Origin of the sequence: Levilactobacillus bambusae (genome assembly GCF_003124125.1) — a bacterium.
GTDB lineage: Bacteria > Bacillota > Bacilli > Lactobacillales > Lactobacillaceae > Levilactobacillus > Levilactobacillus bambusae.
Genome location: NZ_QCXQ01000002.1, coordinates 558,549 through 672,800, shown reverse-complemented (window position 1 = coordinate 672,800; position 114,252 = coordinate 558,549). Strand labels below are relative to the sequence as shown.

Below are 114,252 nucleotides of genomic sequence, written 5' to 3'. Positions count from 1 at the left end.
CTGACTGGCAAGATAGCGTATGGCTAAAGGGGGCGCTTGCCTTGACGTTAGACGAGAATAATGAAGCCACGCTCGGAAAGTGGCAGCTTCATTATTCATTACATTTAGGTTTAAGTTATGTAAAGGAGGATGAACGTGATTGAATCAACGTTTAACTTAACGACGGAACCATGGATTAAGGTCATTGAGTCAGCGACTAACCAGGAAAAAACGGTGTCATTAATTGATCTGTTTCAAAACGCCCAAAGTTACCGTCAGTTAGCTGGAGACATGCACGCCCAAGATTTAGCGGTGCTGCGGCTCTTGCTGGCCATTTTGACAACCGTTTATTCGCGGTTTGATGCTAATGACGAGGCTTATGACTGGTTAGAACTGGATCCCGCAACCATGCAATTGGCTGAAGAGGTGGATGAATACGACTATCAGGGTGAGGGACGAGATAGCCTAATGGAAACCTGGAAGCAGCTTTATCAAGCTGGTCAGTTTTCTAACATTATTGTCCAATACTTAGAACACTATCAGGATCGGTTTGATTTACTGGGAATTCATCCGTTTTACCAGGTTAATCAGACTGACTATAATTTTTTTGTGCCTGATAATAAACAGATTTCGGTGGATAAGCCTAAGGGAGCCGTCGGAATTAAACAAATTAACCGGCGAATTTCAGAAAGCGGGAACTCGGTCTCCCTTTTTTCACCCAAGGTGGGCGAGGCCAAGAATAAACTGACGCTAGATGAATTAGCGCGGTGGATTCTAACGTATCAAGATTTTGCGGGGGTGACCGATAAAACTAAGATTGAGGCAGATAGTAAATTTACTGATCCCTTGGGGTGGCTATACAGTTTAAACTCGGTCTACGCAAAGGGGCGCAACCTGTTTGAAACTTTGATGCTCAACCTGGTTTTAGTAGACCCCGTACCTAATAATGAACAGATCTATCAGAATCAAAAACCCGTGTGGGAATTTAAGAATGATATGACTTATATTAACGAACGAAAGGACCAGTTAGTGCCGGATAACTTAGCCGAACTGTATACGACGTGGGCAAGATTATTACACGTTGAGTGGGATAGTCACGACCAACCCATTGTGTTTAGTGCAGCCCTGCCTATTTTTGCCGCCGATGACGTTTTCTTAGAGCCCATGACAACGTGGCGATTCGATAAGAAGACGGATCGTTTCCGACCAGCAACCCGGTGGTTAAGCTCCCTTGATCGCGCAATGTGGCGCGATTTTGGCAACTACGTCCGAACTAGTTCGGATGAGGATGACAAGCGCGAAGCAGGAATTGTAACCTGGTTAAGGTATCTCAAGCGGACTGAACACGCCCTTCCAGAACAAATGAACATTACGCTAGCCTCAGCTACGATGATTCATGATGACAATGCGTCCTCACGGTTACCAGCAGCGGAAGTCTACGATGACATGCAGATTAAGGCGGATGTTTTATTTGATGAAAATAATGCTAATCATTGGCCGACTAGAATTGAAGAGACCATTAAGTTAACCCAAATGGTGGGTAGTGATTACAAACAGTTCATTGATGGCATTGCTGCGGTCCGAAATCGTAAACAAGACGGTGAAACTAGCAAAAGGGTGGCACAACTGTACGACCAACTGAACGAGCCCTTTACCGCGTGGTTGGCTGGACTATCAAATGACGATGATCGTGATGATAAGGTCAATGAATGGAAAATTCAGCTTCAGCAAATTGTACTTGCGGCTGCAGATAAGGTGATGAAAGTCAGCTCTCCACGGGATATTAGTGGCGTTATTACAGAGAATCGCGGCGGAACAGAACAGTTGATTAATGTTTTCACTTTGCGAAACCGACTCGCCTATTACGTCAAGAATCATTTGAATTTAGGCCAGAAAGGAACGAATTAAGATGACGGTTAACAGTTTAGACATCAGAACAATCACCGCTACGATAATCCGGGAACTTTACGGGAACGGGAAACCTAACGCAGCGGTATTAGCTAGCATTCGGAATGCGGCTTCATTTGCGAGTCCCCAGGCTCAAAAAGTGTGGCCAATCATGTTCAACCATTTAACCCCAGAAATGTTAAGTACCACGGGTGAACCAACTTACGCAGAAACAGCAATTTATGCGGCGTTGCGATTCTATGCTGTTTCACAACAGGGAAACTATGATCACTTAACTTATGCAACGTCTTGGGCGCCAAAAGGTGAAGAGGCACCAGGAGAAACGTTATTTCACACGTTGGCACTCATGCGAGCAAAGGAAAAGGATCGCAAACGACTTAATCGCCGGGTTCGAATCCTCTTAGAATCTACTAACGCTGATCGAGTGATTAATGAAATGTCCCATCTTGTTTCAATGGTGAAAGCCTCTAACTTAAAGTCTCCCATTGACTATGCCCAACTCGCAAGTGACCTTTACAATTTCCAATTTGGTTATGAGGCGGCCAATCGGGTTCGGATTCGGTGGGGCCAACAATATTTTCGGCAATTTAACAGTGACAAATTGAAAGGAAGCCAGACTAATGACTAAACAAAACTTATACATCGACCTCAATGTGATCCAAACCGTTCCATCATCAAATATCAACCGAGATGACACCGGGGCACCCAAGACCGCCGTTTATGGAGGAGTGACCCGATCACGGGTTTCCTCGCAAAGTTGGAAGCGCGCGGTCCGCAAGGGATTTGAAAATGATGGAATTAAAAATGGTTCGCGGACCACAGATGCTGTCCAACTGCTAAGTCAAAAATTAAGAGATTTAGACTCGTCACTGGATGAGGAAGCCGCAACAGAAAAAGCTGTTGAGGTGTTTAAGACGGTTAAAATCGGGCTAGATAAAGACAATAATACAAAGGCGTTACTTTTTGTGAGTCCCGGTCAAATTGAAAAGATTGCTCAGTATGTCCTAGACAACGAAGAACTAGATAGTAAAGAACTTAAGAAAGCTTTTAACGCAGATCATTCCCTTGATCTAGCACTATTTGGACGAATGGTGGCGGATAGTCCAGAATTAAACGTTGAAGGTTCTGCCCAAGTGGCTCATGCCATTTCAACCCATGAAATTGTGCCAGAATTTGATTACTATACGGCGGTTGATGACGAACAACCAGATGATCAAACGGGTTCGTCTATGATTGGCACGATCGAATTTAATTCGGCTACACTGTACCGTTATGCAAATCTAAACGTGAATGAATTAATTCATAACCTAGGCGACCAAGATGCAATTAAGGGTGCTGTGGCCTTTATTAAGGAATTTATCCTGACGATGCCAACGGGGAAACAAAATACGTTTGCCAATAAGACCCTCCCCAATTACGTGATGGTTACTATCCGGCAAGACACCCCCGTTAACCTGGCATCGGCGTTTGAAAATCCGGTTAAAGCTGGTGAAGGTTACACGAGCACATCCATTAAGCGACTTAATAAGGGATATGAAGCCGCAGAGAAATTTGTTGAAGCTCCCGTATTTAATATCGTCTTGAGTGCAAATGACGAGGATTTGGATGACCAAAAGTTAGGAGAACAAGCCACGAGTTTCACTGACTTACTGAACCAGGTTAGTGACGCATTAACAAAGGCGGTGCAGGATGAAAACACTAACGATTAGATTAACGGCACCGCTTCAATCTTACGGAAATGAAGCTAATTTTGACCGCCGAACAACGAGTCGTTACCCCTCAAAGAGTGCCATTATTGGCATGATTGCTGCTGCCCTTGGCTATGCCCGAGAAGATGCCCGAATTCTGGACCTCAATAACTTAGCCTTTGCCGTCCGGTTAGATCAACCGGGAACGGTTTTACAAGATTACCAAACGGTGGAGTGGGCTAAAGATAAACGAAAAGTGACCTACCGGGACTACATTCAGGATGCCGTCTTTTTGGTGGCCATTGGGAGTGAAAATGAACCACTAATTAACGAAATTGCTGATGCCCTAAAACATCCGTACTTTCCGTTGTTTTTGGGACGGCGTTCGAACGCTCCAGCCGGTCCGCTTGAAATTAGGGTAGTAGATGGCAATCCATTAGAGGTATTAGAAAACAACGAGTGGGCCGCTTCAGAGTGGTATCAGAAAAAACATCGGGATGAAAATCAAGTTTCCGTTGGCTTAGTTGCTGATGCTAATTTATTTGATGACGACCATCCCATTAATGTGACTCGGTTAGTTAAGGATCAAGTGAAGTCCTTTGATCAACGTGACCGACAGTATGGGTTCCGTTCCGTAGCCAGCGAACGGATTAAGGTCGAAAATCCCAGTTATACCCCAAAACAATCAACTCAGCACGATGCTATGGACGCACTTTAAGGGAGGTATGACGATGTATTTATCAAGAGTTGAAGTTGATACTAATAATCGCGCCAAGATTAAGGATTTAACCCACCTTGGTGCTTATCACAACTGGGTTGAACAAAGTTTTCCTGATGAAATTGCGGCTAACCAGCGAACCCGCCATCTTTGGCGAATTGATCAACTGGGTGGTAAGAAATACCTGCTCGTTTTAAGCGAAAACCAGCCGGATAAGGAAAGACTAGAACATTATGGGGTCGCTGGGACCGCTATGGTGAAATCGTATGATCAATTTTTAGATCGTATTCAAACGGGGCAAGTGTTCCAGTTTCGGTTGGTTGCCAACCCCACTTATGCCGTGACGAAGGCGGGGGAAACGAAGCACCAAATTTTCCCCCATGTGACGGTTGAACAGCAACGGGGGTGGCTGATGAAAAAGGCGGATAAAAATGGGTTTGCGATAGTTACTAATCCAGCCGTTGATACGGATGACGGTATTTTTAGTCCGTTGGCGTTTGACATTGTTGACCGCCAGTATCAGATCCTACATCGAAATAAAAACAAAAGTGGCCGGCAAGTTAAGCTGAGTCAGGTAACGTTTGAGGGCCTCCTCCAAGTAACGGATGCGGACGTTTTTAGGAACGCATTAACCCATGGAATTGGACGTGAAAAAGCCTTTGGAATGGGAATGATGACGGTCATACCGGAGGGCTAAATGAATGGCAAAAAAGTTTGGAGCTAAGAAGCCGGAATTAAATGAACTCAGCCGGATTAGCGATCGAATTTCCTTTCTTTACTTGGAACATGCTAAATTAAATCGTCAGGACAGTGCGATCCAGGTAACCGATAGCCGGGGCATTGTTTTAATTCCGACCGCCATTATTAGTGTGCTCATGTTAGGCCCCGGCGTCGATGTTTCACACCGAGCCATGGAATTAATGGGGGATTCAGGCATGGCCGTCATTTGGGTTGGCGAACAAGGTGTCCGGCAATACGCACACGGCCGGTCACTAAATCATTCTTCAGCTTTGTTAGAAAAGCAGGCTAAGTTAGTCTCCAATACCCGATCCCGGGTTGCGGTCGCACGGCAAATGTATCAAATGAGGTTTCCGGATGACGATGTCTCTGACCTGACCATGCAAGAATTACGTGGAAAAGAGGGCGCACGCGTTCGCCGAATTTATCGGGAGCAGTCACTAGAAACCAAGGTTCCATGGACTAGACGGGAGTATAATCCAGATAACTTTGAATCAAGTACGCCGATTAATAAGGCGCTAACGGCGGCTCACCAAGCTCTATATGGGTTAAGTTACAGTGTCATTGTGGCACTTGGCGTTTCGGCGGGGTTAGGCTTTGTCCATACAGGACATGACTTAGCCTTTGTTTATGATTTTGCGGATCTATATAAAGCTGAGGTTTCAATTCCAGTGGCGTTTGAAGTAACCGCTAAGTATGGTGATAGTGACGATATTGGCAGTATGACCCGGTTAGCCATGCGAGACGTTTTTGCTGAAACGAAGTTAGTGGTTCGCATGGTTAAAGATTTAAAGTCCATTTTAAGGATGGAAGAGGCGGATGCCACGGTTAACGTCTTGAATTTATGGGATGACAAACTGGGAATGCAAAAGTTTGGGGTTCAATATAATGAATTAGGGGATGGCATGGAATGATTGTCATTACTTTAACGAAGGTACCAAGGTCGCTTAGGGGTGACCTCACGAAGTGGTACCAAGAAATCCAAACGGGCGTATACGTTGGTAATGTTAGTGCTCGGGTCCGTGAATTAGTTTGGGAAAGAATCATGAAAAACATTGGTAGTGGGGAAGCCACCATGGTTTATAATGCCAAAAATGAAGTTGGGTATCAGTTTCGCACGACGAGAAAAGATCGGGAAGTCGTGGATTTTGATGGAATTCCCCTCATGATGCATCTCAAACATTCTCCCACACCACCTAAACATGGTTTTAGTGACATGGCCAAGTTTCACCGGGCTAAAGTGATGTCGAAAAAGGTTACTAGCAAAAAGTCTGTTGACGTCACCAACGAATTAGTTGCCATTGATTTAGAAACGACGGGGTTAAAGGCGGATCAAGACCAAATTATCTCCATCGGGGCCGTGAAAAGCCTAGGTGATGAAACACAAGAATTTTACCGGCTAATTAAAATTCAGGGTGAGGTTCCGGAAGCGATCAGTCAGCTAACCGGAATTTCAACACCCCAATTAATTGAGCAGGGGGTCGACCTAGCCGATGCCTTACTAGAATTAAAAGAATTTGTGGGTTCGTCTTCGTTGGTTGGTTATAATAGTCGCTTTGATGAACTATTTTTATCGGTTGGATTTAGAGCAACCCATCAACCGGCTTTGTCTCAGTCGATTAAAGATTTAATGCCCCTCGTTAAGAAAACGAATTTATTTTTATCTAATTACCGGTTAGAAACAGTATTGGCTGACTACCAAGTTGTTAATAAAAATCCTCACCATGCTCTTTCAGATGCAGAAGCAACTCTTGCATTAGCAATCAAACTCATGGAAAACGGGACATTATGATTTTTGAAACAGCTTAACCACGGGATTTATTTAGTGTATTCCCCATGCATATGGGGATGATCCTAGCCTGTTTATCTGGAGCCAACTTCAAGTAATGTATTCCCCATGCATATGGGGATGATCCTATTAGAACGCACGTTGAGTTTGAACTGGACCGGTATTCCCCATGCATATGGGGATGATCCTAGTGGTTTCGGTCATGATGAGTCCCTCCTTTAGTATTCCCCATGCATATGGGGATGATCCCGCCTTTAAAGAACTAGTGTATGAGGCCATTGAAGTATTCCCCATGCATATGGGGATGATCCCGCGTGGTGGGCTTCATCTACGAAGATGATAGCGTATTCCCCATGCATATGGGGATGATCCTAACGCTCTCGCTGCTTTTGCGGGCGGTCTGCTGTATTCCCCATGCATATGGGGATGGTCCCGTCAGTGAGTTCAACTCAAATAACCCGCATAGGTATTCCCCATACATATGGAGATGATTCCTAGTCGGTTCTAACTGTCCAAACACTGATGACAAAAAAGCTGTACATATCAGGAGTGGAAAGTATGAAAAAAATATCAGTTATCGTAGTTTCACTTACCATAGTGCTTATTTTAGGGGGGTGTGGAAACTCAACCACATCATCAAAAAATGATAGTAGTAGCAAGAAATACAGCGAGGCATCATTATCTAACAAAAAACAGGTCAAAAAGGACTCTAAGAAAAAGAGTAAAGGTGAGTCAGAATCTAAGGCTAAAGAAAGTAGTAAGATGGCAACTAAAGAGGTTACATCTCAAAGTGAAACGGCAAGTAGCACTTCTAGCTCCAGTACTGTCTCATCCAGCACAAGTTCTGATCCATCTAATGGGCCAACAACATTAACAGCATTCCTTAATGAATACGGTGAGTCACCTGCCCTTTATAAGTCAGAACATTACGGTATGTCAATCAAGGATGCCCTAATAGCTACCCCAGACTACCTGGAGACCTCTGGAGAGAAGCAAACAGAGTATGCCTTGACACATGGCTATGATACTGATGGAACTGATGATTCTAACGATACCGACTCATCATCTTCTTCGGAGGATGATTTTGCCAAGGCTGATAGTGACCACAATGGTACTGTGACAGTTACAGGAGATCACGGTGGCGATGTTGAGGTCAATCGCAACGGAAACGTTGTCAGCGAAGAATAGCTAGTATTCCCCATAAATATGGGGGTGATCCTTACACATACACACAGCGCGACTTGTATTCCCCATATCCATGGGGCCAATTTCAAGAATGTTTCACATGAAACATCACCAAAAAAAGCGACTTTCCACCACCAAATGGAAAGTCGCTTTTTTACATTCTGTATTAATCGCCGTGTTTCCCTAACTCCAGCAGTCGCTTACGCAGTGCGTCATCGTACGCTGTCAAATAGAGCCCATATTTACCGCGCTTCATGAGAACGTTTAGGACGTTAGCGATGAAGACTTTATATTCTTCCTCGGTGAACTTCCGGTCCTTCCGCTTCTTGAAAATTTCCTTGTGGGAGTATTTTTCAGGAATGATGGTCATGGTATCTGTTTTGGCATCGTAACCAAACGATGGGCCGATGATCATGCCGACGTAGTTTAAGTCAAAACCTTGAAGGGTGTAGATGGTACCGACTTGGGTGATGGAACCTTCCCGTTTAGCCCATGGGGTACGTTGGGGATCCCATTCATCCCAGGGGAGGCTGAAGGTATCCATCTCAACGTTGTGGCGGCCGTCAATTCGGGGGAACCCAGACGTGGCGACCATCCGACTCATGCCGACTTCTTGGTTGCGGCTTTTAATTGCGTCAAACATATCCCCGGCTTTATCAAACACCTTAAACTCAAAGTCGCTGTCGTAGGGGAAGGGAGTCATCGGTTTTTCCGCGGTGAGGTCGTTCATCCAGTCGACTTGATCGTCGCTGGCGACCATCCGATATTGGAAATCCATTTTAAACAGGTGGTAGGGGTGCTTGCCAATCGTTTTAAACAGCAAGTCCTTATCCCAGTACATTTTAGATTGGAAGACCTGTTCAAAATCATAAACGACGACTACGACTTTTGCGAGATCCATCAAATCAGTGAGCTGATTTTGACCGCGGTAGTGCGCATAGGGTTCCGATTTTGAATACAATAAGTGGGCCTCATCCACAAAAATAATGTCGTATTTCTTGTGATCCTTCTGGGCGTGGTTAATAAGGGCGGTCGGCCGCAAAATGGATTTGACGTTCATGTTTGGGATGGCCGAACCCATTTCCCGGTAGGCCTTATACAGTTCGGGGTGGTTCACCACCAAGGCCGTTTCGTAGCGGCTATCCGTCATGTATTGACGAACGAGTTCCATTAAAACAACGGACTTTCCGGTTCCCGCGGCGCCTTCAATGATGGCGACAGAGTGTTCCTTCTGGTTCAGCCCCTGTTTAATGTACCCGTTGATGTCTGTAATGACCGCCTTTTGATCGTCAGATAGGTCATCAACAAAAAACTGGGCCTTTAAAACTTTGTTCATTTCTTTCATGTGGGTCACCTCATAAGTTAGTTTCGATCCCGTAAAACAGTCATGGTCTATTATAGCAGTTCTCGCTAAGCGGGAATGGTGAATGTGAAGACCGACTAATCAAGCTATCTTGAAGGCCCAAAAATGATCAAAGAATCATTAACTTAGTCTCCGGTTTTAAAAAAAGATTGACAGGGGCAAGAATGACCGGTAAATTTAAATAGTAATGATTACTATTTAAATCGATAGTAGGTGATGCGCCTTACAACGTTAATTGGTGGGTTAACTTGGATTTAAACACATAGGAGAGGTTAGAATCTTGAAGAATAGACGAAGTGGACTGCGGTGGTTAGGACTTATAGGTTTGGTTGTTTTAATCGGTGCGCTATTAACGGCGTGCCAAAATGGTAAACGAACCAATCAAGCGGCGACGAAGGACAAACTTAAAATTATCACGACAACCGATTTTTACGGTGAAGCCGCTAGAGCGGTTGCGGGCAATAAGGGGACGGTGACGGCCGTGATTAATAATCCAGCGGTGGACCCCCATGATTATGAACCCACGTCGAAAATTGCCAGTGAAGTTAGTGACGCTAACGTGGTTGTCGCTAATGGGCTAGGGTACGATTCCTGGATGAACCGGCTAGCCAAGGATGGCAAAGGCCGCTACGTTAAAATTGGGGAAACCGTCATGCATAAAAAAGCGGGTGATAACCCCCATATCTGGTATGATCCGACAACGATGCCGAAGTACGCCAATTACTTAGCCGATCAACTCGGTAAAATTCAACCTCAAAATAAGGCTTACTTCCACAAAAACGCTCAGAAGTACGTTCAATCATTAAAGCCAATTAAGACACTAATGGCGCAGTTAAAGCAGCAGGCCGCTCATCGAAAAACTACGAACCAAGTTTACGTCAGCGAGCCAGTGTTTGACTATGCGATTAACGCCCTGGGGTATAAAGTGGGCGATAAAAACTTTGAGGCGGCCGTTGAACGGGGAACGGATCCGGCCCCTAAGGAGATTGTGGCAATGCAGAATGGCATTAAGCACCGGCAGATTGCCTTCTTCGTGGATAATAAACAGGTTTCAAATCAGAACGTCGAGGCACTGGTTAAAACGGCTCAGGCCAGCAACGTTCCCGTGTTAAAGGTGACGGAAACGTTGCCGAAGGGGATGACGTATAAGTCATGGATGATGTCGCAGTATCAGGACCTAAGTCAGATTTTGACGAAGCAGGATCAGGCTGTAAAGTAGCGAAACGTTGAAGGAACAATCAAGTTTGCTAAACTAAATCGTTTATTAACTAGCGCAAGTTCAACTTATTTTCCTCAAGGGAGGGATTCTTGAACTTGCGCTTTTAGATTTAGGAGCAGTCCACTAGCGTCACTGTCTTAAGGACGATCATTGACGGTGATTAACAAACTCGATTGGGTATAAATTCGGTTGTTAAAGGTGTGGTTTACCTTAATTCATCATTCGCTTTGCAAACCAATCTTGAAGTCGGTACCCAAGCTTGGGGGACGATAGATGCATCATTATCCGATCCGTCCGGGTAATTTGGTAGCGAATTTTTGGGTGTTTAGACAAGGCAGCCTTAGTAATGATTTGGGCGACTTCTTCAGCGGTTTGGGAGGCCTGAGTGATCGTTTGGGCCTGCTTTTCAGCTAGCCGGCGGTAGGGAGAATCAGGCTTTGTCGTCTTTAAAAGCAGTTGGTTAGTCACGTTGGCCCAGTTTGTTTTGGTAATCCCGGGCTCTACAATAACGACTTGAAGGCCAAACGGAGCCAGCTCTAATCGAAGAACGTCGCTCATCGTTTCCAGTGCGTGCTTTGAGACGTGGTACCATCCTGCAAGTTGCGTGTAACTTTGACCGGCTAATGAAGACACATTAATGATTCGCCCGAATCCCTGAGAACGCATTGTGGGGATGAAACGTCTAGTCAGATCCATCGTTCCGAATACGTTCACATCCAGTTGGTGTTTGGCCGCATCGGAATCCACTTCTTCAAGAGCCCCAAATAGACCGTAACCCGCCGAATTCACGATCAGATCGATCCGGTGAAACCGAGATAAAACAGCATTGGCAAACGCCTGGTTACTTTCCGGGTCCGTAATATCTAGCGAACGGGTAATTATCCCCATTGAATTAAGCTCAGAATCATTGATGTGCCGGGCCCCGCCAATGACCTGGTAGCCAGCACGTTGAAGTTGGAATGCCGTTTGCTTGCCTATGCCTGATGAAGCACCGGTAACGACTGCAATTTTTTTCATTAATATTGGTCTCCTTTTTATCGATAGAACTATCGCTAATAACACGGGACGAATTATAAGCGATAGTTCTATCGCCTGTCAAGCAAAAACCGGGTATAATCTACTTAGAGGTGAACTATGAAATTAAAAAATGAACAGTTACGACAGAAAATCTTACTGGCAGCAACTACCCTCATTATTGCAGAGGGGATTGAGGGAACCTCAACGGTGAAGGTGGCTAAAAAGATTGAGATGTCGCAATCAAATATCTATTCCTACTTTAAGAATCGGCAACAATTATTGCTTGCGGTGTTCGACTACCATCAGCACCTGTTAATTGAGGCACTAGCCCCCAACTTAACCAGTTCCCTAGCTCCCGTGGAACAAATTAACCAGCTGATTTTGGGCCTCCTACAATTTGGACAGACCCACTTTGATACGATGCGAATTATTGCTATTTTTCGGGCGCAGCCAGCGATACGGCCGGTTCTTCCCAAGGTGTCTGATGATCCCTTTTTTAATGAGCTCTTTCGCTTGATGCAGCAGTATCAGCAAGAAAAAATTGTTAAACCAGTTGCTGCTGAATTTTTAATGGAAGGTGTTTTTTCAATTGTAAATAATTATTTGTTAGCAATCTCATTAGATGAATTAAAATCAAGGGAACTATCGGTTGATGACGTTGCTTTATTAGCGGTCGACTGGTTATTAGTTTAATCAAACGAGTAAAAATGGATGAAATGAAATCTGGACTGAGCCGGATTCTTGGATGATTTGCATGAGCCAGGGGGGAGGAATGCATCATGCTACTTATTGATGCTCACACGCACATTGAAACCGACGATATGGTGAACCAATTGCAGCAAACTAACAGTTATGCAACCCTGAATTGTGCGTCACCAGTTGAGTTTAAACGGAATCTCAGTTGGACGCTGGGATACGACCGGATAAAATTGAGCGCAGGAATTCATCCTTGGAGCGTAGAGTCTGTTACCTGGTCGGCAATGCAACCGATCATGGCTCAAGTTCCCGTAATTGGTGAAGTTGGGTTAGATAACGTTTGGACTAAAAATTCCGTTGTGCAGCAAAAAAACGTGTTTGAACATCAATTGGCCTATGCACGTGAAGTAAGTAAACCGGTTATTATTCATACGAAGGGCCTCGAGCTGGAAACCTTGAAACTCCTGAGAAAATATCCGAATACTTATTTCATCCACTGGTATTCTAGCCCGGCTTACGTTTCAGAATTCTTAAAGTTGGGTTGTTACTTTAGTATTGGGCCCTCATTTGCAACCGAAGCAAGTGTGAAACAGCTGATCCAACTGGTGCCACGGGAAAAAGTTCTTGTGGAATCTGACGGTCTTGAAAGTCTTGCGTGGGCGCTGGATCAACCGGTTGATATTAATGACTATCAACCATTCATGATCAAGATGATTCAAACTTTAGCTGATCGGCATCACATATCAATTGACGCAATGGGACAACAGTTAGTGGCAAACATAAACCGGTTTTGGCAAGGACAACCGTAAAAATGTATAAATTTATTTACATGCAAGACTAGTAAAAAAATAACCCTAACCATAAAAACTGATTAAAGAATCAAGTTTTTATGGTTAGGATTATTGACGTATGGTTAATTTAGATGTGATAATCTTTGATCGATCCAAGGGAAATTTTTTAGATCATCTTGAATCGTTTGTCCGTTCTCACGAGCGTAAACTTTAACAAATCTATCTGTATTATCATAAATAATGACTTTATCGGCTTTCGAAGCAATGGTGAATAAATTACGATTAGATTGTTGATAACGCAATGCAATTGTTTTTGTCGGAATCCCGTGACCACCTCGACTAACTCGATTTTGAACGCGTTCAATTGCGGTGTTGGCACTGTCCAGTGCAACATAGAGTAGGGTCACTTTAAATCCATTTTTATGAGCCTGGTTGATTAAATTAAGTTGGGCTTTTCCGGTACCAGAAAGGGTCGTTTCTTGATGAATACTTAGTTTTTCAGCTAATGCGGCATGCAATTGCTTTACTTCTTCACGCATTGCTTTAAAGTTATCACTATTTTTTCGCCAATCACCATGCATTTGATGTAAGATTTCGTCAGCATTAATTCGTTTGGTATGAGCAAATAAATTTGGCTGAATTTGAAATAGGGTACTTTTACCCGCTCCATTTACTCCGGCAATAATAATATATTCGGTCTTAGTCATTTTAAATGTTAAATCCTGGTTGTTTGAGTAATTCCTCCTGCCGTTTATCTAAAACGTAAGTATACAGGGCGTTATAAACCTTACGCTTATCGGGATCAGGATCATATAGTGATTTTTCGAATAGGTCTTGTAAGTCTTGCCGTTCAGGATTTTTTAAAATATCTTCCATTTTAGTTTGGTTTGTCATTATAACGGCTCCTTTAGTAGCAAATTTTGACCAACGTCTAGTTATTTCTTACGTAGCTTATTCTACCAGATAACTCACTGTTTGGATTCTAATTTGGGAGTAAAGGGATTCGGTCATTAGTGGCAAACATAAACCGGTTTTGGCAAGGACAACCATAAAATAAGCTCCAGANNTCTGGAGCTTATTTTATGGTTAAAGTTTCTTTTCTACGCCTTCCATTGGTGCGAGGGTGTTTTGGTACGTTTGAACGGGATCATCATCCGTCGTAAAGTGCATGACGGATTTAAAGGACGTCGTAAGGTAGACCTGCATAACGGATGGAATCGCGAGTTCGTCCATGTCCGCGGGACTTAACTTGGTACGGATGCTTTCAACGTCACCGGCAGCGATCTTTTGGACCCACTGAGGTTCCCGGATAAGTTCGCGTCCGACGGCCACTAGGTTGGCGCCATCCGCTAGAACGGACTCAGCGTCACTTGGGCGTTCCACCGAACCCACGCCGATTAACGGAACCACATCCTTAGTGACGGCGGCAAACTGGGAGATCAGCGTCTTGGTGTTCGTTTTATCGTTTAACGATGTCCGCTGGTAGCTGCCCATGGAGAGGTGGATGTAACTAACCTGATCCTTAATTTGATCGACAAAGTAAAGGGAGTCTTCCAGTCGAATTCCAGGGGTTTCAATTTCCTCAGGGGAGATTCGGTAGCCCACTAAAAATTCGGCGTTGGCGTACTGGGCAACGGCGGTATGAACGGCCCTCAAGACTTCGCGGGCAAATGTCATTCGTTGATCCCGGTCGCCGCCCCAACCATCTGTCCGTTGGTTAGAGTTCTCGGAGAAGAACTGTTGGAGCAGGTAGGTGTTGGCACCGTGAAGCTCGACCCCGTCAAACCCAGCGAGAATGGCACGTCGGGTTGCGTCACCAAAGTCAGTAATAATTTGGCGGATTTCCGGATCGGTGAGGGCCCGGGGCTCCTCTGAATCGGGTGGGTAAACGGCTGCAATTGCGCTGGCACTGACGGGCTGCTCTCCCCGTAAAATTTTGTGGTTTGACTTGCGCCCCGCGTGGAAAATCTGCAGGACGGCCTTCGTTCCGTTTTGGTGGATTGCTGAAGCGAGTTTGGTCATGCCGGGAAGCATGGCGTCGCTCGCAATGGACAGTTCACCTTCAAATCCCTTTCCAGAGTCACTAACGTTGGCAACGCCCGTAATGACCATTCCAGGGCCGGCAGCCCGGGCGGCGTAGTAGTTGATTTCATCCGTGGAAATCATGCCGTTATAAAAACTGGTCATGGTCGTCATTGGTGACATCACAATCCGGTTTTTCAGGGTTACCCCGTTGGCAAACTGAAATGGTTTTAAAAATTGGTATTCTGACATGGTATCGCTCCTTAACTTTGATTGATGCCACTAGTATAAAGTAAGGATTTGGGGAAACAAGTACGCACTTTGAGGTGCCCTTAACCATTATTCATTAGTGAGATGATTTGGTGCCGGGGACTACCAAGCAGAGGACGGCAACTAGTGCAATTAACATTAGTCCGGCGACCACTAACATGCTGGCATCGTATTGAACCACAAAGGGGCGTAGGGTTCCCGTTAAAGCGATTGTTAGTGATAATCCAATGGATCCGCCAATTTGATGAACCATGTTGACGACTCCCGAAGCGGCACCAGTATCCTGTGCCGGGGTGTTGGCAACCCCGGCAACCGTCAGCGGACTCAGGGACAGACCCTGACCAATCCCGATGATGACCATGGGGATGGCAATTCCCAGCCAATAGTTGGGCCAAACGCGAAATAGCTGAAGGGAGAGTAGTCCAATCAACGTGGTTGAGACACCAATCACCAGCAATTTAGTGTTTCCCCATTTTTGGGTGAGCGATGCCACACGCAGTGCCACAATAAAGTTGAAAATGGTTAACGGGAAGAAAGATAACCCAGCCTCTAAGGGGGTAAAGGCTAAAAGCCGCTGTAAAATTTGGGGTGTGAAATACCAAAAGGTAATCATGGCGCCCAAGTAGAAGAAGCGTGCGATGTAACCACCGAGGCGTTCTCGATCGGTAAATAAGCGCAGTGGCATTAACGGTGACTTTGCGGTTGCCTCACGAATGATAAATAGACCGATTAAAATGACAGCCATCATAAAAATAATTAACTGGTGATTTCTACCGACTAAACTGTAGACAAGCGCCAGCATCCCCGTTACGGACAGTAAAACGCCGATTAGATCCAATGAGCCCATTTGGGTTGGGGTTTGGTGAAGGAATTGGGATGAACCAATTAGCATTAAAACGGCAATTGGAACGTTAATGAGAAACCCAACCCGCCAAGTTAGGAGACTGGCAAAAAGCCCACCGATGACTAGGCCCAGACTGGCACCAATTCCGGCGGTTGCCCCATAATAGGCAATTGCCTTGGTTCGTTGGAAACCGGAATAAGTATCCATGAGCAGTGCCAGGGTAGTAGGGGCCAGAATGGCGGAACCAATTCCCTGAAACGCCCGAGCGGCAATGATCCATAGGTCAGATTGGGCCAACCCAACAAGGAGTGATCCGAGACCAAAAATTATTAGGCCAATATTGAATAGTCGTTTTCGCCCAAAAATATCACCGGCTCGACCACCGAAGAGTAAAAAGCCGCCAAAGGTGAGTGAGTAAGCGTTGGTAACCCAAGAAAGTTCGGTCTGAGTGAGGTTAAGCTCCTGAGCAATTTTAACGGTTCCCGTGAAAACAACAGAATTATCTAATAGAATCATGAAGTAACTAAGCAAAATGATGGGCAGGACGATGCCAAAGCCTTGTGATTTCTTTGTTGTCAAATGAATGACCTCCTCTTATAAAAATGACAAAGGGAAGCATAATCCTTAAAGTTCACTTTAAGGCAACCCCGTTTTTTTAAACCACAATCACTTGACTTCGAGTTCACTCGAACGTGTACCATTTAATAAAACAGGAATTATTGAGGAGGAATTTGATGGAACGCGCAAAAGTCATCGTCCATATGTATGTCTCCATTGACGGTAAAATTGATGGTGAATATGGGAGCTCAGCCTCTGGGGCCTACTATTCAGACGAGCTGTTTCGGTTAAGTCATGCGGATGGTAACGGCCGACAGACGATTCAACTATATGCGGCACCGGCCCAGATTGATTTAACGGCGTATGACGCCACGGGGATTGAAAAGACCGATTGGATTCCAGACGTTCAAGCAGAAACGTGGTCGGTGGCGTTCGATCGAAAGGGTGTCTGTGGTTGGGAACAAAATTACTTTGAGTACAACGGCCATCAAATGCGGGCGATCGAAGTTGTTACCAAGCAGGTCAAGCGCGAATACCTAGCGTTTTTGCGGTCGATGAACATCCCGTACCTGGTATCCGGCGATCAAGATTTTGATTTAAACGAGGTCCTCATTAAGTTGAAGAACGACTTTGGAATTGACACCTTAGCGTTATGCGGGGGCGCCCGAATTAACGGGGCGTTTTTAGCGGCCCACCTAGTTGATCAGATTTCGCTCGTGATCGCCCCATACGTGAACGGAGATAACCCGGTCAAATCGGCGTTTGATACGGCGGGTGAGTTCGTTAATGATCGGTTTGCCATTGAAGACGTCAAAAAGTTGGCGGACGGCGGCCTGCATTTGATTTTTAATAAGCAAGAAGCAAGCGGGAGTGGCGCCTAAGTGGTACGCTGAAATTAATAGTTTTGGAGGTTGACGTTATGAGTAAGGAACGATTATTAGCCTTTACGGATGCCGTGTTGGCGATTGTCATGACCATCTTAGTCCTCGACTTGCCCCAGCCGAATCAGGCAACGTGGGAAGCCATATGGGATTTACGGGAAAGCTACCTTGCGTACGTGATTTCGTTTTTTGGTTTGACCATTATGTGGAATAATCATCATAATATCTTTCAATTGGTACATCACATCAACGGTCGGGTCCTGTGGGCCAACACGTGGATGCTCTTTGCGGCGTCGCTGTTTCCCTACACCACCAGGTTCGTTGAGGAACATTTCTATTCGTTTGTTGCGGAACTGGTCTACGGACTAGTCTTTATGTTCCTGTCGCTGGGATACTTTGCGGTCTATTACGCCCTAATTAAGGCGGATCCGCAAAATAATTCCCTCCGGTACGCCGTTAACCGGCACCGTAAAATTGTGCTCGACTTTACCATTAAAATTGTGGGAATCATCATTGGGTTCTGGTTCCCACCGGCAATCTTATTAAGCACGATCATCGCCATGAGTATTTGGGTTATACCAGAACGGCGGGCGGAAATTGTGTTAACCAATAAAACGGATTCCGATCAATAACTGGTCGGAACCCGTTTTTTATCCGTTGCTAATGTTTCATGTGAAACAAAACAGTGGCAGGCCTGATTAGTCAGGATTATTGGGCCATTTTTGAACCATTTGCTCAATAATTGGTGTTACCACGGCCGCTTGAGATTTGAGATAGTTAGCGTAGACCACCATATGGGCAGCCGAATCACTGATGGGGACTTCAACGCGGCTATCATCCTGGGTGATCCGATGCTTAAACTCTGGGGAAAACTTAGACAGGTTGGTACTAAAAAAGGGAAAGTCAGAATACCGGGTAATTTCTGAAAAGGAATCGGGTTGTTGTTGGTAGAGAAATTTAGCGTTAGGAATGTGGTGCTCAATTAGCATTATCCACGGTCCAATATCAGCTAGGACGAGAAAACTCAAACCGGTTAGATCTGAAAAGGTCACGTCTGGTTGGTTGGCCTGGTACATAAATTGGTTGAGGTTAACGGATAGGGATTCAACGCCAACGTAGCGCGAATCGACTTCGGCAGTTAAAATTTCTTGATTGGATAGGACCAGTGTTAATTCACGGTTATTCAGCAAGTCTGGGATGGATTGGGTTTGTAAGTGTGTGTCCAATCGGATCGATTCGGGCAGCTGGGAACGAAAGCGCTTCAGCATGACCAATGGGCCGGGAATGGTTGCGCCAACTTGAATGACCCGCTGACTTTGGGCAAAGTTTTGAATCTTGTCAACGGCGTACTGGTTGGCCGCAAGGATTGCCGCAGCTTCTTTGGCTGCGAGTTTTCCGGTCTCGGTTAGACTAATTCGGTTAGGATGGCGGTTAAACAGTTGAACGCCTAAGTCGGCTTCTAACTTTTTCATTCCGCGTGTTAGGGTCGGCTGAGTGACGTGCAGTTTGTCAGCCGTTTTAACCAACGTTTGGCTTTGGGCAAATACAGCCAGTTCTTCCCATAGGTAATTATCGATCATGGTTTCAACTCCTCAGTATACGTTGTGAGTATACTAGCATGCGTAAATAGTCATTTTCAAGTGGGGACCTTGGCCCCATAATGAATCCATCAATAAATAAACTTATCTAACAAAGGAGATCTTTAACAATGACAACTATTCCAACGATTCAATTAAATAACGGGACTGACATGCCACAATTAGGCTTTGGGGTATTCCAAGTCCCAGATTTAGCTGAGTGTGAGTCGGCCGTTTCCGCGGTCCTGGAGGTAGGTTACCGGTTAATTGATACGGCAGCGGCCTACCAAAATGAGGAAGCGGTTGGTCGCGCCATTAGTAAAAGTAACGTTAACCGGGAAGAGATTTTTGTGACATCTAAGCTGTGGGTATCAGATTTCACCTACGACCGGGCCAAGGCCGGGATTAATGCTTCCTTACGACGGTTGGGATTAGATTATATTGACTTGTACCTGTTGCATCAGCCCTTTGGTGATACGATGGGTGCTTGGCGGGCATTAGAAGAAGCCTATCATGACGGTAAAATTCGGGCCATTGGAGTGTCGAATTTTGCGCCGGATCAATTAAAAAACCTTGAACTGACGATGACGGTAAAACCGGCTGTTAACCAAATTGAAGTCAATCCATGGCATCAGCAGCCACAAGCCGTTGAGTTTAACCAAAGCGAGAACGTTCGGGTGGAGGCTTGGGCTCCGTTTGCGGAGGGAAAACACGAGATTTTTAAAAATGCGGTCCTCACCCAAATTGGCCAAAAATATGGTAAAACTACTGGTCAGGTTATCTTACGCTGGTTGCTTCAACGGGGGATTACGGTCATTCCTAAGTCGGTCCACCGGAATCGGATGGCGGAAAACATGGACGTGTTTGACTTTAAGCTAAGTGTGGCCGATATGGCAGCCATTGGTAAGTTAGATAGGGAAGAAAGTCAGTTCTTTGACCACCGTGACCCCGCTGCAATTGAACAAATTTTTGGTTCCAGTTTAAAACAACTACGTCATTAAGGGCGGCCACAACGACGCTGGTGTGTCGAATAAATAAGCAAGGGCGATGAAATTGAATGCATTTCATCGCCCTTACTTTAATTATCGGGATGTTAGGATCCCACCCGATTAATTCCCAGACTTTCCCGGGCCCCAAGTTGTTTGTCGGCTAATAATCGGTTAACCAGGTCGGCAATGCTATTGATGGAGACATCGTGGCCGCCAAAGGGGTCACCTTTATGGGTCACTTCATAATTATTGCTGCCGTTATCAAACCAGCCGGGCCGAAGAATCGTGTAATCAAGGTTGGAAGCCTCAATGAGATCGGCAGCGGTCCGGTAGGGCTGTAACATGGGATTGTGTTCAAGATTCCCGTTCGCACCCACCGAAGCGGGAATTTCATTGTAAATCCCCATGGAGGTAATAAAGATCAAGCGGGTCACATTTGTTTGTTCCATGGCGGTAACGATTGATTGGGCAAACTGGTCCATGGGGCCGCTCAAGGCAACAAATACCGCATCCTGATTCTTTAGGGCCACCGCTAATTCGGCTGGCTGGAGAACATTGCCGTTAATCGCTGTTTCACGCGTTGGATCAATCGTAAGTTGTGTGGCCCGCCGTGAAAAGAGGGTCAGGTAGTCATCCGTTTTAGACAGTAAGGTTTGGTGCACGGCATCCCCAATGGTTCCGGTCGCCCCAATAATTAAAACGTTCATCAAAAATCCTCCTTAAGGTTAATTGGGATTAGCATAAACGTTCGAGTGGACTTCAAGTCAAGTTGTTTACCCGAATAAAATTTGGGGGTTCACTTGCCTTAAAGTGAACTTTAAGGGTTAGACTGACTTTATTAACCAGTAATGAAACGAGGGAGCGATTGTAGATGACTATTAAAGAGGCTAGTGAACTAACGGGAGTTCCGTCAGCCACCATTCGGTACTACGAAAAGGAAGGGTTGATTCCCGCCATTGATCGAAACGAAGTGGGGGTGCGCCAGATTGACGACCGGATCATCCGGCGAATCAACTTTGTTAAAACGATGCGGGCTGCGGGAATGGGGATTGATATTCTGCGGCGTTACATTCAACTGTTTGACGCTAAGGAAGATAATGAAGTTCAGCAGCGAGAGTTGCTTCAGGAGCAGCTGGCGATCATGGAAGAAAAGCGGGACGACCTTCAGTTTGCTATCGATCACCTGACCTTTAAGTTAGAAAACAGGGCCCACATGGAAAATGCCGAAGCAGAGTTGCGCCAGCTGGAAAAACAACACGAGGAAAAAGGTGAACGGGGTGGAGACGAAAACTAAAGCTAGCTGACCTAAGTCGAGGTTGGGACATTAGGCCCGCTTCGCTTAGAAATTCGACTCTTGCTGCTTGGTCCGAAAGCCTTTTATCCTTAATAGGATGCTTTCGGACCAGTAGTTACGGGACAGGGTGTGGAACCGCTCGGTAGATCTTGAGGCTTAACGGGGGCATCGAAAAATGCTGATCTTAGGCATTATTCGATGACCTGGTTAAACGCAGAGATCTGAGCGGTGGAGCCCGACTAAAAGGGTGTGGAGATTCTCGTTTACTTTTGAGGATTAACGGAGCTCATAAAAAATACTGGGTTTTAGTATTATTTGTGAGCTTGGTTAACCGCAGAAAGTTGAGAAGCGGAACCTGACTAAAGACAGACCACAACCAAATAGGGCAAAGGACCAAATCCGATCAAAATACAATCGAACCTGGTCCTTTACCCTATTTGGCATGGCCTGAACGTCTTATGTCCCTACCACTAAGATTAATCAAAAACTAACAGTGACTTAATTGCTTTTCGCTGGTCCATGGCATCGTAAGCTTCCTGAATTTGGTCTAACGTGAACCGTTGAGTAAAGACCTTGCCGGGTTGAATCTTACCGGATAAGACGGCATCCAGTAGGGTGGCTCTATCGTAGGTAGTGACGGCCGCAATCCCACCCCGTAAACCGGTGTTATTCCAGAACAGGTTATTGGTGTTCATATTAGGATTTTGGGGAATGCCAACCCGGCCAACAACGGCGCCGGGACGCCCAACCTTTACGGCAGTATCAACGGATTGTTCCGTTCCGACACACTCTAAGACGGCGTCAGCACCGTGATCGGTGATGGTCATGACGTGATCAACCGCTTCATCGCCCCGTTCAGCAACAATGTCGGTCGCCCCAAATTCGAGTGCCAGTTTTTGCCGGTCTTCGTGCCGACTCATCGCGATAATTTGCTTTGCCCCCATTAATTTGGCGGCGATAACGCCACAGAGTCCAACGGCGCCGTCGCCCATTACGACTACGGAACTCCCGGGTTTGACTTCGGCAGTAAAGGCGGCGTGGTAACCCGTTGCCATGACGTCGGCTAGGGTAACCAATGAATTGAGCATGTCGTCCGTGTAGTCCTCGGGCTTACCGGGAACTTTCACTAAGCCCCAATTAGCGCTTGGGTAGCGGACGTATTCGGCTTGATAGGAGCTGGCCCCAGATTGATGATTCAAGCAGTTGCCGTCAAAACCAGCCCGACAAGCCGCACAGTGGCCACAACCATTGGTGAAGGGAACGATCACAAAATCGCCGGGGTGAACGTTCGTGACGTCCTGACCAACTTCTTCGACCACACCGATGGCTTCGTGGCCGGCTTGGGTGTTGGGGTCCCTTGGGGTTAAACCGCGAAACCACCAGAGGTCCGACCCGCAAACGCTGGCCCGCACCACGCGGATAATGGCGTCATCGGGGGTTTCGATGGTGGGTTTATCAATTTCTGTCATTTCCATTTTACCGGGTTTTACAAATATTGCTGCTTTCAAAAGTCAACACTCCTTAACGTTAAGATGACTTGAGTGTAAACCTTAAAGCCCACTTTAAGTCAAGCAAGAGTCCCTGGGCGGGTATCCTTACCCCATATCCCGTATAATAAGTTCGAGGTGGTTAACATGAGAAAAGACCGGGTTCTTGCTTTTAGCGAGGCCATAATTGCCATCCTGATGACTATTATGGTGTTAGAAATTAAGGTGCCGGAAGTTCCGCACTTTAGCGCACTATTACGGGAATATCCGTATTTTATTGCCTTCATTGTTAGTTTTTTAATTATCAGCGTTTCCTGGTATAACCAGCACTACATCTTTGCGAAAACGAAGTGGGTGTCGCGTAGGGCGTTTTGGGCTAACCTACTATGGCTGCTCGTTATGGCCTTTTTCCCCGTCGCCACGGCCAGGGTCAGTGAATTTCCTAACGACAGGGATCCTAGTTACTTTTACTTTGGGATCTACTTCTGCTGGATGGTGGCGTACTATCTGTTGGCAGCGGTTCTCGTTGCCGATAACGATAACCACCAGCTGGCGCAGGCCATCAGCCCCAAGAAGCACTTTGGGTTGGATATTCCGCTCCTGCTAATCGGGATGGTCGGGATCTACTTTTGGCCCCCAATGTGTTTAGTCATCACCTCACTGCTATCCGTGAGTTATGCCGTGTTGGTACCAAGGGATAGTGACCGAATTGAAACGGAATAACCATGGCAGTCAGGGACATAAGCCGGTTAGGCGACGTTAAATAGGGATGATGATCGAATTTGATCGTCATCCCTATTTTGTTGTTGACTTTAAAACAACAGGTGGTAAACTGAACTTGTTTAAAATAAAAGTACATGTGTTAGTGATGGGAGATAACGACGATGAAATACGCAATTACAGCCGCAACCGGTAAGTTTGGTCAAACTGCCGTTAACCAGTTATTACAGTTGGTTGGACCGGATGATGAAGTCATCGCGATTGTTCGGGATCGAGATCGGGCAAGCCAAAAGTTACCCAAATCCGTTACGCTTCGGGAGGGGACCTACGACGATGAAACATCGATGGAACGGGCACTTTCGGATGTCGACCGAGTCCTCTTTATTTCATCGCAGCCCGGTGGTGAGCTTCCGCGCAGTGAACAACATCAAAATATGGTGACGGCGCTATCAAAAGCCGACGTAAAGTTTGTGGCCTATACGAGTTTCCCCCACGCCCAGGCCTCAACGGATCCCCTAGCCAGCGATCACAAACTGACGGAAGATTTAATTCAGGCCAGCGGAGTGGCCCACGCCTTTTTGCGCAATAATTGGTACCTCGAAAATGAAATGGACTTTTTACAGAAGGGTGCTCATGGTCAGACGGCTACTTACTGGGCCAACCCTAGTAATAGTGCTGGATGGGCGTTAGAACGCGAGTACGCCGAGGCTGCCGCTAAGGTCTTAACGATGACGGATCCACAGACCATCTATGAATTTGGCGGCCCCAAAAAGACTTACTCTGACCTGGGCGAGGCGTTAAAACAGGCAACCCAAAAGAACTTTGAAGTAGGTCAGGTCAGCCGGACTACCTTCTATAACGAATTAATTGCAACGGGGATGGATGAATTTATTGCTAACATGGTAACCCTAGTCCAACAGCCAATTGACGATGGAGCGTTATCGGAGGAAACGGTTGATTTACCTGATGTTTTAGGTCACAATTTAGTTAGCCTTCCTGAGGCCATTCAGGAAATTTTAAAATGAAACTAGGGTGAAAAGGTGAAGTATTCTTATAAACTGAGTGATGCGATCCATATTTTGACGTACTTGATTGTGGCCCCTAATGAGGACCTGTCGAGCAAGGCAATTGCGGCCAGCATTGAGACAAATCCCAGTACGGTCCGCAGTTTAATGGCCGACCTGAAGCGAGCCGGCTTAATTCGCAGCCAGCAGGGGGTTTCAGCGCCCACCCTGGGAGCTTCACCGGATCAAATCACGCTGCTAGACGTCTACCAGGCGATTAATATGGACCATGATTTACTCCACGTTGACCCTAAAACTAACCCACAGTGTATTGTGGGGGGAAACATTCAGGCCACGCTAGATGCTGCTTACGAGGAGGTACAAGCCGCTGCCTTTCAACGGATGCAGACGATTACCATTCAAGATATTGTGGATGGGGTACTGAAGCGGCATGACACAACTGATTTTAAGTAAATGAGCCGTATATTGGCCGCAAAAAGCCCCGCTAAATTCAGTTTTTAACTGAATTTAGCGGGGCTTTTACAATATTTGGGTGTTAGTCAAAGAAGGCAAATTACCTGATAGTTATGCATTTAAATGTTAATTAAATTTATTGAATACATATTATTAGAAATTATTTATGGAAAAGTGAGCAATATTAACCAGATAAATAAAGTTATATGGTAAATTATTTATGATAGAACATTATAAGGAGGCAGATCGGCCTGATTAAAGTCAGTTTTATTTGATAAGTCCATTTTAATCACTAAATAGTTCAACCAAAACGATTGATTAAGACGTTAAATTAGTACTTAGGAGGCATTTAATGATGAAGCAGCATCGATTAATTCACTCACCAGAAAAGACCCGTTTTAAATTGTATAAAGCTAAAAAACAGTGGGTTGTTGCCGGAATGACGCTCTTTTCTTTAGGAGCGGTTAGCTTAACACAAGCCGAGACAGCTCATGCGGATACAACGTCAACCACCTCTAAATCGGGAGCAACCACCCCCGCATCATCGGCAGAAAAAACCGTGACGTTAAAGCCGGCTAGCTCAACAAGTGCTACAGCCAGCAGTACATCCTCACAATCAGCTACCACCCCGACGAGCTCGGCCAGTTCATCAGCGGTTTCTTCATCGTCAACCAAGAAGAGTACGGTGGCTTCCTCGTCAGCAGCAGTTAAGTCAGCCAGCTCGGTCCCTCAGTCAGAGTCGGCATCTAGTCAAACTAAATCGGCTAGTTCGGCAGGATCCTCTGCTCAAGTAAAAGGGACCGCAACTACTAACCATTCGACCAATAGTAATTCTACGACGTCTGGAGCCTTTAACCCGGCATTAACAACGCCATCCTCTGCTAGTGAGGCACCGAGTTCGCAGGCTGTAACTAGTCCGACTAAGTCAGCGGGTAATTCTAGTTCGGCTTCGAATAGTGAGACAAACTCGGTATCCAACACCAAGTCGATTTCCGCTAGTTCAGCTGGATCCTCAGTGGCTCCCCAACCTGTCTCTCAGGTGAATGGGGTCAATTCTGCTAGTAGCAAGGGATCTACCACAGCTGCGGATAAGGAAATTGTGAAAAAAACGGTCACAAATCGGCCCAAGGCAGCTGACGTGGCTAGCGGGCAGGACGGTTCAGTCATTTGGAACATTGACAGTAATAATGTTCTTCACTTTCAGGCTGGGACGCTAAATGGGGATCATTCGCAGTGGCAGAAATATAAGACCACAATTACCCAAATTAGTATTGAGGGGGCCGTTACTTTGCCACCGAACTCTTCCTACTTATTTAGTGGGATGACGCAGTTAACGGCAATCAATGGGTCGACCCAGTTGAACTCCAATAACGTTACGAATATGTCCAACATGTTTTTGTCGGATAGTTCACTTACTAGTTTGGATCTATCCAGTTTTGATACGAGTAATGTTACGACCATGCAAAGCATGTTTTACGGTAACTCATCGTTAAAAACGTTAAATATTTCCAACTTTAACACCAGCAAAGTAACGGATATGTCGTACATGTTTTTTAACCCGCAAACTTCAAGTTACACTAACCTGGATGTTTCCAGCTTTGATACGAGTAACGTAACAACGATGCAGCACATGTTTGAAAATACAACGTCACTAAAAAGCCTTAACGTTTCGAACTTCAACACCAGTAAAGTAACTAATATGGGCCAAATGTTTAGTGGGACTGGTGTAACGTCGCTAGATCTATCCAATTTTGATACAAGCAACGTGACCAACATGCACTGGATGTTCTACACGGCGCATAATTTAAAGACGGTGAACGTTTCCAGTTTCAACACCAGCAAAGTTACTGATATGACGTTTATGTTTAATGGGGACAATAGTTTGACCCGGCTAGATATTTCAAACTTCAATATGGGCAACGTACCAATTGGAACGGGGATGCTGGTTGAATGTAGCGGCCTACGAGTTTTAAAACTGGGAGCGAACACCCGGATTTCTGATGCGGGCTTGCCGGAGCCTCATGTCCCTGGAACATTGAATCAGTGGCGCGCAGTTGCAGGTGGAACAGAAACGGCACCACAAGGAAATGCCACGTATACATCGGGGCAACTAATGAGTTTGTATAATAGTTCAATGGCTGATACTTACGTCTTAGCGGTTGATAATACGGTTATTAACGGGCACGACTCAACCGTTATTATGGGACCGAATACCCCCGCGTGGAATGCTCAGGATAATTTTGATGGTGCTACCGATCAATACGGGAATTCAATTCCACTATCAAACATTAAGGTTACCTATACTACGGGAACCCCGAACGTTAAAGTTGCGGGAGATTATAAGGTTACTTATAGCTATAAGGATCCTGCTGGTAATACCATTACCAAGACGGTTACTGTTCACGTTGTTCAGTCTAAGGCAAACATTTACGGCCATAATTCAACGATTGCTAACGGATCCGCATGGTCACCCCAAGATAACTTGGATGGTGCAACCGATATGAATGGGAACGCCATTAACCCTTCCTTAATCTCATCTACGAATAACGTTAATCCGAAGGTAGCGGGTAATTATACGGTTACCTATACCTATACGGATGGAGTCGGCAACGTGATTACTAAGTCCTACACCGTTACCGTTTCGAATTCTCAGGCGAATATTTATGCTCATAATAGCGAGATCGAGAGCGGTTCAACGTGGTCGCCGGAAGATAACTTTGACGGCGCAACAGATGCTAACGGCAATGCGGTATCGTTTAGTAACGTTACCGTTTCGGGATCGGTGGATACATCAAAAGCGGGGGAATATCAGATTACTTACAGTTTTACCGATGTCTCTGGCAACCCCGTTTCAAAGACCATAACGGTAACCGTGGGTGAATCACAAATCAATATTTATGCTCATAATAGTCAAATCCCAGTTGGTTCAACGTGGTCGCCAGAGGATAACTTTGACGGTGCAACTGATGTGGACGGAGATCCCGTTGATTTTAGCCAAATCACGGTAAATGGTTCTGTTGATCCTAAAACTGCAGGGACCTATACAGTGACGTATACTTACACGGACGCTAATGGTAATTCAGTGTCTAAGCAGATTACGGTTACCGTGGCTAATTCACGGTCAAATATTTATGCTCATAATAGTACGCTAGGGATTGGATCAGAGTGGAGCAGTGAAGATAATTTTGATGGTGCTGTGGACGCCAATGGTAATCCCGTTGATTTTTCGGATGTAACGGTCACTGGAGATGTGGATTCATCCAAGGCGGGAACTTACAATATTACGTATAGTTTTGTGGATGCTAGCGGGAAGACTGTAACTAAGACGATTACGGTCACGATCCTTGATTCTCGGAGTAACATTTATGCGCATAATAGTGAAATTGCAAATGGTTCTACGTGGAATCCGCAGGATAACTTCGATGGTGCCGTTGATGAAAACGGTAATAACGTTTCTTACGGTAATTTAACGTCAACAACCATTAAGGATGCGAATGGAACGATCCTGTCTACCATTGATACCACTCAGGCTGGAACATATTACGTTACCTATTCCTATACGGATAGTACGGGTGAGACCGTTTCAAAAACCGTTCAAGTAACGGTCGATGAAACGGTTGATAAAGGGAGGATTACCGGGCATGATTCAACCATTGTTGCTGGTCCTAACGGAACATGGAACCCAGAGGATAACTTAACGGCTGTCTATGATGAAAACGGCAACCCCGTTGATCTAAGTTCTAGTGATATTACGGTATCGGGGACGGTTGACCCGTCCACACCAGGAACGTATAACGTAACTTACACGTATACCGACGGACGAGGAATTCAGCATACGACAACAGTTACCGTTATCGTGAAGGGATCACTAGCGAACATTTATGGGCATGATAGTACCGTATCAGCTGGTTCCACGTGGAACATAGCGGATAACTTTGATGGTGCAACGGATGCTAACGGTAATCAAATTAGTTTGAGCAATTTAACGTCAGTTTCGGGTTCGGTCAACACTAATGTTCCCGGTAACTATGAGATTACGTATACCTACGTTGATTCAGCTGGAAATACTGTGACTAAGACCTTTACCGTTACCGTCTTAGCTTCTAAAGCCAACATCTATGGTCACGATAGCCAGATTGCGAATGGTTCCACGTGGAACGCACAGGATAACTTTGATGGCGCCATTGATGCAGAGGGAAATCCTATTTCGTTTGATGATGTAACGGTCAGCGGGTCGGTTAATACGTCCAAGGCAGGTCAGTACCAAGTCACCTATAGTTATCAAGATGCCACCGGCAAGACGATCACAAAGACAGTGACGGTAACTGTCGGTCAGTCTGCGGATAAGGGCAGTGTGACGGCCCATGATTCAACGCTGGTTGCGGGTCCAGATACTGTATGGAATGCCAAAGATAACTTTAATGGCGCAACTGATGAAAATGGTAACCCGGTTGATTTTGCGAAGGTTAAGGTTAGTGGATCAGTAGATACAACCAAATCTGGCAGCTATCAGGTAACCTATACTTATACCGATTCGCGGGGAGAAACTCATTCTGCTACGATTATCGTACAAGTCATCAATTCTAAGGCTAATATTTTTGATCATGATAGTACTATTGATGCTGGTTCCACATGGAACGCTCAAGATAACTTCGATGGCGCTATTGATGAGAACGGGAATTCTGTTGATTTTTCCAAGGTTAAAGTTAGCGGGGACGTGAACACCGCTAAGGCGGGGAACTATGACGTGACGTACACTTATACGGATGCGGCCGGAAACGTTGTGACCAAAACGGTAACGGTTACCGTCAAAAAACCGGTGGTCACACCACCAACGGATGATCAAACCACTATTTCAGCCCATGATTCGACCTTAATTGCGGGACCGGATACCAACTGGAAGGCTAGTGACAACTTTACTAATGCCACGGATGCTAACGGGAACCCAATTGATTTTTCCAAGGTTAAAGTGAGCGGAGTTGTGAATACTGGTCGCCCAGGTGATTATCAAATAACGTACAGTTACATGGATGCTTTTGGTAAGACGGTTTCAAAGACAATTACGGTACATGTGATCGCTTCTCAGGCCTCAGTGACGGGGAAAAACTCAACGATTAACTCTGGATCGGCTTGGAACCCTAAGGATAATTTTGTGGGGGCCACGGATGCGAACGGAAAGCCAGTTTCATTTGATCAAGTATCAGTGTCAGGGACGGTTAATTCCAATGTACCTGGACATTACGATATCGTTTATCGTTATACCGATAGTCAAGGAAACGTTGTTGAGGATATTGTGACGGTTATGGTAAAGGAAAAGTCGCATACACCGGGACAGTCTGGCAATGGCAATAACGTGGAACCAACAATCCCCACGCAACCAAGTCAACCTAATAATCATGGGGATCATCCAACCGGATCATCAATGGATCCGAGTCAGTCGGGGCAAACTAGTCACGATGCTCACTCAAATGCGAGTCAGCCGATGGCCCATGAGGTTACTAAATCTTCAGTTAACCGGACGAGTCCACGTGTAACTGCACGTCATGAACGGTCTACAACTACCCATCAGAAGGTGAATCAACAAACTCTCCCACAAACGGGTGAACGATTTAATCGTGCGGTTGAACCAATTGGTTTAGCAGTACTTGGGCTAGTATTTGTCGGTTTGTTAGGATTGGGTGTTGATCGGAAACGAGATGATGAGGCATCAAACGATTAGTGTGTGTTATCTAACCGATTTCCCCAAACTCACGTAAACCTTCTAACGTGATCAGAAGCTGCTTCCCTTGGTCCGTTAGTGCATAGGTGACCGTTGGCGGAGTTGTATCGAATTGGTGGCGTAAAACTAGGCCGTCACCGTCTAATTCCCTTAAGCTTTTGGCGAGCATCGTATTAGTAATTCCGATTAATTGTCGTTTGAGCTGGTTATAATGTAGCTCCTGGTGAAGGCCAATCTGCCATAGAATGGGGAGTTTCCACTTTTGGTTAACCAGTTTCAACGCCATGAGGGTGGGGCAATTATCGTGGTAGTAGTCGAGTGGAACGTTAGGGTTTAAATAATCCATGGGCGGGACCTCCTTGAGTAGGTAAGAAAAAACTGCGTCCTTGTTTTCTATTTTACTGACTATACAATATAGTTACAAATAGTTAGTAAAATTAGATGGGAAGTTACCATGATGACAAACCAAAGTATTCAAGCCATGCGCCATTCAGCCCATGAGTTTAGTGACCGGGAAGTCGACTTAGATACATTAAAAGCAATTGTTTCGGAGGCTCAGCTAGCTCCCTCCTGGGAAAATACGCAGCCATGGAAGGCCTACTTGGCCGTTGGAAAAACTGCTAAGCAAATCCGGGGTCACCATAAAAAACTGGCTGTGCAGCGCACCAGGAGTCATACGGAGGTCACACCACCTAGAACGTGGGCCCCAATGCCACAGGCCAATTTGAACCGTTGGATGTCAAATATGGCAGAATTTTACTCGCCTGATGAAAGCGACCAAATGATGGCATCGGAAAATGACCTGTTTAATGCCCCGGCGATCCTTTACCTAACCATGCCTAAGGGATCATCGGCATATTCGGCCTACGACGTTGGAGCATTTGGGTACGGGATTTTGCTAGCGGCTGCAGATCATGGGGTTGGTAGTTTACCCGCCTACGAATTAATCCGATACCCAGCAGAAATTCGGGAAGAATTTGATATTCCGGAGGATGAAGCAATCTTTATGGGAATTGCGTTAGGCTATGCCAAAGACGATAAATTAAACGATCTGCGGACGACACGAACCGATTTAGATCAAATTTTACAAATTAAAAACTAGTTTTCGGGGAATAATCCGTCGATTAGTCCCTGTGATCCAAATAAGGAACGCTCAACCAGACCCATTGGCTGAGCGTTCCTTATTTGGCATGGCACAAAGTTAGCTTATGCTATTTTTGTAAATGACGCTGGAATTTCTTATAATAAAAGGGAGTAAAACGTAGGGGGGTGCCCAAATGGACATTGCAACTAAGGAAGACTTGATCAGTACCGCCATGGATCAGTACCACGTTACCATATCCGATTTAGACGTCCATCGTCTGGCCGTGATTGCTGAGCAAGCGTACTTTCCGCACGGGAGTTTGGTGTTAAATACCCATCAACCCCAGCAATCTGTGTACTTGATTATCGATGGAATTGCGCGCAGCTTCTACATTGATCAAAATGGGCGAAACGTGACTAAGAATTTTATGGTGGCGGGCGAGTTTTTAATTGGGGAAAGTTTGTTTGCGGATACGAGCACAGAGGCCTTCGATGCCGTCGAGGACTGTCAGTGTCTCCGGTTTAATGCCGCTAAAATGAAGGCCATTATTTTAGGTAGTGCTCCCCTGACCCAGTTCTACATTGGGCAGCTGGAGGCCACCTTACGCTACAAAATGCAGCGTGAATATGCGTTTCAGAGTTTGAGTGCCCAGCAGCGCTACGAAGAATTTCAGAAACAATTTGGGGCCGTGGAAAAACGGATTCCCCAAAATCAAATTGCATCTTACATTGGGATTACCAAGGAAAGTTTGAGCCGAATTCGAAAAAAGATGATGAGCTGTTAACATAGATCAATGCCCACATGATTGTCTGCTGATAAACTAGCATTAATCAGGAGGCATTTTATAATGACAACTTACCAAAACCAACGCGCATGGCGCGAAGTCGAATCATTCTTACCAGAAAAATACCATTACACGACTCACTACCACCCAACGGAAGAGGATTGGGACTGGCACAATAATACCGTTCACTTGGATACGTTCCGTAATCCTGACGCTAAGGCTAAAATCATTATGTTCCACGGTGTTGGGACGAACGGCCGGCAAATCTCAATGATCATGGGCGGCCCCATGGCCCTAGAAAACTTTGAAACGATCTGTGTGGATATGCCAACCTATGGGGTTACGGATGTTGATCCCCACGCTTTGATCAGTTACGATGACTGGGTTCAATGCGGCAGCGACTTGATTGACGTTGAACTAACTAAGGATGACCGGCCAATCTTCCTGTACGGGTTATCAGCCGGTGGGATGGAAACCTACCACGTCGCTGCCCGAAATAAGAAGGTGAAGGGAATCATTGGAATGACCTTCCTCGACCAACGGAGCAAGGACGTTCAAATGACAACCACGAACAACTGGTTCTGGGGTGAATTTGGGGTGCCTTTGACGGGAATTGCCACTCACATTGGTTTATCAGGATTTAAGATGAAAATGAGTATTCCGTCAAAGATGCGGGCGCTCGTTAATGATCCTCAATGCTTGAAGGTGATGTTAAACGATCCAACTTCCGGCGGGAACAAGGTGACCATGAAGTTCATGAATACCTACATGACCTACGCTCCAGACGTTGAACCCGAAAACTTCACGGTTTGTCCCGTTCTGTTAACGCAGCCGGATACTGACCGTTGGACGCCGGAACGTCTGAGTGACCCCTTCTTGGATAAACTGACTCAGGTTAAAGTTACGAAGACAACATTACGCAACGGGGGCCACTACCCAATTGAAGCAACCGCTTTGGACGACTTGCACACGGTAGCTTTAGATTTTATTAATGATAACTTATAATAATCAAAATTAGAATGGACATAAGACGTCCAGACCATGTCAAATAAAAAGGGTGACCGGGTTCGATTTTTCGATCGAACATGGTCACCCTTTTTATTTTGTTTCTTACGTTACTCCTTGAGACCTACCGAGTGCTTTCACACCCTTGCCCCCTTAGGCCCTCTTGCCCAGTCGTTTTAACGATCTGAGGAGGGTTGCCCGAAAAACGTTTGGGAAGGCCCGGGCAACAATCACGGTCAGGTGGTCACTCATTGAATTAAAGTAGCGCCGTTTCGGAGTGGGATCGGTGGCAGCGGCGTAGATGACTTGGGCGAGGTCGCCTGAAGTGGCCGTCATTCCCCGTGATCCGCTATCTAAGGCGTTACCCAATAAATCAGCGAACTTGGCGTAGGCTGAATCCGACTTTAAATTCTGACGGACGTTAGCCATGGCGGTAGCACCCCAAGCCGACTGTGTGCCGCCGGGCTGAACGATAACCGATCGAATTCCAAATTGGCGAACTTCTAGGTCCAAGGTGTCACTCCATTGTTGCAGCGCAGCCTTTGAAGCGTGGTAGTAGGCGGCCAACGGGGAGTAGATGTCACCGCCAATTGAGGAGACGTTGACGATTCGGCCGAAACCCTGTTGCCGCATGGTTGGCAGAACCAGTTTTGCTAATTCAGCGGCACCGAAAAAGTTGGTGTCAAACTGTTTGTGGGCCTTTTCCATGGAAATATCTTCTACCGGACCGTTTTCACCGTAACCGGCATCGTTAATTAAAACGTCGATGTGGTGCTGCTCGGCCAGAACGGTTTGGATGAAGTGGTGGTTTGATTCGGAGTCCGTAACGTCCAACTGGACGGGATGAATATTGGCGGCGGTAGGGATGTTTTCAAGATGACGTGCGCCCCCGTAAACGACCCAGTTCTTAGCGGCGAATAACTCTGCGGTGGCTTTGCCCATTCCACTGCTGGCTCCGGTAATGGCAACAACCTTTAAGTTTGACATGTTTAATTTCCTCCCTGTTAGTGTTACAGTTGTATCAATCTCAATGAATGTGACAAGTGTAACCGGTAGAAACCAAAAAGACAATCAAACGAACGCAAACTGTGACAAAAGGGGGAAAGTTGTCAAATGACGAAGCGAACGGAATTAACGCAGGAATCCCTGCTGGGAGCAATTGAACGGCTATTACAAGAAAAGTCGCTCGATGATATTACGGTTAGTGAATTGACCCGGGTTGCCGGAATTTCACGGATGACGTTTTATAGGTCTTACCGCAACCTTGTGGAAGTCCTTGAGGTCGAGGTTAAGCGTCTCTTAGTTGAGTTTCAGCAAACGATTGAGTATCAAGATAATTATCATTATATTTTACAAATGGTGATGTTTTTTCAGCGACACAGTCCGTTTATTAAGGTTTTGATTCGGGCGAACCAACTGGATCTGCTGCGGGTTAATATTTATCAAGTGATGAACGAATTATCCCATGGCAAACCGATTCTAACGGGCCTCAGCGAACGGGAGGTTAAGTATTACGTTGAGTATCATACGGCCGGATTAATGAACGTGATCATTGACTGGATCAGTCACGATCAACCGGAAAGTCCTGAGGCGTTGGCCCGCTTCTTGGACCGTAATGCCCAGTAAGGGAACCAAGACCTAAAAGGAGATTGGGACATTAGGCCCGCTTCGCTTAGAAATTCGACTCTTGCAGCTTGGTCCGAAAGCCTTTTATCCTTAACAGGATGCTTTCGGACCAGTAGTTACGGGACATAAGACAGACCACAACCAAATAGGGCAAAGGACCAAATCCGATCAAAAAACAATCGAACCTGGTCCTTTGCCCTATTTGGCATGGCCTGAACGTCTTATGTCCCTGCCTCCTTTTTTGGTTATTTAGTTTCCAATGCCCGTTAATTATCAAATCCATTCAACAGCATGAACACGACACCGCCCACTAATGCGGCCAGGATAACCGCGCCACCGAGGAGAAAGTTAAAGGCAAACCCGAGCCCCCCACAGAGCAGGAGGATAATGAAAAGGATCGGGTGCCGAAAGCAGAACTTGATAAACGCAATGATGAGTTTGAAAAACAAGATGATAAAGATAATAACCCCAACCGCAATGCCAATTTGAGCGTTGTTGCTCATTGCGGCTGCAATTGCCAATGATATCATGCGGAGACTCCCTTTCTATGCAATGCAGTCTGTTACCTGCAGATTAGCATAGTTTAGCTGACTTTGTTAACCGAAGGGCTTCACCGCAGAAAATTTATTAGAAACTAATCATTTGCGGCCTAATGCAACAGTTAAAAGGACAAACAATTTCTCCTTGATTTCAATCTTTATTCGTGGAATAATCAAAACAACTAAAAATAACGAATGTCCGTGAGCATTCATTTGGAGGAATTGAATATGAAAACAACAACAATCTCACACACCCATGGTCTCTCGACAAATCAGAAATGGACAATTGCGTCAACCAGTTCTGGATTTGCCTTAGAAAACATGGATGTGCTTTTTTTATCGTTTGCGATGAGTTCAATGATTAGCCAACTTCATTTAAGTGGAGGCGCAGCAGGATTGATTGGCTCCGTTACCAACCTTGGAATGCTGTTTGGCGGCGTTCTGTTTGGGCTGGTGGGTGATAAATTTGGGCGGGTCAGAACCTTTACCTATACCATTTTTATCTTTGCCTTCGCAACCGCAATGATGGCCTTCGCCAATAATATTACCGAAATCTATTGCTTGCGGTTTTTGGCGGGGATTGGCGCCGGAGGAGAATACGGGGTGGGGATTTCCCTCATCGCAGAGACCTTTGATCAAAATCAAATTGGTAAAATGACGTCCTTAGCCGCAATCGGGGGTCAGGTGGGGGCCATTCTAGCTGCTGTGGCCGCCGCCTTTATTATTCCCCGCATGGGGTGGCACGGGCTGTTTTTACTCGGAATTATTCCCGTTGGTCTAACCTTTTTCATTCGGCGGCACCTCAATGAAACTGACGAATTTTTAGTCGCCAAACGGACGCGGCAGGGGTCAACGGTTAGGACGGTATTTCGAGAGATGTTCAGTTCACCCCGGGCGGCCTACCAAAGTGGGGGCTTAATGGTCATGACGACCGTTCAAATTGCGGGCTACTTCGGTCTAATGAATTGGTTGCCCATCATCGTGCAAAAGCAGCTGGGGTTAAATGTCTCCGGTTCATCTCTGTGGATGATTGCGACCATCATCGGGATGAGTCTGGGAATGCTAACCTTCGGGACCGTCCTGGATTACTTTGGCCCCCGGCGGGCGTTTGGCGTGTTCCTCTTAGCGTCTGCGCTAATGGTCTACACGATTACGTTAGCTAACAGCTTGGTCATGCTGATTATTATTGGCGCGGTTGTCGGTTTCTTCTCTAACGGGATGTTCGGAGGCTACGGGGCCGTTATTTCGCGGTTGTACCCCACGGAAATCCGGTCCACGGCGAATAATATTATTGTTAACGTGGGTCGGGCCATTGGGGGTTTTTCGTCCGTGGCCATCGGGATCTTAATGGACCATTATTCATTGACGATTGTTATGGCCGCTTTATCAGTCCTATACCTCATTAGTTTTATGACGATGATGTCGTTACCAGGTTTAAAACGTTAGCAAACGGTAAACGGAGTATTTGGTAAGCTAGTGATGGGAGATATGTTTCACGTGAAACAAAGTAAAATTATTGATCAGCTCCTTTATTTTAAAATAAAGGAGCTGATCGGATGGATGCAGTTGCATACTCTAATTTCCGGCAAAAACTAAAGAGTTATATGCGGCAAGTCAATGATAATTCGGACGCTTTGATTGTGACGAGCAAGGAGCCTGATGAGGAAATTGTGGTCATGAGTAAACGTGATTATGATGCCATGCAAGAAACAATGCGAATATTATCTAATGACTATTTGATGGAGAAGATTCGGTTAGGTGATCGAGAGTTAGAACAAGGTCAATTTAAAGCGCATGATCTCATTGAGGATGCCACTAATGATTAAGGCTTGGTCTGATGCAGCCTGGTCTGATTATATGTATTGGCATGATCAAAATGACAAAGCCATGGTGAAGAAAATTAACCGGCTAATTAAAAATATTGAACGAACCCCCTACGATGGAATTGGCAAACCGGAACCGTTAAAGCATGAACTGTCTGGTAAGTGGTCGCGGCGGATAAATGCAGAACACCGGTTGATTTACCGGGTTGATGATCAAAAAATTTATATTTACTCGGCTCGGGATCATGATTAGCCCCTTCTTGACTATTGAATTTCTTGACCGCTGAGTTCACTCCAAAAACCGGTTCACCCGACTAAAAACTTGGTCGGGTGAACCGGTTTTTGTGATTCATCGTTATAATGGATTGCTTAAGTTAGTGGAGCGTTTATTGCGCATCCGCCATTGCGGAACTCTGTTGAATATATAACATTTGGTCGTTAGCAATTTCATCAAACAGTTTTGTCCCGAGGGCCTTTGAGAAGCCGCCGTCCTGAACCCGGTTCTGAATGTAAGAGTACTCTTCCTGAAAGGCACTGGTCAGCAATTGATTTTGGGCGGATTGTTCGTCGCGGGTCCGGTTCCAGGCCCGGTGTCGTTGATCATAGAAGGACCGAACGGCCATAATTTCTGGGTGGTTGAAGGCGTCCGGTAGGTTAGTCAGAAAGTCACTAATGACGGCGTAAGGCTTCGCTTCGATCCGGCGCATGTTGGTAATCCATTCCTTGCGATCCGTCTTACGGGCGCTGGCCGGCTGGTTTAAGTAGGCCTTCTTCCGGCGGCGATGTTCGCGGTGAATCTTAGTAAAGGGAATTAACCGGTCCCACCAGTCTTTTGTGACCTGCCAGAAGGATTGGTCCTGCCGGCGGTACATCATAGCGGCCATTTGGTTGTACGTATCTGCATCTTGAACGGAAATTTCTCCGTCCGCTAACATTTGCTGAATGGTGTCGTGATCAATCTGCCGGGTTTGGTCCATAAGGGCGTTCACCTTTTTTGGGTCTGACCGAACGGGTTCGGCCCGCTGTGAATTCAAAGTTTCGATGACGGCAATGGTCGTGTTGGTGGTGGGCTGCTGTTGAACCAGGGTAATGGCTGAATTAATGGTCTCACTCTTAGCCTGATCCAGTTCCGCTAACGTCACCGGCTCTTCCTTAGCCGGGAGAGTCAGTTTTAACACGATGGTGGGAACCAGCAAACTCAGGACAATCACAACGGCTGAGACGAAAATCAGGTCGGTCCGGTCTGAAAAGGGCCGGTGATTTAAGGTTAGGGGCAGAGAAAAGGCCATGGCGAGGGTAATGGTTCCATGAACCCCGTTAACCGCAATGAGGGCACTATCCGTGAACCGGTTTTTCTTTCGCTGATGGGGGATTTTGACGAATCGCAGCCGGACCCAGAGGAAGCGCACGACTAACATGACGACATATAGAACGAGGCCGAGCCCCACCAGGAGGGCAAGGTTATGGACGCTGTGTTCTTGAAGTTGGTGCCAGACCTCGGGAAAACTGATTCCTAGGAGGACAAAAACAATGCCGTTGAGGATACTTGTGACTAATTCCCAAGCTGAGTTGGTTGTAATTTGGAGCCGGGACGATGATAGCTTAAGCAAGTTCTGCTGCCAACCGTGAACGATTCCGGCTGCCACAACGGCTAAGATACCAGAAACGCCAATTAATTCAGCAGTGACATAGATGATAAAGGGAATGAGCAGCTTATAGGGAATGATAATTTGAGGTCCGTTTAACCGCTGCCGGATCATCCAGAGCCGAATCATGATGAGGAACCAGCCTAAAATACCCCCTAGTAAAATGCCGCCCCCAAAAACATAAATAAAGTTGGCCACGGCATGGGTGACCGAAAAATAACCGGTGGTGATGGCGGCAATGCAGAGATTAAAAACTACAAGCCCGGATGCGTCGTTAAACAGGGATTCGGTCTCTAACGTTTCCATGACGGGAGCGGGAACCTTTAAATCTGACGTAATGGAGGTCACGGCAACGGAATCAGTTGGCGTAATGATCGCTCCCAGTACAAAGGCAAGCGGCCAGGATAGGGCCGGCAAAAAGAGGTGGGTGATCAGACCCACAACCACGATCGTTGCGAGTGAGAGCCACACGGACATTGAAAGTGTGGCCCCCAGGTTTTGAACGAGCTTTCGAACGTTGGTGTGCTGCCCTTCGTTAAACATGAGCATGGAAATGATGACGAATAAGAACACTTCAGGTACCATTTCAAAGTTATGAAACCAGGGGAGCAAGGAAAATAATAGTCCCACCGCAATATCCCAAAAGGCGGCGGGAATTAGCCGGATTTTGGCGGCTAGGAGATTGCCGATAACGACGGCAAAGATTAAGAGAAGCAGTGAAAAAGCAAGTGACATAGTGATCATCCCCAAGTTATTTGGATTAGTTACTGTTACAGTAGCATACATTTACCAGTTTGGGCGCAGGGGGGTGTTTATTTAGCGGGCGATATGGTAATATGAAAAAGAAATCATATGAATTTAATTTCATATAAAAAGGAGGGGTCCTGATGTTAACGGCGTTAGGAACGGCATTATTATCGTACCTAGGTACCACTTCGGATTACTTTGTCATTTTGCTTCTGGTGTTTGGACTTTACCGGGGGCGGTTGGCTCGGCCGGTGTTCGTAGGCGCCTACCTGGGGAACTTTATTTTAGTGGCCGTATCATTAATTATTGCGGATGTGTTAAAGTTGGTACCTGAGGAATGGTTATTAGGGTTGTTGGGAGTGATTCCCATCTACATGGGAATTACCGGGTTCTTTTCCACCGATGATGAGGAGGAAAAGGCGGCCGAGACTTTAGCTAAGGCGAACCCCAACCGAATTATTTCTAACGTCATCTTGATTACCGTTGCCACCTGCGGAGCGGATAATATGGCGATGTACATTCCGTTTTTTGCTACCACGAAGACCGCGTACGTTCCCGCTATTTTACTCTTATTCGTACTAGTCCTGACCGTCATTATCTTTGCGGCCTACTATTTGACGCTCATGCCGCTCGTGCACGCCTTCTTTGAAAAGTTTGGGCAGACGGCCACGTCCCTCATCTACATTGTTTTAGGGCTGTACGTTTTGATTGACTCGGGGACGATTTCACACTTGGTATCCTTGCTATAGGAGGGACAACATGACCACTCGTTTAATTCATCCGGCAAAACTGGATGAGGCGGTGAAAATTGCCAAACTATTGGGAAACAAAACCCGAATTCAAATTTTGTACTTATTGGAACAGCAGCAGTTCAACGTGACAGAACTCCAAGAAATTCTGCACGTTGAACAATCGTCACTTTCCCACCAATTAAAGGAACTTCGGGACTACCAACTCATTAGTCAGCAGCGAGTTGGTAAATCCGTCTATTATCAGCTGACCGATCCACACATTCTAGCGACAATGGATGCCATTTTAGCGCATACCGACCATGTTTTACAGGGCCGGGCGCACGATGGCCAGCCGGTGGACGTGGACCAGGAAATTTAATGGTTTAATTTTATTTTAATTCCCCTAGTCTTTAGCGCTGAAAGATGTTAGGGTGGTTAAGTATCATTTAACTTTAAAGGGGATAAGGGGAAAAATATGTCAACCAGCACCACGCGCAAAACGTTACTGATTAACTTAGGAATCTCAATCATTCCGTGGCTTTTAATTATTTCGGGGTGGATTGGATTAAAAACGAATCCGTTCAATCAACCAGATGGTTTAATCTTAATTGGCAACTGTCTGTACGGGTTAATGAGCCTTGTAGCCTTTCCAACGTACCTTCACCAGTGGTTACAAGAGGGCCGGGAAACATCCAGCCTAGTGAAGGGATTAACCATTTTTTATGGCTTTTGGTTACTGGTACTAATTAGTTTAGCTGTGCTAACCTTCGAAATTATTCCGTTCAGGTTGGTTCCGGATTGGTTAGTGACAATGCTGTATTACATTTAGTTATTATTAATAAATTAGGTAGCTCGACTGGCTTCGATTATTCGTTGATCGAAATTAGTTGTGCTGCCTATTTTGGTTGTGCCCAGGTTAATCCCTGGTGTTTTTTAAGGTTTGAATTGCTCCTCGCATGATAAGATAGAAGCGGACAGGCGACTTGGCTTGCTGAGTGGCTATTTTAATGTGTTGACATAAGTTAGATAAAGGAAGTAGTGATGAGTATGTTAAACCGGCGGAGCAATCTGACGTTGATTCTCTCCACGGTGGTGCTGGGGGTCTTCGTTGGAGCGGGAGCCTTGGTACTGGGATCATTTTTAGATTTAATTGAACAGCTTTTTCTGAATTTTGAGGAAAGTGCATTTCGACCGGCTCCCAGCATGATTTCTCCGGTTCATCGGTTACTTTCGCTAGTGGTGGGGGGGCTCATTGCGGCCGTCCTATGGTGGTGGATTAGTGCCCGTTTAAAACCGTCCGGCAGCGTTAACAGTGCGGTAGCAGGCAAACGAATGCCAGTGGGGTCGACCTTAGTGGATGTGATCACCCAGATATTCTACGTTGGGACTGGGGGCCCCGTTGGTCGTGAGGTTGCTCCCCGGCAATTAGGGGCGCTCATTGCTCAGTCGTGGGTGGATTTATTGAACCGGGTCCGCAGTATTAAAATAACCGAAGACGACCGGAAATTATTGATTGCCTCGGCTGCGGGTGCCGGCTTTGCGGGAATCTACTTAGCTCCCATTACGGGGATGATGTTCTGCGTTGAAATTCTGTTGAAAAAGGCCACTAAGCGGACCGTTGCCGTTAGTTTGACGATGTCAATTATTGCCATGTTAGTGGGGTCCATTCTCCGGGGCTTCAACCCGTACTACCTAGTGGGAAGCGGCAAATTCTCGGTTGATTCGCTCCTGCTAGTTTTGGTTATTGCCCCGGTTTGCGGGATTGTTGGGGCGTTGTTTCGGCGATCATTTCAGTGGGCCGGCCGGCATAAAGCCCAAAAAGCGACCATTTTGTGGCAGTTACCGTTAATTAGTCTGGTTACCGGGCTGATTGCCATGTCGTTTCCAGAAGTCATGGGTAACGGGCGCTCGTTAGCTGAGGCCGCTATTCATATGCATCTGTCGACTACTGCCACGGCGCTATTGATTGGGGCGTTAGCGAAGGGAACGGTAACGGTACTGACGTTAAAGTCAGGAGCAGCGGGGGGAACCTTGACGCCATCGATTTCCATTGGGGCCGTTATTGGGGGCGTCATTGGTTTTGTCGCCAGTCTGTTCTTCCCGGGAATTCAAATTTGGCAGTACGCTGTCATTGGGGCAAGTGCGTTGCTCGCAACCTCCCAGCAAGCGCCGTTAATGGCCCTGTTTATGCTATTTGAAATTTGTCACTTGAACTATTCTGCCCTATTGCCGCTCGGTTTAGGGGTTTGCTTGGCCCTAGCGTTTGGCAACCTCGTGATCAAAATTTGGCCGGTAAAGGTGTAAGTTAATGAACAATAAGAAATTAGACCTAGTCAGAATCAGCCATCCATGTTAGGATGAGTTAACAATTAAATCGAAGAACGTCACTTTAAATTAGTCCCGTGAGGCTAGCAAGTCGGATGTTTTAATGACTACGCCCTTTTTCACTGGGCCGTAGATTTTAAACCACCTAAAAGCTAGCCTTCCGGTCAATTTACCGGGAGGCTTTTTTATTTATCATTTTACATATAGTTCGTATTTAATGTATTAAACGTGTAAAAATAAGGTAAAAATATCAATATTTTTATATATAACAAACATTATAAAAAACAAAGTTGACTAAGTTCGTGTTTATGCGATAAGATGATGGTGAATCACGAACGACTATTATTTTGGGAGGAACCAACTGATGAAATTCGAACACCATGGGAAGTACAAAATTGCGGCTGCTTCGATCATGTTACTGGCCGTTGGTTTAGCGGGATGTGGGAAAACCGCTAGTTCAAGCAAGAAGAGTCACGATTACACGCCTAAGCAGTTAACGGTTGAATTTGTTCCGTCGTCAAATGCCGGAACGATTGAAGCGAAGGCGAAGCCGTTAGAAGGTCTGTTAAAGAAGGAACTGGGGATCCCGGTTAAGGTTGCGGTGTCTACAGACTACAACACGATCGTTGAAGCGATGGGTTCTAAGAAGGTTGACGTTGGTTATTTACCACCTGATGCTTACGTGTTGGCGCACAAGCAATATAACGCGAAGGTGCTCCTCCAAGCCGAACGTTATGGTGTCAAGGAACCGAATGATCAATCGACTAAGAAGTTAGTGGACTACTACCGATCACAAATTTTAGTGCGCAAGGACAGTGGGATTAAGAACATCCAGGATCTTAAGAATAAGACCATTGCTACACAGGATACGACGTCAACCGCTGGCTGGATTTATCCCGCAGTCGAAATGTTGAACCATGGTGTCAATATCAATAAGGATGGAATTAAGACCGTTCAGGTTAAGGGGCATGACCAAGGGGTTCTGTCGGTTTACAACAAGAATACCGATGCCGCCTTTGTCTTCCAGGGAGCCCGGAAGTTAGTTCTGAAGGATGAACCGGACATTATGCAAAAGGTGGTCCCAATTTATACCACGGCTAAGATCCCTAATGACACAATTACCGTTCGTGGTGATATGAGTTCGAAGTGGCAAAAGAAGATCTCGAAGGCCTTTAAGGACATCGCGAAGACGAAGAAGGGTCACCAAATTATTTCTAGCGTTTACAGTCATGAAGGTTACGTCGACTCCAAGGATAGTAATTTCGATATCATTCGGAAGTACGATAAGGAAGCGGCACAATTAGATAAATAATTTTTGGAAGTATAAATGAATAAAAATGGCTGTCGAAATAGTCTGTTTCTGATTATTTCCAGCCATTTTTTTGGAGGGATAACCCGAATGGAAGCCAAATCAATCATTGAGTTTAAGGACGTTAATAAAATTTATGACAATGGGACAGTTGGGTTAAAAGATATTAATCTCACCGTCCAACCCGGAGAGTTTTTAGTCGTGGTGGGTTTATCAGGTGCCGGTAAAAGTACGCTGATGCGAACCATTAACCAAATGCACCGCCCGAGTTCTGGCAGTGTGCTCGTAGACGGCGTTGAAGTTACCGACTTAAAGGGCCGGGCGCTGCGTGAACTACGACGAAAGGTTGGGATGATCTTTCAAAATTTTAACTTGGTCAAACGAACCACCGTTGAGCATAACGTCTTATCGGGCAAGATTAGTTATTACCCTACCTGGAAAAGCCTTTTAAACCTCTATACCAAGGCGGATAAGCTGCAGGCGGCCGAAGCATTAGATCGGGTGAACCTGCTTGAAAAATTGTACATGCGTGCGGATCAATTGTCAGGCGGACAGCAACAACGGGTGGCGATTGCCCGCACGTTAATGCAGGACCCAAAGATTATTTTGGCCGATGAACCCATTGCCTCGTTAGACCCGCTGACGACCCGGGCCGTTATGAATGACCTGAAAAAGTTGAACCAGGAGGATGGGATAACGGTGGTGGTAAACCTGCATTCAGTTCCATTGGCTTTAGAATATGCGGATCGAATTGTGGGGATGCGAGCCGGTCAGCTGGTCTACGATGAACCCATTAACCGGGTAACCGAGTCGGACTTGAACGCGATTTATCAATCCGTATAGGAGGAAACTATGGACATAACGACAAAGATGCCCCACCAATCGTGGGGGCAGAAATACCATATCAAAACCCTCAGCCTAGTTTTACTAACCGTGGGTTTGGTCCTTTTATCCGCACAAGTCTCCGGGGTGGACCTGGCGATGTTCTTTACCAATATTGATCAATTTACTAATTTACTGGTACGAATGTCCCACCCCGATTGGGCCTACGTTACGATCATCTGGCAGCCGATTTTGGAAACCCTCCAGATGGCGATTATTGGGACCACCATTGGAACATTATTTGCGGTTCCGTTTGCCTTCCTAGCTGCAAGTAATATCGTTAAAAATTCCTGGCTGCATGGATTGGTGCGGTTCTTTCTAGATTTAGTTCGGACGCTACCGGATCTGCTATTAGCCGCAATCTTTGTGGCTGTTTTTGGGATTGGTTCCACGGCGGGGGTGGTAACCTTAGCTATCTTTTCCTTCGGGATGATTTCGAAGCTGTTTTATGAAGTGATTGAGACCATTGATGATGGGCCCATTGAAGCCATGGAATCCGTCGGGGCGAATAAACTGCAAGTTGTCCACATGGCGGTTCTGCCACAGGTTTTAAATCCCTTCATTAGTTATTTTTTGTACACGCTCGAAATTAACGTCCGGGCATCGACGGTGTTAGGGTATTTAGGGGCCGGCGGAATTGGGGTTTACCTCCAGCGGTCGCTAAATGAATTTGATTATAGCCAGACCGCCGCCATTATTATCATGACGTTAGTGGTCGTCCTAGTTATTAATGTTCTGAGCGATTACTTGAGGGAGCGGTTAGTTTAATGGAAAAATCACCTGAATTAGAAATTAAAAAGGGTTATTACGACCGGTACGGCTGGTTAGTTTGGGCGCTAATCATTTTAGTTGTCTATGGTTGGGCACTAAAGGGCCTCAAACTAAGCGGAATTCAAGCCTCCGCCGGATCCGTTTCAAAGTCGATTCTAGCGGGAATTTTTCACCCGGACTGGGCTTACGTGTATAACGGTAGTGGTGAAGATTTAGTTTCTTTAATTCTTCAAACGCTCGCAATTGCCTTTTTAGGCACCATTATCTCTGCGTTTATTAGCGTGCCGTTTGCCTTCTGGGCGGCACGTGGCGGTCACGAGAAGTGGCGCTTGCGTTCTGGTAGCGGCAAGTTAGTGCTGACGCTGATTCGGACGTTTCCCGAGATTGTGCTCGCTATTATGTTCATTAAAGCGGTTGGTCCCGGATCCTATGCGGGAGTGTTAGCAGTCAGTGTTCACTCTGTCGGGATGCTGGGCAAGCTATTCAGCGAGGCCATCGAGAACATGGATAACGGTGCCGAAGAGGCCATCGTGAGTGTGGGTGGCAACGCCAGTCAGGTTTTTATGCTGGCTACGCTGCCAACGATTATGCCTGAGTTCATTTCCTATACCCTATACCGGTTTGAGATAGCGGTTCGTTCAGCGACGATTCTAGGGATGGTAGGAGCCGGAGGAATAGGAACCCCCATGTTGTTTGCCATCCAAACCAGAAACTGGCCGCGGGTCGGAATTATTCTACTCGGGATTGTCATTATGGTTTTGATGATTGACAGTCTTTCTGGTCAGTTGCGAAAGAAGCTGGTATAGCCATGAAAATTAAAATTTTATCAACGAGTGACGTTCATGGATACTTGTACCCTACCAATTACAGTACTCCCGATAACGTGACGGATTACGGGATGTTAAAGGCGGCAACGATTATTAACCGGCTTAAAACAACGGCCGCTGATGACGAGGTGGTCATTGCAATTGAAAACGGCGATTGGTTGCAGGGCTCGCCCCTAACCAGCTACGTTGCAAAAAAAATGCCGCCTGCTGATCAGAGGATCATGACGGAAATTACCGCTCGCATGGCAATGGATGCTGGGATCCTTGGTAACCATGAGTTTAACTATGGGTTAGATTACTTGCGGGCGGGGGAAAGCGGCCGAAATTATCCAATTTTAGGGGCTAATATTTTAGGTGGGAAAGATCAGCATATTGTGGATGCCCCCTACCAAATCATTGACCAGCAGGGCGTTAAAATTGCGATTTTAGGTCTGACAACTGCGTATGTGCCAGTCTGGGAACGCGCGGATCATTTAACTGGCTTAACATTTGAATCGGCGCTGACGACGGCTAAACGTTGGGTCCCAAAATTAAGGGAACTTGCGGATGTCGTGGTTGTTGCTTACCACGGTGGGTTTGAAGGTGATCTGGCAGCGGATGAACTAGCCGAACCGCTGACCATAGAAAATGAGGGGCTGCGAATTTTGAATCAGGTGCCAGGTATTGATGCGTTGGTGACCGGTCATCAGCACCAGCAGCTTGCTTCGGTGGTTCACGGGGTTCCCGTTACCCAACCCGGGGATCGGGGACGTTTTGTGGGATGTATTGACCTGGAACTGGCAGAGGATAAAACGGTTGTCACGGCGACTGCTAGCTTACTGTCAACGGCGACGGCGGCGCCAGCCGTTAACCTGATTTCGTTAACGGGCCACCTGCAAGCCAGGGTACAGGAATGGTTGGATCAGCCGCTTGGCCGGGTAAACGGTGTCGAAATGACGGTGGAAAATCCGTTTTTGGCGCGTTTATCCGGACACCCCTACCTGGACTTTATTAATCGGGTTCAAATGGCTGCAACGGGTACGGATATTGCAGCAACGGCACTCTTTAATGATGAAGTGAGGGGGTACCAATCAACGGTTACCATCCGGCAAGTTTTGAATAGCTACGTGTACCCGAATACATTAGTGGTTGAGGAGATCAGTGGAACTGAGCTGCGGGCGGCCCTGGAACGGTGCGCAAGTTATTTTGAACGCCGGGATGGCCAAGTGACGGTTGGCGATGCTTTTATTCACCCCAAGGTACAGCACTATAACTACGACTTTTATTCGGGAATTGATTATACCTTTGACTTACGTCTCCCGGTGGGATCACGAGTCGACCAACTGGATTATCACGGTCAACCCGTGGAAGAAGATCAGCTCCTACAGGTAGCGATGAATCAATACCGGGGCAATGGCGGTGGCGAGTACCCCATGTTTGGCGTGGATAAAGTAGTCCGGGAAGTTAACCTGGATATGAGTGAACTGATTACGGACTACTTCACCACCCACGACCCAGTTATAGCTAAGCAGCCCACTAATTTTCATGTTATTACGGGAAAATAAAAAGGTAGCATAACTGACTGCTAAGGTCCGTTAGATAAAGTGGCCACCTACGATCAAAAGACACAATCAGCTATGTTTCACATGAAACATAGCTGATTGTGCTTGAATTGATCACGGAATTCTTAATAATAAACATAAAAAAAGGATTCTATTCAAGTAAGGTTACTGTTATAATGATAAATCTAGATAATTATAATGAATGATTATAGACCAGCTACGGGGATGGGGAGTTTATTATGATGACGAAGTTAGTGGATGTGTTGACGGTCAGTGCAGTCAGTCTATGGTTTTTATCGGAATTTATTTTAGCGGGGATTCATGTTTATAATCGATTCCGGGTTAAACGGAAAAAGGAGGGCTAGCAGCCCTCCTTTTTTACTAAACAGTTTGCTGTTCCGGACCGGAAACGAAAAAATTGTGATTCTTGGGGTGGAACCGCTATAATACAAATGTAAAGTGTTTTGCTTGCAGTAATGATTATGAATAGAATTGAAGGCTAAAAAATGCATAATAACGTGGAACCGCTACGAACCCAGAGAGAAATTAGGGATTTCATTTCCGCGGTGTCACAGTTGAAGTTTGGAAAACGAAATCGTTTAATTGTCTTAATGGGAATTAATACTGGATTAAATATGAGCGATCTCTTAGCGCTAAACGTTAAAGACGTTCGGAATAAGGACCAAACACTAGTTACAGAGCAAAAGACCGGCAGAAAACGCTGGCTCTACCTTAAAAATATCCGATCAGATATTTGGGACTATACTCAGACGATGGAACCGGATGAACCAATATTTATGGGCATTCGGGGCAACCGGTTGACCGTCAAAGGGGTTTCTAATCTTTTTCAGCGGACTGCGGTGATTCTGCATCGTAACGATATTGGCATCCAAACGCTAAGAAAAACGTTTGGCTACCATTACTACCTCCAAAATCAGGATCTGACAACGCTGATGACCCTTTTTAACCAGGCATCCGAAAAAACCACCCGACGATACATTGGGATTACGCAGGATACAATGGAAATGAAGTTGAAACAATTCCATTTGGGGATTTAACTTCGCTAAGCGCATGTTTCACATGAAACATGAAAACCCAACTCCTCAATGAGTAATTTGAGGAATCGGGTTTAATCTACTTCATATAGGCCGTTCGGAAATCGAGATTTCCGTTAAATTTATTGGATACAACACCGTGAACGGTTGGCTTAACTAAAATATGGGATCCTCCCTCATAAAGTGGGGTAACGGCTTGATCCTTTAACGCGGTCTTCTCGGCCGTTATTAGGTCTTGGTAACGAGCGGGGGCGTTGTTAGCGTCGCTTCCATCGGCTTTAGCCATATCAGCATCATAGGTCTGACTGGAATAGTGGCCCATATTTGAGTTGCTATCAGAGGTTAGGATAGTAAGGGCCTGGCTGGGATCGGCAAAGTCCATTCCCCAGCTTGTTAGGTTAAGCTGAAAGTTGCCTTGAGAAACTTTGGTTAGCATGGCGGTAAACGGCATCGGGCGGATGGTCACTCGCAGACCGCTGAGGTGACTAGTCAGTTGGCCCTGAATGAACGTTGCTAATTTTTGGCTGGTTTCATCATCGCCGCACGTTATGGTGAGGGTTAGCTGGTGATGTCCCAATTCCCTTTGAGCCTGTTTGAACCGAGCTTGAGCAGCTGATAGGTTATAGCTGGCTGTTTGACTGATCTTAGTATCCGCCACAAAATCTTGCCCGGATTTTGGGTTCTTTAGCATTTGATGGACGCCAAAAGTGGAAGCAGCAACGGATCCGTCTTGCAAGACATTATGAACCAGCTGCTGCCGATTAATCGCTAGCGAAATCGCGGTTCTTAAATTTTGATTGGCGGCTAGTTTATCCTTTTGGTTGTACTGAATAAACCCAATGCGACCCGTCGGTAACGTTTTTAGGTTGGGATTATGTTGATTTTGCAGGTTGGCTTGCCCGGATAGGGTTACCATATCAAGTTGGTTAGACTGGTAGAGGTTGTAGGCTGTCGATTCTGATTTGATGACCTGGTAGTTAATTTGGTGAAGTTTAACGGCTTTTTTACCCCAGTAAGCGGGGTTCTTTGTTAACTGCCAATTATTGTTGGTCCCGTTCCAGCCGACTAATTTGAAGGGCCCATTATACACCGTCGTTTGAGCGGAAGTACCATATCGTTTACCGTACTCCTTGACCGCCGTTTCATTCAGCGGGTAAAAAGTGGTTCCGGCTAATAATTTTTTGAAGTAGGGCACCGGTTTGGTTAAATTAATTTGTAATTGAAATTTTCCGGTGGCTTGGACGCCGAGGGTCCGGGGCTGTTTTTGACCGGCAACGATAGCTTTAGCGTTTTGGATATTCGCAAACAAATAGGTGAATTCGGATTTGGTTTTGGGGTCTAACGTTCGTTCCCACGAATAAACAAAGTCGGAAGCAGTGACGGGCTGACCGTTACTCCATTTGCCATCGTGCCGCAAATTAATGGTATAGGTTGTCCCTTGATTGGTGACAGCTGTATGAGTTGCGAGGGCATTTTGGGGCTGACTATCCGCATTCAAACGGTATAATCCTTCGCCAACCTGGCTAAGTTGGGCGCTAGAAACGCTATCCGTAATTTTTGATGCATCCAGACTAATTAAATTAGTGCTTTCATATAGGTTAAGGGTTTGAGCCTGCGATGTTCGAGCGGGAGCGCTGGTGGCGTGAATAGCGACGCCAATCCCGATTGCCAAGGTTAATCCACCTAGTAATAAGACCTTTTTGTTTGTTAGTAAACTCATGATTTTTCCTCCAGTTGATTTAAGGTTGGGTTTAAAAAATCATTGAGTTTTGCCATCGTAGTTGCTTCATGCCGCGTTACCTCCCGTTAGAGAAATCAAAAAAACCGTCCTTAACAGCCAATGCGTTAAGGACGGTTTTTTACCGCGGTGCCACCTTAATTGAGGCGCCTAAGTCCACTAAAAAGAACTCTAGGCGTCCTCCAACTCCACAGGGAACCAACATTCCCCTGACAACTGACGTATGTCACACGTCTCTTCGTACTTTCATCATTTCGGAAGAGCCCTCAGTGGTCCATTTAACTATCTGCGTTCGGCCATATTCTCAGCAACGATGGCTCTCTGTGCGGGCACAATAATCTTGATCTCCACTTCATCGGTTTTAAGGACGATTTTTAAGTTGGCATTATCATACAGCAGGGGAGCAGGACCTGTCAACTCACAAAAGAGGACACAAAAAAAGCCGTTATTAACGGCTTTTTCAAAGTTAAATTTAGTTAACGTGACCAGCAAAGCTAGGCATGAAGTATGAGCTAATGCTGTAAACGGCAACGTTAGTACCAGGAGTAGCAGCAGCAACGTATTGACCGTTACCAATGTAGATTCCTTCGTGATAAGTAGAACCCTTGTCACCCCAGAAAAGAATATCGCCAGGTTGTGCGTCGCTGACACTTTCGTATGAAACTTGGCTTTCTTGGGCTACAGTGTAGTGAGCTAAGCTAACGCCAGCTGCTTGTTGGTAGACGTAAGCCACCATACCAGAACAGTCCATCCCGCTTAAGCTAGAACCGCCCCAGACGTAAGGAATATTTTGTGAAGTCAAGGCTAGGGCTGCGTTAACAACGGAACTGTTTGAAGTTGAAGTAGTTGATGAGCTGCTGTTAGTCGAAGATGAGTTCGAAGTGTCAGCAGTTGAGTTATCACTAGTGTGGTTGTAAGTTGTATCACTAGAACCATTGTCTGAACTGACATTCTCGTTATTTGATGAGACACTAGAAGAGTTGCCAGTGGCTTCATCAGCTGAAGAGTAGTCATTGTTATCATTGTTAATGTTGTTCGAAACATTAACGTTGTTGTTTGATACATTGTTGTTTGAAGTACTAGTAGTGTATGAAGTGTTCGTGCTAGTTGAGTGGCTGCTAGACTTCATTTGGTTAATAGTGTTCGTGTTTTGTGCCTTCTGGGATGCCGTGTAGTGGGGACGTGGGGCACCGTTAGCATTGGCACTGGCAATAGTAGTTGATGATAAACTTGCACCGATAAGGCTAAGTGAGGCTAATAAAACAGTATGTACTGGAAGTTTCAAGGTTAGTTCCTCATTTCATATATAATTTATTTTATTTGATGATTCCATTGTAGAGCGACAATGTTACGAGAGGTTGTTGGTGAATTTACAACATTGAGTCAAATGTGACATTTACATGACAAAACGGAAACTCTATCCCGTTTTCTCAGTGAACATCAGTAATTAACGTTACTGCTGATCGGTTCCAACAACGCTCAATCCCCATTTTAAATCAAAAACCTAATCATTGGTTAACTTTTGACTTCGGAATTTATGAAAAATCTAACAGTGAGAACTATTGGATATCTTTTACTTTAAGATGAGGACATTTCATGGTAAAATACGCATATGGTGCCAAACCTGCATGATTTCGGTCATGCTGCGCCAATCAGCGCTGCCAGCTGCTTTCGACTACTATAAGCAGTCTGGCTAAAGAGGTAAATCCTGCAATCGGATATTTTGCAATTTACCAAGAAAACGACCGTCCTTATGGGCGGCCGTTTTTTTATGCCCATTTTAGGCGTTAAGCAGTAGGTTAGCCGAACAGCTGATGATCATTCCAGCCAGCATCATGGTCATAGCGAAATCCATATTCATCCACAATAATCCCACTCCGCTAATTAAGTAACACAGCAGCTCAACGATGTGGATCATCCGCATAAGCATCGGCTAGTTTACCCGGTGAATTTCACCCACGGCAATGGGCAGCGTAACGTGGGCGTCAAAGTGGCCGACCATTCCAGCTACCGTATCTGGGAGATCAAGGTTGGCGGGAACCCCATGGATATAAATGACCCGTTTTTCAAGTTGTAAATCTGAACTGCCAAAGGCCGCCGCAAAGTTGGCCCGTAATTCAGTTAGGGGAACCACCTTAGTGTAAGCAAAGTGCCCCTGGTCATCGGCAACCGGATAGCGGTCGTGTGGGACGTCCATTTTTTCGGGTGCGTCGTCAAAAGGAACCATGGTGGTCCCAGAGACGGTTTCCGTCTCCATTAAATCGACAAAACCGTCGTGGTTGACATCTTGTTCGCTGGTCGCAGCTAGGGCTGCTTGACCGTCTGGAAAGCCATGGAAATGTTCCCAGTGTTCTGTGTTTGCCGGGGTATCAAACATTTCGATGGTAATCGTTAACTGGTCCCCTTCCTCAACGAGGGTGGCTGTTCCGTGGGCGTTCGTTCCTAATTTAGCCGCGTTTAGCGGAGTTAAGGCTGCTTCATATTTAATCATGTCATGATCCTCCTTGTTTTGACAAGAATTAGTGTATAATAAGCGGCATAAAATAAATTTGATATATGTCAATTGAAGGAGAAAACCGATGCACTCAGCCTTTGAATGTGTTCGTTCCGCCCCCATTTTTATCGGGCTGGACGAAGCGACCATTACTAAACTCACCACGATTTCAACCCACCAAGAGCGTTTGCCTGCGGGGACGACCCTTTATGAAGCGGGATCAGATGTGGACCGGTTGTTAGTTGTGGATCAGGGGCGAATTAAAGTTTACCGGTTGGATGAGGCGGGCCAGGAACAAATTCTTTACTTCTTAAGCGGGCATTCCGTGGATAGTGAAGCTGCGTTGTTTACCGATTCCATCCACCACAACTTTGCGGAAACGGTGGAGGATTCACTGGTTTGCTCCATTCGTAAAACGGATTTTCAACGGTTGCTGGCTAATACGCCCTCGTTGGCAATTAGCATGATGAACGCGTTTGGTAATCGCTTGACCGACTTAGAAAATCATAACGCCCGTTACGGGACGTTAACCGCTCATGATCGATTGCTTCAATACCTAGAAGACACTGCCGGGCAAATTGGCAGCCAGTACTTTAAGCTGCCCCTCAGCAAGCGGGATTTAGCGAATTGGTTGAGTATTACACCGGAAACGTTGAGCCGTCAGCTGGCTAAGCTGGTGCAAGAAAACCACATTAAAATGACGGGTCGGATGATTCAACTGGTGGGGTAAGTGGCCGGGGCCGATTGAATTTTGCTGCTGAAAGCGGTATACTGACCCTACTAAATTAAATTTAATGTTAGGTTCGTCCCCGGATGAACCCAATTGGACGTTGGCTGGATTTCACTAGGGCACCGAAACGGTGAGAAATCCAGCTAACGTCCAATTTTTTCTAGGAGGGATTTGTGATGGAAACAACGGTGACAATTAGAACGACTGATGAGTTAACCAGCCAAGAACTGATTAAGATTATGGCGGAACGGGTTAAAGTTTTTGTGGTGGAACAGGAATGTGCCTATCAAGAAGTCGATCAGTTAGACTTTAAGGCCCAACATGTCCTGATCACCCGGGGTGCTCAATTAGTAGCTTATGCCCGGATTGTTCCCAATGAGGATCCCGACTACATTAGTTTTGGCCGGGTATTAGTGGTTCAACAATTTCGGGGCCAGCACTTGGCGTCCCAATTGGTCCAGGCAACCCTGGATGAAATTGCGCGGGAATATGGGCCGCAGCCCGTGAAGATTGCGGCCCAAAGTTACCTACAGCGATTTTACGGGTCGTTTGGATTTCGGCCCGTGTCGAACGTGTACTTGGAAGACGGCATCCCCCACGTGGACATGGTTTTAGAGCGGCAGCTAGTGAAGAAAGACTAATTGATGATCGGTGGACCGTTGAGCATCGTAATGGTAGTCAAGGTGGTTAAACTGGGTTAGTTCTGCCAGCGTCTGGACGTTGTTTTCGGCCATAAACCGGACCATTTCACCCCGAGCCATTTTAGCAAGGGTTGCCCGGGTTTTCACTTTGCCGTCAACGAGGTGACCGAAGATCACGTCAACAAAATGGTCGGTTGGCGTTAGGTACCGCCGAATCGCCTTAGCGTACTCCTGCGATGCGAGGTTAATGATCGGCTCGCCTGGGGTAGCTAAGGCGGCGTATAGTTTGTCAGACCAAAAGTCATATAAATTTCGATGCTGATTAACCTGCAAGGGGGCCTGCATTTCTAAACGGTAGGGAACAATTCCGTCAAACGGACGCAGGATGCCGTAAAATCCGGATAGAATTCGTAAGTTGGTTTTAACATAATCTAAGGCGGGAGTCGTAAATAAGTCGGGGGCCATATATTGGTACTGAATCCCGACAAAGGCCATTAAAGCCGGGGTAATCCCTTGCTCAAGGTCTAGTTGTTGTAAGGATTGATAATTGGTTTGGGCCAGTTTGTCGCTGCAGTGCCATAACGTCTTTAATTCGGCGTAATTAAGCTGGTGCATGGCGGCTAACAGTTGGTTCGTTTCGGCTAAGTAAGCGGGAGTTGATTCGGGGGCAAAACTGTCGCCATCTACCTGCATTTTTTTCGCGGGGGCAATGATTATTTTCATGGGTCATCTTCCAATCGGATAAAATAGTTAGGCCCATTTTAGCACGGCAGTTTGCGAAAATAACGGTACGGTTGAAATTTGTTTGGTACACTGGAGTCAAAGTGATTAGAGAGGACGATGAACCATGAAGAAGCACCTCGTTGCTGGCATCATTGCGCACGTCGATGCGGGTAAAACGACTCTGTCTGAAGCCATGCTTTATCAGGCGGGGGCCCTGCGCAAACTGGGCCGGGTGGATAAAGGGGATGCCTTTCTAGATCCCGACCAACTCGAAAAGCAGCGCGGGATTACCATTTTTTCGCACGAAGCGACTTTGACTTACCAAAACTTAGATTTAACGTTATTAGACACACCGGGGCATGCCGACTTTGCCAGTCAAACGGAACAGGTGTTAAGCGTGCTGGACGTCGCAATTTTAGTCATCTCGGCAACCGATGGGATTCAAGGGTATACCCGAACCCTATGGCGGTTACTAGACCGGTACGGGATTCCTACGTTCATTTTTGTTAATAAAATGGATGCCCCGGATCTTAGCCAGGGAGAACTTCTGGACCAGCTGCAGCAGGGATTGTCACAGGGATGTGTTGCATTTGAACCGGAATTATCCGAGGCGGCACAGGAAACCATTGCTTTACAGGATGAGGCCGTTCTGGACCAGTTTTTAGCCACCGGTGAGCTGGCCGGTTCAACGGTTCAGCAAATGATCAAGCACCGGCAGATTTTTCCGTGTTATTTTGGATCAGCCCTTAAATTAACTGGAGTTGATTCAATGATGACGGGTCTAGAGCGATGGGCAACGCCAATGCAGCCCGAGCCTGAATTTGGCGCCCGGGTATTTAAGATTACCCACGATGAAAAGGGAGAACGACTCACTTGGCTTCGGGTAACCGGGGGAACCTTGAGAACGAAGGATCAGCTTATTGGCGATCAAAAAGCCAACCAAATCCGGCTGTACAACGGGGAAAGGTATCAGGTGGTTTCCGAAGTTGAAGCGGGAACCGTTTGCGCGGTGACGGGCCTGGCGGATACCCAAGCGGGGATGGGGCTTGGCAGTGAACCGGCAGCTGGAACGCCCGTTTTGCAGCCGGTCTTGACGTATGCGTTAGACCCGTTGGATCATGACCTGCACGTCTGCCTAGCTGCTTTGCGCCAGCTGGAGGATGAAGATCCGCTCCTCCACGTTAGCTGGTCCGAACAGCTCCAAGAAATTCGGGTCCAAATTATGGGTGAAATCCAGTTGGAAGTGCTTCAACAACTATTACTAGACCGGTTTGGATTAACCGTGGCCTTTGATGAAGGCGGCATTCTCTACCGGGAAACAATCACGGCCCCCGTTGAAGGGGTCGGGCACTTTGAGCCCTTAAGGCACTACGCGGAGGTTCATTTATTGCTGGAGCCGGCACCCCGGGGTAGTGGGCTAACGTTTACAACGGATTGCTCACTTGAAGTCCTCGATAAAAATTGGCAGCATCAAGTCTCGGCTAATTTAAGTGCCAAGGAACACCGGGGAGTCTTAATCGGGGTGCCCCTTACGGATGTTAAAATCACGTTAATTGGGGGTCGGGGTAGTCTCGTCCACACCGTTGGCGGTGACTTTCGGGAAGCAACCTGGCGGGCCATGCGGCAGGGCCTAATGGTGCTCAGACAGCAGGGCTATTGCCAATTACTGGAACCCTGGTACCAGTTTAGGTTAGAAATTGGTCTGGATCAGGTCGGTCGGGCAATGACTGATGTTCAGCGAATGCACGGCACCCTTGATCCCGCCGGAGCCGGTGAGGGTGCAGTAGACGGGTTAGTAACTTTAACGGGGTCCGCCCCCGTTTCTGAAATGCGCACTTACGCCCAGGAGGTTCATGCGTATACCCACGGTCAGGGCCAACTCGAGTGCTTCTTTTTGGGATACTTACCGTGTCATGATGAAGCCGAAGTAGTCGAAACTCAGCAATATGATCCAATTACGGACTATGATAACCAGACGGGGTCCGTATTCTGTGCGCACGGCGCCGGATATCCGGTCCCGTGGAATGAGGTCCCGGAAGCGGCCCATTATCCGTACCAATATCCAGTGAAATTCAAATAGGGGAATTGATTGACCCCATCCCCTTTACTATCAAAAAAACTGGGTTCCAACCCGAACGTGACACGTTCAGATTGGAACCCAGTTTTTACCGTGATTGATTTTGGTTTAATTCGTCATCCTTAAACGAAGCGGCATCCACTGCAGCCACCCCCGTTTTAGTTGTGGGCTGTTGGTACTTGAAACTGACCCGGTCCCCGGATTGGACGAGGCGGGCACTGGCCGCAAAGCCGGTATCCTTAGGATTTAGGTTGTAGACGTGCGGGTCGCCCTTCAGCATGAACCAGTATTGACCGTCGCTCGTGGCGGCAAACCGGAAAATGGTTCCACGGGTGGATTTAGTCACCCGTTTGCTGCTGTCGGTGATGGTACCAGCGCCCGACTGCATGTTTTGGGTCAGGCTGGTTAAGGTATCCTTGGCGTTCGTTCCGATCGCGAAGGTTCCCGCCTGATTGCTGCCGTTTGCTAGTAGGTAGACGTACTTCATAAAGGAGTAGTTCTTGCCGTCTAGCATTGAAATGACCCAGGTTGGCTGACCGTTTACCCGGTACAGCAGGGGAATCGTTCCCTTGTAATTTTGCGGGTTGATATCCTGTTCTGCGTAGGAAATGGCCCGTCCCGGCGTCATAATACTACCCTTTTCTTGGAAGTATTTAAACTCGTTGGTATGGGCATCCACGAAGACGTACCCCAGTAACGTCGTTTGTTTTTCCGACCAGCTGGTCATACCCGTAAAGTAGTAAATGCGCCCCTTGTATGCGTATGGCGTCAGGGAATCATTGGTACCTTCCGTTCCGTGGCCCGCTGATTTCATGACCTGTCGGTGACCACCGATAATAGAGGCGTTCCAAAATCCGTTACGGTAGTGACCAAACGCTTCAACTTCCTTGGCAACGTAGTTCGGTTCAACGCTGACGTCCACAAAACTCGGGACGTCCTTTCGGTTATAGACCTTTACCTGACCGGTTACAGCGTTTAAAACGGCGACTTTGTACTTGCTGAAGTTCGTGTTAAAGCTCCAGTCAAACCGGCGCGTCAGGGTTTTAACGTAGTAGGGGGTCCCGTGCTCGTCGATTTCTAATTGGGGTGCCGATTTACTCATATAGTACCCGATCGACTGAGCGTAAATCCGCCGAATGGCATCAGAATTAAAGTAGGCACTCGGTGTGTAAGTCATCGGGCGATTAACAAACTTCGGGGTGGCTGATTTATCCGTGGCACTCACCATAAAGTACCCGGGAGTTTTCCGGTAGTTCAGGTACCGGAAAAAACCGCCGTCAAATTCCACTGGCGCAACGTAGACCATTTTTCCGTGGTACATTTGGACTCGAAGATGGTCGAGGTCGTAAACGTTGGAATTCTTAAAGCTGTTGAGCGAGTTGTTCATGTCTGCCCGAACGGTTGCGGGAGCGTTAACCACCGGCAGGTCTTCGTTGCTCTTTAAAACGGGCATCGGAGCCGACTTAGAATTAGATTTAATGGTGGTTGGAATACTGTTAACCATTTGGTGGACGTCTAGCGACATGGCACTCGCACCTAACCACGTTCCAATTCCAATGACTAAACAGGCTACGATCCACCATAACCCTAATTTAAGGGAGCGGCCCCGCTTAGTCTGGTGATTGGTAACGTCGTGGCGTCCTTGAGTGGATGATTCGTTGAAAAACCGGCTAAACCGACCGTTGGCTAAGCTATCGGTAATGGTATCGGCCCCGAATAGCAGTAAGAAAATTCCCGCGCCAATGACGCCAATCGTTGTAATGGTGAAGATGACGTTGGGAAGGGCTAGTGACGGCAACCACCAATAGATTAAGAGGTAACCTAAAATCACGGCTACCAAGGTTGCTTGGGAAAACCGGCGTTTGATCCCGCTGGTGATGATTCGCTTTGGTAATAATAAGGTAGTTATTAATAATAATATCCATGCTGACATTAAAAATAGGGTGATTTCTAAAAACTCAATCCACATCATGTGAAACTCTCCTCCTCGGTTCGTCTGATAAATCCCGTAGTCTTAGTATACCGGTCTGGGGAACAGATGAAAGGAGAAGTTGAGTGAGTCCTATTTTAGAACGGCTCGCTCTGATAACCACTTGATCTGACTGAAGGGGGCTTCAATCGTTTGATTTTTGCTGGCGATTAAATATTCGACGACCGGCGTGTATGCGTAGGCCATAAGGATTTGAGCGTTAATGTCAACAAAGGCGCCGGTTGTGACGCCATGGTCAACGAAGATTGCCAACCGTTCAAAACCGGAATAAGCCTCCGTTTTGGAAATTTGCAACTGGTTAAGAATTGGGGCCTGATTAAATTCTCGGATGAGCATGAGGTCATCAAAATGCGTTTGGCCGTATTGGTAGACGAGGTCCATGAAGTGACCTAACTCGGTTTTTGGGTCGCCATGAACGTCAAATTGAGTGATGGCCTGAGCTAACTTTGTTTTTCGGTTCAAATAAAGGGACCTTAACATGTCATCCTTATCTTTAAAGTACGTATATAACGTGCCGGAAGCGATATGAGCCTGTTGGGCGATTTTACTCAGGGAAACCGCCGCTATCCCCTGAGTCATGATGATGTCACTGGTACTGTCTAAAATTCGCTGTTCTTTTTCGCTATCTAATCCGCGCATATCAATGACCTCGAGTTAATAATTTTGGTAGGGCAAGATAAACTGCCAGGCTTGTTGACGGGTATCGATGGCTTCTGGGAGGGTTGCTTCCCAGTTGAACCCGTGCCACATCCCCTCTTTTATCACTGCTTGAAAGGGGATATTAGCATCTTTAAGCTTAGCCGAAAATCTGACTACGTTACTTAGCATAATATCACGGGTACCGGAACTCATAAAGGTTGGTGGAAACCATGGACCCAGTTCACCATACAATGGCGATACTTCGGGTGAGGTTGGATCCGCCCCCTGAATGTAACGTTGTGCAATTCGTAACGCGAGGTGGGCGGACATGACATCGCGGCGATTATTGAAGACGGCACTGTCGCCATTGCCGCTGATGTCTAATGCTGGGCAAAAGATAATATTTGCTGCAGGGAGGGGAAGGCCGAGGGCATGAAGTTTAAGTTGGGCGGCCACCACTAGGTTTGATCCCGCTGAACTTCCCATCATGAAGGTTGGTTGATCCCCAACTTGATCCAGAAATCCTTGGTAAAACGCCACAACTTCGTTTAAAGCAACCGGTACGGCCGCTTCGGGTGCGCGGGAATAGTTAATGGAGTAGACAGGCAGGTTTGTTTCAGCAGCGGCTAATAGAGCCGTTCGCTCACGAGCCGTTCCCATGGTAAACCCACCTCCATGTACGTTGAGGAGGGCGCCGCGATCTTTCTGTACGTTTGGGGATTCAATGAGTAGACCATCAACTCCGTTAAACTGAATTGGCTGGGTGGTGAGGTGGTGCTTCGAAATTAAGGCCTCTTCCACAGAATCTTCGCCAGTCTAGAATTGATCCCGCATCTTGATAATCATGCGGTTGGTAATGGGAATAAAGTTAGGAATATCAATGAATTTAAAGGTTTTGAGGATGGCAGCAGCTTCGGGTGACACAGTGTTGAGCTGAGCAGCTTTTAATTTGGGCATAGTTAAGACCTCCATATTGAATTGAAAAGCGTTTAATTGATTGATCGATCAGTTAATATACAAGTAGTATACTCATGAAAAAATAGAATGCAAGTAAATAATCTACTCCATAAAAAATGACCCAGTAAGTTAATATGGATTATCAATCGGAGTTATTAAACTTGAGTTGACCCATTCTCGGATTTCTGGCACACTAGTTGAAACAATTAGGAGGTTGGGTATGACGAGGAGTATGCTTTTGCTGGCAGAAGGCTTTGAAGCCTTGGAGGCCAGTGCCTTTACCGATGTGTTTGGTTGGAACCGAATTGAAGGCGATGGTTCATCTGGGCTAGACATTGTGGGATTGCGGCCTGAAATTAAGGCTACGTGGAACTATAAGATTACCGTAGATCACATTTTAGCGGAGGTTAATGTCGCTGACTACGATGCCCTCCTGATTCCAGGTGGCTTTGAGGAAGGGAATTTCTATCAGGACGCATTTTCACCAGAATTTTCAGAGGTGATTCAGCAGTTTAACCAGGCCCATAAACTGATTGCAACGATCTGTGTTGGTGCGCTGACCTTAGGTAAAGCGGGAATTTTGAACGGGGTAAAGGCGACTACATATACCTATGGTGGGATGATCAGTGCTCGTCAACGGCAACTTGCTAACTTCGGTGCTGAGCTGCTACAGCAACCCATTGTAGAATCGGATAACTTGATCACCAGTTGGAACCCGAGCACGGCGGTCCCTGTGGCGTTACGCGCATTAGCTCGGTTAACCTCCGAAGAAAATGCAGCTGAAATTGGTAAACGTATGGGCTACTAATGAAATTTTGTTTCATGTGGAACATGACTATTAAGGAGGTCGTTAGAACTATGGAAAAGTTTTGTCAAAGCTGCGGCATGCCGCTGACGGCGACTAACCGGGGAACGAATGCGGATGGGAGTTTGTCAAGCGAGTATTGTCACCTCTGTTATCAACGGGGTGCGTTTACTCAACCTCAAATCACCTTGGCCGAAATGAAACGGGAAGGGCTAGCTGGAATTAATAAAGACCCTAAGATGAATGGTATAAAAAAGTTCATGATTAAGCTCACGTACGGCCCAATGCTGAAACGATTAAAACGGTGGCGATAGGAAAAAGGGTGTGAAAGCACTCGGTAGATCTCGAGGAATAACGTAAGAGATGAAAAGTGCTGGTCTTAGGCATTATTCGATAACTTGGTTAACCGCACAGAGGTCTGAGAAGTGTAACCCAACTAAAGGGTATGGAACTTCTCGGGTAGATCTTGAGGAGTAACTGAGTTATCGAAAAATGCTGGTCTTGGGCATTATTCGATGACTTGGTTAACCGCAGAGATCTGAGAAGTGTAACCCAACTAAAGGGTGTGGAACTTCTCGGGTAGATCTTGAGGAGTAACTGAGTTATCGAAAAATGCTGGTCTTGGGCATTATTCGATGACTTGGTTAACCGCAGAGATCTGAGAAGTGTAACCCAACTAAAGAAAACCACAACCAAATAGGGGGGATGACCGAATCCGATTAAACAACAATCGAATCTGGCCACCCCCCTATTTGGCATGGTCTAATTTCTTATATCTCAGCCTCAATAAACTCATTCATCGGTGGTTAACTTATTAATAATGGTTAGGGTCTGGGTGGCGCGTGATGCGGCCACGTACTTGCGGTGGGGGCCAAACTCAGCGTCAGAGAAGTAACGATCCTGGAAGTTGACGATGATGACGCGATCGAATTCTAGGCCTTTAGCGATTGCTAGGGGAATAATTTGGACGTTGGTTTCCGGCCGATCACGGTCTTGCGCAGAAATAACCGCTATGGATAGAGATAATCGATCGCCTAGCAGGTCGTAAAGCGCTTGGGCGGATGAAGCGTCAGATACGAGAATAGCGAACGTTCCGGTAGTTTCAGTTGCTTGCTGGCGAATTAGACTGGCAAGGTCGGAGACTGAATAGTGGTCTAGGATTAGGGGCGCATTTCCCTCGGGCTGGATCGGGCGAATGAATGAGCCGTTTGGCAGCCCGCTGAACTGGCCGAAGTAACGGGTAATGGCGCCGGTTGACCGGTAACTCGTTAATAAGGAAACGGCGGTTACTTTCCGGTTGTGGACCGCAAATTGGTGCTGTAAGGATTGGGGATCAAAACTGTGACCGTCCAGCGTTTGGTTGTGGTCGCCCACGAGGGTTAGGTGACTGGCTTTAAAAACCGTCATCATGAGTAACATCTGATCCTCGGAATAGTCTTGGACTTCGTCAACGAAGAGGGCTTTGATGTTGTCTTGACGAAACTGGGTGATCAAAAGCACGGTGTAGAGCAATTGAAGTGGGGAGGGTGCAGCTAAACCAAGGCAACGAAAAATAGGATCCCATGGCAACCAGGAGCTGAAGTCATCCGGGATATCGTCCCCGGCAACTTGGCGGCGCCAAAGCAGCTGCAGTCTTGCGATGATGGGTTCGGCGTCATCCGTTTGGGAAATTCCGGGGATGAATCGATCCAGACTTTTGGGGGCGGGTTGGTCCAGAATCGCGTTGATTTTTGATAAGTATTGATTATAACTTAAATCGGTTTCTGAAAGTGATACCCCGAAATAATGGCTTAGTTTTACTAAATAATTATTAAACGTCAATGCGCTGGGATTTTGTTCACCTAATGCAGGTAAAACGTCCTTGATGTACTGTGCAAAGATGGTGTTGGGCGTTAGTAGTAAAAAGTCATCAGGTTGCCAGTCTTCGCGGTGAACGTAGCGTAAGTAAGCAATTCGCTGCAGTAACACGGAGGTTTTGCCACTTCCGGCGACCCCATCGACTAGTAAGACATCGGCGCTTAGATTCCGGATGACGGCGTTTTGCTCCGCTTGAATGGTGGTGGTAATGTCTTTTAGGGAATCGGAGTGCGGGGCGGCCAGAATTTCGAGTAAGACGGGATCGTTGATCGCCGCCGTCGTATCCATGACTCCTAGCAGGTGATTATTTTGAATTTGAAACTGGCGCCGCAGGGTAAGATTAACGGAAATTGTTCGGCCGTTGGCGACGTAAGAGGTGGGGCCCTGCTTGCCGGCGTAGTAGACGTCAGCCAGGGGCGTTCGCCAATCGTAAACGATATTTTCTTCATCGGGTTTGGCGTAGCCCACCTTTCCCAAATAGAAGGGTTCAGAAACGGCATCGCCGAAGTCAAGGTCGATCCGGGCAAAGTAGGCTTGTGGAAGCAGCAGGTTAGCTTTGCGTTGTTGACTTCTGGCCCGGTCAACTTTAGCGTTTAACGCATCAATCTGCCGGTTGCCGCTCTCGATGTTGGCAAAGGTATCAACGTTATCAGCGAAGGAATCGAAGTTTAGTCGGGTATCCTGGGCTAAGTTGGCCTTTGTTTCACGGCCCTCTTGTTCAATGGTATTGATTAACTGGTCTAACCGGTCGAGTTCAGAACTTAAAAAGGCCACGACTTTGGTTAGGTGAGTTTGTTCCAAATTTTCCATCTGATCACCTCTGAAGCTAAGTATAGCAGGGGTTCGCCTAAGTTCTAGACTATAAATTGTTGGGGGGATATGAGATAATGAGGTTGAGGATGGGGAGGTCATTTAATGGCAAGCTTAATTTTTGGAATCGAAGTCGTGGCCATTTTGCTGTGGCTATTTTGGGGTCAAACCTCGGTATGGTCCGCAATTGTCGGCGTGGTTGTCATTATTTTAGTGTCCCAGTTAGCCCACCATTTTCTGCGTGCCCGGTGATCCATTTTGGGTTTGGGTTGACAACCTGAACCAAACCCGTTATTTTTAGTTTAAGCTAAAAACGAGAGGAGTTGACCTGATCATGATGACGCAAATGAACCACAACATGAAGAACACCTTGGCATGCTGTCTTTGTTCAGCATGTCTATTTTGCGTTGCATCAGATCAGGTTAACTCAGTAAGCTAATTAAGGATCGGCCGAATTAATTAGTCTAGTGAAAGACCCTATCTCTGCAACCAAACAGTTGCGGGGTAGGGTCTTTTTTCGTGGATAGCAAACCATTTTAAGGAGCGGGTTCAAATGAAGAATAAGATTGCGTTAGGTGCCATTATTGCTGTGTTAACGGGGGTTCTAGCAGCATGTGGCCAATCACAGTCTAACGGGGGACAAAAACAGGAGCTTAACTTGGCCGAACAAACGCCATTAAGTACGATTGATTTATCAAAGTCTACGGGGTACGGCCAATCGGGAAACCTCTATGAGGCGTTCTACCGGCTAGGGAAGAACGGCCGCTTAGATCCCGGGTTGGCTCAATCTGAATCTACAACCAACGGGGGCAAGACCTATACGTTTAGGCTGCGATCGAACCTTAAATGGAGTAACGGGGACGAGTTAACCGCCCAGGACTTCGTTTACTCGTGGCGGCGAACTTTGACGCCCAAAACTAAGGCTCAGTACGCCTATCTGTTTTCGGGCATTAAAAACGCGGACGCCATTAACGCGGGAAAGCGGGCTCCTGAAACCTTAGGAATTAGTGCCCCGAATAAGCGGACGGTGGTCGTTCAATTGGAGCGGCCCATCGCCTACTTTAAGCTGTTGATGGCTTACCCGCTGTTTGCGCCCCAGGATCAGAAGGTAGCGGAAAAATACGGGGACAAGTACGCCACTAAGTCCCAGTACACCGTCTATAACGGTCCGTTTAAGCTTGAGGGCTGGTCGGGAACCAATAATAGTTGGCGCTACGTTAAAAATAATCAGTACTGGGATAAGAACCAGGTCAAACTGCAGAAGATTAACTACTCCGTGGTGGCTAACCCAACTACGGCCCTAGAATTATTCCAACAAAAGAAGCTCAGTCTTGCGCAGCTTTCGACTGAACAGGCCCGCAATTACCAGACGAACCCGGACTTTAAGGAATATCCGTACGCGATGATGACCTACTTGAAGTACAACTTCAAGAATTCGAATTCAGCTGCCCATCAAGCAACCAATAACCAGAACGTTCGGCAGGCGATTTCGCTTGCGGTTAATCGATCCCAGCTTTCTAAGAAGGTGCTAGGGATTAAGTCGGCGGTGCCAACCGGATTTGTCCCGAATAAGTTAGCCTACGCACCGAAAACCCACGAGGATTTCTCTAACGCACAACGGGTGGAAAACGCGGTTGATTTCGACCCGCAATTAGCCAAGCAGAAGTTTGCTAAGGGGATGAAACAGATTGGGGAAAGCAAGGTCAGTTTAACGTTGGTCACAGCGAACGATGACACTAATTCTAAGACGGTTGGCCAATACTTGAAGGCCCAGCTAGAAAAGAACTTGCCGGGATTAACCATTAATCTACGGGACCTACCGGGTAAAACGCAGGATCAGGAACAAATGAAGGGGAACTTTGATATTTCCCTATCGAGTTGGGGCGCCGATTTTAACGATCCGATGACCTTCTTGAGCTTACCGATGACGGGTACATCGTACAACTACGGCAAATTTAGCGATCCCGTGTACGACAGCTTGATTAAACGGGCCCAGGGCCAGGACGCCAACCATCCAGAGAAGCGGTGGCAGGACTTGGCCCAATCTAGTCAGCGGTTGAACCGGGATCAAAGTTTTACCCCGTTATTTCAAGATGGCACTTCCTATTTACAGGCCAATAACGTGAAAGGCATTGTGCATAATACTGCTGGAACCCAGTGGAACTATAAAACGGCCTACGTTCAGTGAACGGCGTAGGGGTTCTCTAAGTGGTTAGCGCGCTTTTCCTGTTCCGCTAAGTCACGTTCCGCTTGAACGAGGGCCAGGGCGTTTGGATCCTCATACAACGCCAGTTTGAAATCAATGCCCTTAAGGTTTTCGGCGACTTGCCGCTGGTTTTCTAAAACGGCGTCGCGATGGGCAGTCAGCAGCTCCCGCCGGTGATCGACCGTTTGTGGCCCCGCCATGACGTCATCAATGTAGGTGCGGATGGCGCTGATTTTCATCCCGGTGTTTTTTAAACAGCAAATGGTGTGAATGAGGTTCAAGTCGCCGTCGGTAAATTCCCGGTAACCGGACTGGTTACGCGCAACGAAGGGAAGAAGCCCCTCCTTATCATAAAAGCGGAGGGTATAGATGGATAGGCCAGACTTCTCGGCCGCCTGTTTGATGGTATAAGTCAAAATTAATCACCCTTTTTTAAGTGTTTGAGTTGCCCTAGAGTATTGTCGAGGGTTTATGCTAACACCATAAATGAAATTGATTTGAAACGCAACTCATTCATGGGGGTAATGAAATGACCGAAAAAGTATTGGTAACGGGTGGAAACGGATTTTTAGGGTTAAATATCTTAGCCGAATTATTAACGCAGGGGTTTGAGGTCCGGTCCACTTTGCGTAACTTGGATAAACAGGGGGGTGTCGTGGAGACCTTGCAACAAAGCCACGTACCGAACCTTGACCGATTAAGCTTTGCGCAGGCGGATTTATCGAAGGACGCCGGGTGGGATGAAGCGATGCAGGGGATCACCTATGTCCTCAGTGTGGCTTCACCAGTGTTTATGAATGCTGACCATCCGGCAGAAATGGAACGGGCTGCTAAAGATGGGACTCTCTGGATTTTAAAGGCAGCGGATAACGCCCATGTCAAACGGGTGGTGATGACTGCCAACTTTGGCGCGGTCGGGTTTAGCAACTTTGACCACCATTCTATAACCGATGAAGCGGACTGGACTAATCCCGATGAACCGGGATTATCACCCTATGAAAAATCAAAACTCTTAGCGGAACAGGCCGCTTGGCACTATATTCAGCAGTCACCGAGCAACATGGAACTGACCACCGTCAACCCGGTCGCAATTTTGGGACCGGCCTTAGATCACCACGTCTCAGGCAGTTTTGGCGTGGTTAAGGGCGTCGTCGATGGTTCATCCAAACGGACCGTTAATTTAGAATTAAACTTAGTGGATGTCCGGGACGTTGCGGATCTTCACGTCCGGGCAATGACCAACCCGAAGGCAGCCGGTGAGCGGTTTATTGCCAGCGCCGATGGTAAAATTTCGCTACCGGAAATTGGGCGGCTTGTGCAGCAAAAGCGGCCCGCATTAGCCAATCAGGTGGCAACTAAAATCCTTCCAAATTGGCTGATTAGTTTAGCGGCTCCGTTTAACGAACGGGCTAAGGAAGGCAGACTGCTGTTACGGATGAACCGCAACGTTAGCAATCAGAAAGCCAAGCGGTTATTAGGCTGGCAGCCGCAACATGATAACGCTGAAATTGTATTGGATACGGTGGATGCAATGGTGGCAAATGGCATGGTTAGCAATAGCGTGACTAAGAGTTAGAAGTAAAAGGGATTGCCCAAACCGTGGTCATTGCTAGGTGAATGGTTACTTAGTTATAAAATTGAGCAGAAAAACTTAATTTTAACCCTGGTTAGGGCTGGATCACACAAGAACCTGTTAGGAAAGTAAGCCTCAAAATTCAATGATCACTAATCAGACCGGTCACTCATTTCAGTATTTGAATGGGAAAACCGGTCTGATTATGATGGTTAAAATTTTAGTCAGACTAAGGCGGAAAACCGGATTTATTTTAGGAGCGAGGAAATAAAGTTCTGAGATAGATCGTTGATTTATGCGCATTAAGTATGTACAATGAATCTGCCTCATCATTCAGGAGGCCCAGGCATGACAATGAAACCACGTGAAATGGTCCGATTATTGAAGCGACATGGGTTTGTTAAAAAAAGACAAAATGGGTCCTCCCATTTAATCATGGTTAATCCCACAACTCATTGGATGATCCCGATCCCAATCCATGCAAAAGAATTAGGAAAGGGTCTTGAACAACGTATTTTGCGTGAAGCTGGGCTAAAATAAGTAAAACTAAAAGTTGACGTGATGGTCATTAAAAATAAGGGGGGAATACGATGGCAAGTGACACGGTCATTTATCCAGCAATTTTTACCCGGGATGGGGATTATATTTTGGTCCAAATCCCAGATTTGGAGGGGGGTTATACCCAAGGGAATGATCTATTGGATGCGGTCAAGATGGCACAAGATTTAATTGGCAACTTATTAATGGATGAAATCCATTATCCAACCCCCACCGACCCCATGAATTGGGAGTTAAACACCGATGAAAAAGTTGTTTACATTAATACCGACCTTAATTTGTTTCGGCTAAAATATGCTAAACGAGTTCGTAAGAACGTCACGATTCCTGCCTACCTCAACAAATTGGCTAAGCAACAAAAAGTTAATGTTTCCCAGGTCCTAACGGAGGCATTGTCAGAGAAGTTTGGCCTTTAGGGACGACTCGTGATGAAATATTAATAGCCAAATGTAAAACGATGCCCCTAATCAAAATTGATTAGGGGCATCGTTTTACTTCTAGCTGTTTTATGACTTAAAGAGATCTGAATGAGATCCTGTATCAGGTTTACCGTCACTTAGTGGGCGGCTTCCACGACCAACAACCGGGAACTAAAGTCTGCTGATTCCGTAATGGGTTCGTTAATATCGAGTACCTGATCTAGCACCAGTCCGGCGTTCATCAGTTCATCACCGTAGAACGTTTCCGAACTTTGGTTGACCCGATAAGTTTGGTTGGGATCTAATCCTTCGAGGCGCAACCGTAAGTATGCTGGATTAGGTTGGTTCAACGCTTGAAACCGCACGGCAATGGCCGTTTGTTGGTCGGGACTGACACTCTCCCATGCGGTGACGTTGGGATCCGTGGGGTCGCTGAGCCGGTAAAATTGACCAAATTGAAAGAGACGCCGGTAGTGTTTATAAAACTTAACCTGATCCCGAATTTGAACGAGCTCGGTACGTGAGAGTTGGGTAATGTCCAGCTCGTAACCAAAATCACCGAAGTAGGCGGCGTTAGCACGGGTGGTTAAGGACGTGACGCGTCCCGTTTGGTAGTTTGGCACGGCGGAAACGTGGGCGCCCATCATACTAATGGCGTACCCGTAGGAAGTACCCGTTTGAATTTTCAGCCGCTCTAAGGCATCAGTGTCATCCGATGCCCATGCTTGTGGCGCGTAAGCCATCATACCGAGGTCAAACCGACCGCCACCGGAAGCACAGGATTCAAAGAGGACGTTCGGAAAGGCATCAATTAACCGTTGGTACAGTTGGTAGACCCCTAAAATGTAGCGGTGCGGCAGCTCCATTTGCTGGGTTGGCGTTAGCGCCGTACTGAACATTTCCGTGATGTTGCGGTTCATATCCCATTTGATGTAGTCCAACTGGGTATCTGAAATAATGGTACTCATGGCGCTAAAGAGGTAATCCACGACTTCTTGGCGGGACATATCCAGGACATACTGGTTTCGCATTGGCGTCATGTGACGGTTTGGAACGTGAATGGTCCAGTCGGGATGGGTTCGATATAACTCACTGTCTAAGGAAACCATTTCGGGTTCAAACCACAGGCCAAATTGGAGCCCCAGACTATGAATCTGTTGCGCCAGGTGACCAACGCCTTGAGGTAACTTATGGGGATCACTGGTCCAGTCACCTAGTGACGTTGTGTCATCGTTTCTGTGACCGAACCAGCCGTCGTCTAAAACGAAGAGTTCAATCCCTAGATCTTTGGCTTCCCGAGCAAATTGGAGGAGCTTTTCCTCGTTAAAGTTAAAGTAGGTTGCCTCCCAGTTATTAATCAAGATCGGCCGTTCCTGCGTGGCAAAGTGGGGGTTAACCAAGTGCTTTGCGTAAAATTCGGTCAGCTGGTGGGTCATTGTGTTTAACCCGTTGGGGGTGTAGCTGATCACAGCTTCGGGAGTTTGGAATTCGGTGTGCGGGGTTAGCTCCCAGGCAAACTCAGTTGAATTAATTCCCGTCAAAATCCGGGTCGCCCCGTAATGATCGACCTCGATACTTTGCTGGAAATTACCGGAGTAAATGAGGTTAACACTAATGGCTTCACCCGCTTGTTCGGTGGTTTGGGGGCGGGCTAGCAAAATGAACGGATTTTGTTGGGGACTGGAAGCTGCGCGCAAGCTCTCGATTCGCTGGGTCCCCACATGTAAGGGGTGGCGGTTAAAATGACGCTCGCGCGCCCACGCGCCGGAAAATTGAATGAGGTCGTACTCGTGGTCCGGCAGATCTAGCTGACTGCTTTGAGCGTTTAACAGTCGCAAAGTGTCCTCACCATGATTGATAAATCGGGCACTTCGAACAATCACATCTTGGTGGGGGAATACGGTATAGTTCAATTTTACAATGAGTCCGATGGCGTCATCAGCCATGGTCACGACTAACGTCTCCACGTCGTCTCGGCCGTCCTCAAAGCTAGAGGGCAGTCCCGTCAACCGGGCCTTCCCCGTAATCACCTGGGCCTTTTGAAACTGAAGCTGGGTGATTCGGCTTCCGGTTGGTTGTTCCACTTGGTAGGCGGGGTTTCGAAAATCGCCCGTGCCAAGCGAACTATACTCCTGTTTTAATAGTTCCGGCTGAAAGTTCCGGTGATTTTGGTCTAGGTAAGGTGTGACTTCACGACGTTCTTGGTGGGTCAAGTTGGGGTAGGATTTTTGGTGATGAACCCGAGCACCAAAGTAAAGCTGGCCTAGCTCGCCGTTTTCCATAACTTGAAAAATATCGCTGAGGTGATCCGTCTGTAAATGAAACAACTGCGTCTGATGATTGATTTCAATTGACATCGCGTTTACCTCCAATAAATCATGTAATCGGTTACATTAATTATGGTAGTGAACTACGGGGAAAAGTGCAACCGAATTTATGAATTGTAATGAGACAATAAAAAACCGTGACCGAAGTGCGCCACGGCTTAAAAATCGTTAATTTGGTCGGCTTTCCTTCACATCTGTTAGGATCCGGCGGTTAGGGTTTGAATGGTAAGGATCTGAACTTGACCGATAAACGTGAGGTCGATCCTCTTCTTTATTACTATGTTTGGTGCGACGGTTGGAAACGAAGAGTGCAAAGATCCCACCGATAATGGTGGCTGCAAGGGCTAACGGCAGGATATGCCATGCGAGAAATAACACAACTGCAAAAATCAAAAGAGATGCTACAAGGTGCCAAGCACGACGTAAAATTAGGCGAATTGCCAATTCAAATTCCTCCGATTCATTGATTAATTGATCAGCGTATTGTAGTCGCAAATCAGTTAAAATACAAGCAACTTAGCGAGTTTTAAACCCACGCTAAAAGTCTGATAAATTCGTTGCAATTGCGGTTAAAACCGGTTATGATATGGGCAACAATATGAAAGGGGGTGATACTTTTTGAGTACGAATCGTAATCTTAAAGTGTCAGTCTTGCCCCTTAGCGGAGACAAGTTCTGATCACTTCTTAAGAGAGGGCCAGCCAAATGATTTTGGCTGGCTTTTTTTGTGTGCTTTGGAAATATAACCCGGGAAATAGTTAAAAAAGCTTCCGAAGCAGGTCAGATTCTAACCTTCTCCAGAAGCTTTTATTGATTAACCGGCAGCCTGGAGGAGTGAGATCAGATTGCTCTTGGGCATCCGCAGTTATCATAATATTCAGCCATTTTCTAGTTGCTCTTGTTCTCAATTAGGCCAAAAATTTTCCCTAGTAAAATCAACATCAGCCAAAAAATTAAGCAGCATATGGCAATGAGTCCAACGTATAAATTGTTGTTTTGAAGGTGATAAAGCAACATAAAAATCAGGAAAAGCAGTAGACAAGTGGGCTCCATTATAGTCACTACATCATGATCAGTTTTATAAGTTAAAAATTCGTCCCGTTCATCAGCTAGAATCTTCTGGGATCTTTCACTGGCTTGATCTGAATGAACTCCTAACAGCGTGAATAAACATAGAGCAGCTAATAATAGTTCGCTAATGCTACGGAACCAATGAGGCCAATCCAGCAGTGCCAAAATAAGTAAGGTAATAAATAAACCGCCTAAAACTAGTTGTAGCAAAGATCGTTTCATTGTTCGTCCTCCTGGTAGTTACTAAGACAAAATAAGGTCTCGATGGTTGTGTTAAAAAATTGGGCTAATTTATAAGCCAATAAAATTGAGGGCTTATATTGGCCCCTCTCAATAGAAATAATAGTTCGCGTTGTCACACCAATGGTTTCTGCAACCGATTTCTGAGTTAGTTGGCGTTCTAACCGTAACTGTTTGACTAGGTTCGGCATAAAAGGTCATCCTTCTAAAATGAATTGGATAAAAAAGTGAAGTTAGCTTCACGTGAAACTAACTTCACTATACACGATGGGGTTTTAAATGACAACTGGGTTTTATTCCTCAAGTTCCCGTTTGTATCGCTCAATCACTTCCTGACACGCCGAAGTAATTTCCTCTCGGTCCGGCATTTGAGAATAGAAGATCGGGGAGTAGTTGGGGTCCCGGGGTTTTACTTGGTTAACACCGTACGCAATGCTGTTGGCGGGCACATCCTTGGTTATGATGGCGCCGGTGCCGATAACGCTATTGTCGCCAATAATGATGGGGCCAACAACTTTTGCACCGTCCGCGATGATAACGTTACGCCCAATGACGGGATTGCCTAGGTTTTCCCATTGTTGGGTAGTGTGGTTAAACGTTTGGTTGGCACCGATGGTTACGTTTTGGAAAATGACGGCGTGGGCACTAATCTTAGATGCTGCAATGGTGCAGCCCTTACCGTTGTGGGCAAACTGAACGCTAGGATCCATTTGAAGACAGTTGATTTCACAATTATATAAGCTTTGAAGCTGATCAGCGGCCAACTGGCGGGCATTGGGGTCCGATGAAAAACAGTTGAGCTGAAATAATGTGGTAAATGGTGTCATAATGTACCTCCAAATTTAAATTAAAAGGAAACAAGGACCCGGCCCCGGCTATGAGAGTCTTTAGCGTAGTGCTGAGCCTGCTTTATGTCCTGAACGGGAAAAGTTCGGTCGATCGGGGCCCAGAGTTTTTGCGTCGCCAGCTGGGTAATAAACTGGCGGTACTGGTCAGCGTCAAATTCTTCGTGAACAAACTTGAAGGGCTCGGGTCCTTCATAGGCCATCAGGACAATGGAGATAAGGCTTGGGTTTGGACAACGGGATAGCAGCTGGTCAATTAAGGGGCGGCTTCCGGCAATATCAATGATTAAACTATATCCCGAGAGTTGGGGCAGATCTTCCACTTGGTAGGCCGGTTGACCGGGTAGCTGACGATGAAAATAGGCCTGGCTCTGGGGTGAAACAATGGGCCAAAGTGTTTGATTGGGTTCACCTAACAGTTGAATCAGGTAAAGACCAATCACGGAATTGGCTCCCGTAATGATAATGTTGTCAGCCGAACTTTGATCAATTTCATGTTTAAGGGCTAAGGCAGTTCCGGGACCAGCGGTGAGGGCTGCCGCACTGGCATCATCAACGGTATCGGGGAGGGGAAAAATAAAGTCGGGATTTTCCGATAAGATGATTTCACTGTAGGAGCCCGCTGGGTTCATGACTAAAACGCGCTGATTTAAGAGGGCTTGGTCCCGGTTTTTGCCAACTTGGATGATAGTACCCACTCCGCCAATCCCAATGACCCTCGGAAGTTGGGCGGCTTGTTCGTTAGTCGCATGACTGTTAGATTCCCTTTTCCAATCGGTGGGAACAACGGGTAGGGTCTGCATCTGGATAAGAACGCCGTCGTCCGTGAGGGTGGGTTGGGGCATAGAAACAAGTTCTAGCCCGTCAATGCCGGTAAAGTTAGTTTGGATAATGGATTGCATATGGTTCTCCTTAAAGGGTGCGAGAGTGCTGAAAAATTAATTCAAGGTGGAACTATACACGCTTTTTTGAAATAAATCAACGTGTTGATACTAATTTAGATACAATATGTTATTAAAAACAAAAGGAACCGTGCTATAAGTCCTCTTCGTCCGAAACCCCTCATCTAAAGTACGGATGCCTTCGTGCCAGTAGTGACGTGACATTAGGCAAGTCAAATTAAAATAAAGATCATCCCAAAGCACGAACAACGGACGTTCGTCTTACGGGATGATCTTTATTTTGCAAGGCTCAAACGGCTAATGTCACAGCCTTTGTCTAAGAACTTTATTCATCTTGATTTAAAACCACAACTTTTCCAAAGCTTTGGCTGCTATCCAAGAAATCTTGGGCGGCCGCGGTTTGGTTCAAAGGGAAAAACTTTGTGGGGGTGACATCAACGGGTGCCGTTTCAATGAGGCGAAGCAGATCATTAACCATGGTTTCGTTGACGGTATCTGAGGAAAAGCTAGTGAGGTAGGAACCGGAAGGGAAATCGCCAATGGGGTTAAATTCTGGAACCGTCCAGATCCCCCCTAATTCACCGGTTACGCATAGGAGACTGTCCAGGTGAAGGTGTTAGGCGGAATCTAATAGGGTGGCGGGACCGACCAATTCTAAGAGTTTATCGTAGGTGGCGTCAGTTAGCAGGGTACCATCCTGTTCAAAAATAACGTGGTCGAAACCAGCGTCTAAGAGGGCTTGCCGCTTGGCCTTTTTACGGGTGGCCCCCGTAATCGTGATCTCGGGATGCAGAGCCTTAGCCAGTTTTGCCGCAGCTACCCCAACTCCACTGGAGGCGCCCCGAATCAATAAATGATCGTGATCCTGCAACTGTAAGGTAAGCAGGGATCCGTAAGCGGTGGCGTACGTTTCAGGAATTGCGGCGAGTTCCGCCCAACTCAACTCGGTGGTGACGGGATAAATCTGCCGGTTAGGAATGAGGGCGAACTCGGCGTAGCTGCCATCAAATGCCCGGCCCATTTCTCCCATTAAGGTCACCACTTTTTGCCCCACCGGTAATCGATCAGGGTCGGTTGTTTCGGAAATGACGCCTACCCCTTCAATTCCTAAGATTCGGGGAAACTGAACGCTAGGTGACCAACCGTTACGCGTAAAAATTTCGGACCGGTTAATTCCGAACCCCTTAATTTGAATGAGGGACCAACCTGGTTTAACGGCGGGGGTCGGGACTTCCCGTTCCTCTAAAACGTCTGAATTTCCGGCGTGACTCACAACAATGGCTTTCATGAACTCATCTCCAGTTTTAGTGTAAGGTCATTTTATGCTTTTTTGGTTGGGTTAACACCCATTCAGCCACTATTGAAATGAGAATTTAAAGTCCCTCGGGAAAGTAAGTTGATAGCATCTGACGAGCCATTTGGTGCTCTGCTTCATCCGGATTAGTTTGGCCAGCTTGACGCATTTGTGCGGCAAACCCAGCGTTCACTCGAATACTGTCAGATTCGATTCCTTTAACGGCTTCATCCACGAGATCCGTTAATTTCATGTTGTTAGGAGCGTCGGCCGTTATACTAGACTCTAAGTTAGTTTCAGCAACTAATGGCGGTACTAATTCCATCACATGAACGTGGGTATCACCCGCATAGTCTAACTGCTCACGGAGAGCATCGGTAAACATGTGGACACCAGCCTTTGTGGCGGAGTAAATGGGATGGGATGCTGCGCTCAAGTTTGCTAGTCCGGAACTGACGTTAACAATAAGGGATTCCGGCTGGGCAATGAGTTGGGTGAGGAAGGTTTTATCCATGTTAATTGTCCCAATGAGGTTAGTTTGGATTTCAGCGGTTAAGTTGTTCGCATCGAGTTGATCGTCGAGTAGATCGTAGGGCCGCATAATACCCGCTGAATTAATAACAACGTTTAAGTTGGGGTAGTTAGCCGTTACCCAGGTCTTAAGTGACTTTACGGACTCAAGGCTGCTGACATCAACCGTTCGGCCAATCAGATTGGGATCCGAGTCAGCAAGCGCGGTTACCGTAGATTGAGAGCGGCCCGTAATAATCACTGTATTAGTCATTTGCTGCAGCTGACGGGCTAGTCCTAGACCGATACCGGATGTTCCACCGGTAATTAAAATGGTTTGATGAGTTAATTTCATAGTAAGAGCCTCCAATGTTTTTTGAAAAAGTTGCAAAAATAAATAAACGTAACTTTTGATCAGTTTAACACCAAAGTTACTAATGTCAAATAAAGTAACTTTGGTGTTATAATGAAGCTATGACAAAACTAACAAATACCCTAATTTTAGATACGGCCGCTCAACTGGTCGAACAGCACGGGGCCGCTGACGTTACATTGGCCGATGTCGGTGAAGCGTTGGGGACAAGCCGGGCTGCGCTATATAAGCACTTTAAAAATAAACAGGATTTGTGGACATCCCTATCGTTGTATTGGTTGGATCAAGTGTTAGCCGTTATTTTTCCGTTTGACACGTCCGGTTATTCGAGTCAGGCAGATATTGCCCATGATTGGTTGTGGGCGCTGGCGAACGCTAAAATTCAGACCAACCAAAATGATCCGCAGATGTTCAAATTATATACGGACTACATTGATGGAAATCCAGAAGTCCTCGCCATTCACCTGCAGGATCTCACAAGTAGCTTGGCAGCGGCGTTAAAGACGGACGACCTTATCCATGTCCAAGCCTTACTGCAGGCGTTTACCTACTTTACTACTCCCGCATTTGCCACCGATTGGGGTGAACATACAAGGGACCAGTTTGAGGCCATTTGGCAGTTGATTGCACCTAGCTTTGAGACTTTGATGAAATAAAAAGGAATCATCCGCTGTGAGACGGATGATTCCTTTTTTAAGCACCGTGGGCCTCGCCCCAGTCACACATCACGTCAATGACGGGAATGAGAGATTGACCGAGATCGGTTAGACTGTACTCTACCTTTGGTGGGATCTGGGGGTATTCTTTACGGGCGACAAGTCCATCGGCCTCCAGTTCACGCAGCGTATTAGTGAGCGTTTTAAACGAAATATTTCCCAGCAGCCGTTTAAGTGCGTTATAGCGGATGGGATCTTGGTTAAGCGTAAGGGCGTATAAAATCAACATTTTGTATTTACCGCCGAGGAGCGCCAAGGTATGGCCAAAGCCCGTTGTCTTAAGGTCGGCATTATGAACGTAGGATAAATCTTCTGAATCTGCCATTTAACACTCTCCTTTAGGATAGTATCACACTTTAATTACCGTACTTGTTCGAGCGACTAGTATACCATAAACTGGTGGCAGATTAACTAAGGAGGAACCACACATGAAGACCCTTATTTACGCTCATCCCTATGATGGGAGTTTGAACCACGCGATTTTAAACCGGTTGAGGGATCAGTTTGACAGCCAAAATGAGGCTTACCAAATCATTGATTTGTACGCCGACCACTTTAATCCGGCTTACACGAAGGAAGAATTACGGTTATTCAGCCGGGGAGAGTCAGTGGACCCACTCGTTAAAAAGTATCAGGAGATGATCTTAGCTAGTGACGAATTAATCTTCATTTTCCCAATTTGGTGGTTTTACTTGCCGGCAATTGTGAAAGGGTTCTTGGATAAGGTGATGCTCAAAAACTTTGCGTATGAAGAACCCTGGCGGGGATTATTGGCGAATATTCAACGGACCACGGTTATTTCAACGGCTACGGTTACGAAGGATTACTTAACGACGGAGGCCGGCGATCCCATTCAGGGCGTTCTCATTAACCGGGTTTTTGCGGACTTAGGGATTGATCCAAAAACCACCCGTTGGATTCATCTTGGTGAAGCTAACGTCACTACCGATGCAGTTCGAAATAAGTTTTTGCGTGAACTACCAGAGTTGTACGCTGGTAAAGATTCAACCGATGAGAAATAAATTTGTGAGGGGAAATGAGAAAAATGGCGGTATTAGTGATCGGTGCTACCGGCCGAACGGGATTTGAAATTATTGAGCAGTTAGTGGCTGCATCACAAGCGGTGGTTGCCGGTGTGCATAGTCACAAGTTGGATCGTCAGTTAGCGGAACTTGGGGTTCAGGTACGTCATGTGGATTTAATTCAAGATGGGATAACCCAGCTAAGGGATCAACTGGCCGGGGTGGAGACGATTGTGTTTGCTGCTGGGGCCAGTCAAAGCCGCCCTGACTTAGCTGAGTGGTTAGATCTAGACGGAGCCGTTAAGTTAATGGATGCGGCAAAACTAGCGGGAGTGAGTCGCTTTTTAATGGTTTCAGCAGCGGGTGCATCAGATCGCAGTACGTGGGATATTTATGATATTCCCCAATACTATTTGGCGAAGTACTACGCTGAACGAGAATTAAGTCGGAGTGGATTAACGTATACGGTTGTTCGCCCCCCGCTGTTATCTAACGGACCTAGGACGGGTCGGGGATCACTGGAAGCAACGGGGCATAATGCGGTGATCTCCCGGGCGGATGTGGCGGCTGTTGTTATTGCGGCTATTTCAGATGAACGGACCTATCATCAAGCGTTTGACCTCTTTAGCGGTAACGAACCCGTTTCTAAATTATTTGATAATCTTTAAGTCATCGGGTGTTGGTTTGCCTGTAATCCCCTTGCATCGAGCTCAATCCATTGTTACACTTACGGGGACAGTTCAGCCCATAATCGACGTGGGATCGGACCGGGTTTGCGTAAGTATAAATAATGAGATGGAACGATATCGTTCACAGAAAGAGGGATTTAATTGATTATTACAATTGTTGTTATTGTGATCTTAATTGTTTTAGGGATTTTTATTTACAACGGAATGGTTGGGGCGAGAAACTCAGTCGATGAAGCCGAAAGCCAAATCGGGGTTCAACTCAAACGGCGGGCCGATTTAATCCCAAACTTGGTTAATACAGTTAAGGGTTATGCAAAACATGAACACGATACGTTTATGGATACGATTGCGGCCAGAAACGATGGCCAAAGCAGCACGACCCTTGATAGCTTGGAAGCCGATGCGGCAACAATGGCCGATAATAACGCGGATTTAGCTAAGCGGGTGCAGGCTAACGATGCTGCCACTGCGGGCTTAGGCCGGTTATTTGCCATTGCCGAAGACTACCCCAACCTTCAGGCATCCCAAAACTTTAGTCAGTTACAAGAAGAGCTAACGACGACGGAAAACCGGGTTGCAGCAAGCCGGACCAACTTTAACCGAGTGGTGCGGGACTACAATACCCGGATTCAGTCGTTCCCAGCAAATATTTTAGCCGGAATGTTCCACTTCACGAAGCGCGATCAGTTACCAACCGATCCTGCAACGGAGACCGTACCAGAAGTCAAGTTCTGAGGTGAGACCAATGGCTAAATTGGATACGCTTGGGGCCCAGGTCAATGCGAATAAAAAGCGGTCTGTCTGGGCCGTTGCCAGTTTTTTGCTCCTAATTAATATTATCTTTGGAGTGCTGGCCTATTTCTTTACGGGTGACAATCTAATGGCGTTTGGTCAGGCCATGCTCTGGCTAGAGGGGTTCTTGATTTTATATATCTTGTACCGCTACTGGCAGGGAGGCCAAGAAATTGTTCGAATGAACAAGGGTCAGGAAATCACCGAGAACACATCCAATCCGAAGTACCAACAGGTTTATAACATTGTGACGGAACTGAGCTTGGCCGCCGGGTTACCCATGCCGCGGGTTTACATTGTTCCTGATCCATCACCAAACGCTTTTGCGACGGGAATGAAACCTGAAAAGGCGAGCATCTCGGTGACTCAGGGTTTATTAGACATTATGAACCGGGAAGAATTAGAGGGCGTCATCGCCCACGAAATGAGCCACATTAAAAACTATGATATTCGGGTCACTACCCTGTCGATTGCCCTAGTTGGGTTTATTAGTCTGATGGGCTACGGCTTGATGCGGGTGGGTCAATCAATGACTTACTACCGTGATAGTGATAGTCGGGATAATTCCCAGTACATCGGGTTAGCCTTCATGCTAATCGGAGTTGTCATCTTGGTAGTAGGTTTGCCGCTAAGTTACCTACTGGAGAAGTTCTTATCGCGGCGGCGGGAGGCCCTTGCCGACGTTTCTGGGGCGGAGCTGACAAGTGATCCGCAGGGATTAATCAGCGCCCTTGAAAAGCTGCAGGAACCCCAACCGGCTGCGACGACGTTATCCCCGCAGGCCGCGGGCTTGTATATCACGGAACCACTATTTGGTAAGGAACATAAACGTTCCTGGTGGTCCCGGATGATGGATGATCATCCACCGTTGGACGAACGGATTGCGAACCTGAAACAAGTCTTAGGCGATAGTGGAGCATCCGACGATCAATAAAACAGTGGTGTTGCTTACAAAAAAATACAAAAAAGATCGGATAACCAGATATGGTTATCCGATCTTTTTTCGTTAGTCTAACTCCACGTAAGGGCTTGGCTGTTTCACGTGAAACAAAAGGCGTTCACTAATTTAAATAGCGTTTGTTTGATTGACACACATGAAATCCTTGGTAGGGATATATATCTAGCTGAGTCCCTTATAAATCAATATTAATCCCAATACAATTAAGATCACCCCGGTTAAGTTTTCGCCGTGCCGGTGGAAGAAGGTCTCGAAGCTTTTAACGTGGGTGAGGGCAAGGCCAATTCCACACCAAATACAAATCAACAGGAGCAGATACAGATTGGTTTCGATTAAGCGGGTGTTATTTAGGAGTGAGAAGTAAGGAATATACACCCCAAGGTTATCGCCACCGTCAGCTAAAATGGTGATAAAAACGAACCCGACGGAAACCACGTGTTGGTTGATGACTTGTTTTTGGTGCTCCCGTTTGGCCCGGTGCTCGCTCCAGAAGATCTGGCAGCCCATAAATAAGGGAATGGCACCTAATCCAGCGATGAAGCGGGTGGGAAGCAGCCGGATTCCTAAACTACCGAGGTCACTCACTAATAGAATGACCGCAAAAGCTAAAATTTGGCCCGCAAAAACCTTAATGAGGTCGCGCTGCTGTTTGACACCGGTCTCGTTTGCCGCAACCATTAAGAAGGTAACGAGTAAGAATAAATCGTCCATGTCCGTTGCCAAAAAGGCAAACGTCGCTGGAATAAGGTTGGTCAGCATGTGATCCCTCCGTATACTTTAATCCAATCCTTATTATTCTACTCTTTTTTAGGTCGAACCGAGTTGAAAAACGAAGGGATGCTGATTACTTAGACTTAATGTAGGTTGAGCCATCCGCTGCCGGCGCCGTGGATTGACCAAAGAAGAGAACGAGGACCACTAACGTTATGAGGTAGGGGGCAATTTGAAACCAGACTTGGTTCAGGTGGCTTAAAACTGGAATGTAGTCGCCGACAATGGCAAGGCTTTGGGCTAAGCCGAAAAAGAGGCTGGCACCAATGGCCCCCAGCGGATTCCACTTCCCGAAAATCATGACTGCCAGCGCCATAAAGCCCTGGCCGACAATGGTTGTCGCACTAAAATTCAGCGTAATGGATTCCGCCATGATGGCACCGCCCATCCCGCCGAGCAGACCGGAGAGGATGACGCCGCTATACCGGAGCGCGACAACGTTAATGCCTAAGGTTGCGGCGGCTTCGGGATTTTCCCCCACGGAGCGTAAGCGCAGACCGAAACGGGTCCGATAAAGCAAGAGCCAACAGAGGATGCCAACTCCGATAGCGAAGTACCCGCTCGGGGAGGTTTTTGTAAAGAAAACGGGGCCCAAAACAGGCAGCTGGGAGAGCCCGGGTACGGTTGTCGTTCCTAATGAAACCGATAAGCTAGGGGTCTGGCCTTGATTGTAAAGCACCCGCGTTAAAAAGATGCACAGGGCCGGAGCCAACATGTTTAGAACGGTCCCGCTGATAATGTGATCGGAGCGAAAGTTAATGGTTGCAACGGCGTGCAAGAGGGAAAAACCGCCTCCCGCAAGGCCCCCCACTAAGATGGCCAGCCAAAGGGCATTCGGACCGAGTACTTTTGCAAAACTAAGGTTGAAGACGGCCCCGGAAAAAGCGCCGACAACCATAATGCCTTCAAGACCCACGTTGACGATGCCACCGCGTTCAGAAAATGTCCCGCCCAAGGCCGCAAACATCAGGGGGGCCGCGTAAATTAAGGTGGTTGAAACAATGGTCATTAATAGAATGATCGTTGACATGCTAGTCGACCTCCCGTTTAAACGTTGTGGTTTGAGCTGCTTCGGCTGGATGGTCGGCAGCTCGTTTTCGCCAAATCTGGTGATTCAATAGGTAGCGAATGGCGTAGTTACAACCAACGAAGAAAATAATGGTTGGAATAATCACGTTGACGATTTCTGGCGGGGTATTTGAGACCACGGACATATTGAGGCCCCCAATGCTTAACCCCGAGAAGAGAAGGGCGGCCGGAAGAATGCCGAGGGGATTACCACCAGCCAGCAGGGAAACGGCCATTCCGTTGAAGCCAATGGTTGGAAGGGCGGAACTAACGGTAATATTTTCGTAATTGCCGAGTCCGTTAATGGCGCCCCCTAACCCAGACAAAAAGCCGGAGAGGGCCATGGATCGAATAATAACCGCCTTGGAATTAATCCCTAGGTAAGCGGCACCCGTTGGATTTAAACCAACGGCCCGGATTTCAAACCCGATTCGACTAAAACGCATGACGATAAAAATAATGATGGCTGCTGCAAGAGCCATAAAGAAACCGTAGCTAAACGTCGAGTTGCGGGTTAACTGTTCCAAAAACGGGGTTCTTAACCGGGCCGCCGCCGGGATGGTTTTAGAATAATCATTATGGTGAATCGCCAACTGGGTTTGAACGAGGTAGTTGACGACGTATAAGGCGACGTAGTTCAGCATAATCGTTGAAATGACTTCGTTCGTTCCGAAGTAGGCCCGCAGAACTCCGGCTAGACCCGATAGGAGGGCACCGGCCACGCCACCCATTAGTAAGGCCCCGGGAATTAGGAGCCAGCCAGGGAGGGAACTGTTAGCAAGGGCAAACCACACTGCGGCTAGCCAACCAACTAAGGCCTGGCCTGGGCTGCCGATGTTAAAGAAACCGGCGGAATCTGCAATGGAGAACCCGAGGGCCGTAAAAATAAGGGGAGTCATGTCGCTTAGCGTGGCACCCCATGAATTAATGTCGCCAAAGGCTCCCTGAAACATACTCAAGTAATTGTCGACGGGATTGTAGCCAAAAATGACCATGATGAATGCACCAATGAGTAATCCCGCAAGGATGGCAAACGTGGGAATCCAAATGTTCCATAAACGGGCGGTTTTCATTTTGAACGGGGACTCCTTTCTGAAACGGTAACGTAACTTTGGGCTTCGGGACGCTCAACGGGGGAACCCGCCATCAAGAGGCCGAGTTCCTGTCGGGTAATTTTAGCTGGGTTGGCAGCGCCAATAATTTCACCATCGTGCATCACCACAATGCGATCGGCTAACTGCAGAATTTCATCTAATTCAAAACTAACAAGCAAGACGGCCTTTCCTTGGTTCCGCTGATCCAAAATACTCTGATGGACGTATTCAATGGCACCGACGTCGAGCCCCCGGGTGGGATTTGCCGCAATTAATAGGTTCGGATGACGGCTTAACTCCCGGGCAATAATGAGTTTTTGTTGATTTCCACCGGATAGGGAGGCTGCTGGGACCTGTTCACTGACCGTTCGAATATCAAATTTTTGGATTAACTGCCGGGCCTTAGCCCGAATTAAGGGGTAGTTGAGTAGACCGAAACGGTAATTTTGGGCCGCCATGAATCCCTGGCCCATCAGATTTTCGGCTAACGTAAAGGGGAGGATTAAGCCCACGGTTTGGCGGTCTTCGGGGATGTAGGCTTGACCCTGTTGTGTGAATTGCCGCGGCGAACGATGGCGCATATCCTGGCCGTTTAACGTAAATTGATCGGCAGACGCAGGCAGCATGCCCGTGAGTGCACTCAGCAGTTCGCTCTGACCGTTGCCATCAATGCCGGCTACGCCCACAATTTCGCCTTCGCTAACGTCTAAATCTAATTGATGTACGCGCTCGATACCCCGGTGATCCTTGACGGATAAGTGGCGTAGTGCCAAGCTTACCGTTCCTAATTGAGGTGCCGGTTTGGCTAGCGACCGGGAAACGTGCCGCCCGACCATTAAATCGGCGAGGGTCGATTCATCCGTGGTATTGACCGCAAGCGTTTGAATCACCTGACCGTGGCGGATGACGACACACTGATCCGCAATGGCTTTAATCTCACTCAGCTTATGGCTGATAAAAATAACCGCTTTGCCCTCCTGGGTAAGTTGATGAATAATTTCCATTAAACTCGTAATTTCTTGGGGTGTTAGAACGGCCGTGGGTTCGTCGAGAATCACAATATCGGCGTTACGGTAGAGGGTTTTCAGGATTTCTAACCGTTGTTGCATCCCCACGGACATTTCCGCCACCCGCTGATTGAGATTAACGTTGAGGTGGTAGGTATCCGCTAACGCTTGTATGCGGGTTTGCGCCCGTTTTTCGGCTAAGACGCCGTGGTGAACTAATTCATCGCCGAGCAGAACGTTTTCGAGTCCGGTGAAGGCTTGAACGAGCATGAAGTGCTGGTGGACCATGCCAATGCCCGCTAAGGTGGCATCGCGGGGACTTCGGAACGATACGGGCTGCCCCTTAATCATTAAGGTCCCGCTTGTGGGCTGCCGCAAACCGGACAGGATACTCATAAGCGTTGATTTACCAGCACCGTTTTCCCCTAGCAGGGCGAGAACTTCTCCGGCATGAACCGATAAATTAACGTCTTGATTGGCGTAAAAGTCACCAAACCGTTTAGTGATGTGCTGCATGGAAACGAGTACTTGAGCCATTTAGCTGCCTCCTAGGTTTGAAAAGGAATCATGGTGGGGACCCATGATTCCTAGCTCAAATTCGTTATTTAACTGTGTCGGATACCTTCGTTTTACCCGAAATAATAGCTTCCTTAGCGGCCTGAACCTTTTGCCACGTCTGGGCTGATAGTCCATCACGACTAATATCAACCCCGTGGTTTTTGAGGTTATATTTGAGAACTTCTCCCCCGGGGAATTGATCCTTCATGGCCCGGTTAGAGAGGTCTTCAACGGCGCTGCCAACGTTTTTGATGGTCGATGTCAGGGTGACGTTACCCCCCTTGTAGGCGCCATCGGACTTTTGGTCCCGGTCCGCCCCGATGACCCATACCTTTTTACCGTCCTTGGCTAGGTTTTTAGCCGCCGTGAACACGCCGTTTCCGGTCCCGCCGGCGGCCGTCATAATCACGTCTTCTTGGTTGTTATACATTGCGGTGGCGAGGGATTGACCCTTGTCTGGTGCGGTGAAGGAACCAGCGTACTTAACGTCAACCTTGATTTTAGGGTTAACGGCGTGGACTCCCTCCGTAAAACCGGCTTGGAAGGTGCTAATGACCGCACTCTTCTGGCCCCCAATAAAACCGACCCGGTTCGTTTTAGTGGAGAGGGCCGTTGCTACCCCAGCTAGGTAACTGGACTGTTCGGTCTGGAAGGTGGCTGAGGCGACGTTCTTTCGGTTAGGGACGACTGCGTCAACGATGGCAAAGTTCGTCTTTGGGTTCGCCTGAGCGGCATCCGAAACGGTTTGTTGGAGATTAAATCCGATCCCGAAGATGGTCTTGTAGTTGGCCTTAATTAACTTATTAATGTTAGGAGCAAAGTCAGAATTTGAAGTTGATTGAGCGTAGTTATAACCGTGAACGCCCTTACTTAGGCCGTGTTCTTTCCCCCAGGCCTTCATGCCTTCCCAAGCGGATTGGTTAAACGATTTATCGTCTATTCCACCGCCATCGGTGACTAAGGCAACGGTATGCGTAGTGGACTTAGTTTTTTCTCCGTTGGCAGTTGACTGATGACCACAACCGGTAAGTGTTATCCCTAACCCGATAATGGCTAATGCTGTCGCGCTTGTTGCAAGTGCTTTTTTCAACTTGAATTCCTCCCAAAAGTGGTTTTGACGTTTGCGTTGGTTATAAGATAGCATCTGTTTGTTCGGTAAGTCAATGCTGTTTTAACTCTTTTTTTCGATTAATGTTCGTAAATGTTAGGAATATAAATTATTTTATCTTAAATAAAGTTCGTATTTTCATAAGACGTAAAACGGTTTAAACAATTGTTAGTCAACGCCATAAAAGTCGAATGGTGGTGGAAAAAACAAAAATACAGTAAATTGAGGGTAGGGAGATGAGAAAATGGTTCAATTACGATTGATTTTAGTTACTTTAGTCGCCGTGGAAGCCCTTGGGATCATGCTATTTGAAATGTTTGGTTCCCAAACCAAGGCGGCGCAGCGGGCGTTTGGTCTGTCGGCTGACTTCTTAGCCCAGCCTGAGGCAAGGGTGGCGTTTGCTAATCAGGGGCTCTACAACGGTTTTCTTGGGGTTGGCTTACTCGTTGCCGAGTTTGCGCTGGTTGGGGCTGCTTCGTTGCTTATGCAGCGGGTCTTTTTGATTTTTATTATTGTGGCCGCCGTTTTCGGGATGATCACGGTCAGTCGCCAAATTATTTGGACGCAGGGGCTTCCAGCCATCTTAGCGTTGTTAGCATTGTTGTAACGTTAAGGAATATGCGCAACTAAACTCGTTTACAACAAATAGGCAGCGTGATCGATTTCGATAATTTTTTATCGAAGTCGATCCGCTGCCTATTTGTCAGGTTGGTCAGTGACCATTTATAACTGAAGTGACGAATTAATAACGAGTAAGTGCCGCTCATTCCAGAACGCTGACGCCGATTTAAAGCTATCGTGATCCCTTTTTAAGGGAGCGCGCTTAAAAGTAGGCCTGAATGAATAGGGTAACGGCTAAGACAACCGCCCCAAAACAAATGATGACCTTTAGGAGGGCCACCGGGGCGTGGCGGACAATAATGGGACCGAGGTAGCCCCCAATTAAGAAGCCGCACCCTAACGGTAAAATCCAACGCCATAGCAGTTTAGTATGGGCGGCGTAAATGATCGAAGATAGGACGTTGGTGATGGCAAAGACAACGTTTTTTTCGGCATTATAGGTGGGAAAATCGGATGTGCTTATGATCCCCAATAGGGCCAGCATTAAAACGCCGGCTGCCGCGCCAAAGTAACCGGAATACATCCCGACAAAAAAGATTCCGGTAAACGCAAGCCACCGGCGGGGCCAGGAAACGTGATCCGGCCGGCTCGGTTGGGGCAACAGTTCAGCAAAGGCCGCGAACAGGATAAAGAACGGCACCACCCGGGTGAAGGCCTTAGCGGGAATTACGAACAAAAGGAGTGCTCCGCAGATGCACCCTAATAACATCACGGGAAGGATGGAAAATAGTTCCCGTTTGGCAGTGGGAGTCCGAAGCTCGCGCTGTGAGGAGAGGGTAGAGCTCACCCCGGAAAAGACCAGGGAAACCGTATTCGTAACGTTAGCCGTGATGGGTGGTAATCCCAGTGCTAGTAAGGCTGGGTAGGAAACTAATGACGCCAGGCCAGCTACCGTTTGGCAGAGTCCGGCTAGGATTCCTACAATAATTAACGTTGTAATCAACAAAGTAGCATCATCTCCAAATGTGAAGGTTTAATTAATTTCATTATAGGCGTATCGCTTAACCTTGAGCACCACAAAACAAGATTTTAGTCGAGTTTGGTATACTTAAATTCAATGCAAGAATCGGGGATGGTCGAATGAAAAAACGAAAAGTTATTGTGGGGTTATTATTAATACTAATGGGAATTGGGGGCCTAAGCGGCTGCCAGTCACGGACTAAGACGGGGCAATCGTCGCAATCATCAGCGGTTAGCCAAAAGAAAAGGGCGCCCGCAAAGGTGAAATGGCAGCCCGTTCAAAACGCCGTTAAAATTCCGATTTTGATGTATCACAGTATTTCATCGGGAAACGATTTACGCGTTCCCGCTAGCCAGTTTCAGCAGGAAATGGCCTACCTACATAAACATCACTACTATACGTTAACAACGGCGGAAGCCATTCGAGCGTTTAAAACGAATTCGCTGCCGGCCAAAAAAGTGGTCTGGGTGACCTTAGATGACGCCTACCGAGATAATTTAACGAAGGGGCTGCCAATTCTACAGCGAAATCACGTGCACGCCACCATTAACGTCATCACGGATTATACGACGCATAAAAACCACCTATCGTTGCGCGACATGGAACGCATGAAAAAAACGGGGTGGGTAGATTTTCAAAGCCATACGGTTCAGCATTTAGACCTCAATGAACTGTCGGATGCCCAGCAAAAGACGGAGTTAGTGCAGTCAAAACGGTGGTTAGATGAGAAACTGCACCAGGATACTCAGATGATTTGCTACCCAGCGGGCCGAGCAAATGACGCTACAGCTAAGCTGGCTAAACAGGCTGGCTACCAAATTGGGTTAACGACCGCTCCCGGGATGGGCAGCGTTAAGGATCAGGGATGGTATAACTTGAAGCGTCAACGGGTAACCCCAGGGATGACCACCACGGCATTTGCCTCGTTGTTAAGTTAATTCCAAAAAACACACCAAGATTAGANNATCTAATCTTGGTGTGTTTTTGGAGGGTTTTAATATAGTCAGGTTCCAATTTTACTTCTTACATTATTCCTCACGATCTCCCGAGTGGTTCCACACCCTATAGTTGGGTTCCAAACCTCAACTCTTTCCGGTTAACCCAAGCAGCAAAAAATACTGGGCTTTAGTATTATTTGCTGCTTACGTTAATCCTCGAGAGTTACCGAGGCTTTCCACACCTTATAGTCGGGTTCCATCACTCAGATCCCTCCGGATAACCCAAGAAACAAATTATGCTAAAGCCCAGCATATTTTGTTTCTTACGTTAATCCTCAAGATCTCCCGAGTGATTCCACACCCTTTTTTTGGTACGTTAAATAGGCAATTTCGTTAATTTTAAATGCGTCGACTAGGTTGAGCGTTGTCGGTTGAATGCCCAATGAAAAAAGGGGAATTCCGTCACCTAGGATAACGGGAACCACGGCAATTTGGTAGCGGTCAATGAGGCCCGCATTGACGAGCGGCGTAATTAAACTGCTGCCCCCGACAATCCAGATGCTGCGTCCGGGTTGACTTTTTAGTTGTTGAACTAAGGCAACGGGATCCGTATTCATGAAGTGCCGGTTACCCGTTGCTTCGACGTCTTCCGGGTGGGACGTTAGAACATAACTTTCCTGGTTGGCGTAGGGATAATGCGTGGGTGATAACTCGGTGACGAGTTGATCATAGGTCGTTTTTCCCATGATAACGGTATCGACTTGGGCCATGAGTTTATCGTATTCGTGGTCTGGTTCGATGGGGTCGCCCGTCATCAAAAAATCAACGGAAAAATCTGGTTTGGCAATGTAACCGTCCAAGCTCTGGGCGATGAACAAAATCACCTGGCGTTTCATTGGCAAAACCTCCTCTGCTTTACGCAGAGTCTAGTTGAAATTGGGTGGAGATGCAACGATTAAGATGCCGGGGAATTTTCGTGGTGCTGAATCGGCCGGGCGGGGTTCCCTGCAACCACGGTATCACTTGGAACGTCCTTGGTAATGACGCTGCCAGCCCCAACGACCACGTTATCCCCGAGTGTAACCCCGGGAAGCACAATGACTGACCCTCCAAACCAGCAGTCATCCCCGATGGTAATGGGCAGGTCATACTGCCAACCATCTCGGCGCAGCAGCTTATCCGATGGATGGTGGTTGGGGGTATACAGCTGACAGTTCGGGCCAATAAAGCAGTTGCTGCCGATGGTCACCTGGCCAGCACTGAGAATTTGCAATCCCGTGTTAAAGAAGGTCCCGGGGCCAACGGTTAAACAGGCAGGGTGCTCAATCGTGGCAATCGGAAACAGGATGGCGACATCGTCCGCTAAATGGGGGACGATGTCGTGCAGCATAGTTAGTGCCTGATCCGGATCAGTTTTAGCCACGTCGTTAATTTTTTGAATTTGAATGGCACTCTCGGTAACGATTTTTTGCATGGCGGGTTCGTGTTTGAACTGATACCAATCACCATCCCGAACTCGATCAAAAATGTCCTTTTTTGAAAGGGCTTCAATATTTGGATCGGCGGGTCGATTTGACAAAATAATCACTCCAATTTTTATTGATGTGATTATCATAGCATAATTTATCAATAAATTTATGAACGGGTTAATTTATCCGGAAAATTAGTCAATCCCAAACGCGGGTAAATAAGAAATGGTACCCGTAACGCCTGCCAGGGCCCGAGGAGTGAGTGGTTTAACCATGTAAAACTCGGCGGGGACGGCAAAGCTTGCGTGAATTTGATACTGACTAGCGGGAACGTACCCAAACCGACCGTAATAGTGGGGATCACCGAGGATGCTGATGGCGGGATAGTCGGCTTCTCGCGCTGCGGTTTCAAGCGCCGCAATGAGTCTTCCCCCAACGCCCTGACCTTGGGCCTCTGGCAGGACGGCTAAGGGAGCGAGAGCAAGGGCCGTAACGGATTGAGAGTTGGACTGAATCTGAATTTCAGACAGCATCGCATGGCCGATGATTTGCCCATTCTCATCCTTAGCCACTAAGTCAAATTCCGGGTGGTAGTGGGGCTCGTTTCGGAGCCGGTTAATCAATCGATGCTCATCGTGGTCGGATAGTTCAACGGGCGCAAAGGCAGTTTGCACGAGGTGCTCGGTGGTTTTGTATTCATCAGGTGTAACTGGAATAATCTGCATGGTGGGGCCTCCTAAAAAGGTTTATTTAGGTTTACCGTATCATGAACGGCCCCCAATTCCAACGGGAAAATTACCAGCCTACCGGACCGTTAACGTTGCTGAACGTTGCGGAGGTGTTATTATCGGAGCTCGTTGCTAGTTCAACCGTTCTTGCAATCCCGACTTCGAGCGGCTGAGCCCCCATTTGTTTGGCCTGTTCCGGTGTTACTCCGCCAAAGTGGGTGGCAACCATCCCGGGATCAATTAGGTTGACCGTAATGGGAAGGTTGTCCCGCTGAAGCTCCTTTGCGAGTTGAACGGAGTACATGTTAACAGCCGATTTTGAGGCCTGGTAACCCGCTGCACTAGCCCGATAAACGGCTGAATTTGGATCCAGTGCGGCAGTAATGGATCCCATCATGCTCGAGATATTGATGATTTTAGCGGACGGGCTCTTTTTCAGGAGGGGTAAGAACTGCTGGGTCACGTCAATTAACCCGAAGAGGTTCAGATCAAAGTCTTGGCGAATAATATTAAGTGGTAAATCAGATGGGGCGTGATGACTGTCGAAGGCAGCCCCGGCATTATTAATGAGGATGGTGAGGTAGCCAAATTCATCGCTTACCCGTTGAACGGCCCGGGTAATGGAATCGTGGTCTGTCGCATCAAGCTGAATGGCGTCTGCGGTGATGCCTTCTTCTTGGAGCTGCTGAACGGCAGCCTGGCCCTTATCGAAGCGGCGGGAACCGACGAGGACGTGCTGCCCAGCCTGCCCTAGAGCTTTAGCAAGTTCATAACCCATGCCTCGGTTGGCCCCGGTGATTAACGTAATGGTTTCAGTATTTGTCATGATAAAACTTCCCTTCAAGTTGTTGATGGCAAGTCTAGCACGTTCATGTTACACTAACGCAAGTGAAAAGTTGAAGGGAGTTTACTATGTACTCAATTAAAGAAGTGGCCGATCGGTTCGGGGTTTCTAAAAACACCCTCCGATACTATGAAAGCGAAGGCCTTTTGCCGCCTATTACACGGGATCAGCAGGGAATTCGGCACTACTCGGATTCGGACGTTGAAGCCGTTAATAAGGTAGTGCATTTTCGTCGGCTAGGTGCGACCGTGAAGGAAACGAAAAACTTTGTTCAGCTGAGTGAAACGGATTTCACGCCCGCTAAAGTGGATGAGGCCCTAACCTTTCTGACCCATTTAGACGTCGAACTGGATAAACGGATTGCAGACATCGAGCAGCAAAAACAGTTTTTAAAGCAAAAGCTGACCCACCTAAAGCAGCTAAAACAACAACCCGACGCATAACCGCAAATTAAAAACCCCCGTATCACCTAAAATGCTGGCAGAATTGCATTTCTAGGTCGGATACGGGGGTTTAAACCCTTAGTTATTAAATTGTTCGTCCACGTATTGACGGTAGAGGTCGTGGGTGGCTAATAGTTCTTTGTGCGTGCCTTGACCCGTAATTTCACCATTTTCGATGAAAATAATTTTATCTGCGTCCACTATGGTTGATAAACGGTGGGCAATGACGAGCGTGGTCCGGTGGGCCATCAGGTTATTTAAGGCTCGTTGAACCATCTCTTCGGATTGACTATCTAAGCTGGCCGTTGCTTCATCCAGCATCAAAATTTTAGGGTCCCGGAGAAAGGCCCGGGCGATGGATAAGCGTTGCCGCTGCCCGCCAGATACCTTAACCCCGCGTTCACCCACCTGAGTGTTTAACTGGTCGGGCATGTCCCGGACGAATTGATCGGCAAACGCCAGTTTTAACACCTGCCAAAGTTCATCGTCTGAAACGTCCCGGTCGAGGCCGTAGGTAAGGTTATGCCGAATTGTGCCGGTGAACAAGGCACTATCTTGGGCCACGTAGCCAATCTGCCCCCGCCAGGACTCTAACGCAATGTCGTTAATAGGATGTGTTCCCAGTGTGATTTCCCCCGACGTTGGCTGGTAGAACCGTTCCAGCAGGCTAAAGAGGGTGGACTTCCCGGAACCGCTGGGGCCGGCAAATGCCACGATGGAATTCGGGTGCGCTTCAAAACTAATGTGCTTTAGAACCGGTTTATCCGCTTCGTAGTTAAAACTAACGTCGTGAACGGCAATTGTTTGGCCGGAAACGTCAACTGCTTTACCCGCGGATAAATCTTCAACGGGCTGTTCCAAAATATCGTTCAACCTAGCCGTGGCGCCCTTGGTCTTTTGGAGCTGGGTAAAGAACTGGGAGAATTGGGTTGCGGGTGCGATAATTTGGAAGAGGTACAGCAAGAAAGCCACTAGGGTTCCGATGGTTAGTGTTCCGTTCTGGACCCGAACTCCGCCGTAACCAATGACGGCAACGAGGATCCCCATCATGGCAAGCAGCATAATTGGGCTGATAATGGCCATGATTTTGGCTTCTTGAACCCCGGTTTGGTAGAGGTTCTGAATGCCATTGTCCCCGTTCTTGATTTCAGTGGTTTCGCCGTTTGAGGCCTTAACTAGACGGGCCTCGCTGAGGGTCTCCGTTGATAAACTGTTGAACTCGGCCGTCTGACGCTGTAAGCGAATGGAAATTTTCCGCATCCAGTTACCGATTGGAATCATTAATAGGGCAACGATGGGAACGGCTACTAGAATAACCAGGGTCATTTTCCAATCCATGAGAAAGAGCACGATGAAGGCCCCCACCATGGAGAGGATACCGCTAATAAAGGAGGGCAGCTGATCGGCCACGAGGGATTTGACCACCGTTGTATCATTGGTTAGCCGGCTGGTGGTTTCACCCGTTTGGTGGTCGTCAAAGTAAGCAACCTTCAGATCAACGATCTTATGCCAGACTAGCTGCCGCAGGTTGGCAACGGTTTGTTCACCCATGACGCCCATCATGTAACTCGAAATGGCACTGGTGAGGGCTTGAATGAGAAAGGCCGCCACAATGATTGCGATGAACCCAGCGTTGAGATTCTTAAGGGAAAACCCATCCACTAAGTTTTTGGTGAAGAGGGGAATCATCAGGCTAATTCCGGTGGAAATGAGACTGATGATAAATCCCACGATTAATAGCGTCATTTTCGGTTTGGATTTATTGAGTAAATCCATGAATTTTTTCCACGTAAAGAGGTGGTTCAGTGATTCATCTGCTTCAAGATTTGGCATATTTCGCATTGTGGCCACCTCCTATTGAAATGGGTTAAAGAAGCCGCGGGGACGGTCGCCGTGTGGAAATCCAAATCCGTGGCCACCCCGGTGGCGGTTAAACGTCCGGCGAAAATCATCACTGGACCAACCGTTAAAGTCCTCGTCGTCCGTTTCGAATCCGTCAAGGACCTTTTCTAAGAGGTGGTTTAACTGATCCACCTCATCTGAAGTGAGGTTCTGGGTGAGATTTTCCGTCAGGTCGTTAATGGCATCCCCGTGAAATTCCTTCGCAATCTTTTGGCCCGCGTCCGTGAGGGTGAAGTGGGAGACCCGGCCATCGTTAGGATCCGCACTTCGGGTCACTAATCCCTTTGATTCCAGCTTTTTCAACAGTTCACTGGTGGATGAGGGGCGAATATCCAGTAATTCGCTTAATTCACTCTGGGTGATATCCTGATGCTGCGCAATGAGGGCCAACACCCGGGTTTGACTACTATATTGGTAATGGTAATGACGGGCGCCGTTTTTTCGGATGGCGTTGATAATCCGCATCATGTTCTGCATGACTTCGTTTGATTTTTCAGTCATTTTGTCGACTTCCTTAAAATTTATTTAGGTACCTAACAAGATCCTAAGTATACGCACCTGACATCAGAATGCAAGGATTTTGTTAGGTGCCTAAATAAACGGGCTGGGAGATAAGACGTTCAGACCATCCTCCCTATTTAGTTGTGGTCTGTCTTATATCCCGTAATTCCTGGTCCGAAAGTATCCTGTTAAGGATGAAGGGCTTTCGGACTACGTTGCAAGAGTCGTTTTTTGAGCGAAGTGCCGAATGACCGAACCCCAGCAGCATTAGGTCGGTGGCTTTTGTTAGATTAAATTAAAATGCCGTTGCAGTGATCGACCTCGTGCTGGATAATCTGGGCCGCAAAGTCATCAAAGGCTTGTTCTTGGGGCTGGAACTGCCGATCTAGGTACTGAACGGTAACGTGGTGATATCGGGTGGTTGGCCGTTCACCGCTGAGGGATAAGCATCCTTCGCTGGTTAGGTAAGGATCCGACCGTTTGACCACCTTGGGATTGACCATGGGAACGGCAAACGGGCCAATCTGTACCACGATAATTTGTTTGTTCACCCCAATCATGTTCGCGGCCATTCCCACGCAGGTTGCGCTGTTGGCCTGTAAGGTGTCCAGTAAGTCTGATATAACGGCTTTGTCGCTTGGCGTGGCGGGTGATGCGGGGATGGATAACGTTTTGAGATCGTGATTAATCGGTTTTATCATGGCGTAAGAACCTCGTTTTTTTAATGTTCCCTTATTGTAGCTAAACGGAGCCTAAAAGAAAATCCCCGATCTTTACTCCTGATTTTATTATTAATGATTATTAATAATAAAATCAACGTTTTTTCACGGGCCGGTGAATCAGTTCCTCACCGAGGGGCCAAAGCCGGGCAGACAGCTGTGACTCGACGGCCCAGGGACGAACCCCGTAGATGGACTTGCTATCAGCGGGAACAACGGTACCAACGTTACAGTCCTCAATAAAGACCCCGCCGATTGTGCTGAGCAGGGGAGAAGTTGCCGCCCAAAGTGTGCTGGCAGCGCCCTGCTGAACCGTCTTAAAGTAGTCGAACTCAGTTTGATGGTGCCGGTGGGCTGACCAATGGTTGCGCAGGTTGATCAATCGGGTTGCTTGGAGGTTATTCATGATGAAGGCACTGACGTTAGACACCGTTTTACTGTGGGTAACAAACCGACCTAGTCCGGTCCCTGGCACTAAACCAGGATGGACCGCGTAGGCGCGCACGCCTTGGTTTTGATACCGGCGATCGAGTTCGACCGCTAAAAGAATATCCGCCGTTTTGGATTGGGCATAGGCAACGTGGTCGTCGTAGGGCCGCTGGTTGAAATTAGGGTCGTCAAAATCAACGCCGTTCCAAGCGGCCGCCCGTGAAGTCAAGATGACGATCCGGCCGTTTGCTGCAGCTAACGCAGGCATTAGGGCGGTTGCTAACTGAAAGTGGCCGAGGTAATTAGTGGATAGGTGGCCTTCGTTTCCCCGACTATCCCGCATGAGGGGTGCAAACATAATCCCGGCGTCTTCAATCAATAGGTCTACCGAAGAATGCCTCTGTAAATATTGGTTCGCAAAGTTAGCGATGGAACTCGGGGACATTAAATCCACCTGAGCAAAGCTTAGCCGGGGATCGGGTTTCAGGGCCCGTTGAGCCTTAGTAACGGAATGGGCGAGAACCGTAACGGCCGCCCCGGCTGATAACAAAGCCTTTGTGGTTACTAACCCCAGCCCACTGTATCCGCCGGTAATCACCACGGACTTACCGGCTAAGTCAATTCCCGCCATGACCTGCTTGGCGGTTGACGTTTGGTTAAAGGGACTTTGAATGGGATGCTGCTGTGGATTAATTGACATGGTGACTCCTCCTCAATTTTGATTAGGTTCAGTTTAAACCCTATAGTTAACCATAGGGCAAGAAAAAAGGTAACTTTATGGGGTCAATTTTACATCATTTTCAATTTATGTTAGGCTTTGATATACGGTTGAAAAAAGAACTTATCGCTTAGATAGGTTCTTTTTTTGCATATTAGGGTCCGATTCGGACAAATTTAAGAAACCAAAGGAGGGTGTTGCTTGACTACCAAAGTAGAAGTCAAAAATTTGACTAAAATTTTTGGAAAACGGGTCAACAAAGCAAAGGAGCTCCTCATGGCAGGAGCCAGCAAAGCGGATATTTTAAAGGAAACCGGCGCCACAGTGGGTGTTGACCGGGCTAACTTCACGGTTGATGAAGGTGAGATTTTCGTCATCATGGGGTTGTCCGGAAGCGGAAAATCCACGACGATTCGAATGCTGAACCGGTTAATTGAACCGACAAACGGTCAGGTGATTTTGGATGGTCAAGACGTCATGGCCATGTCAAAGGATGAGCTGCGTGAAATACGGCGGCATAAGATGAGTATGGTTTTCCAAAATTTTGCCCTATTACCTAATCGAACGGTCCTGGAAAACGCGGAATACGGTTTGGAAATCCAGGGAGTTGATAAGGCCACCCGGGAAAAACAGGCCAATGACGCACTCGAAATGGTGGGGTTAACGGGTTATAACGATCAGTACCCAACCCAGCTTTCTGGGGGTATGCAGCAGCGGGTTGGGCTCGCCCGGGCGTTAGCCAACGACCCAGAAATTCTGCTCATGGATGAAGCATTTTCGGCCCTTGATCCATTGAACCGGAAGGAAATGCAGAATGAACTGCTGGATTTACAGGAAAACATGCAAAAAACGATTATTTTTATTTCCCACGACTTAAACGAGGCCCTGCGAATTGGGGACCACATTATGATCATGCGGGACGGTGAAATCGTTCAAATCGGCTCTCCGGAAGAAATCTTAACGCACCCCGCTAACGATTATGTGGAACGGTTTATTGAGGACGTGGACCGAAGCAAGGTCTTAACCGCCAGTCGGGTAATGATCCGGCCCGTAACGGTTAACATTGACAAGGACGGGCCCCGGATTACGCTTCGGCGGATGCGGGAAAATGAAATTTCCAGTCTGTACGTCATTGATAATCAGCACCACATGGTCGGGTTAGTAGATGCCCGCGACGTCATTCAGCTCATCAAGGATAATAACCGGGATCTGTCCAGCATCATTAATCATGATGTGCCAACGGTCGAAATGGACACGCCCCTAAAGAGTATGATGGATGAAGCGTCGCATTCTCCGCTGCCCATTGCCGTGTTGGACGATCGAAACCGACTTCAAGGCATTATTATTCGGGGAGCCGTACTGGATGCGTTAAACGGGAATGGAGGTGACAGCCATGACTAGTCTGCCAAAGCTGCCGTTAGCGAAGTGGGTCAACGAGTTTGTTAGCTGGTTGACGCAGTTTGAGGGCTTTTTTCAAGCCATAACGAACTTTTTAAACGCCATCATTAACTCGTTTCAATGGCTATTTGATTTACTGCCCCAATGGTTATTTGTTGCCATTATTATGGGCCTCACCCTTTATTTAAACCGGAAAAAACAGAAATGGAGTTTGCTCCTGCTGGAATTCTTTGGCTTTTGGTACATTTCTAACCAGGGCTACTGGCGGGATATGACCCAAACGCTGACGCTGGTCTTAACATCCAGCTTGATTGCCATAGTAATTGGAATTCCACTGGGGATCTGGATGGCGAAGAGCGATAAGGTACGCACCGTTGTGAACCCGATCTTGGACTTCATGCAGACGATGCCCGCCTTTGTTTACCTGATTCCAGCCGTCGCATTCTTTGGGATTGGGATGGCTCCGGGGGTCGTCGCCTCCGTGATTTTTGCGATGCCGCCAACCGTCCGGATGACGAACTTAGGGATTCGTCAGGTCCCTTATGATCTGATCGAAGCCGCTAATTCCTTTGGCTCCACCAGTTGGCAAAAACTGACGCAGGTTCAGCTTCCGATCGCCAAGTCAACCATTATGGCGGGGGTGAACCAAAGCATGATGCTGTCGCTCTCCATGGTCGTGATTGCTTCCATGATTGGGGCAATGGGACTCGGAACCAAGGTTTACTTTGCCGTGGGTCGGAATGACGCCGGAAGCGGGTTTACCGCTGGGTTTGCCATTGTGATTTTAGCGATCATCTTGGATCGGGTGACCCAGGCGTTTAACCAGTCAAAGAACAAGTAGGGGGGATGACGATGAAAAAGAAGCTGCGTTTTCTTCTCCCGGTGGCGCTCCTGCTGGGCCTACTACTGAGTGGCTGTAGTACGAAGGCTCCCGAGTACAACGCTAAGAAACCGTTGGGGCCGCAAATTAACTATACGATTACGGGGATTGATGCTGGAGCCGGAATTATGGCGACCACCCAAAAAGCGTTAACAGAGTACGGCTTGACCAAGGATAATTGGCAGTTGCAAACGAGTTCGACGGCCGCCATGACCAGCACCCTCGACAAGGCCATCCGTCACCATGAACCAATCGTCATCACGGGTTGGCAGCCGCACTGGATGTTTACCAAGTACCCGATTAAGTTCTTGAAGGATCCTAAACACGTTTACGGGAAATCGGAAAACATTCATACCATTGTTCGGAAGGGGTTAAAGCAGGATAAGCCTGAGGCCTATGAAATGCTAGACCGGTTTCACTGGACTCCCACTGAAATGTCTCAGGTGATGATTCAGGTTAATAACGGTAAGGATCCTGAGCGGGCGGCTAAGGAATGGATTCAGGCCCACCCGGACCAGGTGAAGTCGTGGACGAAGGGGATTAAGAAGGTCTCGGGGCATCCCACGCTTAAGATGACCTATGTGGCTTGGGATTCAGAGATTGCCTCGACCAATGTCGTTGCAGAAGTTCTCCGGGGCTTAGGCTATAAGGTGACGATTCAAGCCATGGAAATGCAACCCATGTGGGCTTCGATTGCGACCAACGTTGCCGACGCTCAGGTTGCGGCTTGGCTTCCTACAACGTCAGCGAAATACTACCACGATTATCAGGGTAAGTTCGTTGACCTTGGCACAAATTTAAAGGGTGCCCGTGTGGGATTAGCGGTGCCAAAGTATATGACCAATATTAATTCAATTGAAGATTTGAAGAATAATGAGTAAATAAAGGCTGAACGATAAGATGTTTAGACCTGACAAATAAGCAGCGTGGCTGAATTCGATTCGTTGTAATCGGAATTGGCTACGCTGCTTATTTTGTTGTGGGTTCATAAAAATAATTTTAATTAATAAACGACTGACGGTGCATCCTTAGTTTCGGGATCTGCGATGCCAATGACGTCATCAGCACCGAGGGCTGGGTCAGCGATAATCTTTAGGGCGGCGTCGGCCATACTCTGACGGGAACCAGAACCGCCCGCAAATTTTTCGCCCCGTTTAGTCACTTGGTATTGGATTTGATCCCGATCGTTTAACCAGGCAAACCGCATAATGGTGTAAGTTAAGCCGGAATTTTCAATGAGTTCGGCAGCTTGACGCATGGGTTTTAGAGCCCCGCTCAACGTCGTTTGGTTCCAAGAGTGGAACTGAGGGTTGGGTTCTTCGCCGTAGATTCCAATTGAGCTAGCCGCTAAGAGCCGGTCAACCTTGGCCTGCTGCATCCCCGTAATGACGTTCTTAGTTAGGGTGTTTTTAGGATCGGTATCTACCGTTGCTAATAGAACCATCTGTTGATTTGCCATGGCTGATTGAACGACGGCCGCATCCTTTAAATCCCCTTCGATTAAAGTAACCCGAGGATTATTGTCTAGCTGGCTCAGCCGTGAGCGGTCACGAAGAAACAGCGTCAAATTAACGTCCTTAAATTGATCTTCCGTTAGAATTCGATGTTCGATAATCTGAGCAATTTGCCCGTTGGCACCCAAAATAAGTAGATTCATACTAAATCCCTCCAAGTCGTTTGCGAACTTTATCATCTGTAACTAGGGTCATCATAGAGCTTTAAACCCTAAAAAGCTAGCACTGTTACTTAGAGGATGTGTCAGTTAGGTAAATCCTCAAGATCTCCCCACCCCCGCTTTTTCCGTCTAACAAATTAAAGCGGATAATTACGATGCTGAGGAATCGGACTGCCCAATCTTTATGGTCCATTTAAAAAAATAAATTTAATAAGACCCTAGATGTCCACTCACGATCCAAGCAATCAGTTCTGCTCACCAGCTATTGCGGTGGATGCCAAACCTGAACGAAGAGTATTACTTAAGCTAGCGTTTGCAACCGCAATGAGCACTAAAGGAATTTTAACTAGGTTTAAAACAGTGCCCATTTATCAACCTACTGTCTTGTTAAGGGGAATGAACGTTTTAATTGGGTTATTAAGCCTTACCCATTGATTTCTTCTCAATGAGATCGTTTAATGAGATGCAATAATAAAAAGAATCCCTCTCAAGATAGGTTAGCTTGAAGAGGATTATTTTGCATATAATTTGTGTCAGTTATTTATCAGTTGGTGCCAGTTGTTTGCGGTACTCGCTGAGACTCATTCCTGTCCAAATCGTAAAGGCACGTAAAAAAGAATTTACTTCTAAGTAACCTAATAAATAGGCAATTTCATCTGAAGCTAGGGTTGTATTTTTCAAATAATTCTTCGCTAACATTTCGCGAACACTGTTAATTTGTTTTTGAAAACTAGTCTTCTCTGCTTTTAGTTTACGTTGTAAAGTTCGTTTACTAATATTTAATTTGATAGCTACGTCATCAATCGTACATTCCCCAGTTGGTAATAAATCAACTAACGCACTTCGAACTTGCGCGCCGAAAGATTCATCTACTTCTAATTCAGACAAACGGCGCTTTAATTCTGGCGTTAGGTAATCTCTTAAGGCTTCATTATTAGTTAAAAAAGGCAGTTCCAAATCAACAGTTTTAAATGTAATCCTGTTGGTGGTTCCTACAGTTGGTTCAATGCCTAAGTCAGAGATTAAACTTGGTTCCAATATTTTAAACGTTGACGTTATTTTGAGCGGTTTAATTTTAGTTTCGGTTCCCTGAGATAGTAAATTAACTAAAAATAATAATTCACTAGTAACATAGAATTTAGATTCAATTGGTAAATCATTCAATGATTGCAAAGTTACTGTAACAGTCTCTTGGTCTGCCTTGATTTGATAGACAATGGGGCCGATCAATTGCTTATACTGGCCTAAACGTTTGATGAATTTAAGGCCATTTTCACTACAATATGCTGCTAAAATAGGAGCCGCAAAGGTTTCAATCCCACTATACGTTGCTAATTGAAGCAAGGCTTGTTGATCTGGAGCCTGCGCTTCAATGGCATTCATCAGTGAATAATATTCTGGTTCAGTTAACCTGATTGTATGTTGGGTAAATAGGTTTTCAGGTAACTTTGCTCGTTTTAACACCTTATCCACGGCAAAATGGTTATGTTGCAGCAATTGAGCATACTGCCCATCGACAATAAATTTTTTCATATTCCTATCCTTTAATTTGAATTAGATTGCTGACTAGCCACAAATCCCATGATAGCTTTTTTCGGCATCAGTGGCATTAAGCCAACAAATGGACGTTGAATTGATGATAAACCCGCAAAAACATTTAATTTACCAGCTTGCATCGCCTTATATCCTTCTAAAGCTACGTCGGCTGCCTCGGCACCATGGGCAAACATCTTGGTCTGAGTTAAGCCACCGGCTTTTGCAAAACCTGTCTCAATCGCTCCTGGCATTAAAGTTGTAACTGTTACGCCAGTATCTTTAACCTCATAGGCAATGGCATTGCTTAAAGAGGTTAAATAAGCCTTAGTTGCATAGTATTCCGCTTGCAACGGCCCGGGAATTAAAGCTGCCGATGAAGAAACGTTTAGTACCTTACCAGACCCACGTTTAACAAATTCTGGAATAAATAATTTCATTAATTTAGTTGGTACCAACATGTTAACTCGCATCATCGAAATATCTTGATCCATCGTCCGTTCAATAAATGAGCCTTGGCCACCTAAGCCGGCATTGTTAACCAAGTAATCAATTTGAAGTTGATCTTTTTTTACTTGTTCATAAATCTGTTCGGCAGCTGTTTCATCAGAGAAATCAACAGCAATTGTATACACCCGAACGCCATAATCATTTTCTGTATCTTTTTTTAAAGTAGTTAGCTTTTGTGGATTGCGGCCAACTACCACTAAATCATTACCTTTTGCAGCAAATAATTTTACAAATTCGCTTCCTAATCCGCCTGTTGCACCTGTAATTAATCCGGTCTTTGTCATTTTAAAATTCTCCTCGACCATTTATTTTAAATGTTTATTTCCTTAACTGATGAACTAAGTATACCAAGTCCTCTCGTGGCTTCGAACACCAAACAGTGCCAAATAAACATCAAATCACGACACTTTAACTTGTGATTGAATTTTTCTGGTAGAAAAAAGCCTGTCAATGCTCAAGATCAAGCATTAACAGACTTTTGCGCTAGTGTATGAAGAGGTTAATCCTTAAACGAATAACGTGTTCCATTCCGCAAATTCTCAGAATTTCCCGCGGAAGTCTACACTTCCTAATCCGTTAAATTATACGCCAGCTTCATTTTTGGACGACCGAGCATGAGCATTTTGCCTAAGAGTTCGTTGGCATTTTTCATGTAGAGGTCGGCCATGTTTTGGTTGACTTGGGTTAGGTAGGCGGTGACATCCTTTTGGTTGACGGCTTCCTTATCGGCCTTAATTCGCATGTTATTGCAGCTGGCGATGGTGGACTGTTCAAAGTCGCTTTCGGAATCGTCGTAAAGGTCGTAATCGGTGTCGCCTAAGACGCCCATGATGTTGTTTAACCAGTAAGCCTTAGTTGGATCTTGGTCGCCGGTTGTGCCCTTGAAACTTTCTGGCGTGTCGTTAACGTTGGCATAGAAAGGAACGAAGGCGTTAAACGTATTTGGTCCAAACCCTAACCAGTGGATACCGGCAATTGCGGCTGGGACATCGTTTCGAATTTGTAAGATGTGGCATTCTTCGTTCCGGTTGATACCGATTGGCCGGAATAGTTTCTTTTCGGCTGGAGTTCCTAAGGCACCGTACACATCATAGGGCGTATTTTGGTAGTGGGAACTTAGGACCCATTTAATGTCGTCAGGACTAATCTTTTTGTCCGTGTAGCAAATGAACGGTAAGTCTTGGTCCAACGGATCCTGAACAATTTCAGGATTGAAGTACATTTGGCCGTACCAGGTCCGTGGGTTATTGTACCGGGTGTCCTTGATGGTATGACTGCCAAAAATGTGGCGTAAGTTGACGCCTTCGGAATCTGGGTTTAAGTGGTAAGTTTCAATAAGTTCAGGCAGATCCGCGGCGTACATAGTGTCGTCGGAATCAAAATCAAAGTCGGTAATGTTGAACCGGTTTGGGGCAACAACGTAAGCGTCGTCTGGAATTCGAATGGCCGCCCAGTGGTGTCCACCGATAGTTTCGAAGTACCAAACTTCGTCCTTATCTGAGAAGGCGACGCCGTTGGTTTCGTATGTCCCGTACTTTTCGTGCAGGGCGCCCAAACGTTTGACACCTTCACGGGCGGAGTGGATGTAAGGCAGGGTGATGTACGTTAAATCCTCTTCACCAATACCATCATCAACTAATGGGTCAACCCCTAGAATTCGTTCGTTAGTGGTAATCGTTTCGGTTGCGGTCATTGCCACGTTCTCACTGTTAATCCCTGCGGCGGCCCAGATACCGTTTTTACCGGTAGCATCGGGGGCACTCGAGTAGCGGAGCGGGTTATCCGGCAAGTCGATTTCAAACTTGCTTAAAACCGATTGATAGTGGCGTTCTTGGTCTTCGGGTTGTACGAGTACAAATTTCTGTGGGTTTAAAGGTCCCTCACCGTCTTCGTTTCTTGCAATCATGGTGGAGCCATCAATGGAAGCATTCTTGCCGACTAAGATGGTCGTACAAGAACCTTTAACACGTTTTGTCATTTGTCGTCATCCTTTCCTACGATTGCTTTCATTGTAGGCTATTCAACGGGAAAAAGCGACTATTCTCGGAAAACAGCTTTTAGTGCCGCTAGTTTGCTATACTAGTAGGGGATGAGGAGGATGAGGTCATGTTTATGGCAATTTGGTGGTTATTTTGTGGCGGAATCGTCGCCATTATGTTGAGCGGTTGGAACGATTAAAACATAAAAAAATTGGGTATTCAAAAGTTCCCCGAATCCTGACGGTCTTGTCTGACGTCTGGATTCGGGGAACTTTTGTGTTTTATTTAATTATTCAACTTTAAATATTGGTTGAAGAAATCGAAGGTGGGCTGCATGGCGTCGTTTAAGTAGGCTTCACCGTGCCGGGATCCGGCGTAGAAAATTGTTTCACATGGAACATTATGAGCGAGGAGTTGGGTCTGTAACTTTTGAACTCCGGAAACGGGAGCCAATTCATCAAGCGAGTTACACATTAAAACGGGTGCGGTACTCTCTGTAACCCGGTGCAATAACGAAGCATCGTGCAACAAATTCAAATCACCCTTGACGTAGTTTAAGACGAACCACTTATAGTAGGCATCATCATCGCCGCCCTGGTCAATTTGATCCGGGTTAGTGTTTGGGGCCGGTGCTGAATTTGGACTGGGTTTTACCGTTGGATGGGAATCGACCCATTCATCCAAGTCAATAATTCCCGACCAGGATGCAACGGGAATGTGTTCGGAAATGGCCATTTCAACCGATAAGTTACCGCCGGAGGACATGCCCATCGCCCCAATTTTACTGCGGTCAAAGGCATAATCTGAGGCCTTTAGCCATTGATAAGCGGTCTCAATATCCTCGACGGCCGCTGGGTAAGGGTTATCCGGTGCTAACCGGTAGTTTGGCACAATGACTAAGTAACCTTGGCCAACTAAATGGGAAGCGAGATTTCCTTCAGAAGATTTATCGCCTTTAAACCACCCGCCCCCATGAATATCAATTATTGCGGCACCGTTAGCCTTAATACTTGATGGGTTGGGTTGATAAACATCTAACTTTAATTGATGAATTTCATCAAATAGAACGTCCTTTGTTTCGATCATATCTACCATTTACATTGACCTCCAATTCATTAAACTATGCCGATCAGGTTAACACGGTTCTAACTTATTGTCAGAAAAAAGGCTTAAAAAAACACCTCGCTCGATTCATGAAGCAAACCGATGGGGTGATGATGGATTAGCCAAATATAGGTTTTAACAGCCAAGTAAGTGGCATGACGATAATTAAGATGGGAACCATATCAGCAATCGGAAATGTTTTAATGTTGCTGAGCCGCATTCCCGTGGCCAACATTAAAATTCCGCCCGCTGCGGAGAGGTTACCGATCATATCGGGGGTCATGAGGGGCATGATGAGGACCGCCGAGTAAAAGAGCCCGAACAAGACAATGGCCTGGGGAATCACCGCTACGGCAACTAACATTCCAAGCAGCGTTGCAAAAATCATGCCGCTAACAAAATCGAGGATTCCCTTACTGATCAGCATATCGGCATTATGGGTCATGCCTTCGTTTAAGGCACCAAAAATGCCCATCCCGCTAACACTGAAGAGCACGAGTAAAGCAATTAACTGCTCCAACCGGTTGTTATTAACAATTTCATCCCGGTTTTTTTCCAGGGCCTTCGCTTCAAAACTTTGATCGGCCTTTTTGCCACCCCGAAGAAGCCAGAACAGGCCCTTTTTAATGTTGTCTTCTAAGTGGCAGCTAATTCCAATGGCACTCCCAATAACGGTTGAGAGCACTACGATTGGGGTTTGTTTCATTTTAAATAACATGACAATTCCTAACGCCATCGAGATTAGCCCTAAGATCAGCGGCATCTCTTCCTTAATGTCATGGGGCACCCGATCCCTGAGAAGGGTACCGACGACAACTCCTAAAAACGTTAAGGCACAGTCAACAAATGGTCCGACTGGCAATTGATCAACTCCTCGTTCATAATTCACGCTATATTCACTATAGCACAAGTTTTCAGACGGTTTTCAAAAAGGTGGATAATCATTTGTCGGAATTGGTCTAATCATGGCCGGTTGCGCGGCCCAGCTGAAACGGCTAAGATGACAGTAATTAGAATTTCAAGGAGGACACTATGGATTTTCGAACGTTAGGTAAAACGGGTTTTAAGGTTAGTGAAGTATCATTAGGAACTTGGCAATTGGGCTCGAAGTGGGGCGATCCCTTCGATCCACGGGATGCGGCGGACACCTTGGCGGCCGCTTATGAGTCTGGCGTGAACTACTTTGATACGGCGGACATTTATCAGGATGGTCACAGTGAACATGCCGTGGGTGAATTCATTAAGCAGCATCCTGACGTGCACTACTCCACCAAAATGGGCCGCAAGCTTGAACCTCACACGGCAGCCAACTACTCAAAGGCCAACTTAACGGACTTTGTGGACAGTTCGTTAAGCAACATGGGCGTTGAGTCCTTAGACTTGGTACTGCTGCATTGCCCACCTACCAGTGTGTACTACGATCCTGAGGTGTTCTTTACCCTGGATGAAATGAAGCGGGCCGGGAAGATTCAAAACTACGGGGTTAGCGTGGAACGGGTTGAGGAAGCGATGAAGGCCCTCCAATTTGATATTTCGGCGGTTGAAATTATCTTTAATATGTTCCGGTTACGGCCAGAAGAACAGTTTTTTGCTGAGGCTCAGGCAGCTAACGTGGGCATTTTGGCTCGCGTCCCACTTGCTAGCGGACTATTAAGCGGCAAGTATACCGCTACGACCCAGTTTGGGAAGGGTGATCACCGCTCGTTCAACCGGAACGGGGAAGCCTTTGATAAGGGAGAAACTTTCTCGGGGGTTAACTATGAAACGGGAATTACTGCTGTTTCGGAATTAAAACGGCGGCTTGGCACGGAGGATTTAGCGGGGATGGCCTTACGCTACATTCTCATGTACGATGCCGTTTCCGCCGTGATCCCAGGTGCTAGCAAGCCTGAACAGATCACTGCCAATGCGGCCGCAGCGGAATTGCCAGCCTTTTCCAAGGAACAAATGGCCATTGTTCGGGACGTCTACGATCAATACATCAAGGATCCGGTCGATTACTTATGGTAACCGCCCGGCAGGAACCTCGAATTCAAATGGACCAATTACGATCGGTACCGTTTACGGCTATTTTAGAGGACGAAGACCACCTGTTAAAACGGACGTTGATTCATGATGAGACGGTAACGGGAGTCGATTTAGACCATCCCTTCGTGGAGCAATCTCAGTTCACCAACACGGTATTTGCAGGCGTGACATGGGATCGCATCGAACTCACGGATGTGGTCTTTGATCAGTGTGATTTATCCAATTGTCGGTTTGAGGGAGCATCGTTACTCCGGGTGAAATTTATCAACTGCAAACTTGTGGGAACCAATTTTCATGAATCGTATGTTAACCAGGTAACGTTTCAGGGGTGCAAAATGGATTTTGCTGATTTTAGTGACGGCCGATTGACCCAACTCGTTTTGACCGGATGTCAGATAGTAAGCGCTGATTTTGGCTACGCTAAAGTAGACCGGTTAACCTTTGATGACTGTCAATTAACGGATACGAGCTTCGAGGAAGCCACTCTCAAACGCCTGAATTTAAGTTCTAGCCAGTTTGATAACCTGCAAATTCAACCCAATCAACTCAGCGGCTGTACCCTTAATGAATCGCAAGCGGTGCTGTTTGCTCAGCTGTTTTGGCGGGTAAAAATAAGGTGAGATGTGCCTCGAAGATGGTCAGCAACCCCACTCAGTCAAATTAGTTATCCATAAAAAGGTCCGGGACATAAGTCCGCTTCGCTCAGAAAACACAAATCTGCAACTTGGCACGAAGCCCCCCACCAAAGTATGGATGCCTTCGTGCCAGTAGTTACGTGACATTAGTCAATCCCAATCAAAATAAGGATCAGCCCAAAACACGAACAAAGGACGTTCGCATTACGGGATGATCCTTATTTTGCTAGGCTTAAACGACTAATGTTACAGCCTCTGTCTAACTTGGTTTACAGTTTAGCGGAATTCAGGTCCGTTTCAGTCAGGGAACCGGCAGATGTTGATGGGGATTCCTGCTGGCTTAATCGAGCGTTTAACTGTTGAACGATTTGCTTGTGGGCACTCTCTGAAATCTTAACCTTCCAAAGAAAGAGGAGGGCGGCAACGACGAGTAATGCCATGGGGATGTAGAACATAAACGTGTTGAACTGGGTGACCCCGGCGCGGGTGATATCGCTGGGGGTTGCAGAACCGGTCATCCCGGCAGCTACAGCAACGACGCCCACGACGGCGTTTGAGGCCGCCCCTGCCAGTTTATCCAGCAACGGCCGAACGGAGAGGGTTACGGATTCGTTTCTGACCCCGCTCTTTAGCTGGCCGTATTCGACGCAGTCAGTGATAGCCATGAGGGTGGCTAAGAAGATGAGGGGATAGGGGGCAAATAGAAGGCCGATCCCTGCCAGTGCCCAGACCAAGTTTGTTCCGGCTGCCAGAAAGAGGCTGTACCCGCCTAACATCACAACGATCCCACCAACGTAGATGGCTTTTCTGTGGAACTTCATTTCTAGTGCGGGAAAGACGGCAACGGATATGACCCCGATAATACAAGTAATGACCCCGACCCAGGTGAAGGCACCAACGTTACCCACCCGGTACCGGAAGTAGTACATCATCAGGGAATTGGTGACGACGTAGCTAAAGGCAAAGAGAATGTAGGAAAGGGCAATCCAAAGTAACTGGTCGTTTGAAGCAATGACCTTAAAGACGTCAATTAACCGGGTGTGAACGGTGTTTTTCCGAATGATGTTATGCGATTCGTTGGTGTTGAGGCAGGTTAAGATGGCACCCCCGGTACAAAGCAGACCGACAACAACGGCGTACCCCATCCAACCAGGTTGGGTCTCCTGACCAGGTTTACCGCCAAACAGTCGGGAACAAAGTAGGATGGCGGGGGTGATAATAATAATGACCCCTTGGGCTCCTAAGGTTGAGCCAAATCGGCCGGCCGTGGCGTACGTTGTACGTTCCTTAGGATCTAAACTAAGGGCGGGTAACATGGACCAAAATGAAATATCACTGAACGAGTAGAAAATGTCCAGGATTAAGAATGTGATTCCGAAGAGAATTAAGTAGAGGAGCGGATTCGAATAGGTGAGACCGCCAAAATCGGAAAAGATGGTGACTAACCCGAGGGAAGCAATGATGGATCCGGATAAAATCCACGGTTTAAACTTACCAAATCGGGTTTGCGTATTATCAACCACCCCACCAATGACGGGATCAAACATAATTTCGCCCACCCGAATCACGACCATTAACGTGGTCACAATTCCGATCATCTTCGTGTTCCAGGCCTTATCGCTGGATACGAATAGCTCGCTGGTCACAAAAATCATAAAGTACATACTTAGCGTCTGGTAAAAGGCATCGTGGCCGAACGCTCCCAAGGCGTAAGAGAGATATCGTTTCATATTGTCATGTCCCTTCCTGATTCCATATTAATTAAAATAACGATTTGTAAATCGACTTTATTTAATACGGCAATTATAAATGTAACCGATTTCAAATTTCAACCCTAACACCACTAAATATTAATTTCACAATTATAATATCGCTTATATTCAAACTTTTAATGATCAAATCGGGCATTAATTTTAAACTTTGGTTATGAGATCACAAAAAAAGAAACCACCGGGAATTTCACCTAAATGGTTTCTTTTTCGGCTAGATTTGAGTTAAGTAGTCCTGAATGGCTGGAATCGCCGCCCCAATCGCAACGGCGTGGTGGGTAACCCGGCCTAACCGGATATCGGCACCGTCTTCCGGAAAGACAGCGAGCTGGCTGAACCGGTTGGCGAGTTCTTCAATCATTGCGGGGGTGAGAAACGACGCAATTTCACCCGCAACGATGATGGATAGGTCGACAAACATGTGTAGGTTATAGACGGCTTCAGCCAGGTCGTTTAAGTAGCGGTCAAAGCGATCGGCAATGGCAGGGTTGGCCGCCTTTAACCCGGCAAAGAAGCTGGTGGTTGTTTCACCGGGTTCCAGTAGAGAACTTAAGGAACTGTACGTCTCGATGCATCCGCGCCGGCCGCAGTAGCATTGCCGGCCGTTAACGGGATCTAAGGAAATGTGTTCCATTGTGCCGTCCCTACCGTGGGGACTTTTGAAGAGGTGCCCGTTAATGATAATGGCGGTTCCCAAATGTTCCCCGATGGAAAGGTAGATCCCATCCTTTGGGACGGCCGTATTTTCGGCGGCCGCCACACAGTCGGCGTCGTGATAGAACGTAACGGGAAACGGTAAAAACTGGGCGAAGTCCTGGGTGGTCATTCCGGTACAGTCTAAAATTTTACCGTAGAGGATGGTGGTCCCATCGTTTGAAATCAGGCCTTGGACCCCAATGCTCACGCCGATCACTTGGTTTAGACTGAGCCCCCTTCCTTTAAGCAGGTTGAGTAATTTCGTGCTTAAGGTCTGGCAGTATGAACTCGTTTTCTCAAACGTCAGGGGAACGGTGTGGGTGATTAAGACGTCGTGGTGGAGGTTAAGGATCGCGAAGGTGGCTTCGTGGTGAAAAATTTCGACCCCGACACTTAGCTTAACGTTGGCATCAATAGAATAAGCGGTGGCCCGGCGACCAATGTGGGATTTTAACTGGCCGTTTTTCATAATTAACTGTTGGTTGAGCAGCTTGTTTAAGTTGGATGTGACGGTAGGCAGGCTAAGGCCTAATTCATCGGCAATATCCTGTTTGGACAAGCGGTCGTGTAGGTACATGAAATGATAAATATCCGAATAGTTCGATTGTTGGATCGACTGCATATTGCTGACGCCCATGGTGATGAAGCCTCCTTAACTTGAAAAGATCATAAATTTAGTTTAGCACAATCTGGGTAAATAGAAAGATTGGCGACAAACGATGAAATCGATTACAAAAAATGATTGACAAGTCAAAATGTCGGCGGTATGCTGATGTCGAATTAAATAAAGTCGTTTTATAAAACTAATTAAAATAAAATGGCGGATTAGAAATTGGAGGAACACACAATGAGTACAATTTTAGAACGAATGAGTCTCAAGGGTAAGAAAGCGTACGTGACTGGGGGTGCCCAAGGGTTAGGTAAGGCGATGGCTCTAGGATTGGCCGAAGCGGGGGCTGACGTTGCCATTGTTGATATTAACGGGGATAAGGCCGCTGAAGCCGCTCAGGAAATTGCGGCTGCCACCGGACAAAAAACGATCTCGGTAAAAACGGACGTCACGAACCAGGACGAAGTTGAGGCCATGGTAAAGACCGTCGTTAAGGAATTAGGAGGTTTGGATGCAGCCTTCAACAACGCTGGAATGTGTTTAAACGTACCCGCAGCTGAAATGACGTACGACCAGTGGCTAAAGGTGGTCAACCTCAACTTGAATTCCGTCTTCTTATGTTCAACCGCTGCCGGGCGCTACATGATTGAACAGGGGAAGGGATCCATTATCAACACGGCCTCTATGTCAGCCCATATCGTTAACCGGCCGCAGCCGCAGTGTTCGTACAACGCAACGAAGGCTGGTGTTATCCAATTATCGAAGTCCTTAGCCATTGAATGGGCAAAGAAGGGAGTTCGGGTCAACACGATGAGCCCAGGTTACATGGGAACCGACTTAACCTTAAGCTCACCCGACTTGAAGCCGCTGATTAAGACTTGGAATGACTGGGCTCCGCTGGGTCGGTTAGGCAAGCCTGAGGAATTACAGGGAATGGCCGTTTACTTAGCTAGCGATGCCAGCAGCTTCTCAACCGGTGATGACTACCTGATTGATGGGGCCTTCACGGCTTGGTAGACTAATGGGGCAACCGAACGATAATAGTTGAAAAGAGGATGGGATGAGATGGATTACTTAATTGGGACGGACATCGGTACGTCGGGAACTAAAAGCATTTTGATGGATACCAATGGCAAACTGATTGCGCATGATTTAGAGGAATACGATGTTTTAACGCCCCGGCCGCTGTGGGCCGAACAATGGCCCGATGTCTGGTTAAACGGGGTCAAAGAGTCGATTCGGGCCGTGGTCAAACAGAGTGGGGTTAACCCCAAGGATATTAAGGGAATTGGCATTAGCGGCCTGTACGGTGGTTCTGGGGTACCAGTTGATAAGGACATGAACCCGGTTCGGCCCGACCTGATTTGGATGGATCGGCGGGCAGCCGAGGAAACGGATTGGGTGAAGAATAACGTGGACCTCGATCGGTTATCCGAAATTACGGGGAACGACGTGGTTGACCCCTACTACGGCTACACCAAGGTTCTCTGGATCAAGAATCATGAACCCGAAAATTGGAACCGGATTCAGATGTTCCTGCCGCCAAACAACTACGTCATTTATAAGTTGACGGGCGATATCTCCATCGACTACTCCGCTGCCGGTAACATCGGCGGATTCTACGACATCAATAACGGGACCTGGTCCAAAGAATTGATGGATGCCATGGGTGTTCCCGTTAGCAAGATGCCCGAAAAATTTGTGGATGCCACTGAAATTGCCGGGCGGTTAACGGCGGACGTCGCCGCTGACCTTGGCCTTGAGGTCGGGACACCAGTTATCGCTGGCGGAGTGGACGTTGGGGCCGCTAACGTTGGCATGGGAGTTTTTGAACCCGGCCGGTACGTGGCTGCGATCGGTTCCTCTATGAATGCAGCGTTAGTGAGCGACAAACCGATTAAGGGCAAGGGTCTCATTGTTTGGCCCTATCCGTATCAGTCACGAAACCTCGTGTATAATTTTAGCGGGTCAGCAAC

General features: G+C 46.9%; 116 protein-coding genes, 1 pseudogene, 1 CRISPR repeat array and 1 other annotated feature (2 of these 119 running past the window's edge). Of the genes and pseudogenes, 63 read left to right on the top strand and 54 right to left on the bottom strand.

Features of this window, described 5'->3' with window-relative positions:
- The 9 genes from cas3 to DCM90_RS06015 form a co-directional block, all read left to right on the top strand.
- Positions 1-143, top strand: the end of a protein-coding gene (cas3, locus tag DCM90_RS06055) for a CRISPR-associated helicase Cas3' (RefSeq protein WP_109250433.1). 2,617 nt of this gene lie to the left of the window's left edge; only the last 143 of its 2,760 coding nucleotides appear in the window; its start codon lies off the left edge, out of view; its stop codon occupies positions 141-143.
- The gene (locus DCM90_RS06050) at positions 136-1,887 is read left to right on the top strand and encodes a type I-E CRISPR-associated protein Cse1/CasA (RefSeq protein WP_109250553.1); all 1,752 of its coding nucleotides are present in this window, start codon (positions 136-138) and stop codon (positions 1,885-1,887) included. The genes cas3 and DCM90_RS06050 overlap by 8 nt, the downstream gene beginning before the upstream one ends.
- A gap of 1 nt (position 1,888) precedes the next feature.
- On the top strand, positions 1,889-2,515 hold the full coding sequence (gene casB, locus DCM90_RS06045) for a type I-E CRISPR-associated protein Cse2/CasB (protein WP_109250432.1): 627 nt from the start codon (positions 1,889-1,891) through the stop codon (positions 2,513-2,515).
- The gene (cas7e, locus tag DCM90_RS06040; RefSeq protein WP_109250431.1) at positions 2,508-3,596 is read left to right on the top strand and encodes a type I-E CRISPR-associated protein Cas7/Cse4/CasC; all 1,089 of its coding nucleotides are present in this window, start codon (positions 2,508-2,510) and stop codon (positions 3,594-3,596) included. Before casB ends, cas7e begins: the two co-directional genes overlap by 8 nt.
- Positions 3,577-4,293, top strand: coding sequence for a type I-E CRISPR-associated protein Cas5/CasD (cas5e, locus tag DCM90_RS06035; RefSeq protein ID WP_109250430.1), 717 nt, complete (start codon positions 3,577-3,579; stop codon positions 4,291-4,293). The genes cas7e and cas5e overlap by 20 nt, the downstream gene beginning before the upstream one ends.
- Before the next feature lie 13 nt (positions 4,294-4,306).
- Entirely contained in the window at positions 4,307-4,990 is a 684-nt protein-coding gene (cas6e, locus tag DCM90_RS06030; RefSeq protein ID WP_109250429.1) for a type I-E CRISPR-associated protein Cas6/Cse3/CasE, read from the top strand.
- Between the two features lie 4 nt (positions 4,991-4,994).
- Positions 4,995-5,945 (top strand): type I-E CRISPR-associated endonuclease Cas1e, encoded by a 951-nt coding sequence (cas1e, locus tag DCM90_RS06025; RefSeq protein WP_109250428.1) that lies wholly within the window; start codon positions 4,995-4,997, stop codon positions 5,943-5,945.
- On the top strand, positions 5,942-6,823 hold the full coding sequence (gene cas2e, locus DCM90_RS06020) for a type I-E CRISPR-associated endoribonuclease Cas2e (RefSeq protein WP_109250427.1): 882 nt from the start codon (positions 5,942-5,944) through the stop codon (positions 6,821-6,823). Before cas1e ends, cas2e begins: the two co-directional genes overlap by 4 nt.
- A 35-nt stretch (positions 6,824-6,858) precedes the next feature.
- Positions 6,859-7,314: a CRISPR direct-repeat array (repeat unit 28 nt; unit sequence GTATTCCCCATGCATATGGGGATGATCC).
- Positions 7,315-7,378: 64 nt separating this feature from the next.
- Positions 7,379-8,008 carry a hypothetical protein gene (locus DCM90_RS06015; RefSeq protein WP_109250426.1) on the top strand — a complete coding sequence of 210 codons (630 nt, stop codon included), beginning with the start codon at positions 7,379-7,381 and terminating at the stop codon, positions 8,006-8,008.
- A gap of 163 nt (positions 8,009-8,171) precedes the next feature.
- Here the strand turns inward: DCM90_RS06015 and DCM90_RS06010 are convergent, their stop codons facing one another.
- Complete coding sequence (locus tag DCM90_RS06010) at positions 8,172-9,341, bottom strand: DUF2075 domain-containing protein (RefSeq protein ID WP_109250552.1); 1,170 nt, start codon at positions 9,339-9,341, stop codon at positions 8,172-8,174.
- Between the two features lie 307 nt (positions 9,342-9,648).
- Here DCM90_RS06010 and DCM90_RS06005 point away from each other — a divergent pair, with 307 nt between their 5' ends.
- The gene (locus DCM90_RS06005) at positions 9,649-10,587 is read left to right on the top strand and encodes a metal ABC transporter solute-binding protein, Zn/Mn family (protein WP_109250425.1); all 939 of its coding nucleotides are present in this window, start codon (positions 9,649-9,651) and stop codon (positions 10,585-10,587) included.
- A gap of 210 nt (positions 10,588-10,797) precedes the next feature.
- On the opposite strand, the gene DCM90_RS06000 is transcribed toward DCM90_RS06005, so the two are convergent.
- A complete protein-coding gene (locus DCM90_RS06000; protein ID WP_109250424.1) occupies positions 10,798-11,604 on the bottom strand; it encodes an SDR family NAD(P)-dependent oxidoreductase in 807 nt (268 codons plus the stop codon).
- A gap of 117 nt (positions 11,605-11,721) precedes the next feature.
- Here DCM90_RS06000 and DCM90_RS05995 point away from each other — a divergent pair, with 117 nt between their 5' ends.
- A complete protein-coding gene (locus tag DCM90_RS05995) occupies positions 11,722-12,297 on the top strand; it encodes a TetR/AcrR family transcriptional regulator (protein WP_109250423.1) in 576 nt (191 codons plus the stop codon).
- Positions 12,298-12,383: 86 nt separating this feature from the next.
- Positions 12,384-13,109 carry a TatD family hydrolase gene (locus tag DCM90_RS05990; protein ID WP_109250422.1) on the top strand — a complete coding sequence of 242 codons (726 nt, stop codon included), beginning with the start codon at positions 12,384-12,386 and terminating at the stop codon, positions 13,107-13,109.
- Between the two features lie 104 nt (positions 13,110-13,213).
- Here the strand turns inward: DCM90_RS05990 and DCM90_RS05985 are convergent, their stop codons facing one another.
- The 4 genes from DCM90_RS05985 to DCM90_RS05970 form a co-directional block, all read right to left on the bottom strand.
- On the bottom strand, positions 13,214-13,798 hold the full coding sequence (locus tag DCM90_RS05985; protein WP_109250421.1) for an ATPase: 585 nt from the start codon (positions 13,796-13,798) through the stop codon (positions 13,214-13,216).
- Position 13,799: 1 nt separating this feature from the next.
- Entirely contained in the window at positions 13,800-13,985 is a 186-nt protein-coding gene (locus DCM90_RS05980) for a hypothetical protein (protein ID WP_109250420.1), read from the bottom strand.
- A 192-nt stretch (positions 13,986-14,177) separates the two neighbouring features.
- Positions 14,178-15,365 (bottom strand): NADH-dependent flavin oxidoreductase, encoded by a 1,188-nt coding sequence (locus DCM90_RS05975; protein ID WP_109250419.1) that lies wholly within the window; start codon positions 15,363-15,365, stop codon positions 14,178-14,180.
- Between the two features lie 94 nt (positions 15,366-15,459).
- Positions 15,460-16,806: an MFS transporter gene (locus tag DCM90_RS05970; RefSeq protein WP_109250418.1), complete on the bottom strand. Its 1,347-nt coding sequence runs from the start codon at positions 16,804-16,806 to the stop codon at positions 15,460-15,462.
- Between the two features lie 155 nt (positions 16,807-16,961).
- Here DCM90_RS05970 and DCM90_RS05965 point away from each other — a divergent pair, with 155 nt between their 5' ends.
- Both DCM90_RS05965 and DCM90_RS05960 read left to right on the top strand, forming a co-directional pair.
- Positions 16,962-17,666 (top strand): dihydrofolate reductase family protein, encoded by a 705-nt coding sequence (locus tag DCM90_RS05965; RefSeq protein WP_109250417.1) that lies wholly within the window; start codon positions 16,962-16,964, stop codon positions 17,664-17,666.
- A gap of 38 nt (positions 17,667-17,704) precedes the next feature.
- The gene (locus DCM90_RS05960) at positions 17,705-18,298 is read left to right on the top strand and encodes a TMEM175 family protein (RefSeq protein WP_109250416.1); all 594 of its coding nucleotides are present in this window, start codon (positions 17,705-17,707) and stop codon (positions 18,296-18,298) included.
- Between the two features lie 66 nt (positions 18,299-18,364).
- Here the strand turns inward: DCM90_RS05960 and DCM90_RS05955 are convergent, their stop codons facing one another.
- Positions 18,365-19,246 carry a LysR family transcriptional regulator gene (locus DCM90_RS05955; protein ID WP_109250415.1) on the bottom strand — a complete coding sequence of 294 codons (882 nt, stop codon included), beginning with the start codon at positions 19,244-19,246 and terminating at the stop codon, positions 18,365-18,367.
- A 128-nt stretch (positions 19,247-19,374) separates the two neighbouring features.
- Here DCM90_RS05955 and DCM90_RS05950 point away from each other — a divergent pair, with 128 nt between their 5' ends.
- Positions 19,375-20,244 (top strand): aldo/keto reductase, encoded by an 870-nt coding sequence (locus tag DCM90_RS05950; RefSeq protein WP_109250414.1) that lies wholly within the window; start codon positions 19,375-19,377, stop codon positions 20,242-20,244.
- Between the two features lie 92 nt (positions 20,245-20,336).
- Here DCM90_RS05950 and DCM90_RS05945 read toward each other — a convergent pair whose 3' ends face one another.
- Positions 20,337-20,942, bottom strand: coding sequence for an NAD(P)H-binding protein (locus DCM90_RS05945; RefSeq protein ID WP_165815228.1), 606 nt, complete (start codon positions 20,940-20,942; stop codon positions 20,337-20,339).
- Between the two features lie 161 nt (positions 20,943-21,103).
- Between DCM90_RS05945 and DCM90_RS05940 the strand changes: the two genes are divergently transcribed.
- Positions 21,104-21,526 (top strand): MerR family transcriptional regulator, encoded by a 423-nt coding sequence (locus DCM90_RS05940; RefSeq protein ID WP_109250412.1) that lies wholly within the window; start codon positions 21,104-21,106, stop codon positions 21,524-21,526.
- Positions 21,527-22,002: 476 nt separating this feature from the next.
- Here the strand turns inward: DCM90_RS05940 and DCM90_RS05935 are convergent, their stop codons facing one another.
- Entirely contained in the window at positions 22,003-23,034 is a 1,032-nt protein-coding gene (locus DCM90_RS05935) for a zinc-dependent alcohol dehydrogenase family protein (protein ID WP_109250411.1), read from the bottom strand.
- A gap of 126 nt (positions 23,035-23,160) precedes the next feature.
- Here DCM90_RS05935 and DCM90_RS05930 point away from each other — a divergent pair, with 126 nt between their 5' ends.
- The 4 genes from DCM90_RS05930 (at position 23,161) to DCM90_RS05915 (ending at position 30,930) form a co-directional block, all read left to right on the top strand.
- Positions 23,161-23,736, top strand: coding sequence for a TMEM175 family protein (locus tag DCM90_RS05930; protein ID WP_109250410.1), 576 nt, complete (start codon positions 23,161-23,163; stop codon positions 23,734-23,736).
- Positions 23,737-23,897: 161 nt separating this feature from the next.
- Positions 23,898-24,758 (top strand): NAD(P)H-binding protein, encoded by an 861-nt coding sequence (locus DCM90_RS05925; RefSeq protein WP_109250409.1) that lies wholly within the window; start codon positions 23,898-23,900, stop codon positions 24,756-24,758.
- Between the two features lie 15 nt (positions 24,759-24,773).
- Complete coding sequence (locus tag DCM90_RS05920; protein WP_109250408.1) at positions 24,774-25,211, top strand: Rrf2 family transcriptional regulator; 438 nt, start codon at positions 24,774-24,776, stop codon at positions 25,209-25,211.
- Positions 25,212-25,563: 352 nt separating this feature from the next.
- Positions 25,564-30,930: a bacterial Ig-like domain-containing protein gene (locus tag DCM90_RS05915; protein WP_109250407.1), complete on the top strand. Its 5,367-nt coding sequence runs from the start codon at positions 25,564-25,566 to the stop codon at positions 30,928-30,930.
- A gap of 10 nt (positions 30,931-30,940) precedes the next feature.
- Here DCM90_RS05915 and DCM90_RS05910 read toward each other — a convergent pair whose 3' ends face one another.
- Positions 30,941-31,276: a winged helix-turn-helix transcriptional regulator gene (locus tag DCM90_RS05910; protein WP_109250406.1), complete on the bottom strand. Its 336-nt coding sequence runs from the start codon at positions 31,274-31,276 to the stop codon at positions 30,941-30,943.
- 111 nt (positions 31,277-31,387) lie between these two features.
- Here DCM90_RS05910 and DCM90_RS05905 point away from each other — a divergent pair, with 111 nt between their 5' ends.
- The 3 genes from DCM90_RS05905 to DCM90_RS05895 all read left to right on the top strand — a co-directional run bounded on the left by DCM90_RS05905 (position 31,388) and on the right by DCM90_RS05895 (position 33,803).
- Entirely contained in the window at positions 31,388-32,032 is a 645-nt protein-coding gene (locus DCM90_RS05905; RefSeq protein ID WP_109250405.1) for a nitroreductase, read from the top strand.
- 175 nt (positions 32,033-32,207) lie between these two features.
- Positions 32,208-32,798, top strand: a complete 591-nt coding sequence (locus DCM90_RS05900; protein ID WP_109250404.1) for a Crp/Fnr family transcriptional regulator — start codon at positions 32,208-32,210, stop codon at positions 32,796-32,798.
- A gap of 63 nt (positions 32,799-32,861) precedes the next feature.
- A complete protein-coding gene (locus DCM90_RS05895; protein WP_109250403.1) occupies positions 32,862-33,803 on the top strand; it encodes an alpha/beta hydrolase in 942 nt (313 codons plus the stop codon).
- 153 nt (positions 33,804-33,956) lie between these two features.
- Here DCM90_RS05895 and DCM90_RS05890 read toward each other — a convergent pair whose 3' ends face one another.
- The gene (locus tag DCM90_RS05890) at positions 33,957-34,790 is read right to left on the bottom strand and encodes an SDR family NAD(P)-dependent oxidoreductase (protein WP_109250402.1); all 834 of its coding nucleotides are present in this window, start codon (positions 34,788-34,790) and stop codon (positions 33,957-33,959) included.
- 126 nt (positions 34,791-34,916) lie between these two features.
- Between DCM90_RS05890 and DCM90_RS05885 the strand changes: the two genes are divergently transcribed.
- Complete coding sequence (locus DCM90_RS05885; RefSeq protein WP_109250401.1) at positions 34,917-35,429, top strand: TetR/AcrR family transcriptional regulator; 513 nt, start codon at positions 34,917-34,919, stop codon at positions 35,427-35,429.
- A gap of 266 nt (positions 35,430-35,695) precedes the next feature.
- On the opposite strand, the gene DCM90_RS05880 is transcribed toward DCM90_RS05885, so the two are convergent.
- Positions 35,696-35,959, bottom strand: coding sequence for a hypothetical protein (locus tag DCM90_RS05880; RefSeq protein WP_225365981.1), 264 nt, complete (start codon positions 35,957-35,959; stop codon positions 35,696-35,698).
- Positions 35,960-36,196: 237 nt separating this feature from the next.
- Here DCM90_RS05880 and DCM90_RS05875 point away from each other — a divergent pair, with 237 nt between their 5' ends.
- From DCM90_RS05875 to DCM90_RS05865, 3 genes are all read left to right on the top strand, one after another.
- The gene (locus DCM90_RS05875; RefSeq protein WP_109250400.1) at positions 36,197-37,414 is read left to right on the top strand and encodes an MFS transporter; all 1,218 of its coding nucleotides are present in this window, start codon (positions 36,197-36,199) and stop codon (positions 37,412-37,414) included.
- Positions 37,415-37,524: 110 nt separating this feature from the next.
- Complete coding sequence (locus tag DCM90_RS05870) at positions 37,525-37,794, top strand: type II toxin-antitoxin system Phd/YefM family antitoxin (RefSeq protein WP_109250399.1); 270 nt, start codon at positions 37,525-37,527, stop codon at positions 37,792-37,794.
- Positions 37,787-38,044 carry a Txe/YoeB family addiction module toxin gene (locus tag DCM90_RS05865; protein ID WP_109250398.1) on the top strand — a complete coding sequence of 86 codons (258 nt, stop codon included), beginning with the start codon at positions 37,787-37,789 and terminating at the stop codon, positions 38,042-38,044. The genes DCM90_RS05870 and DCM90_RS05865 overlap by 8 nt, the downstream gene beginning before the upstream one ends.
- Positions 38,045-38,177: 133 nt before the next feature.
- On the opposite strand, the gene DCM90_RS05860 is transcribed toward DCM90_RS05865, so the two are convergent.
- A complete protein-coding gene (locus DCM90_RS05860) occupies positions 38,178-40,172 on the bottom strand; it encodes a cation:proton antiporter (protein WP_165815227.1) in 1,995 nt (664 codons plus the stop codon).
- Positions 40,173-40,324: 152 nt separating this feature from the next.
- Between DCM90_RS05860 and DCM90_RS05855 the strand changes: the two genes are divergently transcribed.
- From DCM90_RS05855 to DCM90_RS05810, 11 genes are all read left to right on the top strand, one after another.
- Entirely contained in the window at positions 40,325-40,933 is a 609-nt protein-coding gene (locus DCM90_RS05855) for a cadmium resistance transporter (RefSeq protein WP_109250396.1), read from the top strand.
- Positions 40,934-40,943: 10 nt separating this feature from the next.
- Positions 40,944-41,294 (top strand): ArsR/SmtB family transcription factor, encoded by a 351-nt coding sequence (locus tag DCM90_RS05850; RefSeq protein WP_109250395.1) that lies wholly within the window; start codon positions 40,944-40,946, stop codon positions 41,292-41,294.
- A 96-nt stretch (positions 41,295-41,390) separates the two neighbouring features.
- Positions 41,391-41,744: a hypothetical protein gene (locus DCM90_RS05845; protein WP_109250394.1), complete on the top strand. Its 354-nt coding sequence runs from the start codon at positions 41,391-41,393 to the stop codon at positions 41,742-41,744.
- Positions 41,745-41,956: 212 nt separating this feature from the next.
- Complete coding sequence (locus DCM90_RS05840; protein ID WP_109250393.1) at positions 41,957-43,219, top strand: chloride channel protein; 1,263 nt, start codon at positions 41,957-41,959, stop codon at positions 43,217-43,219.
- Between the two features lie 385 nt (positions 43,220-43,604).
- On the top strand, positions 43,605-44,552 hold the full coding sequence (locus DCM90_RS05835) for a phosphate/phosphite/phosphonate ABC transporter substrate-binding protein (protein ID WP_109250392.1): 948 nt from the start codon (positions 43,605-43,607) through the stop codon (positions 44,550-44,552).
- An 87-nt stretch (positions 44,553-44,639) separates the two neighbouring features.
- Positions 44,640-45,392, top strand: a complete 753-nt coding sequence (phnC, locus tag DCM90_RS05830; RefSeq protein WP_109250391.1) for a phosphonate ABC transporter ATP-binding protein — start codon at positions 44,640-44,642, stop codon at positions 45,390-45,392.
- A 9-nt stretch (positions 45,393-45,401) separates the two neighbouring features.
- The gene (gene phnE, locus DCM90_RS05825) at positions 45,402-46,199 is read left to right on the top strand and encodes a phosphonate ABC transporter, permease protein PhnE (RefSeq protein ID WP_109250390.1); all 798 of its coding nucleotides are present in this window, start codon (positions 45,402-45,404) and stop codon (positions 46,197-46,199) included.
- Positions 46,199-47,008, top strand: a complete 810-nt coding sequence (phnE, locus tag DCM90_RS05820; protein WP_109250389.1) for a phosphonate ABC transporter, permease protein PhnE — start codon at positions 46,199-46,201, stop codon at positions 47,006-47,008. Before phnE (DCM90_RS05825) ends, phnE (DCM90_RS05820) begins: the two co-directional genes overlap by 1 nt.
- Before the next feature lie 2 nt (positions 47,009-47,010).
- Positions 47,011-48,573: a bifunctional metallophosphatase/5'-nucleotidase gene (locus tag DCM90_RS05815; RefSeq protein ID WP_109250388.1), complete on the top strand. Its 1,563-nt coding sequence runs from the start codon at positions 47,011-47,013 to the stop codon at positions 48,571-48,573.
- Positions 48,574-48,809: 236 nt separating this feature from the next.
- Positions 48,810-48,935 (top strand): hypothetical protein, encoded by a 126-nt coding sequence (locus DCM90_RS10160; protein ID WP_263852052.1) that lies wholly within the window; start codon positions 48,810-48,812, stop codon positions 48,933-48,935.
- 141 nt (positions 48,936-49,076) lie between these two features.
- Positions 49,077-49,628, top strand: a complete 552-nt coding sequence (locus DCM90_RS05810) for a tyrosine-type recombinase/integrase (RefSeq protein ID WP_109250387.1) — start codon at positions 49,077-49,079, stop codon at positions 49,626-49,628.
- Between the two features lie 76 nt (positions 49,629-49,704).
- Here the strand turns inward: DCM90_RS05810 and DCM90_RS05805 are convergent, their stop codons facing one another.
- The 3 genes from DCM90_RS05805 to DCM90_RS05795 form a co-directional block, all read right to left on the bottom strand.
- The gene (locus DCM90_RS05805) at positions 49,705-51,345 is read right to left on the bottom strand and encodes a peptide ABC transporter substrate-binding protein (protein WP_109250386.1); all 1,641 of its coding nucleotides are present in this window, start codon (positions 51,343-51,345) and stop codon (positions 49,705-49,707) included.
- Between the two features lie 124 nt (positions 51,346-51,469).
- Positions 51,470-51,728, bottom strand: a binding site (T-box leader).
- A 107-nt stretch (positions 51,729-51,835) separates the two neighbouring features.
- Complete coding sequence (locus tag DCM90_RS05800) at positions 51,836-52,648, bottom strand: C40 family peptidase (protein WP_109250385.1); 813 nt, start codon at positions 52,646-52,648, stop codon at positions 51,836-51,838.
- Between the two features lie 648 nt (positions 52,649-53,296).
- Positions 53,297-53,854: a hypothetical protein gene (locus DCM90_RS05795; RefSeq protein WP_109250384.1), complete on the bottom strand. Its 558-nt coding sequence runs from the start codon at positions 53,852-53,854 to the stop codon at positions 53,297-53,299.
- An 88-nt stretch (positions 53,855-53,942) separates the two neighbouring features.
- Here DCM90_RS05795 and DCM90_RS05790 point away from each other — a divergent pair, with 88 nt between their 5' ends.
- Positions 53,943-54,587 (top strand): Crp/Fnr family transcriptional regulator, encoded by a 645-nt coding sequence (locus DCM90_RS05790; RefSeq protein WP_109250383.1) that lies wholly within the window; start codon positions 53,943-53,945, stop codon positions 54,585-54,587.
- A gap of 176 nt (positions 54,588-54,763) precedes the next feature.
- Complete coding sequence (locus DCM90_RS05785) at positions 54,764-55,228, top strand: GNAT family N-acetyltransferase (protein ID WP_109250382.1); 465 nt, start codon at positions 54,764-54,766, stop codon at positions 55,226-55,228.
- Here the strand turns inward: DCM90_RS05785 and yaaA are convergent.
- Positions 55,211-55,951, bottom strand: coding sequence for a peroxide stress protein YaaA (yaaA, locus tag DCM90_RS05780; protein ID WP_109250381.1), 741 nt, complete (start codon positions 55,949-55,951; stop codon positions 55,211-55,213). The two genes, DCM90_RS05785 and yaaA, sit on opposite strands and share 18 nt — an antisense overlap.
- Before the next feature lie 124 nt (positions 55,952-56,075).
- On the opposite strand from yaaA, the gene DCM90_RS05775 reads away from it, so the two are divergent.
- Positions 56,076-58,031 (top strand): elongation factor G, encoded by a 1,956-nt coding sequence (locus DCM90_RS05775; RefSeq protein WP_109250380.1) that lies wholly within the window; start codon positions 56,076-56,078, stop codon positions 58,029-58,031.
- Between the two features lie 85 nt (positions 58,032-58,116).
- Here DCM90_RS05775 and DCM90_RS05770 read toward each other — a convergent pair whose 3' ends face one another.
- The 4 genes from DCM90_RS05770 to DCM90_RS10100 all read right to left on the bottom strand — a co-directional run bounded on the left by DCM90_RS05770 (position 58,117) and on the right by DCM90_RS10100 (position 61,614).
- Positions 58,117-60,000, bottom strand: a complete 1,884-nt coding sequence (locus DCM90_RS05770; protein ID WP_109250379.1) for a hypothetical protein — start codon at positions 59,998-60,000, stop codon at positions 58,117-58,119.
- Between the two features lie 90 nt (positions 60,001-60,090).
- Entirely contained in the window at positions 60,091-60,657 is a 567-nt protein-coding gene (locus DCM90_RS05765) for a TetR/AcrR family transcriptional regulator (RefSeq protein ID WP_109250378.1), read from the bottom strand.
- A 15-nt stretch (positions 60,658-60,672) separates the two neighbouring features.
- Complete coding sequence (locus DCM90_RS05760; RefSeq protein ID WP_225365980.1) at positions 60,673-61,458, bottom strand: alpha/beta hydrolase fold domain-containing protein; 786 nt, start codon at positions 61,456-61,458, stop codon at positions 60,673-60,675.
- Positions 61,459-61,473: 15 nt separating this feature from the next.
- Positions 61,474-61,614, bottom strand: a complete 141-nt coding sequence (locus DCM90_RS10100; RefSeq protein WP_225365979.1) for a hypothetical protein — start codon at positions 61,612-61,614, stop codon at positions 61,474-61,476.
- A 220-nt stretch (positions 61,615-61,834) separates the two neighbouring features.
- Between DCM90_RS10100 and DCM90_RS05755 the strand changes: the two genes are divergently transcribed.
- Complete coding sequence (locus DCM90_RS05755; RefSeq protein ID WP_109250377.1) at positions 61,835-62,422, top strand: DJ-1/PfpI family protein; 588 nt, start codon at positions 61,835-61,837, stop codon at positions 62,420-62,422.
- Between the two features lie 50 nt (positions 62,423-62,472).
- Positions 62,473-62,733: a zinc ribbon domain-containing protein gene (locus tag DCM90_RS05750; protein WP_109250376.1), complete on the top strand. Its 261-nt coding sequence runs from the start codon at positions 62,473-62,475 to the stop codon at positions 62,731-62,733.
- Positions 62,734-63,211: 478 nt separating this feature from the next.
- Here DCM90_RS05750 and DCM90_RS05745 read toward each other — a convergent pair whose 3' ends face one another.
- A complete protein-coding gene (locus DCM90_RS05745) occupies positions 63,212-65,086 on the bottom strand; it encodes a UvrD-helicase domain-containing protein (protein ID WP_165815226.1) in 1,875 nt (624 codons plus the stop codon).
- A gap of 105 nt (positions 65,087-65,191) precedes the next feature.
- Here DCM90_RS05745 and DCM90_RS09995 point away from each other — a divergent pair, with 105 nt between their 5' ends.
- A complete protein-coding gene (locus DCM90_RS09995) occupies positions 65,192-65,338 on the top strand; it encodes a hypothetical protein (protein WP_165815225.1) in 147 nt (48 codons plus the stop codon).
- A gap of 301 nt (positions 65,339-65,639) precedes the next feature.
- A complete protein-coding gene (locus DCM90_RS05740; protein ID WP_109250374.1) occupies positions 65,640-67,274 on the top strand; it encodes a peptide ABC transporter substrate-binding protein in 1,635 nt (544 codons plus the stop codon).
- Here DCM90_RS05740 and DCM90_RS05735 read toward each other — a convergent pair.
- Positions 67,268-67,708: a MerR family transcriptional regulator gene (locus DCM90_RS05735; protein ID WP_109250373.1), complete on the bottom strand. Its 441-nt coding sequence runs from the start codon at positions 67,706-67,708 to the stop codon at positions 67,268-67,270. The genes DCM90_RS05740 and DCM90_RS05735 overlap by 7 nt on opposite strands.
- Before the next feature lie 113 nt (positions 67,709-67,821).
- Between DCM90_RS05735 and DCM90_RS05730 the strand changes: the two genes are divergently transcribed.
- From DCM90_RS05730 to DCM90_RS05715, 3 genes are all read left to right on the top strand, one after another.
- Positions 67,822-68,868, top strand: a complete 1,047-nt coding sequence (locus DCM90_RS05730; protein WP_109250372.1) for an NAD-dependent epimerase/dehydratase family protein — start codon at positions 67,822-67,824, stop codon at positions 68,866-68,868.
- A gap of 345 nt (positions 68,869-69,213) precedes the next feature.
- Entirely contained in the window at positions 69,214-69,405 is a 192-nt protein-coding gene (locus DCM90_RS05720) for a type II toxin-antitoxin system HicA family toxin (RefSeq protein WP_109250371.1), read from the top strand.
- 50 nt (positions 69,406-69,455) lie between these two features.
- Entirely contained in the window at positions 69,456-69,839 is a 384-nt protein-coding gene (locus DCM90_RS05715) for a type II toxin-antitoxin system HicB family antitoxin (protein ID WP_109250370.1), read from the top strand.
- A 140-nt stretch (positions 69,840-69,979) separates the two neighbouring features.
- On the opposite strand, the gene DCM90_RS05710 is transcribed toward DCM90_RS05715, so the two are convergent.
- The 8 genes and pseudogenes from DCM90_RS05710 to DCM90_RS05675 form a co-directional block, all read right to left on the bottom strand.
- Positions 69,980-72,199: an alpha-galactosidase gene (locus tag DCM90_RS05710; protein ID WP_109250369.1), complete on the bottom strand. Its 2,220-nt coding sequence runs from the start codon at positions 72,197-72,199 to the stop codon at positions 69,980-69,982.
- Between the two features lie 138 nt (positions 72,200-72,337).
- On the bottom strand, positions 72,338-72,613 hold the full coding sequence (locus DCM90_RS05705) for a hypothetical protein (protein WP_109250368.1): 276 nt from the start codon (positions 72,611-72,613) through the stop codon (positions 72,338-72,340).
- Between the two features lie 443 nt (positions 72,614-73,056).
- On the bottom strand, positions 73,057-73,461 hold the full coding sequence (locus DCM90_RS05700; protein ID WP_109250367.1) for a hypothetical protein: 405 nt from the start codon (positions 73,459-73,461) through the stop codon (positions 73,057-73,059).
- Entirely contained in the window at positions 73,458-73,670 is a 213-nt protein-coding gene (locus DCM90_RS05695) for a helix-turn-helix transcriptional regulator (protein ID WP_109250366.1), read from the bottom strand. The genes DCM90_RS05700 and DCM90_RS05695 overlap by 4 nt, the downstream gene beginning before the upstream one ends.
- A gap of 102 nt (positions 73,671-73,772) precedes the next feature.
- Entirely contained in the window at positions 73,773-74,306 is a 534-nt protein-coding gene (locus DCM90_RS05690) for an LbetaH domain-containing protein (RefSeq protein WP_109250365.1), read from the bottom strand.
- 20 nt (positions 74,307-74,326) lie between these two features.
- Positions 74,327-75,226, bottom strand: coding sequence for an alcohol dehydrogenase catalytic domain-containing protein (locus DCM90_RS05685; protein ID WP_109250364.1), 900 nt, complete (start codon positions 75,224-75,226; stop codon positions 74,327-74,329).
- 325 nt (positions 75,227-75,551) lie between these two features.
- Positions 75,552-76,514, bottom strand: a pseudogene (locus DCM90_RS05680) (alcohol dehydrogenase catalytic domain-containing protein).
- Positions 76,515-76,599: 85 nt separating this feature from the next.
- Positions 76,600-77,385: an SDR family oxidoreductase gene (locus DCM90_RS05675; protein WP_109250363.1), complete on the bottom strand. Its 786-nt coding sequence runs from the start codon at positions 77,383-77,385 to the stop codon at positions 76,600-76,602.
- A gap of 119 nt (positions 77,386-77,504) precedes the next feature.
- On the opposite strand from DCM90_RS05675, the gene DCM90_RS05670 reads away from it, so the two are divergent.
- Positions 77,505-78,059, top strand: a complete 555-nt coding sequence (locus DCM90_RS05670; protein ID WP_109250362.1) for a TetR/AcrR family transcriptional regulator — start codon at positions 77,505-77,507, stop codon at positions 78,057-78,059.
- A 37-nt stretch (positions 78,060-78,096) separates the two neighbouring features.
- Here the strand turns inward: DCM90_RS05670 and DCM90_RS05665 are convergent, their stop codons facing one another.
- Positions 78,097-78,444, bottom strand: coding sequence for a winged helix-turn-helix transcriptional regulator (locus DCM90_RS05665; protein WP_109250361.1), 348 nt, complete (start codon positions 78,442-78,444; stop codon positions 78,097-78,099).
- 103 nt (positions 78,445-78,547) lie between these two features.
- Here DCM90_RS05665 and DCM90_RS05660 point away from each other — a divergent pair, with 103 nt between their 5' ends.
- From DCM90_RS05660 to DCM90_RS05645, 4 genes are all read left to right on the top strand, one after another.
- Positions 78,548-79,141, top strand: a complete 594-nt coding sequence (locus tag DCM90_RS05660; RefSeq protein WP_109250360.1) for an NAD(P)H-dependent oxidoreductase — start codon at positions 78,548-78,550, stop codon at positions 79,139-79,141.
- Positions 79,142-79,164: 23 nt separating this feature from the next.
- Positions 79,165-79,809, top strand: coding sequence for an NAD(P)H-binding protein (locus tag DCM90_RS05655; RefSeq protein ID WP_165815224.1), 645 nt, complete (start codon positions 79,165-79,167; stop codon positions 79,807-79,809).
- Positions 79,810-79,971: 162 nt separating this feature from the next.
- Positions 79,972-80,565, top strand: coding sequence for a LemA family protein (locus DCM90_RS05650; RefSeq protein WP_225365978.1), 594 nt, complete (start codon positions 79,972-79,974; stop codon positions 80,563-80,565).
- A 10-nt stretch (positions 80,566-80,575) separates the two neighbouring features.
- On the top strand, positions 80,576-81,556 hold the full coding sequence (locus DCM90_RS05645) for a M48 family metallopeptidase (protein WP_109250358.1): 981 nt from the start codon (positions 80,576-80,578) through the stop codon (positions 81,554-81,556).
- A 186-nt stretch (positions 81,557-81,742) separates the two neighbouring features.
- Here DCM90_RS05645 and DCM90_RS05640 read toward each other — a convergent pair whose 3' ends face one another.
- The 5 genes from DCM90_RS05640 to DCM90_RS05620 form a co-directional block, all read right to left on the bottom strand.
- Positions 81,743-82,339 carry a cadmium resistance transporter gene (locus DCM90_RS05640; RefSeq protein ID WP_109250357.1) on the bottom strand — a complete coding sequence of 199 codons (597 nt, stop codon included), beginning with the start codon at positions 82,337-82,339 and terminating at the stop codon, positions 81,743-81,745.
- A gap of 85 nt (positions 82,340-82,424) precedes the next feature.
- On the bottom strand, positions 82,425-83,381 hold the full coding sequence (locus DCM90_RS05635; RefSeq protein ID WP_109250356.1) for an ABC transporter permease: 957 nt from the start codon (positions 83,379-83,381) through the stop codon (positions 82,425-82,427).
- Position 83,382: 1 nt separating this feature from the next.
- Positions 83,383-84,492, bottom strand: coding sequence for an ABC transporter permease (locus tag DCM90_RS05630; protein ID WP_109250355.1), 1,110 nt, complete (start codon positions 84,490-84,492; stop codon positions 83,383-83,385).
- Positions 84,489-86,057: an ABC transporter ATP-binding protein gene (locus tag DCM90_RS05625; RefSeq protein WP_109250354.1), complete on the bottom strand. Its 1,569-nt coding sequence runs from the start codon at positions 86,055-86,057 to the stop codon at positions 84,489-84,491. The genes DCM90_RS05630 and DCM90_RS05625 overlap by 4 nt, the downstream gene beginning before the upstream one ends.
- 64 nt (positions 86,058-86,121) lie before the next feature.
- Complete coding sequence (locus DCM90_RS05620) at positions 86,122-87,168, bottom strand: BMP family lipoprotein (protein ID WP_225365977.1); 1,047 nt, start codon at positions 87,166-87,168, stop codon at positions 86,122-86,124.
- 262 nt (positions 87,169-87,430) lie between these two features.
- On the opposite strand from DCM90_RS05620, the gene DCM90_RS05615 reads away from it, so the two are divergent.
- Positions 87,431-87,793 carry a DUF1304 domain-containing protein gene (locus DCM90_RS05615; RefSeq protein WP_109250352.1) on the top strand — a complete coding sequence of 121 codons (363 nt, stop codon included), beginning with the start codon at positions 87,431-87,433 and terminating at the stop codon, positions 87,791-87,793.
- Between the two features lie 216 nt (positions 87,794-88,009).
- Here the strand turns inward: DCM90_RS05615 and DCM90_RS05610 are convergent, their stop codons facing one another.
- Positions 88,010-88,753: a sulfite exporter TauE/SafE family protein gene (locus tag DCM90_RS05610; RefSeq protein ID WP_109250351.1), complete on the bottom strand. Its 744-nt coding sequence runs from the start codon at positions 88,751-88,753 to the stop codon at positions 88,010-88,012.
- Between the two features lie 134 nt (positions 88,754-88,887).
- Between DCM90_RS05610 and DCM90_RS05605 the strand changes: the two genes are divergently transcribed.
- Complete coding sequence (locus DCM90_RS05605) at positions 88,888-89,706, top strand: polysaccharide deacetylase family protein (RefSeq protein WP_109250350.1); 819 nt, start codon at positions 88,888-88,890, stop codon at positions 89,704-89,706.
- Between the two features lie 335 nt (positions 89,707-90,041).
- Here DCM90_RS05605 and DCM90_RS05600 read toward each other — a convergent pair whose 3' ends face one another.
- The 4 genes from DCM90_RS05600 to DCM90_RS05585 all read right to left on the bottom strand — a co-directional run bounded on the left by DCM90_RS05600 (position 90,042) and on the right by DCM90_RS05585 (position 92,729).
- The gene (locus DCM90_RS05600; RefSeq protein WP_109250349.1) at positions 90,042-90,602 is read right to left on the bottom strand and encodes a dihydrofolate reductase family protein; all 561 of its coding nucleotides are present in this window, start codon (positions 90,600-90,602) and stop codon (positions 90,042-90,044) included.
- A gap of 59 nt (positions 90,603-90,661) precedes the next feature.
- Positions 90,662-91,285 carry a sugar O-acetyltransferase gene (locus DCM90_RS05595; protein WP_165815223.1) on the bottom strand — a complete coding sequence of 208 codons (624 nt, stop codon included), beginning with the start codon at positions 91,283-91,285 and terminating at the stop codon, positions 90,662-90,664.
- A gap of 84 nt (positions 91,286-91,369) precedes the next feature.
- Positions 91,370-91,900: a GNAT family N-acetyltransferase gene (locus tag DCM90_RS05590; RefSeq protein WP_109250347.1), complete on the bottom strand. Its 531-nt coding sequence runs from the start codon at positions 91,898-91,900 to the stop codon at positions 91,370-91,372.
- 70 nt (positions 91,901-91,970) lie between these two features.
- Entirely contained in the window at positions 91,971-92,729 is a 759-nt protein-coding gene (locus DCM90_RS05585) for an SDR family NAD(P)-dependent oxidoreductase (RefSeq protein ID WP_109250346.1), read from the bottom strand.
- Between the two features lie 86 nt (positions 92,730-92,815).
- On the opposite strand from DCM90_RS05585, the gene DCM90_RS05580 reads away from it, so the two are divergent.
- Positions 92,816-93,190, top strand: coding sequence for a MerR family transcriptional regulator (locus tag DCM90_RS05580; RefSeq protein WP_109250345.1), 375 nt, complete (start codon positions 92,816-92,818; stop codon positions 93,188-93,190).
- A gap of 78 nt (positions 93,191-93,268) precedes the next feature.
- On the opposite strand, the gene DCM90_RS05575 is transcribed toward DCM90_RS05580, so the two are convergent.
- From DCM90_RS05575 to DCM90_RS05560, 4 genes are all read right to left on the bottom strand, one after another.
- Entirely contained in the window at positions 93,269-95,032 is a 1,764-nt protein-coding gene (locus tag DCM90_RS05575) for an ABC transporter ATP-binding protein (RefSeq protein ID WP_306419289.1), read from the bottom strand.
- 12 nt (positions 95,033-95,044) lie between these two features.
- Complete coding sequence (locus tag DCM90_RS05570) at positions 95,045-95,593, bottom strand: MarR family winged helix-turn-helix transcriptional regulator (protein WP_109250344.1); 549 nt, start codon at positions 95,591-95,593, stop codon at positions 95,045-95,047.
- A gap of 290 nt (positions 95,594-95,883) precedes the next feature.
- A complete protein-coding gene (locus tag DCM90_RS05565) occupies positions 95,884-96,294 on the bottom strand; it encodes a peptide deformylase (RefSeq protein WP_109250343.1) in 411 nt (136 codons plus the stop codon).
- Between the two features lie 112 nt (positions 96,295-96,406).
- Entirely contained in the window at positions 96,407-97,441 is a 1,035-nt protein-coding gene (locus DCM90_RS05560) for an SDR family NAD(P)-dependent oxidoreductase (protein WP_109250342.1), read from the bottom strand.
- Positions 97,442-97,660: 219 nt separating this feature from the next.
- Between DCM90_RS05560 and DCM90_RS05555 the strand changes: the two genes are divergently transcribed.
- The 3 genes from DCM90_RS05555 to DCM90_RS05545 are packed head-to-tail and all read left to right on the top strand — an operon-like array spanning position 97,661 to position 100,618.
- Positions 97,661-98,860, top strand: coding sequence for a quaternary amine ABC transporter ATP-binding protein (locus DCM90_RS05555; protein WP_225365976.1), 1,200 nt, complete (start codon positions 97,661-97,663; stop codon positions 98,858-98,860).
- Positions 98,853-99,698, top strand: a complete 846-nt coding sequence (locus DCM90_RS05550) for an ABC transporter permease (protein ID WP_109250341.1) — start codon at positions 98,853-98,855, stop codon at positions 99,696-99,698. The genes DCM90_RS05555 and DCM90_RS05550 overlap by 8 nt, the downstream gene beginning before the upstream one ends.
- A gap of 5 nt (positions 99,699-99,703) precedes the next feature.
- Positions 99,704-100,618, top strand: coding sequence for a glycine betaine ABC transporter substrate-binding protein (locus DCM90_RS05545; RefSeq protein WP_370738407.1), 915 nt, complete (start codon positions 99,704-99,706; stop codon positions 100,616-100,618).
- 122 nt (positions 100,619-100,740) lie between these two features.
- On the opposite strand, the gene DCM90_RS05540 is transcribed toward DCM90_RS05545, so the two are convergent.
- From DCM90_RS05540 to DCM90_RS05515, 6 genes are all read right to left on the bottom strand, one after another.
- Positions 100,741-101,394 carry an NAD(P)H-binding protein gene (locus DCM90_RS05540; protein WP_109250339.1) on the bottom strand — a complete coding sequence of 218 codons (654 nt, stop codon included), beginning with the start codon at positions 101,392-101,394 and terminating at the stop codon, positions 100,741-100,743.
- Positions 101,395-101,949: 555 nt separating this feature from the next.
- Positions 101,950-102,945, bottom strand: coding sequence for a helix-turn-helix domain-containing protein (locus DCM90_RS05535; protein WP_109250338.1), 996 nt, complete (start codon positions 102,943-102,945; stop codon positions 101,950-101,952).
- Positions 102,946-102,956: 11 nt separating this feature from the next.
- Positions 102,957-103,739 carry an SDR family NAD(P)-dependent oxidoreductase gene (locus DCM90_RS05530; protein WP_109250337.1) on the bottom strand — a complete coding sequence of 261 codons (783 nt, stop codon included), beginning with the start codon at positions 103,737-103,739 and terminating at the stop codon, positions 102,957-102,959.
- A 284-nt stretch (positions 103,740-104,023) separates the two neighbouring features.
- Positions 104,024-105,433, bottom strand: a complete 1,410-nt coding sequence (locus DCM90_RS05525; protein ID WP_109250336.1) for a C69 family dipeptidase — start codon at positions 105,431-105,433, stop codon at positions 104,024-104,026.
- Between the two features lie 286 nt (positions 105,434-105,719).
- Positions 105,720-106,529, bottom strand: coding sequence for an alpha/beta hydrolase (locus DCM90_RS05520; protein ID WP_225365975.1), 810 nt, complete (start codon positions 106,527-106,529; stop codon positions 105,720-105,722).
- A gap of 127 nt (positions 106,530-106,656) precedes the next feature.
- Positions 106,657-107,400, bottom strand: coding sequence for a DUF554 domain-containing protein (locus DCM90_RS05515; protein WP_165815222.1), 744 nt, complete (start codon positions 107,398-107,400; stop codon positions 106,657-106,659).
- Positions 107,401-107,570: 170 nt separating this feature from the next.
- Between DCM90_RS05515 and DCM90_RS05510 the strand changes: the two genes are divergently transcribed.
- Positions 107,571-108,548 carry an aldo/keto reductase gene (locus DCM90_RS05510; RefSeq protein WP_109250334.1) on the top strand — a complete coding sequence of 326 codons (978 nt, stop codon included), beginning with the start codon at positions 107,571-107,573 and terminating at the stop codon, positions 108,546-108,548.
- A 26-nt stretch (positions 108,549-108,574) separates the two neighbouring features.
- Positions 108,575-109,186 carry a pentapeptide repeat-containing protein gene (locus tag DCM90_RS05505; RefSeq protein ID WP_165815221.1) on the top strand — a complete coding sequence of 204 codons (612 nt, stop codon included), beginning with the start codon at positions 108,575-108,577 and terminating at the stop codon, positions 109,184-109,186.
- Between the two features lie 284 nt (positions 109,187-109,470).
- Here DCM90_RS05505 and DCM90_RS05500 read toward each other — a convergent pair whose 3' ends face one another.
- Both DCM90_RS05500 and DCM90_RS05495 read right to left on the bottom strand, forming a co-directional pair.
- Positions 109,471-110,931: a glycoside-pentoside-hexuronide (GPH):cation symporter gene (locus DCM90_RS05500; protein WP_109250332.1), complete on the bottom strand. Its 1,461-nt coding sequence runs from the start codon at positions 110,929-110,931 to the stop codon at positions 109,471-109,473.
- Between the two features lie 253 nt (positions 110,932-111,184).
- Positions 111,185-112,303, bottom strand: coding sequence for an ROK family transcriptional regulator (locus tag DCM90_RS05495; RefSeq protein ID WP_109250331.1), 1,119 nt, complete (start codon positions 112,301-112,303; stop codon positions 111,185-111,187).
- Between the two features lie 210 nt (positions 112,304-112,513).
- Between DCM90_RS05495 and DCM90_RS05490 the strand changes: the two genes are divergently transcribed.
- Together DCM90_RS05490 and DCM90_RS05485 are read left to right on the top strand one after the other, a co-directional pair.
- Positions 112,514-113,293 carry an SDR family oxidoreductase gene (locus DCM90_RS05490; protein ID WP_109250330.1) on the top strand — a complete coding sequence of 260 codons (780 nt, stop codon included), beginning with the start codon at positions 112,514-112,516 and terminating at the stop codon, positions 113,291-113,293.
- 48 nt (positions 113,294-113,341) lie between these two features.
- Positions 113,342-114,252 carry the 5' portion of an FGGY-family carbohydrate kinase gene (locus DCM90_RS05485; protein ID WP_109250329.1) on the top strand. 631 nt of this gene lie beyond the right edge of the window, so the window shows 911 of its 1,542 coding nt (coding positions 1-911); its start codon is at positions 113,342-113,344; its stop codon lies beyond the right edge, outside the window.

What these genes read in the sequence shown, in the direction of transcription:
- DCM90_RS05580 (WP_109250345.1), top strand. Translation starts at nt 92,816, where the DNA reads ATGTACTCAATTAAAGAAGTGGCCGATCGGTTCGGGGTTTCTAAAAAC.
- DCM90_RS05755 (WP_109250377.1), top strand. Translation starts at nt 61,835, where the DNA reads ATGACGAGGAGTATGCTTTTGCTGGCAGAAGGCTTTGAAGCCTTGGAG.
- DCM90_RS05960 (WP_109250416.1), top strand. Translation starts at nt 17,705, where the DNA reads ATGAGTAAGGAACGATTATTAGCCTTTACGGATGCCGTGTTGGCGATT.
- phnE (WP_109250390.1), top strand. Translation starts at nt 45,402, where the DNA reads ATGGACATAACGACAAAGATGCCCCACCAATCGTGGGGGCAGAAATAC.
- DCM90_RS05745 (WP_165815226.1), bottom strand. Translation starts at nt 65,086, where the DNA reads ATGGAAAATTTGGAACAAACTCACCTAACCAAAGTCGTGGCCTTTTTA.
- DCM90_RS05740 (WP_109250374.1), top strand. Translation starts at nt 65,640, where the DNA reads ATGAAGAATAAGATTGCGTTAGGTGCCATTATTGCTGTGTTAACGGGG.
- DCM90_RS05870 (WP_109250399.1), top strand. Translation starts at nt 37,525, where the DNA reads ATGGATGCAGTTGCATACTCTAATTTCCGGCAAAAACTAAAGAGTTAT.
- DCM90_RS05805 (WP_109250386.1), bottom strand. Translation starts at nt 51,345, where the DNA reads ATGAGTTTACTAACAAACAAAAAGGTCTTATTACTAGGTGGATTAACC.
- casB (WP_109250432.1), top strand. Translation starts at nt 1,889, where the DNA reads ATGACGGTTAACAGTTTAGACATCAGAACAATCACCGCTACGATAATC.
- DCM90_RS05865 (WP_109250398.1), top strand. Translation starts at nt 37,787, where the DNA reads ATGATTAAGGCTTGGTCTGATGCAGCCTGGTCTGATTATATGTATTGG.
- DCM90_RS05525 (WP_109250336.1), bottom strand. Translation starts at nt 105,433, where the DNA reads ATGACAAAACGTGTTAAAGGTTCTTGTACGACCATCTTAGTCGGCAAG.
- DCM90_RS05890 (WP_109250402.1), bottom strand. Translation starts at nt 34,790, where the DNA reads ATGTCAAACTTAAAGGTTGTTGCCATTACCGGAGCCAGCAGTGGAATG.
- DCM90_RS10100 (WP_225365979.1), bottom strand. Translation starts at nt 61,614, where the DNA reads ATGCCCAAATTAAAAGCTGCTCAGCTCAACACTGTGTCACCCGAAGCT.
- DCM90_RS05655 (WP_165815224.1), top strand. Translation starts at nt 79,165, where the DNA reads ATGGCGGTATTAGTGATCGGTGCTACCGGCCGAACGGGATTTGAAATT.
- DCM90_RS05560 (WP_109250342.1), bottom strand. Translation starts at nt 97,441, where the DNA reads ATGTCAATTAATCCACAGCAGCATCCCATTCAAAGTCCCTTTAACCAA.
- DCM90_RS05720 (WP_109250371.1), top strand. Translation starts at nt 69,214, where the DNA reads ATGACAATGAAACCACGTGAAATGGTCCGATTATTGAAGCGACATGGG.
- DCM90_RS05955 (WP_109250415.1), bottom strand. Translation starts at nt 19,246, where the DNA reads ATGATCGATAATTACCTATGGGAAGAACTGGCTGTATTTGCCCAAAGC.
- DCM90_RS05765 (WP_109250378.1), bottom strand. Translation starts at nt 60,657, where the DNA reads ATGCGCGGATTAGATAGCGAAAAAGAACAGCGAATTTTAGACAGTACC.
- DCM90_RS05730 (WP_109250372.1), top strand. Translation starts at nt 67,822, where the DNA reads ATGACCGAAAAAGTATTGGTAACGGGTGGAAACGGATTTTTAGGGTTA.
- DCM90_RS05565 (WP_109250343.1), bottom strand. Translation starts at nt 96,294, where the DNA reads ATGATAAAACCGATTAATCACGATCTCAAAACGTTATCCATCCCCGCA.
- DCM90_RS05965 (WP_109250417.1), top strand. Translation starts at nt 16,962, where the DNA reads ATGGAACGCGCAAAAGTCATCGTCCATATGTATGTCTCCATTGACGGT.
- DCM90_RS05770 (WP_109250379.1), bottom strand. Translation starts at nt 60,000, where the DNA reads ATGATGTGGATTGAGTTTTTAGAAATCACCCTATTTTTAATGTCAGCA.
- DCM90_RS09995 (WP_165815225.1), top strand. Translation starts at nt 65,192, where the DNA reads ATGGCAAGCTTAATTTTTGGAATCGAAGTCGTGGCCATTTTGCTGTGG.
- DCM90_RS05685 (WP_109250364.1), bottom strand. Translation starts at nt 75,226, where the DNA reads ATGCAATCCATTATCCAAACTAACTTTACCGGCATTGACGGGCTAGAA.
- DCM90_RS05520 (WP_225365975.1), bottom strand. Translation starts at nt 106,529, where the DNA reads ATGGTAGATATGATCGAAACAAAGGACGTTCTATTTGATGAAATTCAT.
- DCM90_RS05665 (WP_109250361.1), bottom strand. Translation starts at nt 78,444, where the DNA reads ATGGCAGATTCAGAAGATTTATCCTACGTTCATAATGCCGACCTTAAG.
- DCM90_RS05625 (WP_109250354.1), bottom strand. Translation starts at nt 86,057, where the DNA reads ATGGCTCAAGTACTCGTTTCCATGCAGCACATCACTAAACGGTTTGGT.
- DCM90_RS10160 (WP_263852052.1), top strand. Translation starts at nt 48,810, where the DNA reads ATGATGACGAAGTTAGTGGATGTGTTGACGGTCAGTGCAGTCAGTCTA.
- DCM90_RS05840 (WP_109250393.1), top strand. Translation starts at nt 41,957, where the DNA reads ATGAGTATGTTAAACCGGCGGAGCAATCTGACGTTGATTCTCTCCACG.
- DCM90_RS05675 (WP_109250363.1), bottom strand. Translation starts at nt 77,385, where the DNA reads ATGAAATTAACTCATCAAACCATTTTAATTACCGGTGGAACATCCGGT.
- DCM90_RS05700 (WP_109250367.1), bottom strand. Translation starts at nt 73,461, where the DNA reads ATGAAACGATCTTTGCTACAACTAGTTTTAGGCGGTTTATTTATTACC.
- DCM90_RS05570 (WP_109250344.1), bottom strand. Translation starts at nt 95,593, where the DNA reads ATGACTGAAAAATCAAACGAAGTCATGCAGAACATGATGCGGATTATC.
- DCM90_RS05585 (WP_109250346.1), bottom strand. Translation starts at nt 92,729, where the DNA reads ATGACAAATACTGAAACCATTACGTTAATCACCGGGGCCAACCGAGGC.
- DCM90_RS05910 (WP_109250406.1), bottom strand. Translation starts at nt 31,276, where the DNA reads ATGGATTATTTAAACCCTAACGTTCCACTCGACTACTACCACGATAAT.
- DCM90_RS05670 (WP_109250362.1), top strand. Translation starts at nt 77,505, where the DNA reads ATGACAAAACTAACAAATACCCTAATTTTAGATACGGCCGCTCAACTG.
- DCM90_RS05510 (WP_109250334.1), top strand. Translation starts at nt 107,571, where the DNA reads ATGGATTTTCGAACGTTAGGTAAAACGGGTTTTAAGGTTAGTGAAGTA.
- DCM90_RS05795 (WP_109250384.1), bottom strand. Translation starts at nt 53,854, where the DNA reads ATGATTAAATATGAAGCAGCCTTAACTCCGCTAAACGCGGCTAAATTA.
- cas6e (WP_109250429.1), top strand. Translation starts at nt 4,307, where the DNA reads ATGTATTTATCAAGAGTTGAAGTTGATACTAATAATCGCGCCAAGATT.
- DCM90_RS05990 (WP_109250422.1), top strand. Translation starts at nt 12,384, where the DNA reads ATGCTACTTATTGATGCTCACACGCACATTGAAACCGACGATATGGTG.
- DCM90_RS05785 (WP_109250382.1), top strand. Translation starts at nt 54,764, where the DNA reads ATGGAAACAACGGTGACAATTAGAACGACTGATGAGTTAACCAGCCAA.
- DCM90_RS05835 (WP_109250392.1), top strand. Translation starts at nt 43,605, where the DNA reads ATGAAATTCGAACACCATGGGAAGTACAAAATTGCGGCTGCTTCGATC.
- phnC (WP_109250391.1), top strand. Translation starts at nt 44,640, where the DNA reads ATGGAAGCCAAATCAATCATTGAGTTTAAGGACGTTAATAAAATTTAT.
- DCM90_RS05715 (WP_109250370.1), top strand. Translation starts at nt 69,456, where the DNA reads ATGGCAAGTGACACGGTCATTTATCCAGCAATTTTTACCCGGGATGGG.
- DCM90_RS05690 (WP_109250365.1), bottom strand. Translation starts at nt 74,306, where the DNA reads ATGACACCATTTACCACATTATTTCAGCTCAACTGTTTTTCATCGGAC.
- DCM90_RS05950 (WP_109250414.1), top strand. Translation starts at nt 19,375, where the DNA reads ATGACAACTATTCCAACGATTCAATTAAATAACGGGACTGACATGCCA.
- DCM90_RS05980 (WP_109250420.1), bottom strand. Translation starts at nt 13,985, where the DNA reads ATGACAAACCAAACTAAAATGGAAGATATTTTAAAAAATCCTGAACGG.
- DCM90_RS05885 (WP_109250401.1), top strand. Translation starts at nt 34,917, where the DNA reads ATGACGAAGCGAACGGAATTAACGCAGGAATCCCTGCTGGGAGCAATT.
- DCM90_RS05640 (WP_109250357.1), bottom strand. Translation starts at nt 82,339, where the DNA reads ATGCTGACCAACCTTATTCCAGCGACGTTTGCCTTTTTGGCAACGGAC.
- DCM90_RS05895 (WP_109250403.1), top strand. Translation starts at nt 32,862, where the DNA reads ATGACAACTTACCAAAACCAACGCGCATGGCGCGAAGTCGAATCATTC.
- DCM90_RS05900 (WP_109250404.1), top strand. Translation starts at nt 32,208, where the DNA reads ATGGACATTGCAACTAAGGAAGACTTGATCAGTACCGCCATGGATCAG.
- DCM90_RS05940 (WP_109250412.1), top strand. Translation starts at nt 21,104, where the DNA reads ATGACTATTAAAGAGGCTAGTGAACTAACGGGAGTTCCGTCAGCCACC.
- DCM90_RS05845 (WP_109250394.1), top strand. Translation starts at nt 41,391, where the DNA reads ATGTCAACCAGCACCACGCGCAAAACGTTACTGATTAACTTAGGAATC.
- DCM90_RS05615 (WP_109250352.1), top strand. Translation starts at nt 87,431, where the DNA reads ATGGTTCAATTACGATTGATTTTAGTTACTTTAGTCGCCGTGGAAGCC.
- DCM90_RS05490 (WP_109250330.1), top strand. Translation starts at nt 112,514, where the DNA reads ATGAGTACAATTTTAGAACGAATGAGTCTCAAGGGTAAGAAAGCGTAC.
- DCM90_RS05875 (WP_109250400.1), top strand. Translation starts at nt 36,197, where the DNA reads ATGAAAACAACAACAATCTCACACACCCATGGTCTCTCGACAAATCAG.
- DCM90_RS05855 (WP_109250396.1), top strand. Translation starts at nt 40,325, where the DNA reads ATGTTAACGGCGTTAGGAACGGCATTATTATCGTACCTAGGTACCACT.
- DCM90_RS05530 (WP_109250337.1), bottom strand. Translation starts at nt 103,739, where the DNA reads ATGACAAAGACCGGATTAATTACAGGTGCAACAGGCGGATTAGGAAGC.
- cas2e (WP_109250427.1), top strand. Translation starts at nt 5,942, where the DNA reads ATGATTGTCATTACTTTAACGAAGGTACCAAGGTCGCTTAGGGGTGAC.
- DCM90_RS05810 (WP_109250387.1), top strand. Translation starts at nt 49,077, where the DNA reads ATGCATAATAACGTGGAACCGCTACGAACCCAGAGAGAAATTAGGGAT.
- DCM90_RS05905 (WP_109250405.1), top strand. Translation starts at nt 31,388, where the DNA reads ATGACAAACCAAAGTATTCAAGCCATGCGCCATTCAGCCCATGAGTTT.
- DCM90_RS05930 (WP_109250410.1), top strand. Translation starts at nt 23,161, where the DNA reads ATGAGAAAAGACCGGGTTCTTGCTTTTAGCGAGGCCATAATTGCCATC.
- DCM90_RS05860 (WP_165815227.1), bottom strand. Translation starts at nt 40,172, where the DNA reads ATGTCACTTGCTTTTTCACTGCTTCTCTTAATCTTTGCCGTCGTTATC.
- DCM90_RS05505 (WP_165815221.1), top strand. Translation starts at nt 108,575, where the DNA reads ATGGACCAATTACGATCGGTACCGTTTACGGCTATTTTAGAGGACGAA.
- DCM90_RS05695 (WP_109250366.1), bottom strand. Translation starts at nt 73,670, where the DNA reads ATGCCGAACCTAGTCAAACAGTTACGGTTAGAACGCCAACTAACTCAG.
- DCM90_RS05535 (WP_109250338.1), bottom strand. Translation starts at nt 102,945, where the DNA reads ATGAAAAAATTTATTGTCGATGGGCAGTATGCTCAATTGCTGCAACAT.
- cas7e (WP_109250431.1), top strand. Translation starts at nt 2,508, where the DNA reads ATGACTAAACAAAACTTATACATCGACCTCAATGTGATCCAAACCGTT.
- DCM90_RS05790 (WP_109250383.1), top strand. Translation starts at nt 53,943, where the DNA reads ATGCACTCAGCCTTTGAATGTGTTCGTTCCGCCCCCATTTTTATCGGG.
- DCM90_RS05545 (WP_370738407.1), top strand. Translation starts at nt 99,704, where the DNA reads ATGACGATGAAAAAGAAGCTGCGTTTTCTTCTCCCGGTGGCGCTCCTG.
- DCM90_RS05660 (WP_109250360.1), top strand. Translation starts at nt 78,548, where the DNA reads ATGAAGACCCTTATTTACGCTCATCCCTATGATGGGAGTTTGAACCAC.
- DCM90_RS05815 (WP_109250388.1), top strand. Translation starts at nt 47,011, where the DNA reads ATGAAAATTAAAATTTTATCAACGAGTGACGTTCATGGATACTTGTAC.
- DCM90_RS05925 (WP_109250409.1), top strand. Translation starts at nt 23,898, where the DNA reads ATGAAATACGCAATTACAGCCGCAACCGGTAAGTTTGGTCAAACTGCC.
- DCM90_RS05500 (WP_109250332.1), bottom strand. Translation starts at nt 110,931, where the DNA reads ATGAAACGATATCTCTCTTACGCCTTGGGAGCGTTCGGCCACGATGCC.
- DCM90_RS05600 (WP_109250349.1), bottom strand. Translation starts at nt 90,602, where the DNA reads ATGAAACGCCAGGTGATTTTGTTCATCGCCCAGAGCTTGGACGGTTAC.
- DCM90_RS05750 (WP_109250376.1), top strand. Translation starts at nt 62,473, where the DNA reads ATGGAAAAGTTTTGTCAAAGCTGCGGCATGCCGCTGACGGCGACTAAC.
- DCM90_RS05645 (WP_109250358.1), top strand. Translation starts at nt 80,576, where the DNA reads ATGGCTAAATTGGATACGCTTGGGGCCCAGGTCAATGCGAATAAAAAG.
- DCM90_RS05775 (WP_109250380.1), top strand. Translation starts at nt 56,076, where the DNA reads ATGAAGAAGCACCTCGTTGCTGGCATCATTGCGCACGTCGATGCGGGT.
- DCM90_RS05975 (WP_109250419.1), bottom strand. Translation starts at nt 15,365, where the DNA reads ATGTCAGAATACCAATTTTTAAAACCATTTCAGTTTGCCAACGGGGTA.
- cas1e (WP_109250428.1), top strand. Translation starts at nt 4,995, where the DNA reads ATGGCAAAAAAGTTTGGAGCTAAGAAGCCGGAATTAAATGAACTCAGC.
- DCM90_RS06015 (WP_109250426.1), top strand. Translation starts at nt 7,379, where the DNA reads ATGAAAAAAATATCAGTTATCGTAGTTTCACTTACCATAGTGCTTATT.
- DCM90_RS05630 (WP_109250355.1), bottom strand. Translation starts at nt 84,492, where the DNA reads ATGAAAACCGCCCGTTTATGGAACATTTGGATTCCCACGTTTGCCATC.
- DCM90_RS05575 (WP_306419289.1), bottom strand. Translation starts at nt 95,032, where the DNA reads ATGCGAAATATGCCAAATCTTGAAGCAGATGAATCACTGAACCACCTC.
- yaaA (WP_109250381.1), bottom strand. Translation starts at nt 55,951, where the DNA reads ATGAAAATAATCATTGCCCCCGCGAAAAAAATGCAGGTAGATGGCGAC.
- DCM90_RS05495 (WP_109250331.1), bottom strand. Translation starts at nt 112,303, where the DNA reads ATGGGCGTCAGCAATATGCAGTCGATCCAACAATCGAACTATTCGGAT.
- DCM90_RS05605 (WP_109250350.1), top strand. Translation starts at nt 88,888, where the DNA reads ATGAAAAAACGAAAAGTTATTGTGGGGTTATTATTAATACTAATGGGA.
- DCM90_RS06010 (WP_109250552.1), bottom strand. Translation starts at nt 9,341, where the DNA reads ATGAACAAAGTTTTAAAGGCCCAGTTTTTTGTTGATGACCTATCTGAC.
- DCM90_RS05710 (WP_109250369.1), bottom strand. Translation starts at nt 72,199, where the DNA reads ATGTCAATTGAAATCAATCATCAGACGCAGTTGTTTCATTTACAGACG.
- DCM90_RS05985 (WP_109250421.1), bottom strand. Translation starts at nt 13,798, where the DNA reads ATGACTAAGACCGAATATATTATTATTGCCGGAGTAAATGGAGCGGGT.
- DCM90_RS05995 (WP_109250423.1), top strand. Translation starts at nt 11,722, where the DNA reads ATGAAATTAAAAAATGAACAGTTACGACAGAAAATCTTACTGGCAGCA.
- DCM90_RS05850 (WP_109250395.1), top strand. Translation starts at nt 40,944, where the DNA reads ATGACCACTCGTTTAATTCATCCGGCAAAACTGGATGAGGCGGTGAAA.
- DCM90_RS05915 (WP_109250407.1), top strand. Translation starts at nt 25,564, where the DNA reads ATGATGAAGCAGCATCGATTAATTCACTCACCAGAAAAGACCCGTTTT.
- DCM90_RS05540 (WP_109250339.1), bottom strand. Translation starts at nt 101,394, where the DNA reads ATGAATCTACTTATTTTGGGTGCCAACGGGCAAATTGCTCAGATTATC.
- DCM90_RS05590 (WP_109250347.1), bottom strand. Translation starts at nt 91,900, where the DNA reads ATGCAGATTATTCCAGTTACACCTGATGAATACAAAACCACCGAGCAC.
- DCM90_RS06000 (WP_109250424.1), bottom strand. Translation starts at nt 11,604, where the DNA reads ATGAAAAAAATTGCAGTCGTTACCGGTGCTTCATCAGGCATAGGCAAG.
- DCM90_RS05635 (WP_109250356.1), bottom strand. Translation starts at nt 83,381, where the DNA reads ATGTCAACGATCATTCTATTAATGACCATTGTTTCAACCACCTTAATT.
- cas5e (WP_109250430.1), top strand. Translation starts at nt 3,577, where the DNA reads ATGAAAACACTAACGATTAGATTAACGGCACCGCTTCAATCTTACGGA.
- DCM90_RS05880 (WP_225365981.1), bottom strand. Translation starts at nt 35,959, where the DNA reads ATGATATCATTGGCAATTGCAGCCGCAATGAGCAACAACGCTCAAATT.
- DCM90_RS05550 (WP_109250341.1), top strand. Translation starts at nt 98,853, where the DNA reads ATGACTAGTCTGCCAAAGCTGCCGTTAGCGAAGTGGGTCAACGAGTTT.
- phnE (WP_109250389.1), top strand. Translation starts at nt 46,199, where the DNA reads ATGGAAAAATCACCTGAATTAGAAATTAAAAAGGGTTATTACGACCGG.